The organism is Variovorax brevis, from assembly GCF_030317105.1.
Classification (GTDB): domain Bacteria; phylum Pseudomonadota; class Gammaproteobacteria; order Burkholderiales; family Burkholderiaceae_C; genus Variovorax; species Variovorax brevis.
Map to the genome: position 1 here is coordinate 282,795 of NZ_JASZYG010000003.1, position 114,636 is coordinate 397,430.

A 114,636-nucleotide genomic window follows, 5' to 3' on the forward strand; every position below is an offset into this window, starting at 1 on the left:
GCAGCTTTTCCGGCAGGTCATCGACGATCAGGATGTTGGCCTTTTCCTCCTCCCCCGAATCGATCGGACCGCCGTCGTTCGGGATGTTGTTGTTCGATCGCGCTATTTGCATAGCCAGCCTCGCAGCACCACGAGCAGGTGCGCCGTTTCGACAGGTTTGGAAAGGTAGTCCCACGCGCCGGCTTCAATGCATTTCTCGCGGTCGCCCTTCATGGCCTTGGCCGTCACCGCGATGAGCGGCAGGTGCTTGCCGCTGGGGAGTTTGCGCAGTTCGCGCATGGTCTGCATGCCGTCCATCTCCGGCATCATGATGTCCATGAGCACGACGTCGATGTCGGGGTCTGCCTGCACCATCTGGATGGCGTCGCGCCCGTTCTCGGCGGAGGCGACTTCCATGCCGTGTTCTTCCAGCACCGTGGCGAGCGCGAAGATGTTGCGCACGTCGTCGTCCACGATGAGCGCCTTCTTGCCCGTGAGGATGCGCGATGCGTCGTTGGCGGTCTCCACTGCGATGCGCTCCTGCTGCGTCATCGAGGCGATGCCCCGGTGCAGCAGGAAGGCCGTCGCGTCGATCAGCCCGTCGAGTGAATCGGCGGTGCGCAAGGTCGAGCCGTGGTGGCTGTGCTCCCAATGCGAGGTCGCGCCACCGCCCGGCATTCGGAACAGCAGCACCGGCAGCGCGCGCACGGCCGTGCGCGTGTCGACGTATTCCGCCAGGTCGCCGCGGCTGAATCCCTTGGGGGCGCCGTCGGTCACCAGGCAATCGACGTCGCCCTTGGCGAGTTCGGCTTTCAAGGCCTGCGCGCTCTCGACGATCACGGGCTGCAGGTCACCGCTGCACAGCGCAGCAAGGTATTGGTCGCGCAGCGGCGAGGGCTGCATGGCCACCACCAGTTTCTTCTTGCCCGACTGCACGAAGGCATAAAGATGCCGCAGCGCCACGTCCACCTCGTCGATGGATTGCAGCGGCTTGGCAAGAAAACCGATGGCGCCCGAGGCCAGCGCCCGCTCGCGCGAATCGTCGGTGGACACCACGCACACCGGAATGTGGCGCGTGCCAAGGTCGGCCTTGAGCCTTTCCAGAATGCGCAAGCCCAGCATGTCGGGCAAGTGGATGTCCAGCGTGATGAGTGCCGGCCGGTAGTCGCGCACCAGGGCGAGCGAGCCGGCGCCGGTGGGGCTCACCAGGCCCTTGAAGCCGCAACGGCGGCCGGCCTGCAACAGCATCCTGGAGAACGGCAGGTCGTTCTCGACGATGAGCAGCACGAGGTCGCCCGGCAGGATGCTTTCGCGGTCGTCGTCCGCAATGTTGATCGCGGCCTGCTCTTCGGCGTGGGCCTGCAACTCGCTCGCCGACACAGGCGAAGGCACTGCAGGCATGACGGGCTGCGGCAAGCGCGGCCTTGCATCTGCCTGCAGATTTCGCTGCGCGATGGCCGCATCGGCAGCCGGGCTGCGGCCGGGTCGCATGCTGCGCGAGGGGCTGTAGCTTTGCGGAAGGTAGAGCGTGAAAGTGCTGCCCTCGGTGGGCACGCTGTTGAGGCGAATCTCCCCGCCCAGCAAACGCGCCAATTCGCGGCTGATGGCCAGGCCCAGGCCCGTGCCACCGTACTTGCGCGAGGTGGACCCATCGGCCTGCTGGAAGGCCTCGAACACGATCTGCTGCTTGTCCGCCGAGATGCCGATGCCGGTGTCGGAGACGGAGAACGTGATGACGCTGCTGGCCCGGTTCAGTTCCTCGTTGTCGCGCGACCAGCCGCCGTTGGTGGTTGCAATCGACAGTGCAACGGAGCCCTGGTGCGTGAACTTGAAGGCGTTCGACAGCAGGTTCTTGATGATCTGCTGCAGCCGCTTGACGTCCGTGACGATGGTCTCGGGCAGCATGCCCGCCGCCCGGATGTCGAAGCCCACATGCTTGGCCTCGGCCACATGGCGGAAGCTCCGTTCGACCGAGCGCTGCAGGTCGTCCAGCCGCAGCTCGCTCACCTCCAGCGCCACCGTGCCCGACTCGATCTTCGACAGGTCAAGGATGTCGTTGATGAGCATCAGCAGGTCGTTGCCCGAGAGGTGGATGGTCTTGGCAAATTCCACCTGCTTGGTCGTGAGGTTGCCGCCGCTGTTCTTGTGCAGCTGGTCTGAAAGGATCAGCAGGCTGTTGAGCGGCGTGCGCAGCTCGTGCGACATGTTGGCAAGGAACTCCGACTTGTACTTGGAGGTAAGCGCCAGTTGCTCGGCCTTTTCTTCCAGCGCCTGGCGGGCCTGTTCGACTTCCTGGTTCTTGCGTTCGACTTCCTGGTTCTGGTGGACCAGCAGGCGCGCTTTTTCCTGCAGCTCTTCGTTGGTTTGTTGCAGTTCCTGTTGGCGGTTCTGCAGCTCTTCAGCCAGGGACTGCGACTGGGTCAGCAGGCTTTCCGTGCGCATGTTGGCCGAGATGGTGTTGATCACGATCCCGATCGATTCGGTCAACTGGTCAAGGAAGGCCTGGTGCGACGGGTTGAAGCGCTCCAGCGACGCCAGCTCCATCACGCCGCGCACCTCGCCCTCGAAGATGATGGGCAGCACGATGACGTCCATGGCCGCGCTTTCGCTCAGGCCCGTGGCCACGCGGAAGGCGGTGCTCGGCATGTTGGTCAGCAGGATCTTCGATTTCTCGATGGCGCATTGGCCCACCAGCCCCTGCCCCAATTCGATCTCCTTGCCGTGCGCGTTCTGGCCGCCCGAGGCGTAGCTGCCGAAAAGTTTTAGCCGCGCCGTGCTGCCGGTGCCCGTCAGCACATAGAACTCCGCCTGATGCGCGCCCACCACCGGCGCCAGTTCGGAAAGAATCAACTGGCCGACGGTGAGCAGGTCTTTTTGACCCTGCAGCATGCGGCTGAACTTGGCGAGGTTGGTCTTGAGCCAGTCCTGCTCGGTGTTCTTCTGCGTCGTGTCCTTCAGGTTGCGGATCATCTCGTTGATGGTGTCCTTCAACGCGGCGACTTCGCCTTGCGCCTTGACGGTGATCGATCGCGTCAAGTCGCCCTGCGTGACGGCGGTGGCCACTTCCGCGATGGCGCGCACCTGCGTCGTGAGGTTGGCGGCGAGCTGATTCACGTTCTCGGTCAGGCCCTTCCACGTGCCTGCGGCGCCTGGCACCTTGGCTTGGCCGCCGAGCTTTCCTTCCACGCCCACTTCGCGCGCCACGGTGGTCACCTGGTCGGCAAAGGTGGCCAGCGTGTCGGTCATGCTGTTGATGGTTTCCGCCAGCGCGGCGATCTCGCCCTTGGCTTCCACGGTGAGCTTCTGCTTCAGATCGCCGGTGGCCACGGCCGTCACCACCTTGGCGATGCCGCGCACCTGACCGGTCAGGTTGCCGGCCATGAAGTTCACGTTTTCGGTCAAGTCTTTCCACGTGCCCGAGACGTCACGCACCTGCGCCTGTCCGCCCAGCCGCCCTTCGGTGCCCACTTCGCGTGCCACGCGCGTCACTTCGGCGGCGAAGGAGGAGAGCTGATCCACCATCGTGTTGATGGTGGCCTTGAGCTCCAGGATCTCGCCCTTCACGTCCACCGTGATCTGCTTTGAGAGGTCGCCTGCCGCCACGGCCTTCGTCACGTCGGCGATGTTGCGCACCTGCGAGGTCAGGTTCGAAGCCATCAGGTTCACGGAGTCCGTCAGGTCCTTCCACGTGCCGGCCACGCCTTGCACGTCGGCCTGGCCACCCAGGATGCCTTCGGTGCCCACTTCGAGGGCCACGCGCGTCACTTCGGCGGCGAAGGAACGCAGCTGGTCCACCATGGTGTTGACGGTGTTCTTGAGTTCGGAGATTTCGCCCTTCACGTCCACCGTGATCTTCTTGGAAAGGTCGCCGGCCGCCACGGCCGTCGTCACTTCCGCGATGTTCCGCACCTGCGATGTGAGGTTGCCGGCCATGAAGTTGACCGACTCGGTTAAATCCTTCCACGTACCCGCCACGCCCTGCACGTCGGCCTGTCCGCCCAGGATGCCTTCGGTGCCCACCTCGCGCGCCACGCGGGTGACTTCGGCCGCGAAGGAACGCAGCTGGTCCACCATCGTGTTGACGGTGTTCTTGAGCTCGAGGATTTCGCCCTTCACGTCCACCGTGATCTTCTTGGACAGGTCGCCCGCCGCCACGGCCTTCGTCACGTCCGCGATGTTGCGCACCTGCGAAGTCAGGTTCGAGGCCATGGAGTTGACCGACTCCGTCAGGTCCTTCCAGGTGCCGGCCACGCCTTGCACGTCGGCCTGGCCACCCAGCTTGCCTTCGCTGCCCACTTCGCGCGCCACGCGCGTCACTTCTGCGGCGAAGGAGGAGAGCTGGTCCACCATGGTGTTGATGGTGTTCTTGAGCTCGGAGATTTCGCCCTTCACGTCCACCGTGATCTTCTTGGAGAGATCACCCGCGGCCACGGCCGTCGTCACTTCCGCGATGTTGCGCACTTGGCTCGTCAGGTTGCCGGCCATGAAGTTGACCGACTCCGTCAAGTCCTTCCAGGTGCCCGCCACGCCCTGCACGTCGGCCTGCCCACCCAATCGCCCTTCGGTGCCCACTTCGCGGGCCACGCGCGTCACTTCCGCGGCGAAGGAGCGCAGCTGGTCCACCATGGTGTTGATGGTCGCCTTCAGTTCCAGGATCTCGCCCTTCACCGCCACGGTGATCTTCTTGGAGAGGTCGCCCGCGGCCACGGCCTTGGTCACGTCCGCGATGTTGCGCACCTGCGAGGTCAGGTTGCCGGCCATGGAGTTGACCGAATCGGTCAGGTCCTTCCACGTGCCCGAGACGCCTTCCACTTCGGCCTGGCCGCCCAGGCGCCCTTCGGTGCCCACTTCGCGCGCCACGCGCGTCACCTCGGCCGCGAAGGACGAAAGCTGGTCCACCATCGTGTTGACCGTCGCCTTGAGTTCAAGGATTTCGCCCTTCACGTCCACCGTGATCTTCTTGGAGAGGTCACCCGCCGCCACGGCCTTGGTCACGTCCGCGATGTTGCGCACCTGCGAGGTCAGGTTCGATGCCATCGAGTTCACGGAATCGGTCAGGTCCTTCCAGGTGCCGGCCACGCCCTGCACTTCGGCCTGGCCACCCAGCTTGCCTTCGCTGCCCACTTCGCGGGCCACGCGCGTCACTTCCGCGGCGAAGGAACGAAGCTGGTCCACCATCGTGTTGATGGTGTTCTTGAGTTCGGAGATCTCGCCCTTCACGTCCACCGTGATCTTCTTGGAGAGGTCGCCGGCCGCCACGGCCGTCGTCACTTCCGCGATGTTGCGCACTTGGCTCGTCAGGTTGCCGGCCATGAAGTTGACCGACTCCGTCAAATCCTTCCACGTACCCGCCACGCCCTGCACGTCGGCCTGGCCGCCGAGCTTGCCTTCGGTGCCCACCTCGCGGGCCACGCGCGTCACTTCCGCGGCGAAGGAGCGCAGCTGGTCCACCATGGTGTTGACGGTGTTCTTGAGTTCGAGAATCTCGCCCTTCACGTCCACCGTGATCTTCTTGGAGAGGTCACCCGCCGCCACCGCCTTCGTCACGTCGGCGATGTTGCGCACTTGCGAGGTCAGGTTGCCGGCCATGGAATTGACCGAATCGGTCAGGTCTTTCCAGGTACCCGAAACGCCTTCCACCCGCGCCTGCCCGCCGAGCGAGCCTTCCGTGCCCACCTCGCGCGCCACCCGCGTCACTTCCGAAGCAAAGGACCGAAGCTGGTCCACCATCGTGTTGATGGTGTTCTTCAAGGTCAGGAACTCGCCCTTGACGTCCACGTCGATCTTTTTCGACAGGTCGCCCTTGGCCACTGCCGTGGTCACGTCGGCGATGTTGCGAACCTGGTCGGTGAGGTTGCCGGCCATGGAGTTGACGGAGTCGGTCAGGTCCTTCCAGGTGCCCGCCACGCCTTTCACTTTGGCCTGGCCGCCCAGCTTGCCATCGGTGCCCACTTCGCGCGCCACGCGCGTCACCTCGGCAGAAAAGTCGCCGAGCTGCTCGACCATCTTGTTGATGGTCTTGGCCGTGCGCAGGAACTCGCCTTCCAGTTCACGTCCTTCCACTTCCAGCGCCATGCTCTTGGACAGGTCGCCCTGCGCCACCGCACCGATCACGCGGGCCACCTCGGTGGTCGGGTGGACCAGGTCGTCGATCAGCGCATTGACGCACTCGATCGACTGGCCCCAGAAGCCGCGCGTTTCGGTGAGCATGGCGCGCTGCTTGAGCTTGCCCTCGCGGCCCACCACCTTGCGCAGGCGCACCAGTTCGGCAGCCAGCGTGGCGTTCTGGTCGACGACGTCGTTGAAAACCTCTGCGACCCGGCCGTGAAGGCCCGTCCAGTGCATTGGCAGCCGCACCTTGGCGTCACCGATGCGCAGCCTTGCCAGGGCGTCAAGGAGGAGCTCCAGTTCCTCTTGCGGCGCGGCGATCTGGAAAGTCGAATCTGGTGCGTTCATGGCCAACATCCCGTCGATGGAAACATCGGCAGGCTTTGCTGCTCAAGACACACGAAAAAACCAGCCCGCCTCTTCTTTTCAAGGGGAGTTGGTTGTTCAGGCGCTCAAACATCAACGCCAGATGCGGCCGAGCCCACGAGTCGGGCTGCCGGTCGTAACTCGCCGTAAGCGGGATCGTGCGCCTTCGTGGTGCGCGGCGGTGTAGGAAGAATTCGCGCGTTGGGAGGGGACAGATGCTCACCCTCCGCCGAGACGATGCAAGGTCACTTCATCGGTTCACTATTCGAGACAAACCTGCGAATGCGTGAAAAGCTCCCGCGAATCGTCGGGTAACAGGGCCCTGTTGGCTGGCAGCGCAAGACACTGACCTATAGGATCCATCGCGTCGGCCCCACGGCCGATTCGCACAAGAAGCCGGAGCGGCCGCTACACCCAGCGACCTGCCGCGCACCGGACAGACAAGAGATTTCGGCGTCTTCAATCGTGGAGCGTCGTCGGCGCCAAGTGCCCGACAGGCGCAAGAAAGGACGGAGGCTGCATGCTCAAGATTCAACACAAAGGCCACAGGTACCGACATCCGCACGTCGTGCAAGTGAGTTTGCCCGGCCATGCGCCGGGGTCCGCCAGCGATCGTTGCGCGAGGTGCCCGAAATGACACTGAAGAAGTTCGCTTCCCGGGTCGCCCGCAGGTCGATCAACACGCTCTACCCCTCGCTGCTCATGGACCGCACGGCCTGGCCCGAAACCGAGCACAAACTCGGCGGCGCCGTGGATGCACTGCACATCGTGCATCCGTCCGAACGCGTGGAATTCGCGTCGCCTCACACAGATCGCTTTCTGCAAGTCGCCAAGGAATACCAGGACGGCAACTTCGTCCGGCCCAACGTCTTTGCGTGCGAGTTGCCCGGCGCCTGGCTTCATGTGCCCAGCGGAATGGTTTGCACGCGCGACTTCAAGGTGGTCGTGGACGCAGGCCTCGAGCATCGCAAGCACTACTACCCGCGCTACAACAAGCTGCGGCCGTTCAAGGCGCGGCGCGTGCGCGAAACCTGTTCGAGCATCAACTTCTGCTTTGCAGGCAACTTCTGGCATTGGGTGGTCGACTGCCTGCCGCGAGTGCAGGTGCTCGCCAAGGCAATGAAGGGCGCGCCGCTGACCCTCTTGATGCCGCACACGCTCAACGAGTTCCAGCGCGTGACACTGCATGCCGTCGTGCCCGCGAATTTCCGGATCGAGTACGTCAAGGACGACGAGTGGATCTGTGCCGACCGATTTGTCTGGCCATCGTTGGTGTCGCAACTCGAAATGGGCTACTTGCCCCCGAGCTACTACGAGTCGATTCGCCGACCGATCTTCAAGCGCCTCGGCCTGCCGTCCAGGCACAAGATGGTGGAACGCATCTACGTGAGCCGCGCCGGCGCCGCGCACCGCAGGATCCTCAACGAGGACGAGTTCTGCGCCTTTCTCGCGCAATACGGATTCCGGCGCGTGCTGCTGGAGGAGTTGTCGTTCAGGCAGCAGGTGGAACTGTTCCATCGCGCGGCCGTGGTCATCGGACCGCACGGCGCGGGCTTGGGGACGATGCTTTTTTCAGGCGCCGCCGAACTGGTCGCCCTGTATTCCACGCGCCAGCCGCCGAACTACTTCCATTCGATGGCGTGCGGACTGGGCCAGCCGCACCACTTCGTGTGCCACGACGAGGCGGATGAAGAGGCGAGCTTCAACGTTGATATTGCGGCGGTGCGGCGGGTCTTCAGGGAGGAATTGCAACTGGACGGTCCTGCGCGGGAGCGGGTTGCCGTGCGGCGATTTGGCTGATGCTTCGGCCAATGAAAAAAGGACTTGGCATCACTGCAAAGTCCTTTAGTCGCTCTCGAATGAAACTTGGTAGGCGCGATTGGATTCGAACCAACGACCCCCACCATGTCAAGGTGGTGCTCTAACCAACTGAGCTACGCGCCTAAGCTCATTCAAGACCACGATTATAGCATTGTTTCGAACGGTCTTTTCAACGCCTTCGCGCGGATCGCACGCCGCTCACATCCTTCACCACGCCGAGCACGTGCGAAAGGCGCGTGACGTCCGCGATTTCGATGGTGAAGGTCATCCACGCCGTGCCCTTCACGGATTGGGTCTGCACGCCGATCACATTCATCTTCTCGCGCGCAAAAACATCGGAGATGTCGCGCAGCAGGCCTTGCCGATCGGCCGCCTCGACGAACACGTCGACCGCGTACACCGAGCCCTCTTCCGCCTTCGTGCTGCCCCACTCCACGTCGATGACGCGCTCCGCGTTGTTGGCGACCATCGTGCGGAAGTTGCTGCAGTCCGCGCGGTGGATGCTCACGCCGTGGCCGCGGGTGACGAAGCCGCCAATGGCGTCCGGCGGCGCCGGCTTGCAGCACTTGGCCAACTGCGTCATGAGCGATGACACGCCCACCACGAGCACGCCGCCCTTGGAAGACTTCTCGCTGCCGCGCGACTTCTTGATGAGCACGCCGTCGTCTGCACCCGGCGGCGGCTCCGCGGGCCGCAACAGCATTTCGATGTTGCGCAGAGAGAACTCGTCCTTGCCCACGACTTCGAACAAGTTGTCGGCCGACTTGAAGCCCAACCGGCTTGCCAGGTCCTCCAGCTTGAGCGCCGTCTTGCCCTCGCGTTGCAGCAACTTTTCAACCGACTCGCGGCCGCGCGCGATGGTCTCGTGCGTGATCTGCGCGTTGAACCACGCGCGCACCTTGGCACGCGCCCGATGGCTGACCAAGTAGCCCAGGTCGGGATTGAGCCAGTCGCGCGAAGGGCCGCCCTCCTTCGCCGCCATGACCTCGACCGTCTGGCCGTTCTGCAGCGGCGTGTTGAGCGGCACCATCGCGCCGTCCACCCGCGCGCCGCGGCAGCGATGGCCCAGGCTCGTGTGCACGCTGTACGCAAAGTCGACCGGCGTCGCGCCTTGCGGCAGTTCGACGATGGCCGCATCGGGCGTGAGCACGTAGATGCGGTCGTCGAACAGGCCCTTGCCTTCGCCGCCCGACAGGTCGCGCTCCCACGCCAGCAGTTGGCGCAGCACCGCGATCTTGGCGTCGTATTCGCCACTCGCCCACACGCCGGCGTAGCCCTTGGTGCCCGCTTCCTTGTAGGCCCAGTGCGCCGCCACGCCATGCTCGGCATGGTCGTGCATTTCCTCGGTGCGGATCTGGATCTCGATCGGCTTGCCGGCCTGCCCGTTGATGATGTCGCGCACCACCGTGTGCAGCGACTGGTAGCCATTGGGCTTGGGCCGCGCGATGTAGTCGTCGAACTCCTCGTCGATCGGCTTGAAGTTGGAATGCACCCACGCCAGCGCGCCATAGCAATCACGCACGTCGGGCACGACGATGCGCAGCGCCATGATGTCGAAGACCTGCGCAAAGTCGAGCTGCTTGCCGCGCATCTTCTTGACGATGCTGAAGATGTTCTTGGGCCGGCCCTGCACGTTGGCGCGAATGCCCTCGGCGCGCAGCTTCTGCTCGATGCGCAGGCGCAACTGCTCGATGTAGCCTTCGCGCTCGATGCGCTTTTCATCGAGCAAACGCGCAATGAGCTTGTAGGTCTCGGGCTCCAGGAAGCGGAATGAGAGGTCTTCGATTTCCCACTTCACCTGCCAGATGCCCAGCCGGTTGGCCAGCGGCGCAAACACCTGCAGCGACTCGCGCGCCACGCTCTCGGGCACGGGCTTCTTGATGGACGCCGCAAAGCGCAGCGTCTGCAGCCGCGACGCGAGCCGCAGCATGACCACGCGCAGGTCGCGCGAGAACGCCAGCAGCATCTTGCGCACGTTCTCGGTCTGGCTGCCCGCGCCTTCGAGCAACTGGCCCGAGCCGGTGGCCGTGCGCGCCTGCTTCTGCACGTGCACCAGCTTGGTCGTCTCGACCGCCAGCGCAGCGAAGTTGTGGCCGAAGACCTTGGCGATGACTTCCAGCGGCTTGTTCAGGTGCTGGCATGAATACACCAGGTAGCTGGCCGCCTGCATGGCTTCGGAGCCACCCATCTTCGACACGATGGCCGCGACGGCATCGGCGTGCGCGAGGGTGTTTTCGCCGGTGTCCAGCGTTTCGTCAGCGATCAATGGCTCGGCAAAGGCGCGCGCACGCGCCAGCATGTTCTCCATGATGGGAGAACGCTCGGCGGTGGCGGCCGACAGGGCCGTGTCGACAACGTCGGTTCCTGAAGCGGAACCCAGCTGCGAAGGGGACAAAACTTTTTCCGATCAATCCAGCAAGAACGATGCAACCACGCTGCTTTGCGCAGGCACCACCAGCGTCGGCGCGTGGCCGACGTTCTCGAATTCAACAAGGCGCGCCCGCGGGCCGCGCTCGGTCATGGCCACCGCCGTCTCGTGCAGCAGCAGGTCCGACACGGCCCCGCGCACCAGCAAGGTCGTGGCGGTGATGGCGTCGTACAGCGCCCACATTCCGACTTCGGCCTGAGCCGCCAGTTCAGGCGTGATGGCGCGAATCGGCACGGCGATGGCGGGGTCGTAGTGCAGCACAAAGGCGCCGTCTTCGGCGGCCGGCGCATCCACCTTCGACGTGCCGTCGGCACTGCGTTGCGACGCCGGCACCAGCAGATGGCGCGTGAGTTCGCGCCACTGCTCGGGGGTGTGCTCGCCGAAGGTGGTCGACAGCGCCCACATCGCGTCCGCGGCCTCTTCCAATGTGCTGTAGCGCCCGATTTTCCCGACATAGGCCGCGATGCGCTCGATGGCCGCACCGTTGATGCTCGGACCCACGTCGTTGAGCACCAGGCGGCGAATGGGCGCGGGCATCGGCAGCTTCGGACTGCCCGCAATCGCCATGCCGATGAGGCCGCCCATGCTGGTGCCGACATAGTCGAGCGTGCCGATGGCGTGCTCGGCGTTCAATTGGGCGAGCAGTGCGAGCATGTCGCCCGCATAGGTCGGCACGCCGTAGGCCTGCGGATCCTTGAGCCAGTCGCTGTGGCCGCGTCCGACGACGTCGGGACAGACCACGCGCACCTTGCCGTCGGCCTTCGCAAGAATGGCGCGTGCGAGTTCGTCGAAGTCGCGGCCCTGCCGCGTGAGGCCGTGGACGCACAGCACGACGTGGTCGGCTTGCGCGTCGCCCCACTGCCAGTAAGCCATGCGATGGCCGCCTTGGGCGTCTGCGCACGCCACGAAATGAAGAGTTGGTTGTGTCATGCGAGGGTGTTGGATTCGTATGGCGTTCGTATGACCATAATGGGTCCGTTACATCCTAATTCATCCGGAGATTGATCAACATGCTCAAAGGCAAAACCGCTCTTGTCACCGGGTCCACCAGTGGCATTGGACTCGGCATCGCCACCGCGCTGGCCCAGCAAGGCGCCAACATCGTCCTCAACGGCTTCGGCGACTTCGAAGGGCCGAAGGCGCAACTGGAAGCTCTGGGCGTTCGGGTCGAATACAACGGCGCCGACATGAGCAAGGCCGGCCAGATCGAGGACATGATGAAGTTCGCCGCCGAAAAGTTCGGCCGCGTGGACGTCCTGGTCAACAACGCCGGCATCCAGCACGTGGCCAAGGTCGAGGACTTTCCGCCCGAGCGCTGGGACGCCATCATCGCCATCAACCTCACGAGCGCCTTCCACACCACGCGCCTGGCGATGCCGGCCATGCGCCAGGCCAACTGGGGACGCGTGATCAACATCGCGTCGGCGCACGGTCTCGTGGCGTCGGCGCAGAAGTCGGCCTACGTCGCGGCCAAGCACGGCGTCGTGGGCTTCACCAAGAGCGTCGCGCTCGAAACGGCGACGACCGGCGTCACCTGCAACGCGATCTGTCCGGGATGGGTGCTCACGCCCCTGGTTCAAAAGCAGATTGATGATCGGTCCCAACGCGAGGGCATTTCCGTGCAGCAGGCACAGACCGAACTGCTGGGCGAGAAGCAACCCTCCCTGCAGTTCACGACGGTGGAGCAACTGGGGGGCCTGGCCGTGTTCCTGTGCTCGCCGGCCGCCGATCAGGTGCGCGGCGTGGCGTGGCAGGTCGACGGCGGCTGGACCGCCCAATAAAGGAAAGCGGCCCGGCTACTTGAGCTGGACCGAGCCCGAGACGTTGACGACGACGTTCGTCTTGCCGGGCTCGACCGGCACGGGCGCGTCGGCCGCCATGGAGGTCTTGGCCTGCATGGCCATCATGCGCGGCTGGATCGGCCCTCCCTGGTTGGAGTTGACCGAGATCTCGCGCAGGCCATAGCTGCCGAAACCGAAGCCCTTGGCCAGCTCGCCCGCCTTCTGCTTGAAGGCTTCGATGGCGATGTTCTGCGCCTCCACTTCCGATTTGGCGCGCTGCTCGCGGCTCAGACCGTAGCCGATGTTGCCGACGTTCAGGGTGGTGATGCGCCCCGCCGTCTGCGCCACGCGCGGAAAGTCCCGCCCTTCGAGGACCAGCTCCGCCGTGCCCTGCCAGCCACTCATCTTGCCGTCGCGCGTGTAGCGCGGATTGAGGCTGAAGTTACCCGTGTGAACATCCATCTGGCCGGGCTGCGCGCTCTTGCGGGCCTCGGTGAGCGCCGCGTCCATGGCCGTCTTCAACTGGGTCTGCACGACGGAGGCATCGGCACCGTCGCGCGTGGCGACGAGGGTCATGCTCAACAGGTCCTGCTGCACCTCGACGGTGCCGCTGGCCGACAGCTGCAGGACGTTTTGGGGAGGGGTCCAGCCGGGGGCGACTTGCGCCACGGCCTGGGCGCCAGACAGGAAGGCCGCGCCAAAAGCGGCGCACAGTGCTACAGATTTGATAGCTTTCAAAACAGCGAAATTCCCACGATGAAGTGATTCGGAAACGAGCGGCACCGGGCCGCTCAAGGAGTTTGGGTGCGCGGAAGCCCCACGTCGCCCGTCGCCCGCACATTGTCGAGTGCCGGGCCACCGGACCTGCGCAAAGGTGCCTGGGAAGGCATGGTACGGGCCGACTGGGGCTGCTGCGAGGTCCATTGCTGGCGCAATTGATCGCGCAACTGCGTGCGCTCGGCGGCCGTCAGGTGTCGCCCAGCCGCGGCGTCGGCGCGACGGATGTCGTCCTTCTGCGAAGCGCGATGCGCCTCGACGGCATCGCGCACGTCACTGCGAACCTGTTCGCTCACCGGTATCGGGCGCGGGGAAGCCGCCCATGACCACGGGGTGGCCAAAGCAAGCACAACGAGCGACAGCAAAATTCTCATGAGGAGCACTTTGCCACCGGGGAGCGTCTGCCTGACGTCCATAGGGCGTGCAGCCGCAAGTTTTGTAACTTTGTGTCAACATAGGGCAAAAAGCGGCTAAGTGGTCCTTCACTGGCTTCAGAATTGGCGTTGTTACAAATTCAGTGTTGTCGCAATGACTCAAACTCCAGCTCGCACCGACAAGATCGTCATCGTCGATGACGACGCACGCATTCGAGACCTGCTGCGGCGCTACCTGACGCAGGAAGGTTTCGAGGTGATCGTCGCGGAGGACGGCAAGGCGCTCAACCGCATCTTGCTGCGCGACACGGTCGACCTGATCGTGCTCGACCTGATGATGCCCGGGGAAGACGGCTTGTCCGTCTGCCGACGGCTGCGGGCCGCCAACGACCGGACACCCATCATCATGCTGACGGCCAAGGGAGAGGACGTCGATCGCATCGTCGGGCTGGAAGTGGGCGCTGACGACTACCTCGGCAAGCCCTTCAATCCGCGTGAGTTGCTGGCACGCGTGCACGCCGTGCTGCGTCGCCGCCCGCCGATGGAGGCGCCCGGTGCGCCGTCGACGGACAACGAGACGGTCAACTTCGGCCCCTTCAGTTTCGACCTGGGCTCGCGCACCCTGCGCAAGGATGGCGAAGAGCTCTCCCTGACCACCGGCGAATTCGCGATGCTCAAGGCGCTGGTGCGCCACCCGCGTCAGCCGCTGTCGCGCGAAAAGCTCGCCCAACTGGCGCGCGGGCGTGAATTCGAACCCTTCGACCGCAGCCTGGACGTGCAGATCTCCCGGCTGCGCAAGCTGGTCGAGTCCGACGCAGCGGCGCCCCGCTACATCCAGACCGTCTGGGGCGTGGGCTACGTGTTCGTGCCGGACGGCACGACCTGAGCCCCGTGGCCGCCAGCGGCCCCACCACGACGCAACCCAGTCCTCTTGCCGAGGACGGTTCGTCGGTCACAGTCGCGAGCCCGCTCGAGGGTGATCCGCCGACGCGGCGGCGGCGCCTCAAGCTCGGCCTGAGCCTGTTCTGGCGCACTTTCTTCCTGCTCGCCCTGCTGCTGGTGGGCAGCACCATCGCGTGGCTGCAGACCTTCAGGCAGCTCGAATACGAACCGCGCGCCATCCAGACGGCGCACCAGATCGCGTCGCTGGTGAACCTCACGCGCGCGGCGCTGGTTTATTCGGACGCCATCACGCGCGTCTCGCTCATCAAGACGCTGGCCGACCAGGAAGGCGTGCGCATCGTGCCGCGCGAGCCGAACGACCGCTTCCTGCCCTATACGAGCGGCACGCTCGACCAGCGCGTGACCGAAGAGCTCACGCAGCGCCTGGGCGTCGGCACCACAGTGGCCAGCCGCGTCAACGACGAGCCGGGCCTGTGGATTGGTTTCGCCATCGAGAGTGACAACTATTGGCTGCTGCTGGATCCGACCCGCTTCACGCGCGTGGGCAGTCGCACCTGGCTCATCTGGCTGGTGACGGCGATGGCGATGTCGCTGGCTGGCGCGGCGCTGATCACGCGCTTCATCAACCGTCCGCTGAGCCAACTGTCGCGTGCAGCACGGCAGGTGCGCGAAGGCGAATACGAGGCGCACCGGCTGGACGAAGGCGCACGCACGAGTGAAATCCGCGCGGTGAACATCGGCTTCAACCGCATGGCCGACCAGCTCGCCAAGATCGAGCAGGACCGCGCCATCATGCTGGCCGGCATCTCGCACGACTTGCGCACACCGCTCGCGCGCCTGCGGCTGGAAACCGAAATGAGCGTGACCGACGAGGACGCGCGGGCGCACATGGCGGCCGACATCACGCAGCTGGACGCCATCATCGACAAGTTCCTCGACTACGCGCGCCCCGACCATGTGGACTTCCGCCCGGTGCTGCTGCGCGACGTCATCGACGCCTGCACCTACGCGGTGGAAGACCACGAGGACGTCAAGATCACCGTCGAAGTGCCGCCGGAGTTGCGTGTGATGGCCGACGAGGTGGAGCTGATCCGGGTGATCTCGAACCTGCTTGAAAACGGACGGCGCTACGGCAAGACGCCCGGCACCGACGTGGCGCGCATCACCATCCAGGCGCAGGCGCACAACGATGCGGTGCTCATCAAGGTGCGCGACCACGGCGCCGGCGTGGCGCCCGCCATGCTCTCGCAGCTCACCAAACCGTTTTTCCGTGGCGACACGGCGCGCACGTCGGCGGCCGGCGCGGGCTTGGGCCTGTCGATCGTGGCGAAGAACATCGACCGCATGGGCGGCACCTTTGCGCTGACCAGCACGCCGGGCCGCGGGCTGGCGGCGCACATCCGTTTGCCACGCGCCGCGTCGATCCGGCCCGCCGCCACGGCGACCACCACCACTCCCGCTTCGACGACCTGATCGGCCGCGCGCGCTTCAGCGGTGCAGCAGCACGACAGCGCGCGCTTCCATCGCACGGCCCTCACCCACCGGGCCCAGCTTCTCGGCCGTCTTGGCCTTGACGTTGACGCAGCCCACATCGATCTGCAGCCCCTGCGCGATGCGCACCCGCATGATTTCGATGTGCGGCGCCAGTCTGGGCGCCTGCGCAATGACGGTGCTGTCGACATTGCCGATCTGCCAACCCGCTTCGCGCACGCGCCGCGCCGCCTCGGCCAGCAACACCATCGAATCAGCGCCCTTGAATTGGGGGTCAGAATCCGAAAAGTGACGGCCGATGTCACCCAATGCAGCTGCGCCGAACAGGGCATCGGTGATGGCGTGGAGCAGCGCATCCGCGTCGGAATGTCCCAACAGGCCAGCGGCGTGGGGAATCTCGACGCCACCGAGCATCAGTTTCCTGCCGGCCACGAGTTGGTGGACGTCCCAGCCTTCGCCGACGCGAATGTCGAATCCGCTCATGCGGTGCTCCTGCGGCTGCGCAACACGGCGTCGGCCAAAGCGAAGTCTTCCGGAAAAGTAACCTTGAAGTTCTGTGCGCTACCAGCGACCAGCAGCGGCGCGAGCCCGATGGCCTCGATGGCGCTGGCTTCGTCGGTGACCGAATCGCCGGCGCGCTCCAGCGCCTCCAGAAGGATGCCGATACGGAACATCTGCGGCGTCTGCGCGAGCCACTTGTCGGCGCGCGCCAGCGTCGCGGAGACCCGGCCATCCGGCGAAGCGACCTTCAGGGTGTCGGCCATGCGGTGCGCCAGCAGGCCGCCGACGGCGTCGTGCTCGCAGGCGGCGATCAGCGCTTCGATCTGCGTCGGCGCGATCAGGCAGCGTGCGGCGTCGTGCACCAGCACCCAGTCGTGCGCATGGGCGCCCTGCTGGCGCAGCGCAACGAGGCCGTTGCGAACGGTGGCGGCCCGGGTCGCGCCGCCCACCTGCAAGAGGCGCTCGCCCTTTCCGGGAAAAGATGGCAAGGCGGCGCCGATGTCGCGGTCTTCGGGCGACACCACCAGTGCGATGGCGGCAAAGCGGTCGCCCAGTGCGCGGAAGGCTTCCAGCGTGTGGGCCACCATCGGTTTGCCCGCGAGCTTGCGGTATTGCTTTGGACCGTTGGCACCGGCGCGGCTGCCGCTGCCCGCGCAGGGAATCAGTGCATAAACATGAGAGGCGTGTGATGTGTGCATGGGCGGCATGGATTGTTGGCCCATTCTAGAATCGAGTCCTTTGCACACCCCGCGAGCCTTCTCGCGGGGTGTTCTGCATTGCTGTTCGCCCCGCGAGTCGCCTCACGGGACGTTCTTGCGTCGTTTCAGGCAAGCCATGGATCTTCCCCAACTCACCGCCGGCAAGCGTTTCACGCTGCCCCGGCCGCCCCTGTCGGCCGATGCCCTGCTCATTGCACGGCTGGCCCAACGCGAAAAGGCCGCGGGCCGCGCGACCGCCATCTTCACCGCCGATGCGAACGATGCGCAGCGGCTCATCGACGAGATCGTGTTCTTTGCGCCGGACGTGCGCTGCGCCCTGTTTCCGGATTGGGAGACGCTGCCCTACGACAGCTTCTCGCCGCACCAGGACCTGATCAGCGAACGGCTGGCCACGCTGTGGCGCATCAGCCAGCGCGAGGCCGACCTGGTGATCGTTCCTGCGACGACGGCGTTGTATCGCCTTGCGCCGCCCGCATTCCTGGCCGGCTACACCTTCCACTTCAAGACGAAGCAAAAGCTCGAAGAGTCGAAGCTGAAGGCCCAACTGACGCTGGCCGGCTACAGCCACGTCACGCAGGTGGTAAGCCCGGGTGAATACGCGGTGCGCGGCGGGTTGATCGACCTCTTTCCGATGGGCTCGCTGGTGCCTTACCGGGTCGATTTGTTCGACGACGAGATCGATTCGATCCGTACCTTCGACCCCGATTCACAGCGCAGTCTCTATCCCGTGCCCGAAGTGCGCCTGCTGCCGGGCCGCGAGTTCCCGATGGACGACGACGCCCGCGCGCGCTTCCGGCATCGCTGGCGTGAGCTGCTGGAAGGCGATCCGACCAAGAGCCGCATCTACAAGGACATGGGCAACGGCGTCGCCACGGCCGGTATCGAGTACTACCTGCCGCTGTTCTTCGATGAAACGTCGACGGTGTTCGACTACCTGGGCGCCGAGGCGACGGTGGTGCTGCATGGCGACCTGGAGCCGGCGTTCCAGCATTTCTGGCAGGACACGAATGAGCGTTTCCGGCTGGTGCGCGGCGACCCCGAGCGGCCCGCGCTGCCGCCGGAAGCCCTGTTCCTGAACGCCGAACAGTTCTACACCCGCGCCAAGGCGCATGCGCAACTGGCGATTCGCGGTACGGCCGAGGCCGGTGCGCCCTATGCCGAGTTCGACGCCCTGCCCGAACTTGCGGTGGTGCGCGGCGCAGAAGATCCGCTCACGCGTTTGAAGGCGCATCTCGCATCGACCACGCATCGCGTGTTGATGATTGCCGAGAGCGATGGCCGTCGCGAGAGCCTGCTCGATTTCCTGCGCGCCAGCGGCGTCAGCCCGCCCGCCTTCGACACGCTCGCGGAGTTCGAAGCATCGGACGACGAGAAGATCGGCATCGCGACTGCGGCGCTGGCGGCAGGCTTTGCGTGGCGCGAACAGGCCATCGACTTCGTCACCGAGACCGAACTCTTCGCCACAGCGCCCAGCACGCGCCGGCGCAACCGCAAGCAGGAACAGGTCAGCGATGTCGAAGCGCTCATCAAGGACCTGTCGGAGCTGAACCTGGGCGACCCGGTCGTGCACACGGCGCATGGCATCGGGCGCTATCGCGGACTGGTCAACATGGACCTGGGCCAGGGCGTCGATGCCGAAGGCAAGCCGCTGCTGCAGGAGTTCCTGCATCTTGAATATGCGGACAAGGCCACGCTGTATGTGCCGGTGAGCCAGTTGCACCTCATCAGCCGCTACACCGGCGTGTCGGCCGACGAGGCACCGCTGCACAAGCTCGGCTCGGGGCAATGGGAGAAGGCCAAGCGCAAGGCCGCCGAACAGGTGCGCGATTCCGCTGCGGAGTTGCTCAACATCTATGCCCGTCGCGCGGCGCGCGAAGGCCATGCCTTCCGTTTTGCGGCACAGGACTACGAGACCTTCGCGAACGACTTCGGCTTCCAGGAAACGGCCGACCAGCAAGGTGCGATCCACGCCGTCATCCAGGACATGATCTCGCCTCGCCCGATGGATCGCCTCGTTTGCGGCGACGTGGGCTTCGGCAAGACCGAAGTGGCGTTGCGCGCCGCATTCGTCGCCGTCACGGGCGGCAAGCAGGTTGCGTTCCTGGCGCCGACGACGCTGCTGGCAGAGCAGCATTTCCAGACGCTGGTCGACCGCTTCGGCAAGTGGCCGGTGAAGGTGGCGGAGATGAGCCGTTTCCGATCGACCAAGGAAATCAACGCCGCGGCCAAGGGCCTGGCGGATGGAACGGTCGACATCGTGGTCGGCACGCACAAGCTGCTGAGCGAGAGCGTGAAGTTCAAGAACCTCGGCCTGCTCATCATCGACGAGGAGCATCGATTCGGCGTGCGCCACAAGGAAGCCATGAAAGCCATGCGCGCCGAGGTCGACGTGCTCACGCTGACGGCCACGCCGATTCCGCGCACGCTCGGCATGGCGCTGGAAGGCCTGCGCGATTTGAGCGTGATCGCGACCGCGCCGCAGCGGCGGCTGGCCATCAAGACTTTCGTGCGCACCGAAGGCAACGGCGTGATCCGTGAAGCGGTGCTGCGCGAACTCAAGCGCGGCGGTCAGGTGTACTTCCTGCACAACGAGGTCGAGACCATCGAGAACCGTCGCCAGAAGCTGGAAGAAATCCTGCCCGAGGCGCGCATCGCCGTCGCGCACGGACAGATGCCGGAGCGCGAACTGGAACGCGTGATGCGCGACTTCGTGGCGCAGCGCTACAACATCCTCTTGTGCTCGACCATCATCGAGACGGGCATCGACGTGCCGACGGCCAACACCATCGTGATGAGCCGCGCCGACAAGTTCGGCCTGGCGCAGTTGCATCAATTGCGTGGCCGCGTCGGTCGCAGCCACCACCAAGCCTATGCATACCTGATGGTGCCGGACCTCGAAGGCCTCACCAAGCAGGCCTCGCAGCGTCTCGATGCCATCCAGCAGATGGAAGAACTCGGCTCGGGCTTCTACCTCGCGATGCACGACCTGGAGATTCGCGGCACCGGCGAAGTGCTCGGCGAAAACCAGAGCGGCAACATGATGGAGATCGGCTTCCAGCTCTACAACGAGATGCTGTCGGAAGCCGTGCGCTCGCTCAAGGCGGGCAAGGAGCCGGACCTCCTCTCGCCGCTGTCCGTCACGACCGAAATCAACCTGCACGCGCCCGCCCTGCTGCCCGACGACTATTGCGGCGACGTGCACCTGCGCCTGTCGTTCTACAAGAAGCTCGCGACCGCCAAGACGCCCGACCAGATCGACTCGCTGCTGGAAGAAATCGTGGACCGCTTCGGCAAGCTGCCCACGCAGGCGCAAACGCTCATCGACGTCCACCGCCTGCGCGTGCTGGCGCGACCCTACGGCGTGACCAAAGTCGATGCGGCGCCCGGCGTGATCAACATCACCTTCCGCAAGGACCCGCCGGTCGAGGCGATGAACATCATCAACCTGATCCAGAAGAACAAGCACATCAAGCTGGCCGGCAACGAAAAGCTGCGCATCGAGCGCGAGTTGAAGGAGCCAAAGGACCGGGCGCAGATGGTGCGGGACGTGTTGCGCAGCCTTGGGCAACCCAAAGTGGCAGAAGCCGCCGTATAAGTGCCAACCACTTATATAATTGCCGGTGTAATTTTTCAAGGAGGCCCGTCATGTCCCAGGTCACCATTTACCTCGATGACGAAACAGAGAAAGCCGCACGCGAAGCTGCCAGTGCGGCCCGGCTGTCGCTGAGCCGCTGGTTCGCACAATTTGCCGAACGGGAACGGGACAGGAAGCGCTCCGACTGGTCCGCTTTTTTTGCGAAGGTGGATGAGCACAAGGCGTTGTGGGCCGAATTTCCGCTCACCGAAGACATGCATCGCGACCTGCCACCGGACACGCCGCGCGAGACTTGGTGATGTATCTGTTGGACACCAATACGCTCATCTACGCGTTTCGCCAAGCCGGAAGGGTGCGAGAACGCATGGCGACGCAGGCCGAGGCAACGCTGAATTTGTGCACCGTCAATCTTTTCGAGTTCGAGTACGGCTTTGCAAAGTCCGCGGACGCCTCCGTTCAGCGCGGCCTGCTGGATGATCTGACCTCGCGCGTGAACGTGCTGGACTTCGACAGCGCCAGCGCGCGTCTTGCCGGGCGCATCAAGGCGTACTTGCAAAAGGCAGGAACGCCGATAGGTCCCTATGACCTGTTGATCGCCGCAACCGCCCTGTCCCGCAATTTGATCGTCGTTACCCGCAATGAGCGCGAGTTCGCGCGTGTGCCGGGGCTTCGTGTTGAAAACTGGTACGACTGATGAGTGCTTCCCAAGAACTTGCCCCCGGACTGGTCCTCCAGCGCATTACCCCGCCGCTGCAGTTGTCCGATTTCAAACTGATCGCCTTCGACATGGATTCGACGCTCATCAGCATCGAATGCATCGACGAGATTGCCGACGCCGTTGGCAAGAAGGCCGAGGTGGCCGCGATCACCGAGGCCACGATGCGTGGCGAAATCAAGGACTTCAAGGAAAGCCTGCGCCGCCGCGTGGCCTTGCTCAAGGGCGTGCCGGTGTCATCGCTGCAGGAGGTGTATGACCAGCGCCTGCGCCTCAACCCCGGCGCTGAAGAACTCGTGGCAGCTTGCAAGGCGGCGGGCCTCAAGGTGCTGCTGGTGTCGGGCGGCTTCACCTTCTTCGCCAACCGCGTGAAGGATCGCCTGGGCATCGACTTCGCGCGCTCGAATCTGCTGGACGAAGCGGATGGCTTTCTCACGGGCGATGTCGTCACGCAGTCGTGGGGCGACATCTGCGACGGCGCGGAGAAACGCCGCACGCTGCTCGAAGTGGCCTCGCTGCTGGGAATTTCGCCGGGCGAGACCATCGCCGTGGGCGATGGCGCCAACGACCTGCCCATGATGGGCGAAGCGGGCCTCTCGGTGGCCTATCACGCCAAGCCGAAGGTTCGGGAACAGGCCATGGTCGCCATCAACGAAGGCGGTCTGGACCGCTTGCTGGAAGTCCTGAGATGACGGTCGTCGCCCGGTCGGCCAGCGACGTGTAGCGGCCGGCCGCGCGCTCTTCTTCAGTCAGACGCCTCGGAGGCCGGCTCGGCTTCACCGCCCGCAGGCTTCGCCTTGCGATGGCCGTGCTTGGCCAGGATCTCCACATAGAACTGCGGTCCCGCCGCCTTGGCCACCTCATCCATCAGGCCGGTCAGCGCCGACAGGTGAACCACCTTCGCTGCCTCTTCACTCGTGCCGAACTTGCAATCGAAGTCCCAGAAGTCCACATCCTTGGGCAGGTCTCGGCGGCGTTCGCGCTTGATGTACTTGCGAACTTCGTGCTTGACCGCTTCAAGAACGCGGTCGGGGTGCTTGCCTTCGGGGCGCAGCTGAAAGGTTTTTCTCATGGTCGATCATAGTGTGTGTACATTTCACGTCCCATCAGACATCAGGGTGAAGAAACATGGCGCGAGCGAGTGACTGGTCCAGCAAGGTGATGGCTCTGATCAATGGCGGAAACACGGCCGCCGCGATCGCGCAGATCAAGGTCGCGCCCTCGGTGAAAGACCTGAAGGCGCTGGAGACGATCATGAAGCTGTCGCGGATGGCGGGCAAATACAAGAATGTGGATGCCGCGATCAGCGACAACCTGGCGCTGCTGTCGGCGCCAAGACTTCACCGCTCACCCTGAGCTCGCCTCACAGTGCCTGGGCCAGGCGGGCGATACCTTCTTCGATCTTCTCGACGTTGGCTGTGGCGAAGCTCAGGCGCAGCGTGGCCACATCGGGTTTCTCTGCGAAGAACGGCGCCCCGGGCACGAAGGCCACCAACTTCTCGATGGCGCGCTTGGCGAGCACGTTCGCATCGGCGCACTTGCCGTTGGCGCCGGTGAGGCGCGCCCAGAAGAACAGGCCACCGCCCGGTTGCGAGAACTCGATCGCATCACCCAGCTCGCGGGTCAACGCCGCACCCATCGCCTTGGCTCGTTGGCCGTAGACCTCACGCACGTGCGCCAGCGTCGCGGGCATGCGACCGCTTTTCAGGTACTGCGCGGCGGTGGCCTGCGCGAAAGTGCTGGTGTGCGCATCGCTGAACTGCTTGCACATCGTGGCCTTGGCCAGCAGCGCGGCCGGCGCGATCATCCAGCCAATGCGCAGGCCCGGGCTCAGCACCTTGCTCAGGCTCCCGCAATGCGCCACCAGATCGCGGCTGCCCGCCACCTCGCTGGTCAGCGCCATGATCGACGGCGGCGGCGCCTCGCCGAAGTACAGGTCGCCGTACGGGTCGTCTTCCACAACGAGCGTCTGGTACTTCACCGCCATCTCCAGCACCTTCTTGCGGCGCTCGAGGCTCAGCATCGCGCCGCTGGGGTTGCCGAAGGTCGGAATCAGGTAGACGAACTTCGGCTTGTGCTCGGCGATGAGCTTTTCGAGTTCATCGGTCTTCACGCCGTTGGCGTCGATGGGTGCGCTGATGAGTTGCGCGCCGTACAGCCGAAAGCACTGGATGGTCGCCAAAAAAGTCGGGCCTTCGACGATGACCTTGTCGCCGGGCGAGATCAACGTCTTGCCCAACAGGTCGAGCGCCTGCTGGCTGCCGGTGGTCACGATCAGGCCGCTGGGGTCGACCGTCACGCCCTTGGTCTTCATGAAGGCGCTCAGTTGCGTGCGCAGCGGCTCGTAGCCTTCGGTGGCGCCGTATTGCAGCGCGCCGCCGGCCTCTTCATTCAGGGCACGGCTGCTGGCTTCCTTGAGCCCTTCGACGTCGAACATGGCGCTGTCAGGAAAGCCGCCTGCAAAGCTGATGATGCCGGGCGTGCCGAGCAGCTTGAAGAGTTCGCGGATGGCGGAGGTTTCGACGTTGTCGAGGCGGGAGGCGAATTTCATGGGATTGGTCTCGGTTTCGTTGGCCTGCATTGTGGCGAATATGCGCTCGGCTCCGGGCATGTCGGGCCATCCGGGTTTATCGCCTTTGAGCGATTTGTTGCATTAATCGTTTTAAAGCGATATATTGCATTTACCACCTTGAGGCGGTAAACCATGAACATTCTTCTCCATTCGCCAGCGCAGCTTTCGGCGCACCTCAAATCCCTGCGGCAATCGCAAAAGCTCACGCAGGCACAACTCGGTGCGCGCATCGGCGTCAAGCAGACGCGCATTGCCGACATCGAGAAGAACCCCGGCGCCGTCAGCGTCGCCCAATTGATGCAGCTGCTGCACGCGCTCGACACGCGCGTGTTGCTGATGCCGCCTGCCTCGCCGGCCACCGTCGTGCATGCACAAGAATCCCCCGCCGACTGGTAAGCATGGCCCATCCCGAACTCGATGTGTGGATGAACGGCGAGTACGTCGGCGCGTGGTTCTGGACACGCACCGGGGCTGCGACGCTTCGCTACGACGACGGCTGGCTGCGCTCGCCCAACATGCGCGCGCTTTCGCTCTCGCTGCCCATTCCGGCCGGCGCGAAGGAATTGCGCGGTGCGGCCGTTGAAAACTATTTCGACAACCTGCTGCCCGACAGCGACCGCATCCGCGAGCGCCTGCGCCGCCGCTTTCGGGCGCCCACCACGCAAGCGGCCGACCTGCTTGCCGCCATCGGACGCGATTGCGTCGGCGCCGTGCAACTGTTGCCAGCCGGGCAGGCACCCGCAGCCTTCGACCGCGTCGACAGCGAGCCGCTGACCACCGCGCAGGTTGAACAAACGCTGCGCAACGTCACGGCCGATCCCGTCTTGGGCCAAGGCGACGACCAGGACGACTTCCGCATCTCGATTGCCGGCGCGCAGGAGAAAACTGCGCTCCTGCGCATCGGCGACCAATGGCATCGACCGCATGGCGCAACGCCGACCACGCACATCCTCAAGCTGCCGCTGGGGTTGGTCGGCAACATGCGCGCGAACATGACGGATTCGGTGGAGAACGAATGGCTGTGCGCCCGCCTCATGGCAGCCTTGGGCTTCGACGTGGCACACACTGAAATGGGTCGCTTTGGCGATCAAAGGGCGCTGATCGTGGAGCGCTTCGACCGCCGCTGGATGGACAACGGACGCTGGATCGCGCGCCTGCCGCAGGAAGACTTTTGCCAGGCCACCGGCACGGCTGCACAGCTCAAATACGAGAGCGACGGCGGCCCGGGCATGCGCGATTGCCTCTCGCTGCTTGCCGCGAGCGATGAGGCGCGTGCCGACCGGCTGCGCTTCGTGCTGACGCAACTCGCCTTCTGGCTGCTCGCGGCCACGGATGGACACGCAAAGAACTACTCGATCTTCCTGCGCCGCGGCGGTGGCTACGCGATGACGCCTCTCTACGACATGCTGTCGGCCTGGCCCATCATCGGCAAGGGTCCGAGCCAGGTGCCATGGCAAAAGGCCAAGCTCGCGATGGCCCTGCGATCGAAGAACGCGCACTTCACCCTGGCCGGCATCCAGACACGCCATTGGCAGGTGCTGGCCGCCCAATCGGGCGTTGACGGCGCATTCCAACAAATGACCGCGCTAGTGCGGCATGCCCCCGCCGCCCTGGCGCAGATTGAAAGCTCCCTGCCATCCAACTTTCCCGAGCGGGTGTGGCGAACCGTGGACACCGGCGTTCGCGCGCAGTGCCAGCGTTTCGAATCCGGCTTGAAAGACGCTTCGGAAACCCCATGAAAAAAGAATACATCGCCCCCTTCTTCGCCACCCTGCAGGCCGCCAACCCCACGCCCGAAACCGAGCTCGAATACAGCACGCCCTTCGAACTGCTGGCCGCCGTGCTGCTCTCCGCGCAAGCCACCGACGTGGGCGTGAACAAGGCAACGCGCAAGCTCTTTCCGGTGGCCAATACGCCGCAGGCGATCCTGGACCTCGGCGTGGAAGGACTGGAGGGCTACATCAAGACCATCGGCCTGTACCGCAGCAAAGCCAAGCATCTGATCGAGGCCTGCCGCATGCTGGTCGATCTGCACGGCGGCGAAGTGCCGCGCACGCGCACCGAACTCGAGGCACTGCCCGGCGTGGGCCGCAAGACGGCCAATGTCGTGCTCAACGTGGCGTTTGGCGAGCCGACGATTGCAGTCGATACGCACATCTTCCGCATCGGCAACCGCACGGGGCTCGCGCCCGGCAAGACACCGCTCGAAGTGGAGTTGAAGCTGGAAAAGCGCGTGCCCAAGGAATATCTCCTGCACGCCCACCACTGGCTCATCCTGCACGGCCGCTATGTGTGCATTGCGCGCAAGCCGCTGTGCTGGCAATGCGCAGTGGCGCCTTACTGCGACTTCAAGCCGAAGACCCTGCCGCCGCAGTCGCGCTGAGACGACTCATACGGCTTTGCAATCAAGCGCAGAACAAGGCGGAGCGCCGCAGACAGTGCTATAGCACGGCCAGGCGATCCAACGCAGTTATGCGTTTGATTGCAAAGTCGTATCAAACCGCCTCGATCTCGACAAGCTCACCAAAGCCCAACTGCCGGCGCGGCCACTGGTCGGCACGCTCCAGCGCGCGCATGCCCCCGTGCAGCAGCCATACCGCCCGGATCACGCCGGCATGCGTAACCCACAGCGCGTCTCGCCGCGCAGCGCGCCAGGCATCGTAGGCATCTCCCACGCGCGACATGAAGGAGTTGGTGCTTTCGCCCGATCCGCCCGCCCGGCCGGTGGCGAATTCGCGAATCCACGCGTCGAATTCGTCGCGGCCGATCTCATCCCACAGCCGACCTTCCCAAGCGCCGAAATCCATCTCGGCGATGCGCGTGTCGAACTGCGTCTGCAGGTCGGGTCGCAATGCCTCCAGCGCAACGGCCAGTTGCGAACAGCGACTCAGGGGCGACGCGAAGACTTCGACGTTGGCGGGCAAGTCCGGCGCCACGCGCTTCGCAATCGCGCGCGTGAGGGCGGCCGACACCGACACGTCGGACGCGCCATAGCAAAGCCCACTGGCGCAATCGACTTTCCCATGGCGCAGCATCCAGAGCTTCACAGTTGCACCGCCAGCGCGAGATACATCGCCAACTCGGCCACCTGCTGCGTCGCGCCGAGGCAGTCACCGGTGAAGCCCTCCAGCCGCTGCCTGAAGTAATGCGTCATCCAGCCGGTGACGCCGATCACCAGCAGCGCGGCGGCCGCGGCATTGGCCAAGGGCTGCGTCATGAGCACGAGCACGACCGCCGGCAGCGACCAGGCCGCCGCCACGGCCAGTGACGCGCCACTCACGGCGTCGGCCAGGGGCTTGGCCTTGCCCCCTTCACCACCCACGTAGGGCAGCGAGCGCATCACGAACAGCGGCGCGAAGCGCGACAGCACATGGGCCGCCAGCACGGCTGCGGCGCCCGCGATCTCATCCTGCGCCGCCAGCGTGCCAAGCAGGCTGACTTTCAGGCCGATGGCCAGCACCAGCGCGATGGCACCGAAGGCGCCGATGCGCGAGTCCTTCATGATCTCCAGCGCGCGGTTGCGATCGCGCGATCCACCCAAGCCGTCGGCCACATCCGCCAGTCCGTCTTCGTGAAAAGCACCGGTCAACCACACGGTCGCGACCACGCACAGCATGGCCGCCGCGATCGCGCCTGAATCGCCCGGCAACAGGAAGAGTCCCAGCCCGAAGACCGCGGCGCCGATGGCGCCAATCACCCAACCAACACCGGGAAAGTGCCCCGCGCTTTCGCGCAGCATCGCCGGGCTGAAGCCAACCCATCGGGCGAGACCGCCCGTGATCGGAATGCGCGTGAAGAACTGGAGCGCCAGAAGGAAGTGGCGCACGCTGTTCATGAAGCGGCCCCCGCCGCGGTGTCGTCCTCGCGGCGCGAAACGCCCGCCGATTCGAAGCTCGCCATCTCGCGCAGGATGCGGCAGGCCGATTCGAGCAGCGGCCATGCCAGCGCCGCGCCCGAGCCTTCGCCCAGTCGCAGGTCCAGGCGAAGCACAGGTTCGAGCCCGAGGTGCTTGAGCAGCAACGCATGCCCCGGTTCCGCGGACTCATGCGCGGCAACGCAGCGCTGCACCACGTGGGGCTGCAGCGCACAGGCGACCAGCACCGCCGCGCCGGTGATGAAGCCATCGACGACGATCACGCGCCGTTGATGCGCCGCTTCGAGCACCGCGCCAACGAGGGTCGCGATCTCGAATCCGCCGAAGGCCGCGAGTGCCTGCAATGGCGCCGTGGCGTCCGCATGGCGTGCCAGCACCTGCGCCAGCACGGCCCGCTTGCGCGCGATGCCCGCCGCGTCGAGCCCGGTGCCCGCGCCCACGCATCTGTCGAGGTCGATACCGCCCAGCCGCGCCAGCAGCAGCGACGCGGCCGAGGTGTTGCCGATGCCCATCTCACCCAGCAGCAAGGCATTGCCCGGCAGGTTGCGCACGACCTCGCGGCCGTTCTCGATGGCTTGCGCGCACTGCGCATCGGACATCGCAGAGCCGGTCGATGAATCGGCCGTTCCATGCGCGATCTTGCGAATGAGAAGGCCCGCGCGCGGCTCGAAGTCATGCCGCACGCCGCAGTCCACCACGCTGAGCGCGAGACCGTGCTGACGCGCCAGCACGCTCACCGCCGCGCCACCTTCCAGAAAGTTCTGGACCATCTGCCATGTCACATCGCTTGGATACGCCGAGACGCCACGCGCCGCCAGGCCGTGATCGCCGGCGCACACCAGCATCTGCGGCGCGTGCAGTTCGGGCAAAGCGCTCGCGAGGATCTCGCCGATGCGCAGCGCGAGCGCTTCGAGGCGCCCGAGTGCGCCCACGGGCTTGGTCTTGTTGTCGAGGGCGCGTTGAAGCGCCACGGTGAGCGCGGGATCGCGCAGATCCGGAATGGAGGGAATGAAAGTCGTCATCATGAAATCAGTCGGTTCAACACGCCAGCCTCGAAGTGGCGGTCGATGAAATCTGCGAGTCCGTCAAAGACGGAATCGAGTGAGGGGGCAGACGCGCCATACAGCGCGTGCAGCACCGCCGCATCCTCGAAAAGGCCATGCACATAGGAGCCGAGCACATTGCCCGCGCCGTTCTGCCATGCCAGTCCGTCAGGCATGGCCGCGTGCGCCACGTCCCCGGCGGCGGCCATCGCGGGATGCTGGGCGGTCTGGCCGTGATGGATCTCGTAGCCGTGCACCTGGACATTGGACAGCGCGGACCATGTGCCGTGCAAGGCGCCGAAGCGTGCGGTGCAGCGCTGCACCGTCTTGTCGCGGTCGAACACGGTCACGAGCGGCAGCAAGCCCAGTCCGGCCGCGTTGCCATCGATGCCGTGCGGATCGATCAGCGCCTCGCCCAGCATCTGCAGGCCGCCGCAGATGCCGAGCACGGCCCCGCCCGCCTGTGCGTGCGAGGCAATCGCGTGGTCCAGTCCCTGCGCGCGCAGCCACGCCAGGTCGCCGCTGGTGTTCTTGGAACCGGGCAGGATGATGGTGTGCGCGTCTGCCAGTTCGGCCGGCGTGCGCGCCCAGCGCAGCCGCAGGCCGGGCACGTTCTTGAGCGGCTGGAATTCGTCGAGGTTGCTGATGCGCGGATACGCGACCACCGCGACGGTGCGCCTCTGGCCCGCCGCATGCCCGGCGCCTGTGGTGCGATCGTCGAACACGCCATCTTCCTCGGGCAGCCCGTGCTGCCACCACATCGGCAAGGTGGCGACGGTCGGCACGCCGGTGAGCTTTTCAAGGTCTTGCGGTGCGGGCGCCAGCAGCGAAGCATCGCCGCGAAAACGGTTGAGCACGAAGCCACGCAACAATTGCCTGTCTGCCTCGGGCATGAGCGCCCACGTGCCGTACAGATGCGCAAAGGCACCGCCGCGGTCGATGTCCGTCACCAGCAGGCATCGGGCATCGGCATGCCGCGCCACGCGCAGGTTGACGATGTCGGACGTGATGAGGTTGATCTCGGCCGGCGAGCCCGCGCCTTCGATCACGACCACGTCGTTCTCGGCGCGCAGTTCGTCGAGCGCGCGCGACACGGTCGGCCACACGCGCTCGCTGCGCCCGCGCCAAGGCATCTGGGTCAGCGCTTCGTCCACCTGCCCGAGCAGCACGACCTGGCTGTGCGTGTCGCGCTCCGGCTTGAGCAAGAGCGGGTTCATGCGCACGTCGGGCACCGCGCGCGCCGCCAGAGCCTGGAAGTACTGCGCGCTGCCGATTTCACCGCCCGACACCACGCGGGCGTTGTTGCTCATGTTCTGCGACTTGAAGGGCGCAACCTTCAGTCCCTGGCGCGCATACCAGCGGCACAGTGCCGTGCTCAGCCAACTCTTTCCGGCGCCGCTCGTCGTGCCCAGAACCATCACACATCGGGACGTCATGCCCCGAGTGTCACATGAATGTTGCAGCGTTGCGTTAGAACCCGCGCAGGTCCGTCACGGGCACGACAAGGTCGCCCTGCCCCGTGATCAGTCCCAGCGTCTTGCTGAACAACTCGACGTTGTTGTCGAAGCTGCCGTGGCTCGCGCTGATGCGGTCGTCGGGCAGGAAGTCCAGCACCTTGTCTTTGGCGATGATCTCGGTGCGCGCGCCCAAGCCCGTCACGGCGGCGGCATTGCGCCAGTTGCCCAGCGCCTCGCCCGTGCTGGATGAGCCGTCCCACGCCTTGTAGGCCGGGTCCAGCACGTTCGCCAACCCGAGAATGGGCGTGCGAAGGTCCGGCTCCAGCGCGTTGGAGACAAAGTACAGCAGGGACTTTCGATAGATCGCCGCCACGGTGTCGTCCCGCTCGTTCTGGTCCGACAGCACGCTCATGTAGAGCCGCTTCATCAGGTCCGCATTCGGCGCGTAATACGCGTTGGCAAACTGCACCGTGCACGCCGGCGCCCAGAGGTGGATCGATGCCACGTTCTTGTCGAGCTTGCGCGCCGACATCAGGCTCAGGAAGTGCCCCAGGATGATCGAGCCGGCCGAATGGCCCACGAGATGGATCTCCAGCGAATCGCCCCATGTCTGGATGAGGTTCTGCAAGGCCGTGGCCAGCAGGTCGCCGCCGCGCGTGGGGTTGCAGGCAAACTGGGCGTTCGCCTTCATCTCGCTCCAGATCGGCCGCGCCGCGCCGCGCCCGATCGTCTTTTCAATCAGCATGTCGGAGGCATCGCTGACGGTCTCGCGAATGCCGCCAGCCAGGGTGGGGTCGCGACTGAAGGCGCCGGCCAGGATGCCTTGCAGCGATTCCAGCAGGCCGGTCTTCCACACCAGGAACAGCGGATAGCAGCCATTGCCAATGAAGTAGCGGCCCATCGCCTGCGCACGCTGCACGGCCGCCTTTTCGCTGTTGAGCCCGCCATGCGCATAGATGACCAGGCGCTTCTTGCCGTCCGCCGACTTGGGCATCGAAGGATCACGAAACCAGTGGTCGGGCAAGCCGCACGCCTGGAAGAGCAAGGTGCGGCTCAGTTCGTCCTGCGTCACGTAACGGTTGACGCGGCCATCGTCGCCGATGACGACGCTGTGCTCATACGCGGTGGCCTCGTCCCACCAGTTGCCGTGTGCCGCACCGGTGCGCGCCAGGCTGGCCGCGCTGCCGCCGGCCAGGCGTCCGAGCACGACGCCGCGCACGCCCAGCGCCGCCACCCAGGCATCCATGCCGTTGGCAAACCAGTCCTCGTAGCGCAGTACGGCGAAGCCGCCCGCACCCCAACTCGCGCCCCACGAATTCTGGATGACGAAGCCCCTGGTGTTGAAGCCCACCAGCGCAAAGGCATGGCCGCCGCCGAGCGAGGCCTTGCCGTCGAATTCGATGACGGGCAGCGTGTCGTGCGTGAGCTTTTTGGGCTTGACCTCGGGCACGGTCTGCCAGCCATCGTGCGTGTTGCACGACACGTACACCGCACCGACTTCGTGGATGGCGGCCTGCAGGTCGGTGATGGCCTTGGTGTCGATGCGGTAGTAGACGCCGAGCGTCATGTCCGCCGCGCGCTTCGCATAGCCGTACTTCGGCCGCGTGATGCCGTCGTTCGTATAGGGCCAGTCCGACTCCAGGCACACGCCGTGGTGAAACCAGCCCTTCAGCGCGCCGCGGCAACTCGACCCGTCGTAGTCCTCGCCGGCATATTCGTCGTAGCGCCGCGCAAAGTTGTAGAGCATGCGCGGGCTCACCGATTCGAGCTTGGCCGGAAACTTCGCCTTGCGCCAGCGCGCATAGTTCACCACGCACGCCAGCCCGAAGCCGGTGCAGGCGCCCTCCTGTCCCTGGTCGAGGATCAGCTTGGCATTCGTGTAGATGTGCAGGAACTGCCCCACTTCTTCCTGCGTCGGATATTCGTCCGGCAGGGTGATGGGTGGCGGCTGGTAGGGCCGGTCGCGCAAGTCGGCCGGGTCCTTGCGCGCATCCAGGGCACGTGCGGGCTTGAGCGGCATTGCACTGACGGCCTCGGCCACGGCGCGCGCCCGCTTGGCGCCTGCGCCCACCCTGGCCTTGCCCACCGGCGCCGGCGTCGGCGCGGGCACCACGGGCCAGACGGTGGCAGCAATGTCGAACACGCTCTTGAAACGGTCCAGCCCATGCGAGCCGCCATTGACCACCTTGCGCGCCGCTGCATAGTTGCCGGCCGCCAGCGCCGTGCGCATCGCATCCGCGTGGTCTGCCAGGAAACGCGCCAGCAGCACGGCCGCCACTTCCGGCGCGTTGGCCCAATCCGGGTTGTTGATGAGGTCGATGCCGATGCGCTCGGTGTAGGTCTTGTAGTTGAAGCGGCCGGTGAGTTGCACGAAGCCGCGTCCCCTGAAGCGCGCACCGTCGCCGGGCGTCGTGTTGCCCAGCTTGCCGTCATAGCTGCTGAAGGGTGGAAAGCCCGGCTTGGTGTTGAACTGCGACGGAAACTCGGCAATGGGCAGGAAGCCTTCGCTCTCCGCGCGAATGGTGCCGAGGGCGCCAAGGATCATCGGCCTGTCGGTCAGGTCCGCATCCGCCAGTGCGGCGCACACATAAGGCAGGTAGCGGGCGATGTTGGAAGGCTTGGTGGCAGGAAACAGCCGGCGCACCGACGTCAGGTCGAGCGCCAGCGCCAGCGGCTTGGGCGTCACCAGTCCCAGCAGCACCTGGCAATAAGGACCGACGATGCCGTCAGCCACGATGCCCACGCCGGATTGCCATCGCCGTGCGGCGGCCTCGGTGTCTGCGTTGAAGTCCGCGCCGGAGGCCAAGCCCGGAAAGAGCGTCGCATCCGGACCCAGCTCTTTCGTCAGCCGGGCTTTCAGCGCCGTGACACCAGCCCCTTCGTTACCCTTGACCAGCAGCATGTAGTTCTCCTTTGAGGCGAGCGGCACATTAATCCCGCGCCATGCCTGGGGCAACCCGGCAAAAGGACTACTGCCAATGCATGAGTGCAGGGGAGGATTGCGATTTCAAGGCGCTGCCAATCGGGCCCACGCATACACCGCCGCGCTGGCCACGATGCCGGCGATGGTCACCACCCGCGAACCCCAGCGCATCGCGCGTCGCGTGTCGTCAGCCGTGGGCGCGCGGCCGTCCGGGTTGAGCGCATAGAAGCCGGGCTTGCCCAGGCGCACATCCAGCAGCAAGGCCATCGCGGCCATCGGCCAGCCGCTGTTGGGCGACGGTGTGTGCCGCGCGTGCTGGCGCAAGTCGCGCGGCCATCGCAAGGCGGCCAGCGCGAGCAGCATCGCCGTGATGCGGGCAGGCGCCCACGACAGGACATCGTCGACGCGCGCCGCAAACTTGCCCGCCCATTCCCAGACGCGGCCCGAGCGCACGCCGTGGTAGCCCCACATGGCATCGGCCGTGTTGGCAAAGCGGTAGATCACCGCACCCGGCAGGCCGAAGACGGCAAACCAGAAGATCGGTGCGACCACGGAATCGTTGAGGTTCTCGGCCAGCGATTCGATGGCGCTTTCGCGCACTTCGCTTTCGTCCAGCTGCGTGACGTCGCGGCTCACCACGTAGCTGAGTTTCGAACGGCCGGCGTCCAGCGACTCACCAAGCGCCGACTCGACGGACAGCACTTCGCTTCGCAGCATGCGCCACGACAGCATGGGCTTGAGCGCAACGCCAAGACCGATCGCCGCCGCCCATGCCGGCAACTGGCGCGCCCATTCCTGCAAGGCCAGCGCCACGGCTCCGAAGGCGACGGCGCCCGCACACCACGCCAGCGCACCGGCACCGAATCGCCCGAAGTCCGCGCCCAGCCGCGACTCGGCGCGCGGCGCGATGCGGCGGCCCGTGAAGGCCAGATAGCCGCCCATCCACACCACCGGATGCCAGCGCATCGGCGGCTCGCCCACGAGGCGGTCGATCAACAGCGAGAACCAGAGCGCTGCGATGCTGATCCAAGCCCAATCGACTGTCATGACGTCAGTCGTCGATGCCGCGTGATGCGGTGATGCGGGCTGGAGTGATGTTCTGCATGTCGTTCAAAGTGTCCTTCAATTCAAGCTCAATGGGCACGCGTTCATCGCGGCAGGACCACCCATTGCCCCTCCACTTGGTGGAGCGCGATGCGGTCGTCGAACACTTCGCGCAGTGCCTTGTGGCTGGTGGCGTCCCCGCTCGGACCCTGGTGCGCGATGCGACCTGCGTTCACCACCAGCAGTTCATCGGCCTGCAGCGCCATGCCCAGCTCGTGCAGCACGCTCACCACCGTGCCGCCAGCGGCGACCAATTCACGCACGCTCCACAGCCAATCGGCCTGGTGCGGTGCGTCGAGGTTGGCCAGCGGTTCGTCCATGAGCAGCACCTGCGCCTCGACCGCGAACGCGCGTGCCAGCAGCACCCGCTGGCGCTCGCCGCCCGAGAGTTGACCGAGCGGCCGTTCGCGCCATTCCCAACATTGGGTGCGGCGCATCGCGCGCTCCACCGCGGCGTGGTCTGCCGCGCTGGGCCCGGCCAGCCAGCGTTGGTGCGGCAGCCGGCCCAGCATCGCGATGTCATGCGCCAGAAGGTCGTCCGCGCCGGGCTCGGCCTGCCCCAACCAGGCGAGGCTGCGCGCGCGTGCCCGGGCAGGCCATTCGCGGATGTCGCGCCCTTTCAGCTGCACGCTGCCTTGCATTGGGAGCAGATGCGCCAGTGCTTTCATCAGCGTCGTCTTGCCGGCCCCGTTCGGCCCCACCACGGCAGTCCATCGGCCGGCAGGCAGGGCCAACGAAGGAACGTCGACGATGCGCCGGCCACCCAGCACGACCTGCAGGCCTTGCGCAGCGAGCGCGGGGCGCGTCACAGGCGCCTCCGGTGCATCAGCCACAACAGGTAGCCGCCGCCGAGCAGCGCCGTCACGACGCCCACGGGCAATTCCTGCGGCGCCATGATCCAGCGCGCCAGCACGTCCGCCGCCAGCAGCAGCGCACCGCCCATCAGCGAGGCCAACAGCACGAGCCAGCCATGCGTGGGCTTGACCATGGCGCGCACGAGATGCGGCGCCACAAGCCCGACGAATGCGACGAGTCCGACATGCGCCACCGCCGCGCCGGTGGCCAGCGCCAGCGCCGCCACCAGCACCAATCGCACTTGCGGCAGCGCAATGCCCAGGCTAGTCGCGCTCGCCTCACCGAGCGTCAAGGCGTCGAGCGCGCGGGCGAATCCGATGGATGGCACGAGGCACAGCACCAATGCGCTCACCAGCAGCACGACGCTCGGCCACCCCAGGAAAGCAGTCGTGCCCAGCATGAAGGCCTGCATCGCCCGCATGATGTCGGGCACCCACAGCACCACCAAGGCACTCGCGGCGCCCAGCACCATGCCGACGACGACGCCAGCCAGCAAGAGGCGCAAGGTCTGCTGCACGCCACGCGCCAGGCTCAAGGTGATGAGCACCGCCAGCACCGCACCGACGAAGGCGGCGCCCGTCATGCCGAGGCGCGCGGCCCAGCCGCCGGCGGCCGGCGACACGCCCAGCCCGATGAGAAGGAACGACAGGCCAAGATTGGCGCCCGACGCACTGCCCAGCAAATACGGATCGGCCAGCGGATTGCGAAACAGCCCCTGCGCGAGCGCGCCGCCCAACCCCAGCAACGCACCGGCGAGCCACGCGCCAAGCGTTCGCGGCAAGCGGATGTCGCGCACGATCTGCAAGGCCGTCGCGTCGCTGGACGCGTTCAGGAAGCTCTCGAATCCCGTGCTGCCGATGCTGACGCCCAGCAAGCCGAGCGCCGCGCTGACGGCGACGATCGCCAAGGCAAGCCCCGCCTTCGGCCCCGTCACTTGAACTTGTCTTTCAGGCAGTTGGCCATGATCGTTGCAGCCTCGACCATGCGCGGGCCGGGCCGCACCAGCACGTCGCCGTCCGCGGCGGTGAAGATGCAGACGCGACGCGCCTTCACGGCGTCGATCGCTTCCCATCCGGGTCGCGCGGACAAGGCCACCGCGTTGCGGTCCCCCACCATGATGATCTGCGGATTGGCGCGCACCACGAACTCGGGGTTGAGCTGGGGAAAGGGACCGAGCGCACCGGGCACGACGTTCGCCACCCCCAGCCGCGACAGCGTCTCCCCGATGAACGAGGACTCGCTGGCGGCAAAGGGCGCACTGTTGACCTCGAAGTACACGCGCTTGCCGCGTGCGGCGGCCGGCAGCGTGGCGGCAACGCGCTGGACGCCGCCGTCCAGTTGTTGCCAGAGCGCGGTGGCATCCGACTCGCGGCCCAGCACGCGGCCCACCTGGCCCAGCACCCGCTCCAGGTCTTTCATCGACTTGGGCTCCAGCGTCACCACCTTGAGGCCCAGCCCCTCCAGCCGTTCGGTCGCACGCGCGGACCGCGCGAGCATCACCAGATCGGGCTTGAGGGCGACGATGCGCTCGACATTGGCGTCCTCCAAGCCACCGACGTGGGGCAGCGTCTTCACGCTGGCGGGCCAGTTCGAATAGTCGTCGACGCCGACCAGCCGGTCGCAGGCCTGCAGCGCGCAAATTGTTTCGGTCAAGGAAGGGAGAAGCGACACGATGCGCTGCGGCGAGCGCGGCAACGTGACTTCGACCCCACGGTCGTCCACGATGCGGATCGGATCCGATGCCAAGGCCGGCGCTGTGCAGACGAAGCACAGCACCACCAGGCACAACCGACGCCATGTCATCGCGGCTCGCCCTTCAAGCTGAGCGGCAAGCCCGCGGCCATCAGCGTGACTCGGTCGCACGCCGCAGCGACCTGCTGGTTCAGCAGGCCGAGTGAATCGACGAAGGCGCGCACCTCGGCGCCCATCGGAATCACGCCCAGGCCGATCTCGTTGCTGACCAGCACCAGCGGACCTGAAGCGTTGCGAATCGCGGCCAGCAGCAAGTCTTCGGGTGTGGCACTGGCCGCGCCTGCAGGTGGCGCGCCACCATCCACGGGCATCATCCGGTTGGTGAGCCAGAGCGTGAGGCAGTCGACCACCACCAGCGTCTGTGGCGCGCTGTGCTGCGACACGGCAGCCCCCAGCGCCAACGGCTCTTCGACCGTGCGCAGCAAGGGCACGCGCCGCGCGCGGTCGCTGCGATGGCGGGCGATGCGCTGGCGCATCTCCTCATCGTGCGCCTGCGCCGTGGCCACCAGCACGGCGCAATGCTGCGCATCGGCCGCCAGCCACGCCGCGGCGATCTGCTCGGCGCGGCGTGACTTGCCGCTCTTCTGACCGCCGAGGATCAGTTCGCGGTTTCCGGCAATGTTCAAAGGCTCGAGGGCTTCGGCGACCACTTCACTCCCACGTAGAAGGTGCGACCCGGCGTCGCGTAGTTCTGCACCAGTTGGTATTGCTTGTCGCTCACATTGTCGATGCGCGCCAGCAGGGTGAAACCCTTGCCCAGCGGCGTACTGGCATTGAGGTTCAGCAGGCCGTAGCCCGCGAGCGTCTGCGTGTTGGCCGCGTTGGCGTAGCGTTGGCCGGAGGCGATCACCTCCGCGCCGAGCAGCCAGGTGCCCACCGTCCAGTCCACGCCGAACGTGCCGTACTGGCGCGCGCGCTGCACCAGGATCTTGTCGGTGTCGAGGTCGCGCGGATCCTGCCAGTCGAAGGAAGCACGGAGCGCCACGCTGCCGATGCGATGGGTTGCCGCCAGCGTCACACCCTCGTAGAGCGCGGTGCCGGTGTTGGTATAGCAGCCAAAGAAGGACAAGCAGCCGGTGGCGGACGCGTCGAAGTTGATCAGGTTCCTCACCTTGTTGTGATAGGCCGTGACACTGGCGGACGACGCGCCCTCTCCCCAGCGCAGACCCACTTCATAGTTCGTGCCCTCCTCCGGCTGCAGCCCGGCGACACCAAATTCGCTGAAGCGCTGGTAGAGCGTGGGCGCCCGGAACGCCGTGCCGGCCGAGGCCGTCACGCGCCATTGCGGCGTGAAGGCGAAACCGTAGGCGATGCTGCCGGTGTCGTGGCCGCCAAACTCGCTGTCGTCATCGTGGCGCGCATTGAGTTGCAAGGTGTGCGGGCCCTGCGTGAAGCCGTAGCCCAGCGCCAGCGCATTCTGCGAGCGATCGCGATCGATCTCCGGGCTTCCGAAGGCGAGGTTCGCCGCGTTGTTGAGCTTGTCTTCCCGCCGCTCCAGGTCAGCAGTGACGAGATGCGGACCGAAGCGGAATTCGTTCTGGAACAGATAGCCGCGCAACTCGGTCTTCGTCTCGAAGAAGTTCGGCTCGGATTGGTAACGGCTGCTGGAATCGGTGATGGCGAACTTGGTGCGCCACACGTCCGTCCACTGCGACGTCCAGTTCAGGCCCGCCGAGCGCAGCCAGTACTTGTTGCGGTCGTCCACCGGCGCCGCCGTCGGGTCGAAGATGAAGTCGTCATATCCGGAGTTCATGTAGTTGGACAGCGCGGTGGCTTCAATGCGCTGTTGCGGATTGAACTGGTAACCCAGCCGCACATTTCCCGAGGTCGTGTCGTAGTCGTCGTTGTCGGGGTTGAAGCCCGGATCGGTTCGCACGTTGAAGCCTTTGCTTTGCTCATGCGCCACGCCGAAGGAATAGTCGAAGCCGCCGCCGGCGCCACTCGCGCCCGCCTCGGCCTTGTAGAGGCTGCGACTGCCAACGCCCACGCCGACGAAAGGCGCAAAGCCGCCCTCTCCCTTGCGCGTGAAAAGCTGGATCACGCCGCCAATGGCATCCGAGCCGTACACCGCAGCGCCCGGACCGCGCACGATCTCGATCCGGTCGATCTGCGACAGCGGAATGGCTTCCCACGTCGCCCCGCCCGTCGATTGCGAATCGACCCGCACGCCATCGATGAACACGGCCGTGAACCGCGTCTCGGCGCCGCGCACGTACACGGAACTCGTGTTGCCAACGCCACCCGTGCGCGCAATCTGGATGCCCGGCACTTTGGCGAGCACGTCTGCCACGCTTTCGGCGCCGCTGCGGTCGATGGTTTCGCGATCGATGACCGAGATGTCGGCCACCGCGTCTGACAGGCGCTGACGCACGCGCTGGGCAGTCACCACGGTTTCGTTGAGCGACGGCACGTCGGAAGGCGACTGCGCCAGCGCCGCGAAACTCGCAGCCAGGGTGGTGAAGGCAAAAGGAAGCGCGGCTGCGCGGGCGCTGCGGTTGCGGCCGGCGCCAGTGGAAGCAAGACGAAATGTCATGTGAGAAAGCTCAAGAACAAAACCCTGACCGGCTTCCCCGCCGGGCGTATGGGCATCACGATTGCGCGGCGCTTTTCTTTTGGCGCGTACGCACTCACCTCGTTGGCCGGTATCCGGGCTGACAGCGCGCTTTCATCGCCTTCCCAGGCGCCTGTTTCAGGGCGCCCAGTGGCTCGTTGATGAAAGTGGAGCACGAAGGAAATTCGCGCTCCGTCTGTTTGACCGTTGCGGGGGCAGCGCAGGTTGGCTCGGCCGTGGACGGCGTCGACTCCTGCTTCCCGTTGAACTGCGACGTGTGAACCACGGCGCGAGCACCAACGGGCGGAATTCTAAATTGAGTCTTGACAACTCCGACGCGCCCCCGCCACAAAGCGGCGGCGTGACCACGCAGCCCAGCGCATTGCCATGGCCACGGGGCCATACAATCCAGAGCCATATGTCCGCCGCCAGCCCCATCGATCAGATCGCCGAGCGAGTCGAGCGCCTTTTGCTTCGCCACGAAGAGGTGCGACGCACCAATGCGCTGTTGCAGGAACAGGTCGAGGCGCTGACGCGCGAGCGCGACGCACTCAAGTCGCGGCTTGCCGCGGCGCGAACGCGCATCGACGCCATGCTCGAAAAGTTGCCGGCGGAATCACCATCGCATGACGCGGATACATGAAGCATATTGACGTACAGATCATGGGACAGAGCTACGTGCTCGGCTGTCCCGAAGGCGGGGAAGACCAGTTGCGCGAGGCGGTGGAACGAGTGGACGCCGCCATGTGCAAGATTCGCGATGCGGGCAAGGTCAAGGCGCGCGATCGCATTGCAGTGCTGGCGTCGCTGAACCTGGCATTCGACCTTGCGCAATTCGAAGCTTCCGCGGCGGCACAGGCTGCGAAGCCCAGCGCTCCTGCCATTCCGCCGGCCTCCGGCGATCCGGAAAACGGGACAGACGACGAGCGGCTCACCCAATTGGTGCAACGCCTCGATCACGCGCTGGCCGGTGATGGCCATCTCATCTGAAAAGACATCGGGATAACCCGCCACAGGGCGTAAAATCCATCCTGTCTGCGGTGCGCGTTGGGCTTTATATTTCCTTGAACCAATGCTCTATGGAGCCCGGGCTTGGTAAATTGCTTGGCGGGCGTGATCATCTCGCGTCAGATGAACCCGAAGCCCTGCTGCCCTCGCCCACCTGAACCCTGCGTTCAGGATGACGGTCCAGCGGCATTCGCAGACACCTAATTGATTTTCCCGAAGCCCCGGCCTTCCTGGCGAACGCCAAGCGGGCTTCCGGAACACCCTCCAACCCGTCCAACGGCCCCCCTTGTGGGGCCGTTTCTTTTGTCCTGTGAGCGCCTTGCATGTCGATCGAACCCCTCCTCATCCTTGAACTCGCCGTGCTCGGCGTCGGCACGGGTTTCCTGGCGGGGCTGCTGGGCATCGGCGGCGGCATGGTAATGGTGCCCTTCATCACCATCATCCTGGGCGAGCGCGGCGTGGCGGGCAACTTGGCGGTCAAGATGGCGATTGCCACGTCGATGGCCACCATCATCTTCACGTCAGTCTCCAGCGTGCGCGCGCACCACAAGCGCGGCGCGGTGCGCTGGGACATCGTCAAGCGGCTGGCGCCCGGCATCGTCGTGGGCAGCCTTGTCGGAAGCCTGGGCGTGTTCTCCCTGCTCAAGGGTTCGGCGCTGGCGATTTTCTTTGCCTGCTTCGTGGCGTTCTCGGCCACGCAGATGTTCCTGGACAAGAAGCCGGCGCCGTCACGGCAGATGCCCGGCACTGGCGGCCAGTTCGCGGCTGGTGGCGGCATCGGCTTCCTTTCGGGGCTGGTGGGCGCGGGCGGCGGCTTCATCAGCGTGCCCTTCATGACGTGGTGCAACATCGCGATCCACAACGCCGTGGCCACGAGCGCTGCGCTGGGCTTTCCGATTGCGGTGGCCAATGTTGTGGGCTACATCGCCAGCGGCAGCGCGGCGACGGGGCTGCCGGCCGGCTCCTTCGGCTACATCTGGCTGCCTGCGCTGGCGGTCATCGCCGCATGCAGCGTGTTCACCGCGCCGCTGGGGGCCAGGGCGGCGCACAGCCTGCCGGTGAAGCGGCTCAAGCGCGTGTTCGCCAGCATCCTGTATGTGCTGGGCGCGTACATGCTCTGGAAGGGGCTCTCGGGCCACTGAACCGGAATCCCTGATGCGTCAAAGGCATTGAGGGGACTTGCGCGGCCTTGCCCTAAGATGGGTTCCAGTGCGCTTGCACAAGGAGTTCATCCCATGAAAATCCTGGTTGCCATCGATGGCAGCGTCTACTCCCTGAAGGCGCTCGATTACCTGGCCGCCAACCGCGGCATGTTCGTCGAGGGCCATGAACTGGTGATGGTCCATGCTTGCCCGGGCATTCCGGGCCACGTCGCGCGGCGTGTCAGCAAGGACGTCATCCAGGGCTACTACAGCGAGGAGCAGGCCAAGGTGCTCGATCCGCTCAAGACGCAGCTGGCCGAGCGGAACATCAGCAACTACACGATCGATGCGCGCCACGGCCACGCGGCCGAGGAGATCATCAAGTCAGCCCACGAAACGGGGGCCAACCTGATCGTCATGGGCACGCACGGCCACGGGATCTTCGGCCGCGCGCTGATGGGCTCGATCGCCACCAAGGTCATCGCCGAGAGCGACATCGCGGTGCTGCTGGTGAAGTAGCCCCGCGCCTGGGTTTCAGCTGCCGCCGAAGAGCCCCTTGTGCTGCTCGCGCAGCAGCGCCTTCTGCACCTTGCCCATGGTGTTGCGCGGCAGTTCGTCCACGACGAAGCAGCGCTTGGGGATCTTGAAGTTCGCCAGCTTGGCCTTGAGTTCCGCAAGGATGCGGTCGGCGTCCAGCGCCACGCCAGGCTTGGCGGTGACCACCGCCACCCCCACCTCGCCAAAGTCCGAATGCGGCGACCCTACGACGGCGCTTTCCGCCACGCCAGGCATGTCGTTGATGTAGCCCTCGATCTCCGCCGGGTAGACGTTGTAGCCCCCGCTGATGATCAGGTCCTTGCTGCGACCGACGATGGTGACGTAGCCCAGGCCATCGATCTTGCCGACGTCGCCGGTCTTGAAGAAGCCGTCGGCGGTGAATTCTTCCTTCGTTTTTTCCGGCATGCGCCAGTAGCCCACGAACACGTTGGGCCCGCTGACCTGGATGGCGCCGATTTCGTCGGTCGTGCAGTCGCGGCCTTCGTCGTCGCGCACGCGAAGTTGCACGCCCGGCAGCGGAAATCCCACCGTGCCGCCGCGACGCTCGCCCTGTTCCGGCTTGTAGGGATTGGAGGTGAGCATGATGGTCTCGCTCATGCCGTAGCGCTCCAGGATGGTGTGGCCGGTGCGCTCGCGCCATTCGTTGAAGGTCTCGATCAGGAGTGGCGCTGATCCGGCGACGAAGAGGCGCACGTTGCTCGACGCCTTCTTGTTCAGCCCAGGCTCGGCCAGCATGCGCACATACAGCGTCGGCACGCCCATGAACACCGACGCGTCGGGCAGTCGCGCCACCACGCGCCGGGGGTCGAACTTGCCGAACCAGATCATCTTGCTGCCGTTGAGCAAGGCGCCGTGGATGGCCACGAACAGGCCGTGCACATGGAAGATGGGCAGCGCGTGGATGAGCACGTCGCCCTCGCGCCAGCCCCAGTAGTCCTTGAGCACCTGCGCGTTCGAGAGCAGGTTGCCGTGCGTCAGCATCGCGCCCTTGCTGCGGCCTGTGGTGCCGCTGGTGTAAAGGATGGCGGCGAGCTCGTCCTCGCCTTTACGGGCCACGGCGTGCACGTCGCTGCATTGCGCGGCCACCTCCAGCAGCGTGCCAGTGCGGTCGTCGTCGAGCGTGAAGACATGCTGCGTGCCGGCCGCCTGCGCAATCGGCGCGACCCACTTTGCGTTGGCGCTCGTGCACACCACCACGGCCGGTTCCGCATTGCCGATGAAGTATTCGATCTCGGCGCTCTGATAGGCCGTGTTGAGCGGCAGGAACACATAGCCCGCGCGCAGCGTGGCCAGGTAAAGCATCAACGCCTCGACCGACTTCTCGACCTGCACGGCAATGCGCGCGCCCGGCTCGAGCTTCAGCGCGTCGAAGAGGTTCGCGATCATCGCGCTGGCGCGTTCGAGGTCGCGCCATGAATAGAACAGGCCCGTGTCCGTTTCGACGGCGATGCTGTCGAGGTCGCCCGGAAAGGCGGCGCGCAGGGCTGCGAACAGGTTGGCGTTGGCTGGCTTCGTCATTTGGATGGGCAGGTGCGAATCAGAACTGGGGCGTTCGTTTTTCAAGGAATGCGGCGATGCCTTCGCGGTGCTCGGCCGAGTCCGCGTAGTCATAGGCCGTGGCGAGGAGCGCATCCGGCGTGGTCAAGGGGTTGAGCGCGGCAAAGGTGCGCTTGTGGGCGCGCGCGGCCTCGGGCGCGAGTTCCGCGATGCGTGCGGCCACGACCAATGCCTCCCCCGCCACGTCGCCGTCGGGCAGAACGCGCAGCAGGAAGCCCGCGTCGTACATGCGCTGGGCCGAATGAACGCCGGCGCACAGCAGCATGTCGCGCGCGAGCACGTCGCCGATGGCACCGCGCACCAGGGCCGCCTCGCGCGGCGCCATGGGAAAGCCCAGCTTGGCAATCGGCGCGCCGAAGCGGCAGGCGCTGCCGGCCAGCCGGATGTCGCAGCAGCTGGCCATTTCAATGCCCGCGCCCATGCAGGCGCCTTCGATCTGTGCCACCAGGGGCACAGGGCAGTCGAGCATCATTTGCAAGGCGCCCCACACTTCCTCCTCATGGAAGGTGCGCAGGTGCGCCGGATCGAAGCGAAACGAGGGGTACTCGGAAATGTCGCCACCCGCGCAGAACGCCCCGCCCTCGCCCTGCACGATCACGCAGCGCAGCGAGGTGTCCGCGTTCAGCGCCTCGAACGCGGAGCGCAGGCGGATCCACATGCCGCGCGTCATGGCATTGAGGCGTGCCGGATTCGACAGGGTGACGGTGGCGACATCGCCCTCGCGGGCGACGCGGATATCAGCGCTCATCGAGTCCTTCAATCCAGCTTGGCGCCCGAAGACTTGACCACCGCGGCCCAGCGCTTGACCTCCGAATTCACGAAGGCGCCGAACTGCGTCGGCGTGAGCGTCGGGATTTCCGAGCCGTTGCTGGCCCACACGGACTTGATGTCCTCCGCCTGCATCGACTTGTTGATGTCTTCGACGATCTTCGCCTGCACGTCGGCGGGCGTTCCCTTGGGCGTCCACAGGCCGTACCAGGTGGTCACGGTGTAGTCGGGCAGCCCGACTTCTGCCGCGCAGGGCACGTCCGGAAAGGCCGAATTGCGGGTCTTGCCGGCCACCATCAGCGCGCGGATGCGCCCGGCCTTGATGTGCTGCGCCGATGAACCAAGGCCGTCGAACATGCAGTCGACGTTGCCGGCGATCAGGTCCTGCAGTGCCGGGCCCGCTCCGCGGTAGGGAATGTGCGTGATGAAGGTGCCGGTCTGCTGCTTGAAGAGTTCACCCGCCAGATGGTGCGAGGTGCCCGCACCCGCGGAGGCGTAGTTGAGCTTGCCGGGGTTCGCCTTGGCGTAGGCGAGGAATTCCTTGTACGTCGTGGCGCTCACCCGCTTCGGGTTCACCACCAGCACCTGCGGCACGTTGGCCAGCAGCGCCAGCGGCACGAAGTCCTTTTCGATGTCGTAGTCCAGCTTGGGGTACATCGACGGGGCGATGGCGTGGTGCACCGCGCCCATGAAAAGCGTGTAGCCATCGGGTGCTGCGCGGGCGGCGATGGTCGCGCCCAGCGTTCCGCCGGCGCCGCCACGGTTGTCAATGACCAGCGTCTTGCCCGTGACCTTGCTGAACTGCGCCGAAAGCGGCCGCGCGAAGGCATCGGTGCCGCCGCCCGCTGGAAAGGGCACGATCATCGTGACCGGCTTGGTCGGCCAGGCGGATTGCGCCAGGGCTACAAAGTGAAGGCCGGAAAGGCCGGTGGCGGCAAAAGCCGCACCCGAAGCGCGCAAGACATCGCGTCGGCGAAAAGACGTACTCATCGAACTGTCTCCTGTTTTTTGGGAAAGCGCGTCGCCCGTGCATTGCGACCAGGCGCGCAGTGCGAACTCTAGCCGCAAAGATTGTCAACTTCCCGGGACATCGGGATGCGGCCCTGGGTCAGCAGGGCGCGGTGCTTGTCCAGCCGCTTGAGGTCATACAGGTAGTTCACCATGAGCCCGTACGACTGCTTGAGGCCCTTGGGCGACGGATCGCCCGCCCAGTTCAGCCGTTCCACGCGCGCGCCATTGCCCAGGTGAAAGCGCGCCACCGGATCGGCCGGTTGGCCGTCGCGCAGTTCGCGTCCAAGGTAGCGCGCGGCGCTCTTGACGAGCAACTGGCGCACCGGCGACTTCGCATCGAGGGCCAAGGCCTGCTCGGCCGCGCGCAGGAAGTCGGCGGCCTCCGGCTTTTCCACGCCCAAGGCGCGGGCGAGTTCCGCGCGGCGCTTGTCGTCCAGCCCACCCAGCATCGCGCCGGCTTGCTTGCCCAGCCACGAACGAAAACCCGGCAGCGGCGAGAGGGTCGCAAAGACCTTGAGCTTGGGAAACTCCGCACTCAGCGTCTCGACCACGCGCTTGATGAGCGAGTCGCCAAAGCTCACGCCCTTGAGCCCCGCCTGCGTGTTGCTGATCGAATAGAAGATGGCCGTGGTCGCGCGTGCCAAATCGCCCGGCGCGGCCGCCTCGTCGAGCAGGTGCGTGATGCCGTCGCTGACGTGATCGAGCAGCGCCACCTCCACGAAGATGAGCGGCTCCGTCGGCATGCGCGGGTGGAAGAAGCCGTAGCAGCGGCGGTCGCTGTCGAGCCGGTTCTTCACGTCGGCCCAGCTGCGGATGTCGTGCACGGCCTCGTAGCGGATGAGCTTTTCGATGAGCGACGCGGGCGAGTCCCAGCTGATGCGCTGCAGGTCCAGAAAGGCAACGTCGAACCACGTCGAGAACAGGTGCTCCAGTTCGGCTTCGAGCGCGACCAGGCGCGGGTCTTCGCGCAAATGCGGCAGCAGTTCGGCGCGCAGGTCGACCAGGAAGCGCAGCCCCGGCTCGGCCACCGCAAAGCGTTGCAGCAGGCGTGCGCGCGGCGACACCAGCGCACGCCGCAGCCGCACTTCCGCCTGGCCGGCGTCGGCGCGCGCGATGGCCGCGTCGTACTGTTCTTGCGCGGCCTGGATCTTCTTGGCGTCTGGCGCAAAGCGTTCGCTCATCAGCAGCCAGATGTCGCGCCGCTGCTCGGCTTCGAGCCCGGCGTACCACTGCGCCACGGCGGCCGCGCGGCTGCCGGCTTCCACGTCGCTCACGCGCGCATCGACCACGGCCTGCAGGTCGGCCAACGCGCGGCGCAGGGCACGCGGCGACAGGCCCTCGCCAAAGCGCCGCAGCGTGGCGTCGAGCCGCTCGCTGAGCGAGCGGGTGACGGGCTTGGCGTCGGTGGCCTGCATGCCGGGTGCCATGTTCAATGTCGTGGTGCTCATGGGGTCGTTGCCATCCTGGTGTCGCTTCGATTCGAATGTGCAACGGATTCGGGCCGCGCGGGGCGAAGCGTTGCGAATGAGCCTCTTCGTGGGCAGGTTGCCGTCGCGACGGGGCGTCGAAGCGAACCCTGTCAATAATCTCGCATCATTATGGAAAACACCGGAGATGCGGGCAACCGGCTCGCGAGGCGCAAGCGCCCGAGATCACACCCCCGTCCACCGCTGCCCACACGTGACGGCGTGGGCGCCAGTTGCGTGGCCCTGCAGGAGGGGCCGTGGGCCACGATTGGTGAGTTCTTTGCCGCGCGCTTTCCCCTCGTGAGCGCCGGGGAATGGCGCGAGCGCATGCAGGCGGGCGACATCGTCGACCAGCACGGCGCGCCCATCGATCTGGGCAACGCCTACCGGCCGCACCAGAAGCTTTGGTACTACCGGACCTTGCCCGAGGAAGCGCGCATTCCCTTTGACGAAACGGTGCTCTTTCAGGACGAACATCTGGTGGTGGCCGACAAGCCGCACTTCCTGCCCGTTTCGCCTTCGGGCCGCTACCTGCAGGAAAGCTTGCTGGTGCGACTCAAGCGCAAGCTGGGCATCGACACGCTGTCACCCATCCACCGCATCGACCGCGGGACGGCGGGGCTCGTGCTTTTTTCGGTGCAACCGGGCACGCGCGACCGCTATCAGTCGCTCTTTCGCGAGCGCAGCGTCACCAAGCGCTATGAAGCCATCGTGCCGTGGCGCAAAGGCGCCGAAGTGCCGCCGGTGTACCGAAGCAATCTGACGGCCGATCCCACGTTCCTGCTCACGCGGGAATCGCCGGGGGCGCCGAATTCCGAGACGCACCTTCAATTGCTGGAAGTGTGTGGCGCCCATGCGCGGCTGGCGCTTTCACCCGTCACGGGCCGTCGGCACCAATTGCGGGTGCACTGCGCGGCGCTCGGCATGCCGATCGTGTACGACGACTTCTATCCGGTGCTGCTGCCCGAAGGCTCGGACGACTACGCGCGGCCCTTGCAACTATTGGCCCACTCGGTCGCGTTTCGCGATCCGCTCAGCGGGGCGCCGCGGGCGTTTGAGAGTGCCCGATCACTCAGCTTTGACACCGTCAGTGGCCAGGAACCGCCGACTGGTTCTCGATGACCTGCTCCTTGTCGCGGGCAGGTTCACGAAGGAGATTCAGCGGCGTGCGAGCGCTGCAGGCGCCACGCGCCCCGCGCTCCAGTAGAGCCAGATGCCGAAGAGGACCATGGGCACACAAAGCCATTGGCCCATGCTCATGTTCAGCGCCAACAGGCCGAGGAAATCGTCGGGCTCGCGGAAGTACTCGGCAATGAAGCGCAGCACGCCATAGCCCGCGACGAACACGGCGGAAACACGCCGCTCCAGGCGTGGCTTGCGCGCATACAGCCAGAGCACGACGAACAGCAGCAATCCTTCGAGCAGGAACTGGTACACCTGCGAGGGATGGCGCGGCAGCATCGAGCCGCTTTGCGGAAACACCATGCCCCACGGCAGATCGGGGCTCGAGAAGCGCCCCCACAACTCGCCGTTGATGAAGTTGCCGACACGTCCCGCCGCCAATCCGGTCGGCACGCAAGGGGCGACGAAATCCATCACCTGCCAGAAGGGTCTTGCACGCGAATGGGCGTACCAGACCATCGAGGCAATCACGCCCAGCAGGCCGCCATGGAAGCTCATGCCGCCTTGCCAGACGAAGAACACTTCCAGCGGGTGCGTCAGGTAGTAGCCCGGCTTGTAGAACAGGCAATAGCCCAGGCGCCCGCCGACGACGACGCCCATCACGCCCAGGAAGAGGATGTCCTCCACGTCCTTCCGGGTCCACGCTGTGGGCGTGGTCACCGAGCGGAAGGGTTCGTGTTGCAGGCGGCGCGTGCCCAGGAAGTAGAAAAGCCCGAAGGCCGCGAGATAGGTCAGGCCATACCAGTGGATGGCGATCGGTCCGAGTTGCAGGGCAATCGGGTTGATCTGGGGATACATCAGCATTGGCCTATTGTGCCAAGCCGCGTTCCTTCACAAATTCGACAAAGCGCTGGAGTGCGGGCTTCTCTTCTTCCACCGGCCACACGAGGCTGGTTTCGCAAGCTGGCAGCGACACGGCTTTTCGCTGCCGTGCAGGCGCCGCGAACTCATCGGACCGCCGATAGACCACGCCTGCGCGCTGGAACTGCGTGACGCTCTCGGGCACCCACGCCACGCCGATCCCGCCCCAGACCAGATTGACGATGGTCTGCATCTGGATCGCCTCTTGCGCGACGACGGGTGTGCGTCCCGCGGCGTGATAGAGCCCGAAGATGGCGTCGTGCAGCGAGGGCACGATGCGACGCGGAAAGATCACCAGCGGCTCGGCCAGCGCCGCCTCCAGCGACAGTTGGCCGGTGCGCGCCAGCGGGTGCTGTTGTGGCAAGGCCAGCACCAGCGGCTCGCTTGCCACGGCCAGGCGATGCAGGCCGGGTGGCGCGAAGCCGGGCGAATGAAGCATCAGGCCGGCGTCGATCTCGCCGCGCGCAAAGCCTTCGAGTTGCACGTCGCCCGTGGCTTCCACCAGTTCCAGCGACACCTGCGGACTGGTCGCGCGAAACTCACGCACCCATGCCGGCAGGCGCTCGAAGCCGATGGTCGAAACGAAAGCCAGGCGCACGCGCCCCACTTCGCCCGCCGCCGCCGCGCGAGCGCGCGCGGGCAAGGCCTGCGCCCGCGCCAGCAAGTCGCGCACGTCCGGCAGCAAGGCTTCACCAGCCGGCGTGAGCGCGACGCGTCGGCGCGTGCGGTCGAAGAGCATCACGCCAAGCGACTTTTCAAGCTGCGCAATGGCCTGCGTGACGGGCGGCTGCGTCATGTGCAGGCGCACCGCGGCGCGGCCGAAATGAAGCTCTTCCGCCACCGCCAAGAACTGGCGCCACGCCCGCAGATCGATCAACTGACTCATTCACGCAGCATATCAGTTGGACACGAAAAATGGATTGGAAGCAATCAATGAACGCGCCGATACTTGGGGCCCCTACGAGACAGACCGGAAAGACCGCGATGGACACGAAAACGATCCAGATCAACCGCCGCAGCGCCAACATCACCGAAGGCAAGTCGCGCGCGCCCAACCGCTCCATGTTCTACGCCATGGGCTACGAGGAAGGCGACTTCAAGAAGCCGATGGTCGGCGTGGCCAACGGCCACAGCACCATCACGCCCTGCAACTCGGGCCTGCAAAAACTGGCCGATGCGGCCATCGAAGGCATCGAGGAAGCCGGCGGCAATGCACAGGTCTTCGGCACGCCGACGATCTCCGACGGCATGGCCATGGGCACCGAAGGCATGAAGTATTCGCTGGTGAGCCGCGAGGTCATCTCGGACTGCATCGAGACCTGCGTCGGCGGCCAGTGGATGGACGGCGTGCTGGTGGTCGGCGGCTGCGACAAGAACATGCCCGGCGGCATGATGGGCATGCTGCGCGCCAACGTGCCGGCCATCTACGTCTACGGCGGCACCATCCTGCCGGGCCGCTACAAGGGCCAGGACCTCAACATCGTCAGCGTGTTCGAAGCCGTCGGCCAGAACGCCGCGGGCAACATGAGCGACGAAGACCTCACGGAAATCGAAAAGCGCGCCATCCCCGGCACCGGTTCGTGCGGCGGCATGTACACCGCCAACACCATGTCGAGCGCATTCGAGGCGCTGGGCATGTCGCTGCCCTACTCCTCCACCATGGCGAACCCGCACGACGAGAAGCAGAACTCGGCCAAGGAATCGGCCAAGGTGCTGATCGAGGCCATCAAGAAAGACCTGAAGCCGCGCGACATCGTGACCAAGAAGGCCATCGAGAACGCCGTGGCCGTCATCATGGCCACTGGCGGCTCGACCAACGCGGTGCTGCACTTCCTGGCGATCGCGCACGCCGCGGACGTGGAATGGTCCATCGACGACTTCGAGCGCATTCGCAAGCGGACGCCCGTGCTGTGCGACCTGAAGCCCAGCGGCAAGTACCTGGCCGTGGACCTGCACAAGGCCGGCGGCATCCCGCAAGTAATGAAGGTCTTGCTCAACGCCGGCCTGCTGCATGGGGACTGCATCACCATCACCGGCCAGACGATTGCCGAAGTGCTCGCGGACGTGCCCGACACGCCGCGCGCCGACCAGGACGTGATCCGCGGCATCGACAAGCCCATGTACGAGGAAGGCCACCTCGCCATCCTCAAGGGCAACCTCTCGCCCGAAGGCGCCGTGGCCAAGATCACCGGCCTGAAGAACCCCGTCATCACCGGCCCGGCACGCGTCTTCGACGACGAACAGTCTGCCCTCAAAGCGATCCTGGACGGCAAGATCAAGGCCGGCGACGTGATGGTGCTGCGCTACCTCGGCCCCAAGGGCGGCCCCGGCATGCCGGAAATGCTGGCACCGACCGGCGCGCTCATCGGCGCAGGCCTGGGCGAAAGCGTGGGCCTCATCACCGACGGCCGCTTCTCGGGCGGCACCTGGGGCATGGTGGTCGGCCACGTCGCGCCGGAAGCGGCGGCGGGCGGCAACATCGCGTTCGTGAACGAAGGCGATTCGATCACCATCGACGCGCACAAGCTCATCCTCGAACTCAACGTGCCCGAAGCCGAACTGGCCAAGCGCCGCGAAGGCTGGAAGCCGCCGGCCCCTCGCTACACTCGTGGCGTCCAGGCCAAGTTCGCGTTCAACGCCTCCAGCGCAAGCTCGGGCGCGGTGCTCGACAAGTACTGAGCGTCAAGTCGATCGGGGCCTTGCGCACCGCTTCAACGCTGCTCAAGTCAACGCCTGCTGTTGCGCTCCTTCGGGGGCGCACGCAGGCGTTTTTTGCTTGTGCCCTGCACCGAAGCCATCGACTCATGAAAAAGGGAGAGGACAAGAAATGAAAACGCGGCGCCTGTCCTGGATCTCACCAATCCGGTCTACGAAGTGAAGGGCACCATCCAGTTTGTGCCCGAGCCCAACAAGACCTACGCTGTTCGTGGCGCGCTGGGCGATGCGGGATCCTCTGTGTGGATCGAGCAGGAAACGACGCGTGTGGTGGTCGGCAAGAAGATCGAAGCCAAGCACCGGCAAGCCGGGCATGCTGCAATAGAAATGCCCGGCGTCGGGCTGCAGTCGTTGCTTGCTCAGCGCCCGCGGCGCTTGCGAGCCGAACGGCTGTTCAACATCCCCAACTGGCTGCGCTGCCGATCAATCCGATCCGCACGCCGCGCGTTCTCTTTCTCGATGACCTTGCGCTTGGTGTACCCCGACCAGTCGGCATAAGCCCACCAGACGACTGCAAGGCCGAAGGGGATCAACACCATCAGCCAAGACCATTGCGCCACGGGTCCGATCTCGAAGAACTTCAGGGCCACACCCAGCAGGCCCAAGCCCAAAAACCACATTGAAAATCTCTCCGGCGTTGATTTGCGCCGCGTCACATGCGCGCGCAGCGCTACCTACAATCGCGCTGGATCGACTTTAACGCACCCCCACGCAGAATTAACTTTATGAAACGATCGTTGTTGTTTTTGTCACTGTCGGCCTGTCTTGTTGCGCCCGCCTTCGCCGACCTCGCCCTCGCGACGGCCAAGAACTGCATGGCCTGCCACGGCGTCGACAAGAAGGTCATCGGCCCCGCCTTCAAGGACGTTGCCGCCAAGTACAAGGACGACAAGGGAGCAGTCGACATGCTCGCCGCCAAGATCATCAAGGGCGGCGCAGGCGTCTGGGGCCCGGTGCCCATGCCCGCCAACACGCAGGTCAACGACGCCGACGCGAAGAAGCTCGCAGCGTGGGTGCTTCAGACCAAATAGGTTTCAGAGCTGGGGATTGATGTCGGCAGGGATGCCGCGCCGCTCGATGCGATCTTCCAGTTGGCCGATGTGCGCAGCCGTCGTGTTGTCCGACTGATCGGCGCGCGCCCGGATCGCGCTTTCCAGTTGCTCGATGCGCGAGGTCACCCGCACCTGCATCTCCGACTCACGCGTCAGTCGCAGTTGTTCCTGCGAGTCCAGGTAGGCCCGCAGCTCCGTGAAGCGTGAAGCTTCCGCCTTGTCGGCCAAGTCACGCTGAACCTGCATTTCCTTCGTGTGGCGGCGCGTTTCCAGCATCACCGTGCTCTGCAGGTAGAGCACGTACGCCAGGCACACCACGGCCAGCAGCACGGTCAGCGCCAGCATGACGAGGCCCAGGGGCGCATGGACCTGCATGACGCCCAGCGACATGTCCACCGGCGCGGACAGCAGGCCCCAGTTCAACGCGGCCAGCGCGGCGATCACCAGCCCCACGATCAACAAGATTCCTGTGCGCAGTCCCATATCGAGCCTCCTGAATGTTTTCTGGAAGGCTCGTTTGTAACGCACATTGCCCTGCCACCGCGTCAGACACGGTCGCAAGGCTCACCCGTCAAACCTCAGTTGGTTTGCGCGAGCTGATCCAGGATCGCCGGCTTTTGCGGGACACATCACATCGCTGCGCGATATGAGTGCCGTCTTCACCGGCTCCGCGCCCTGCGCTCGGCGGCCTTCGGCCGCATCCTGGATCAGTTCGTCTGCGACAACTGATCCAGGATTGCCGGGTTTTCCAGCGTCGAGGTGTCCTGCGTGATCGCCTCGCCCTTGGCGATGCTGCGCAGCAGGCGCCGCATGATCTTGCCGCTGCGCGTCTTGGGCAGGTTGTCGCCAAAGCGAATGTCCTTGGGCTTGGCGATCGGGCCGATTTCCTTGGCCACCCAGTTGCGCAATTCGGCCGCGATCTGCTTGGCCTCCTCTCCCGTGGGACGCGAGCGCTTGAGCACGACGAAGGCGCACACCGCCTCGCCGGTCACGTCGTCAGGCCGGCCCACCACGGCGGCTTCGGCCACCAGGTCGGTCTTGGCCACCAGCGCCGATTCGATTTCCATCGTGCCCAGGCGGTGGCCCGACACGTTCAGCACGTCATCGATGCGGCCGGTGATGCGGAAGTAGCCGCGGTCGGCACTGCGCACCGCGCCGTCGCCGGCGAGGTAGATCGTGCCGCCCATTTCTTCAGGGAAGTAGCTCTTCTTGAAGCGCTCAGGGTCGTTCCAGATGGTGCGGATCATCGAGGGCCACGGCCGCTTGATGACCAGCATGCCGCCGCCCCCGTTGGGAATGTCCTTGCCCGTTTCGTCGACGACCGCCGCCATGATGCCCGGCAACGGAAGCGTGCACGAACCCGGCACCAGCGGCGTGGCGCCCGGCAGAGGGGTGATGACGTGGCCGCCGGTTTCCGTCTGCCAGAAGGTATCGACAATCGGACAGCGCTCGTGGCCCACATTGCGGTGGTACCACATCCAGGCTTCGGGATTGATCGGCTCGCCCACCGAGCCGAGGATGCGCAGGCTGTCGAGGTTCCAGTTCTTCGGGTGGACCTTCTCGTCGCTGTCGGCCGCCTTGATGAGCGAACGGATCGCGGTCGGCGCCGTGTAGAACACCGAGACCTTGTGCTTTTCGATCATTTGCCAGAAGCGCCCGGCGTGCGGGAAGGTGGGGATGCCTTCGAACACCACCTGCGTCGCGCCGGCCGCCAGCGGACCATAGGCGACGTAGGTGTGGCCGGTGATCCAGCCGATGTCGGCGGTGCACCAGAAGACGTCTTCAGGCCGGATGTCGAAGGTCCAGTCCATCGTCATCTTCGCCCACAGCAGGTAGCCGCCGGTCGCATGCTGCACGCCCTTGGGCTTGCCCGTGGAGCCCGAGGTGTAGAGGATGAACAGCGGGTGCTCGGCGCCCACTGGCGTTGGCGGGCACAGGGCCAGCCCTTCCACTTCCGCCAATGCCTCGGTGAAGCTGATGTCGCGCCCTTCGACGCGATTCCACTCCGTGAGCGTGCGCTCGTAGACGAGCACGGTCTTGATGCACTCGCAGCCGCCCAGCGCAATGCCGTCGTCCACGATGGCCTTGAGCGGCAGTTCCTTGCCGCCGCGCAACTGGTAGTTGGCGGTGATGACGGCCACGGCGCCCGCGTCGATGATGCGTTCCTGCAGGGCCTTGGCCGAGAAGCCGCCGAACACCACGCTGTGCGTGGCGCCGATGCGTGCGCAGGCCTGCATGGCGATGACGCCTTCGATCGTCATCGGCATGTAGATGATGACGCGGTCGCCCTTCTGGATGCCCTGCTCTTTCAGCGCGTTGGCGAACTGCGAGACGCGGACGAGCAGGTCCTTGTAGGTGATGTTGGTGACGGTGCCGTCGTCGGCCTCGAAGATGATCGCCGTCTTGTTTTCCGTTGGCGTTCCAACGTGTTTATCGAGACAGTTGGCCGAAGCGTTGAGTTCGCCGTCGTCGAACCACCGGTAGAAAGGCGCGTTGGATTCGTCGAGCGTGCGCGTGAAGGGCTTGGTCCACGTCAGGTTGGCGCGGGCGCGCTTGGCCCAGAAGCCTTCGAAATCCGTCTCGGCTTCCTTGCACAGGGCGTCGTACGCCGCCATGCCGGCGACGTGGGCGCCCTTTAGTGCCCTTTCGTCGGGCGGAAACACGCGGTTTTCAACCAGGACTGACTCGATCGTCGATGCGCTGCTCATTTGGTCATTGCCTCCAGCATTGGTGGTTCGATGCGGCTCAAATGTCTGCGGATGGTCTTACGGGGTACTGACTGGGCACGTTCGCAACGTCTGGCACATTTCCTTCCGTGGCGCAGGTTCATTGCCGCACCGCCCTAGAATCGCCCGCTTTGCAAAACATTGTTTCGTAGAACAGGCCCATCGATGTCCCGTACAGATCCGATTGACCCGCTCAACTCTATCCCCGGCAAGGTATCTCCGCTGCGTCCGCTTCCCAATCTCATTTTCGCCAGCCGCTGGCTCCAGCTTCCGCTGTACCTCGGCCTGATCGCGGCGCAAGCCGTCTACGTCTTCCATTTCTGGGTCGAGCTCGTTCACCTGCTGCAGGCGGTGTTCGGGAGCGAGCACGCGCTGCAGGCCCTGGTGAACAGCATCGGCTACAAGACGAATGCGCCGGTCACCTCGCTCAACGAGACGGTCATCATGCTGGTGGTGCTGGCGCTGATCGACGTGGTGATGATCTCCAACCTGCTGATCATGGTGATCGTGGGCGGCTACGAGACCTTCGTGAGCCGGATGCGGCTGGAAGGGCATCCCGACCAGCCCGAATGGCTCAGCCACGTGAACGCCTCGGTGCTCAAGGTGAAGCCGGCCACGGCCATCATCGGCATCAGCTCGATTCATCTGCTCAAGACTTTCATCAACGCGGACAACTACTCGGACCGCGTGCTGATCGCGCAGACGGCCATCCACATCACCTTCCTGCTGTCGGCGCTGGCCATTGCGCTGACGGACAGGCTGATGGCGCCCACGCCCAACGGCAACGGCCACTGACGCCGGGCGGACTCACCGGCCCGTCATCTGCTCCGGCACCACCCACTGGTCGAACTGCTCGGCCGTGAGGTGGCCCGAGGCGATCGCCGCCTCGCGCAGGCTGCTGCCTTCCTTGTGCGCCTTCTTGGCGATGAAGGCCGCCTTGTCGTAGCCGATGTGCGTGTTGAGCGCCGTCACCAGCATGAGCGAGCGCTGCACCAGCTCCGTGATGCGCTCGCGGTTCGGCTCGATCCCCACGGCGCAATGGTCGTTGAAGCTCACCATGCCGTCGGCCAGCAGGCGCACGCTCTGCAGGAAGTTGTGCGCGACCATCGGGCGGAACACGTTGAGCTCGAAATTGCCCGAAGCGCCGCCGATGTTGATGGCGACGTCGTTGCCGAGCACCTGCGCCGCCAGCATCGTCACCGCTTCGCTCTGGGTCGGGTTGACCTTGCCCGGCATGATCGACGAGCCGGGTTCGTTCTCCGGAATGCTCAGTTCGCCAATGCCGCTTCGCGGGCCGCTCGCGAGCCAGCGCACGTCGTTGGCGATCTTGTTCATGCTGGTGGCCAGCGTCTTGAGGGCGCCATGGGCATGGACCAGTGCATCGACGCTGGCCATGGCCTCGAACTTGTTGGGTGCGGTGACGAATTCCAGACCGGTGATCTTCGAGATCTCGGCAGCGACGGCCACCGCGTAGCCCTTGGGCGCGTTCAGGCCCGTCCCGACGGCCGTGCCACCCAGTGCCAACTCGCTCAGGTGCGGCAGTGACGCACGCACATGCGCCTCGCCATGCGCCAATTGCGCCGCATAGCCCGAGAACTCCTGGCCCAGCGTGAGGGGCGTGGCGTCCTGCAGATGGGTGCGGCCGATCTTCACGATGTCCGCGAAGTCCTTGGCCTTTTGCTCCAGCGTCCCGCGCAATTTGGCGATGGCCGGCAGCAGCTTGCGTGTGATGGCATCCACCGCTGCCACATGCATGGCGGTGGGAAACACGTCGTTGCTCGACTGGCTGCGGTTCACGTCGTCGTTGGGATGCACCAGCCGCGATTCGCCGCGCTCGCCGCCGAGCAACTCGCTCGCCCGGTTAGCGAGCACTTCGTTCACGTTCATGTTGGTCTGGGTGCCCGAGCCGGTCTGCCACACCACCAGCGGGAATTCGTCGGCGTGCCGGCCCTCGATGACTTCGTCCGCCGCGGCCACGATGGCCTGCGTCTTCTTTTCGTCCTGGAGGCCCAACCGTTGATTGACGACCGCGGAAGCCCGTTTGACCTGCGCCAGCGCCCGGATGATCTCCTTTGGCTGTTTTTCACCCGAAATGTCGAAATTCAGCAGCGAGCGCTGCGTCTGCGCACCCCACAGCCGCTCGGCGGGCACTTCGATGGGGCCGAAGGTATCTTTCTCGATACGGGTTTTCATGGAGATGAACTGTCAAAATAGAGGGATTGCCAGTATCCGTCCAAGCAAAAACCCCCATGACCACCACGATTCAACAAGCGGACCTGATCGAATCGGTTGCCGCAGCACTCCAGTTCATCTCGTACTACCACCCTGCCGACTACATCGCGCACCTGGCCAAAGCCTATGAGCGCGAACAGAGCCCGGCGGCCAAAGACGCGATGGCCCAGATCCTGACCAACAGCAAGATGAGCGCGACCGGCCACCGGCCGATCTGCCAGGACACGGGCATCGTCAACGTGTTCCTGAAAGTCGGCATGGACGTGCGCTGGGGCGGCTTCAACGGCAGCCTGGACGACGCCGTCAACGAAGGCGTTCGCCGCGCCTACAACCACCCCGACAACATGCTGCGCGCCTCGGTCGTCGCCGACCCGCAGTTCGCCCGCAAGAACACGAAGGACAACACGCCCGCCGTGATCTTCACCGAGATCGTGCCCGGCAACACCGTCGAAGTAACGGTTGCGGCCAAGGGCGGCGGCAGCGAGAACAAGAGCAAGCTGGTCATGCTCAACCCCGGCGACAGCGTCGTCGACTGGGTGCTCAAGACCGTGCCGACGATGGGCGCCGGCTGGTGCCCGCCCGGCATGCTGGGCATCGGCATCGGTGGCACCGCAGAAAAAGCCGCGCTGATGGCCAAGGAAAGCCTGATGGACGACCTGGACATGCACGAACTGCAGGCCAAGGCCGCGCGCAAGGAAGAGCTCACGCAAGTCGAAGAGTTGCGCCTTGAGCTGTACGAGAAGGTGAACGCACTGGGCATCGGCGCCCAAGGCCTCGGCGGCCTGGCCACCGTGCTCGACATCAAGATCAAGATGTACCCCACGCACGCGGCCAGCAAGCCGGTCGCGATGATCCCGAACTGCGCAGCCACGCGCCACGCGCATTTCGTGCTCGACGGCTCAGGCCCGGTGTACCTCGAAGCGCCTTCGCTCGACTTGTGGCCCAAGGTCGACTGGGCACCCGACTACAACAAGAGCACACGCGTGGACCTCAACACGCTCACGCCCGAAGTCGTCGCCAGCTGGAAACCGGGCGACACGCTGCTGCTCAACGGCAAGATGCTCACCGGCCGCGACGCCGCGCACAAGCGCATCGCCGACATGCTGGCGAAGGGCGAGAAGCTGCCGGTGGACTTCACCAACCGCGTCATCTACTACGTCGGCCCCGTCGATCCGATCAAGGGCGAGGCCGTCGGCCCCGCCGGCCCGACCACCGCGACGCGCATGGACGGCTTCACCGAGATGATGCTGGCGCAAACCGGCCTCATCGCCATGATCGGCAAGGCCGAGCGCGGACCGGTCGCCATCGAGGCCATCAAGAAGCACAAGAGCGCCTACCTGATGGCCGTCGGCGGCGCCGCGTACCTGGTCAGCAAGGCCATCAAGCAGGCCAAGGTCGTTGGCTTCGAAGACCTCGGCATGGAAGCCATCTACGAATTCGACGTGGTCGACATGCCCGTGACGGTGGCGGTCGACGCCGGCGGCACCAGCGCGCACATCACGGGCCCGGCCGAGTGGCAAAAGCGCATCGCCAGCGGCGAGTTCAAGACCATCACGCTGGAACCGGCTTGACCCTTTCGCCGATCGGCAACCCCACGGGCGCCGATCGCCCGATTGGCGTCTTCGACAGCGGCGTGGGCGGCCTGAGCGTTCTCAATGCGCTTCGCATCGAGTTGCCACAGGAGGCCTTCGTGTATTTCTCTGACGCGCATCACGCGCCGTATGGCGAGCGCGGCGACGACCATGTGATCGCACGCACGCGGACCATCGTGCAGGAGCTCATCGACGCGCACCACATCAAGGCCCTCGTGGTCGCGTGCAACACGGCAACGGCTGCGGCGATTCATCTGGTGCGCGCCGAGCACCCGGACTTTCCGGTGGTGGGCGTCGAGCCGGCACTCAAGCCTGCCGCGTCCGCCACGCGCACCGGGCATGTGGGCGTGCTGGCGACGCGCGGCACGCTGGCCAGCCGCAAGTTCGAGGTCCTGCGCGACTCGCTGCAGGGCCAGGCGCGATTCAGCCTGGTCGCCTGCGACGGCCTGGCGGGCGCCATCGAGCGGCTGGACGTGGGTGAGATCCAGGCGCTCGCGTCGAAATACGTGCGCGCGCTGGGCACCTTCGGCCACCGCAGCGGCGAGATCGACACGCTGGTGCTCGGGTGCACGCACTACCCGTTCATCGCGCCGGAGCTTCAGCGCCAGGCCGGCCCCGAGGTGCACCTGATGGACACCGGCCTGCCCGTCGCCCAGCAGACGCGTCGTCTCCTGGCCGCCCGCGACCAACTCGCCACAAGGAGCATGGGCTCCCTGCTGCTCGAGACGAGCGGCCCCGCGGATGCGCTGGAGGCCGCGGCGTCGCGCTGGCTCGCGCCGCTGCAGGCGCCTGAAGCCTCGGAGGCGGCATGACGCGGCAGCTGACGGTGTCGCTTTTTCTTTGCCTGGCCTGCATCCCCCTTGCAGGCCAAGCCGCCTGCCAGACGGGGCTGGCCGAGCGCCTGCACGCCAAGCTCCACCCCGGCCGCGAACTCAACCACCAACTCGCGGTATGCGAACCCTGGCGCGGCAACATGGGCCGCAGCATCGTCGTGTTGCCGCTGGCACGCACCGACGCCCAATCCGGCGCGCAATCGCTCGACCTGGAGGTGATGGTCGTGCAGCAACCCGACAACGGCAACAGCGAACGCGCAACGGTGCTCGCGCGACTGATCCGGTCGATTCCGATGGAGGGCGAAGCAAACCCCGTGACCGACATCGAGCTCGACAGCACGCGTTACCGGCTGTCACCCGATCTGCACGTTTTCGGCCTTCGGATCATGCGGCGCAGCAGTCCCTTCAGCCAGCACCCTTCGTCGAACGAAACCCTTTCGCTCTATGCCTTGAAGGGCAACAAGCTCAGCAGCGTGCTCGACGCGCTCGAGATGAACATGGAACGCGGGCATTGGGACACCAGTTGCAATGGCCAGTTCGAGAAGCAGCAAAGCATGATGTCCGTGGCCAAGTCGATGAACAACGGCTTGGCCGACTTGATCCTGCAGCGCACGGACTGGAAAACGTCGAACGCGTTGCAAGGCGAGGAATGCATGGAGCAGACGGAGCCTGCGAGCTACAAGACCTTCACGCTGCGCTATGACGGAAGCCGCTACGTCCCCCCGTCCGAAAAAGAAACGCTGACGTCCACACGCTGAGGCAGCCGACCGCCCGCGTGCGCGACGCGCAAAGTTGCCACTTGCAACCAAGTGCGCAACCCGCTTCCCGAGTCGCCAAGTGGACAAGCCGTTACCTCGCACCCCTGAATTCGCTTGCGTGCACTTGGCCGCGAGCGCTATGGTGGATCGCCGGTCATTGGCTTGGCCGGCAATTACAAACTCAGGGAGACAACATGGACTCGATCGAACGCCAGACCATGGCGAAGGTGTCGTGGCGGCTTGTGCCGTTCTTGATGTTTTGCTACTTCATTGCCTATCTAGACCGCGTCAATATCGGCTTTGCCGGCGCCTCCATGAGCAAGGACCTCGGGCTGAGTGCAGCCGCTTTCGGCGGCGCGGCGGGCATCTTCTTCATCGCCTACTTCTTCTTCGAGGTGCCCAGCAACCTGGCACTCGAAAGGTTCGGCGCACGGCGCTGGATTGCCCGCATCATGTTCACGTGGGGCATCATCACCGGCGCACAGGCTTTCGTGGGCGGGGAGACCTCGCTCAACATCGTGCGCCTGCTGCTGGGGATCGCCGAGGCAGGGTTCTTCCCCGGCATCATCTTCTACTTGACTCTCTGGTTCCCGTCGGCGTACCGGGCGCGCATTTGCGGACTCTTCATGTTCGCCATCCCCATCTCGACGGTGATCGGTGCGCCCATCTCGGGGTTGCTGCTCAACCTCGACGGCATGGGCGGACTGCATGGCTGGCAGTGGATGTTCATCATCGAGGCGCTGCCCGCGCTGCTGCTGACCTTCGGGGTGCTCTACTACCTCACGGACCGGCCCGCGGACGCGAACTGGCTGAATGCGCAGGAAAAGGCGTGGCTGCAGCGCCGCCTTGACGAAGAGAGAGCCAGCCGCGAATCGGCCCACCACATGTCGTGGAAGCAGTCGCTCACCAACCCGCGCGTGATCGGCTTCGGCCTGCTGTACATGGCCGCCGTCATTCCGCAGTACGGCCTGAGCTTCTTCCTGCCGCAGATCGTCAAGGCCTTCGGCGGCCTGGGCCACATGGAAGTCGGGCTCATCACCGCCCTGCCCTACGCGGTGGGCGCCATCGGCATGGTGGTCTGGAGCCGCCATTCGGACGCCACCGGCGAGCGCAAGTGGCACACCGCGATTCCACTCATCACCATCGTTGTGGGCCTGCTCATGGCGGCCATGCTGCCCAGCCCGGCCATGAAGATGGCGGCACTTTGCGTGGCGGGCTTCGGCTTCTTTGCCGTGCTGCCGATCTTCTGGACCCTGCCGACGGCCTACCTCAGCGGCGCGGCAGCGGCGGCCGGCATTGCGGCCATCAACTCCATCGGCAACCTGGGCGGCTACTTCGGCCCCAAGGTCTTCGGCATCCTGAAAGACCAGACCGGCACGGACTTCGCCAGCCTGATCTTCCTGGCGGGCTGCGCGGTCATTGGAGTCGTCCTGGTGATGGTGCTGGGACGCACGCCGGCACCGGGGCCGGTGCCCGTGCCGGTGTCGGCGCACTGAGGTCGCACGCCGGGGGTCTGGTTCAGGCGGCCGCCGGTACCGCTGCCCGGCCGGACCACAGGTTCAGGCCGCTGCCAGCGCGGCCGCCCGGCCCCGCCGCATGTCGATGGGCAGCAGCAGTGCAATTCCCGCCACGAAAAGACCCGAAGTGGCGAGGATGGCGACACGCTGGTTGCCGCCCGTCGCCCACGTGATGACCCCGTAGCTCAGCGGCCCCACGATGCTCGCCAGCCGCGTGGAGAAGCTCCAGAGGCCGAAGAATTCCGCCAGTTGCTTGGGCGGCGCAAGGATGCCAGCCATGGCCCGGCCGGCCGACTGGCTCGACCCCATGGCCAGCCCGGCGATGGTGGCCGCGACCCAGAAGCCGCCCTTGGTGGTCACCGATCCAGCCACCACGCACACCACGATCCATGCCACCAGGGTCACGGCCAGCGATCGCAAATGGCCCACGCGATCCTGCACATAGCCGAAGCTGAAAGCGCCCAGCGCAGCCGCAATGTTGAGCACGAAGATCAACACCATCGTCTCGTGCTGCGCAAAGCCGATCACCTGCTCGGCGTAGACCGCCGCCAGCGTGATGGCAACGGCAACGCCACCCTGGTAGCAGACCGTGCAGGCCAGCAGCCACATGAAGTCGCGATAGGCACGCGCCTGCCTGAAGGTATTGAGCAACTGCCGCCACGCGCTCTGCCGCTGCGGCGACAACTGCGGCTGCGCCCGCTCGGGCAGCAGCACAAAGGTGACGCACGCGGCGGCACCATAGAGCGTCGCCGTGATCAGCATCGTGACCGGCACGAAATGCGATGCCGGTCGCCCCTGCGACTGCGCCCACAGCACGTAGGCCAGGCTCAGGCCCAGCGCCAGCATCCCGCCGATGTAGCCGAAGCCCCACCCCCAGCCACTGACCTTGCCCATGCCTTCGGCGGTTGCCAGTTCGGGCAGGAAGGCGCCCGTGAGCGACTCGCCGTACGAATAGAAGGTGTTGGAAAGCACGATCAGCAGCATGGCGATCACCACACCTTCCATGCCACTGAATCGCGGCGTCAGGGCGAGCGCCGCCGTTCCCGCCACGCAGCCGGCCGTGACCAGGATGAGCACACGCTTCTTGGCCGCATGCAGGTCGGCCCATGCGCCGATGGCGGGCATCGTCAGCATGACGATGGCGTAGGAAATGCTCAGCGCCAGCGTCCACGCGAAGGTGGCCCACGGTGCGCCACCCGCGATACCGCCCACGAAGTAGGCCGCAAAAACCGCGGTGATGATCACCGTGGTGTAGCCCGAATTGGCGAAGTCGTACATGGCCCAGCCGAACACCTCGCGCTTGCGCACGCCGGGCCGAAGGGCAGATTGGGGAAAGAGTGCCAACGATCGTTACCTCAAAGGAAGACGTCGCGAGCATAGCGGAGCGGCGTGACGGTACGCCGCGCCATCGGGAAGGAACGCTCTGGCGTTGACGCTAGTGCAGATGGCGCGGCCGGCGTCCGCCGCCATGGCCGCCCGCGCCCGGGCCACCCGCGCCGCCACCGCGCGGGCGACGGCCGATTTCCAGCGAATTCACCAGCGCGTCGAAGCGGTCGCCGAAAAGCTTGTCGATTTCCGCGACCACACCACCGAGTTCGGCGCCCTCGAAGTGGCGTTCCATGAGGTTCACCACGTCTTCCACGAGCAGATCGCGCTGGACCTGCATGATCGCGGCGGGGTTGGGCCCGACGAAAAGCATCAGGAAGTCGTCGCGCGACTCCTCGTTGGGGTCGCCCTCTTCCTCGTCGAAATCGGTGTCGTAGAAGGTGACTTCGATGGCGGCGCCCTGCTCGGCGAGCTCGTTGACGCCCATGCACATTTCGTCGAGCGCCTGGCGGAAGTCCTCGTCGCCGGCGACGGTCCAGCACATCTGGAGCATGTGATCTTTTTGCTCGAAGCGGATTCCGGGCTCTTCCTCATAGGCGCTGCCAGCGCCGTCGGCGAGCGATTTGGCACCGGCGTAGGTCCACAGGGGCTTGAGCGCCTCCTGGATCTGCGCAAAGGTCACGTCGGAACGCAAGGGCACGTCGCCGTGCACGTGAATTTCGAATGGAGCGTTGTAGCGAGACATGTCTTGCTCCCTTGTCATGTTTGTGGTGCCCGGAACCGGAATCGAACCGGCACGGCCGCAAGGCCGGGGGATTTTAAGTCCCATGTGTCTACCAATTTCACCATCCGGGCGCCGGGGCTGTTGTCGAAGATACCTGAAAACAAAACAGCCCCGCCAACGTTGGTTGTGGGGCTGTGGAAATTTGGTGGAGGCGCGTTCCAGAGTCGAACTGGACTAGACGGATTTGCAATCCGTTGCATAACCGATTTGCTAACGCGCCATGCTGGTTTGAGCTCGCAAAAAAAAGGAAGCCAAGGCTTCCACAGTCCAAACACCGGAGAAGAAACTCCCTCGGTCTTCGTTTCTACGAATCAGGCAACATTGTACAGGAAGGCGGCGTTGAAATCGCGGAACCGGGCGCCGCCTCCGGGCGGGCCAATCGAGCCCAATCCGTTGCAACGCGCCACCGACAACGAAGCTCCGGGCGCCAAGCCTTCAGGCCTCCTGCCGCGCCTTCGTGCGCTGCAGATGCCGACCGATCCTGACCTCGAACTCCTCGCCAAAATCCGCCAGCTTTTGCAGGCAACGGTCGAGCGACTCGCGTTCCTCGGCCGTCAGTGCCGAACGGAAGGTGGTTTCGGCGAATCGACCCAGGGGTTCCGCCTTGAGCACGATGTCCACGCCCTCGTCGGTGAGGTGCAGGTTGATCTGGCGCGCGTCTTCCGTGCCGATCGAGCGTACGACCAGTCCGCGGCGCACCAGCGCCGTGACCGCCTTCGAAGCGAGTGTCTTTTCCAGGTAAGCCTGCTCGATCAGCCGGCTCAACGTAAGGCCCGGCTCGCTGCCGATGAAGCGAAGCAGGCGCACTTCGCGCAAGGTCACGCCGCACTCGCGCTCGTAGAGGCTCGACGCCCCCACCTTGAACCGCTCGTTGATGACGTCCAGCGTGAACGTCACGTAATCCTGCTTGAGTTTGAGCGGAGCGTGTTGCGCCTTGCGGGGCCTCGATGCGGATGTAGTTTTCATAAGTTGACTTTTACAACTAATGAATACTAACGGCGTCGACGAGAGCGGCCAACAGGGGCAAACGCGAGGAAGGGGCGAAATGGATGGCCCAAAGAAAAAGCCACCCGAAGGTGGCTTTTCGAAATTTGGAGCGGGAAAAGAGTCTCGAACTCTCGACCTCAACCTTGGCAAGGTTGCGCTCTACCAACTGAGCTATTCCCGCGTTTCGAGCTTCGAATTATAGCCCATTTTTTTGGGCCTCCGCAAGCTCGCACAAAAATCTTCAATGCTTGACCGATCCCTCAGCGGCTTGGCCTTCGCGCTTCTTGGCCAACTCGGCCACGGCCGCTGCCGAAGCCGCGACTTCTTCATCAGACAAGGGCACGGGCTCCTTCTCGAGTGCGATCTCCAGCACCTTGTCGATCCACTTGACCGGAATGATCTCGAGGCCGTTCTTCACGTTCTCGGGGATCTCCTGCAAGTCCTTCGCGTTCTCTTCGGGGATCAGCACGGTCTTGATGCCGCCGCGCAAGGCAGCCAGCAGCTTTTCCTTCAGGCCGCCGATGGCCGTGACCTCGCCGCGCAAGGTGATCTCGCCGGTCATGGCGACATCGCTGCGCACCGGGATGCCGGTCAGCGCCGACACGAAGGCCGTCGTCATCGCGGCGCCCGCGCTCGGGCCGTCCTTGGGCGTGGCCCCGTCGGGCACGTGGATGTGGATGTCACGCTTCTCGAACATCTCGTCCTTGATGCCCAAGCGGCGTGAGCGGCTGCGCACCACCGTGCGGGCAGCTTCCACCGATTCCTTCATCACGTCGCCCAGCGAACCCGTGCGGCTGATGACGCCCTTGCCGGGCATGGTCACGGCTTCGATGGTGAGCAGGTCGCCGCCCACTTCCGTCCATGCCAGACCGACCACCTGGCCGACCTGGTTTTGCTGTTCCGCACGGCCGAAGGTGTACTTGCGCACGCCCAGGAAGTCGTTGAGGTTGTCGCCGTTGACGGTGACCAAGGCTTCCATCTTCTTGAGCTGGATGCCCTTGACCACCTTGCGGCAGATCTTCGACAACTCGCGCTCGAGCGAACGCACGCCCGCTTCACGGGTGTAGTAGCGCACGATGTCGCGCACCGCTTCTTCGGTGACGAGCAACTCGCCCTCTTTCACGCCGTTGTTCTTCAACTGTTTGGGCAGCAGGTACTTCAGCGCGATGTGCGTCTTTTCGTCCTCGGTGTAGCCCGACAGGCGAATGACTTCCATCCGGTCCAGCAGTGCCGGCGGGATGTTCATCGAGTTCGACGTCGCGACAAACATCACGTCGCTCAGGTCGAAGTCGACCTCGACGTAGTGGTCGCCGAAGGTGTGGTTCTGTTCCGGGTCCAGCACTTCCAGCAAGGCGCTCGACGGGTCGCCACGGAAGTCCGTGCCGAGCTTGTCGATTTCGTCGAGCAGGAACAGCGGATTGCGCGTGCCGACCTTGTTCAGGCTCTGCAGCACCTTGCCCGGCAGTGCGCCGATGTAGGTGCGGCGATGGCCGCGGATTTCCGCTTCGTCGCGCATGCCACCCAGCGCCATGCGAACGTACTTGCGGCCGGTCGCCTTGGCCACCGATTGGCCGAGCGAGGTCTTGCCGACGCCCGGAGGGCCGACCAGGCACAGGATCGGCGCCTTCACCTTGTCCACGCGCTGTTGCACGGCAAGGTATTCAAGGATGCGGTCCTTGACCTTGTCCAGGCCGTAGTGGTCTTCGTTGAGCACCTCTTCCGCGTGCGTGAGGTCGTGCTTGATCTTGGTCTTCTTGCTCCACGGCAGGCCGATGAGCACGTCGATGTAGTTGCGCACCACCGTGGCTTCGGCCGACATGGGCGACATCAGCTTGAGCTTCTTGAGTTCGCTCTCGGCCTTCTTGAGCGCTTCCTTCGGCATCTTGGCGAGCTTGATCTTCTTTTCGATCTCCTCGATGTCGGCGCCGTCTTCGCCTTCGCCCAGCTCCTTCTGGATGGCCTTGACCTGCTCGTTCAGATAGAAGTCGCGCTGGTTCTTTTCCATTTGGCGCTTGACGCGGCCGCGGATCTTCTTGTCGACGTTGAGGATGTCGACCTCGCGCTCCAACTGGCCGAACAGGTTTTCAAGGCGCGCCTTGATGTCGTCCAGGTCGAGCACGGCCTGCTTGTTGTCGAGCTTGAGCGGGAGGTGGGCAGCAATGGTGTCGGCCAGGCGACCCGGATCGTCGATGCTGGAGATCGACGTCAGGATCTCGGGCGGGATCTTCTTGTTCAGCTTGACGTACTGGTCGAACTGCTGCATCACCGCGCGGCGCAGGGCCTCGACCTCGGTGCCCTTTTGCGCCAGCCCTTCGGCCACGACAGCCGGCGTGACGTTGGCGGTGAAGTGCGTTTCGTGGTCGTCGATGCGGCGCACGCGTGCGCGCTGCTGGCCTTCGACCAACACCTTTACGGTGCCGTCGGGCAGCTTGAGCATTTGGAGGATGGTCGAGACGCAACCGACTTCGAACATGTCGTCGACGGAGGGCTCGTCCTTGGCAGCCGCCTTCTGGGCGACCAGCATGATGCGGCGCTCAGCCTCCATCGCCAGTTCCAGCGCCTTGATGCTCTTGGGTCGTCCCACGAACAGCGGGATGACCATGTGGGGGAACACGACGACGTCCCGCAGCGGAAGCAGCGGCAGGTCGATCGGGTCAGATGGCATGGGGATATGGCCGGACATGGAGATCCTTCAGATGTGAATCAGACAAAGATGGTCGGATCCGCGCGGAATTCAAGTCCGCGCGGCAAGCCAATCGGGAAACGCGCTATTTGCGCGTGGCCGGGAGCGTGAATTCGAGGTGGCACGGGTGGCCCGGAACAGCCGATTCGCGAGTGAAGGCCGATGCCGGCGGCGTGCGGGGCAAGGCGCAAAGCACAGCAATAGCCAAAGCTATTGCGAGCATTTGCAACGCCGCCCTGCGCGTCGGTGGCGCGGCAGGCACTCGTGAATTGGCTGTTTCGGGGCACTAGGCCTTCTTGGCTGCCTCTCGATAGACGAGAAGCGGCGGCTTGCTTTCGTCGATCGTGGATTCGTCGACGACGACCTTGTCGACGTTCGTTGCGTTGGGCAATTCGAACATGGTGTCGATCAGGGACTGTTCAAGAATCGAGCGCAAGCCGCGCGCGCCAGTCTTGCGAGCCAGCGCCTTGCGGGCAATCGCCTTGAGCGCCGCGGGGCGGATCTCGAGATCGACGCCTTCCATTTGCAGCAGCTTGACGAACTGCTTGACGACGGCGTTCTTCGGCTCGGTCAGGATCTGCACCAGCGCGTCTTCGCTGAGTTCGGCCAACGAAGCGACGACCGGCATACGGCCCACCAGTTCGGGGATGAGGCCGAACTTGATGAGGTCTTCCGGTTCGACTTCGCGGAACACGTCCGTGAGGCTGCGTTGCTTCTTGCTGCGCACCGAGGCGCCAAAACCGATGCCCGACGCTTCGGTGCGGTTCTCGATGACCTTTTCAAGGCCAGCGAAAGCGCCACCGCAGATGAACAGGATGTTGGTCGTGTCGATCTGCAGGAAGTCCTGGTTCGGGTGCTTGCGCCCGCCTTGCGGCGGCACACTGGCCATGGTGCCTTCGATGAGCTTGAGCAGCGCCTGCTGCACGCCCTCGCCCGACACGTCGCGCGTGATGGACGGGTTGTCCGACTTGCGCGAGATCTTGTCGATTTCGTCGATGTAAACGATGCCGCGCTGGGCACGTTCGACTTCATAGTTGCAGCTTTGCAGCAGCTTCTGGATGATGTTCTCGACGTCTTCGCCGACATAGCCGGCTTCGGTCAGCGTCGTGGCGTCGGCCATGACGAATGGCACGTCGAGCTGACGCGCCAGCGTTTGCGCCAAAAGCGTCTTGCCCGAACCGGTGGGGCCGATCAGCAAAATATTGCTCTTGCTGAGCTCGACGTCGTCGCCCTTGGACTTTTCCTTGTGCTTCAACCGTTTGTAGTGGTTGTACACGGCGACCGACAGCATGCGCTTGGCGGGCTCCTGGCCAATCACGTAATTGTCGAGATTGGCCTTGATTTCCGAGGGGGTGGGCAGGTCGCCCTTGGTGTCCCGGTTTTCATCACCTGCGGGCAGCTCGTCACGAATGATTTCGTTGCACAGGTCGATGCATTCATCGCAGATGAAAACCGAGGGCCCGGCGATCAGCTTCTTTACCTCGTGCTGACTCTTGCCGCAGAACGAGCAGTAAAGCGTTTTTTCGCTGGAGGAGCCTTTTTTCTCGGCCATGGGCAGGTGCCTCGTAACTGGGGTATATCAATGATAGCGAAACAAAAACGGCGTTCTCCGTGTGGAAAACGCCGCCTGTTGCTCGGGCGCCGCAGCGCCTTTATCCGCGCTTGGAGATGACGTTGTCAACCAGGCCGTAGTCTCGGGCTTCGTCGGCGGTCAGGAAATAGTCGCGTTCGGTGTCCCTTGCAATCTTTTCCAGCGGCTGGCCCGTGCGTTCCGACAGGATGCGGTTCATCTGCTCGCGCGTCTTCAGGATGTCGCGGGCGTGGATCTCGATGTCAGTGGCCTGGCCGCGTGCGCCGCCCAGCACCTGGTGGATCATGATCTTCGAATTGGGCAGCGAGAAGCGCTTGCCCTTTTCGCCGGCCGCCAGCAGGAACGCGCCCATGCTGGCCGCAAAGCCGATGCACAGCGTGGAAACATCCGGCTTGATGAATTGCATCGTGTCGTAGATCGCCATGCCGGCGCTCACGCTGCCGCCCGGCGAGTTGATGTAGAACGAGATGTCCTTGTCCGGATTCTCGCTCTCGAGGAACAGCAACTGGGCGACAACCAGATTCGCAGTCTGGTCATTGACCTCGCCAACCAGAAAGATCACGCGCTCTTTCAGCAGGCGCGAATAGATGTCGTAGGACCGCTCGCCGCGGCCGGACTGCTCGATGACCATCGGCACCATGCCGAGTCCTGTGATTTCCTGTGCGCTCATGTTTACTCTCCAGAGGGGACTTGTACTGTACCCAAACGAAATGGGGCTCGTGCGCGAAAGCACAAGCCCCACACTTTACGAGGGACAGGCCCAACGTTCAGGCGATCAGCCTTGTTGCTGTGCCATCAGTTCGTCGAACGAGACAGCCTTGTCGTTGACCTTGGCCTTGCTCAGCACGAAATCGGTGACGTTGTTCTCGATGACGACCGATTCAACTTCCGCCAGGCGGCGGTTGTCGCTGAAGTACCAGCGAACCACGTCTTGCGGCTTCTCGTAGCTGGCAGCCAGCTCGTCGATGTGGGCCTTGATCTGCTCCGGCTTGGCTTGCAGGTTGTTGGCGCGAACCAGTTCGGCCACCACCAGGCCCAGGCGCACGCGGCGCTCGGCTTGGGGACGGAACACTTCGTCGGGGATCGGGGCCTTGTCGGCGTCCTTGATACCGCGCTGCTTGAGTTCGGCGCGGGCGCCTTCGACCATGCGGTCGACTTCGCTTTGCACGCTGGACTTGGGCAGGTCGAGTTCGGCGTTGGCGACCAGCGCGTCCATGACGGCCGTCTTGTTGCGCGCCAGCAGGCGGAACTTGACTTCACGCTCGAGGTTCTTCTTGATGTCGGCGCGCAGGCCTTCCACCGTGGCGTCGGCAATGCCGAGCGACTTGGCGAGCTGTTCGTTGACTTCGGGCAGGTTCGAGGCTTCGATCTTCTTCACGGTGACCATGAAGTCGGCTTGCTTGCCGGCCACGTCCTTGCCGTGGTAGTCGGCCGGGAACGACAGCGGGAAGGTGCGGCTGTCGCCGGACTTCAGGCCGCGCACGGCGTCTTCGAATTCCTTGAGCATCTGGCCTTCGCCGACGATGAACTGGAAGTCTTCGGCCTTGCCGCCCTGGAAGGTTTCGCCATCGATCTTGCCTTCGAAGTCGACCGTGACGCGGTCGTTGTCGGCCACGGCGGCGTCTTGCGGGCGCTGGGCGAAGGTGCGGCGCTGCTTGCGCAGGATGTCGACTGTCTTGTCGATGGCTTCTTCGGTGACGTCGGCGCTGAGCTTGTCGATTTCGGCACCCGACAGGTCATTGATCTTGACGTCGGGGAACACTTCGAACACCGCGTCGAAAGCCACTTCACCTTCGGGGGCTTCTTCTTTCTCGGTGATGCGGGGCTGGCCGGCCACGCGAAGCTTGGCCTCGTTGGCGGCTTGCGAGAAGGCCTCGCCGACCTTGTCGTTCATGACCTCGTAGTGAACGGAATAGCCGTAGCGCTGGGCCACGACGTTCATTGGCACCTTGCCGGGACGGAAACCGTCCATCTTCACGGTGCGGGCCAGCTTCCTCAGGCGCGAATCAACTTCGGTCTTGATGGCGCCGACAGGCAGCGTCAGCGTGATCTTGCGTTCGAGCTTCTCGAGGGTTTCAACGTTCACGGTCATTTGGGTTTCCTTATGAGGGGATCTGTAGTGCTGGTGCGCGGGGCCGGACTCGAACCGGCACGTTCTTGCGAACGTCAGGACCTAAACCTGGTGCGTCTACCAATTTCGCCACCCGCGCCAGTTACAGAATTCAGGTGCGGGCGCCTCAAAGAGCCGCTCGCTGAAATTGGTCAACCCAGTATTTTAATCGGCTTCCGGGGCACTTTTTTCACGCCGCAATTCGAGACGCTGCCGGTTCACGCTTGACGCGGAACCAGGCGGCGTACATCGCCGGCAAGGCCAGCAGCGTGAGCACGGTGGCCACGATGAGGCCGCCCATGATCGCCACCGCCATCGGCCCCCAGAAAACGCTGCGTGACAACGGGATCATCGCCAGCACGGCGGCAGCCGCCGTCAGCACGATGGGCCGAAGGCGCCGCACCGCCGACTCGACGATCGCGTCCCACGCCGGCACGCCGGCGGCGCGGTCGGATTCGATCTGGTCGATCAGGATCACGGAGTTGCGCTGGATCATGCCCATGAGCGCAATCACGCCGAGCAGCGCGACGAAGCCGAAGGGCCGGTTCAGCACCAGCAAAGCCCCCGCCACGCCCGCGATGCCCAGAGGACCGGTGATGAACACCAGCAGCGAACGGCTGAAGCTGTGCAACTGCAGCATCAGCAGCGTGAAGATGATGAACAGCATGATCGGCACGCCCGCCACGATGGACGACGAGCCCTTGCTGCTTTCCTCCACCGCGCCGGCCACCTCGATGCGGTAGGCGCTGCCGCCTTCGGCCTGCCACTTCGCCTCGATCTTGCGCAGGTCTGGCAATAGTTGCGCGGTGACGGTCGCGCCTTGCAGGCCTTCGACGATGTCTCCCTGCACGGTGATCGCGTAGTCGCGGTTCTCGCGCCACATCACGCCCGGCTCCCAGGTGAAGACCGGCTTGGCGATCTGCGACAGCGGAATCGAGCGGCCCGACGCCGTCGGCAGGTAGGCGTTGCCGATGTCCGAGATCTCGCTGCGCTCTTCGGGCGACTGGCGCAGCACGATGTCGATGAGCTTGTCGTTCTCGCGGTACTGGCCGACGGTCGTGCCGCTGAACATGGTGCGCGAGGCCTGTGCGATCGCCTGGCTGCTGACACCGAGCGCACGCGCCTTGGCCTGGTCGACCTCCAGCTTGATGACCTTGACGGACTCGTTCCAGTTGTCGTTCACCCCGCGCATGTTGGGGTTCTCGCGCATGGCGGCCTTGACCTCGTCGGCGCGGGCGCGCAGCTGCGCGGGGTCGGTGCCGATGACGCGGAACTGCACCGGGTACGGCACGGGAGGCCCATTGGGCAGCAACTTGACCCGCCCGCGCACCTCGGGAAACTCTTCGGCCAGCAATGCGGGGAAGAGAATCCGCAAGCGCTCGCGCTGCTTCAGGTCCTTGGCCAGCACGATGAACTGGGAGACGTTCGTCTGCGGGAAAACCTGGTCCAGCGGCAGGTAGAAACGCGGCACACCCGAACCCACCCACGTGCTCACCGTCTTGACGCCATCGATCTCAAGGAAGCGCTTTTCCACCCGCTTGGCCACTTCTTCATTCGCGGCAAATGACGTGCCTTCCGGCGACCAGACGTCCACCATGATTTCCGGCCGGCTGGAGTCCGGGAAGAACTGCTGCTGCACCTTGCCCATGCCCAGGATGCCGAGCGCGAAGATCAGCACCGTCGCCCCGATGGTGATCCACCGGTGCGCCACGCACCAGTTCACCGTGGCGCGAAAGGCGTTGTAGAAGGGTGTGTTGAACAACTCGTGCGGCGGCGCATCCGGGTCGTGCGGCTTGACCTTGAGCAGCAGCGTGCCGAGGTAGGGCACGAAGTACACCGACACGATCCACGACAGCACCAGCGCGATCACCGTCACCGCGAAGATCGCGTAGGTGTACTCGCCGGTCAGCGACTTGGCCAGGCCGATCGGAAGGAACCCCGCGGCGGTGATCAGCGTGCCGGTGAGCATGGGCTTGGCCGTCACGTCGTAGGCGAAGGTGGCGGCGCGGACCTTGTCGTAGCCCTCTTCCATCTTGCGCACCATCATCTCCACCGCAATGATGGCGTCGTCCACCAGCAGGCCGAGCGCGATGATGAGCGAGCCCAGCGAGATCTTGTGCAGGCCGATGTCGAAGTAGTTCATCGCCAGAAAGGTCACGGCCAGCACCAGCGGAATCGTGATCGCCACGACCAGGCCCGGGCGAATGTCCACGTACCACCCGAAGCGGCCGCCCTTGTGCAGGCCCAGCGCAATGAAGCTCACGGCCAGCACGATGGCGACGGCCTCGATCAGCACGCCGACGAACTCATTGACCGAGTTCGACACCGACACCGGCTGGTCCTGCACCTGCGCCAGGTGCACGCCGAGCGGCAATCGCTTTTCGATGTCGGCTGTCGCCCTGCGCAGCGACTTGCCCAGCGTGATGATGTCGCCGCCCTTGGCCATCGAGACGCCGAGCGCCACGACTTCGCGGCCCTGGTGGCGCACCTTGACCGCCGGCGGATCGACATAGCCGCGGTGCACGTCGGCGATGTCGCTCAGGCGAAGCTGGTTGCCCGAACTGCCGCGGATCGGCATGGCGCGCAACTGGTCGACATCGGTGAACTGCCCCCCGACGCGAACCTGCACGATGTCCGCAGGCGACTGGATGGTGCCAGCGCTTTCGACCGCATTCTGCTGGCCCAGTTGCGCCAGCACGGCGTTGAAGTCCAGCCCCAATTGCGCCAGGCGCTTTTGCGAGACCTCGATGAACACCTTCTCGTCCTGCACGCCGAACTGGTCGACCTTGGCCACGTCCTTCACGCGCAGCAACTGCTGGCGCACGTCGTCGGCAAACACCTTGAGTTCGGCGCTCGAGAAGCCATCGCTTTCCAGCGCATAGATCACGCCGTACACGTCGCCGAAGTCGTCGTTGAAAAAGGGACCCTGGACGTTGGCGGGCAAGGTCTGGCGTATGTCGCCGATCTTCTTGCGCACGGTGTACCAGACGTTCGCCACCTCGCTCGGGCGCGAGTTGTCCTTGATCTGGAAGATGATCTGCGACTCGCCGGGCTTGGAGTAGCTGCGTATCTTGTCCGCGTAGGGCGCCTCCTGCAGCGCGCGTTCGATCTTGTCGGTGACCTGCTCGGCCACTTGCTGCGCCGTGGCGCCGGGCCAGTAGGTGCGCACGACCATCGCGCGGAAGGTAAAGGGCGGGTCTTCGTCCTGCCCGAGCTGGAAATAGGCCGCGAAGCCCAGCAGCATCAACACCACCATCAGGTAGCGCGTGAGCGGCTCGTGCTCGAGCGCCCATCGGGACAGATTGAACCCGCGCTTTTCGGATGCGCCGGCCGTGTCGGTCTGGGACGTCATGGCGGCGTCCTCAGCGCGCGGCGGTGGAGGTTGCAGGCGCCGCACCCGGCGTGGCGGCGGCTGCCGTCCCGGGCGCGTTGGTGACGGCAGGGGTGTTGATGCCCGAAGCCGGCCGTGGCTTGTCCTGATAGATCGTCACCTTCTGCCCGGGCGAGAGCACGTGGACGCCTGCCGAGACCACCAACATGCCGGGCGTCACGCCGCCGGAAATCACTGCATCGTTGCCGTCGGCGGTGGCCACTTGCACCGGCTGCGACCGCACGGTCATGGTGTTCTTGTCGAGCACCCAGACGGCGCTTCCCTGCCCTTCCTGGCGCAGCGCGCTGGTCGGCAACTTGACCACTTGCGCACCGACGTGTGAGAGCGCCTGTGGCCGTGCATACACCGTTGCGCCCAGCGGTGGCGCGTTGGCTGCGTCGATGGCGACCTTGATGGTGAAGGTACGCGTCACGGCATCGGCGCTGGCACCGACCTCGCGTACCGTGCCCTGGATGTCGGGCGCACCCGCCGTCCAGGCACGCACCGTGACAGCCGAGCCGGTCTTGATCTGCGCCGCGCGATCTTCGGGCACCGAGAACACGACGTCCCGCGCACCGTCGTTGGCGATGCGCACGACCGGCGTGCCGGCGGCGACGACCTGGCCCGGTTCGGCCTCGATGGCCGTGACGATGCCCGCCACGTCGGCCACCAGCGTCGTGTAGCGCGCCTGGTTGCCCTGCGACGACACCTGTGCCTGCGCCTGCTCCAGCTGCGCCTGCGCCGCCTTGAAGGTGGCTTCGCGGCGCTCGACTTCGGCGCCGCTGATGAAGTTCTGCGCCAACAGCGCGCGATAGCGCTTGAGATCCGCAGCGGCCAGGTCGCGGTTGGTCAGGGCGGCGGTGGATTGCGCGCGTGCCGCGTCGGCAGCGAGCTGGTAGTCCTTGGGGTCGAGCTGCGCCAGCACGTCGCCGGGCTTCACATGCTGGCCGACTTCCGCCTGTCGCCGCGTGATCTTGCCGGCGACCCGGAACCCGAGACGGGTCTCGGTCCGGGCACGCACCTCGCCGGAAAACTCCAGCGCCGTGCCGTACGAGCCCACCCCGACGGTCACGATCTTGACGGAGCGCACAGGCTCCTCGGCGGGCGGCGCCTGCTTGCAGCCCGTCAGGGCGCCGACCAACAAAAGTACGAGGGCGGTGCCGCGAAGCAAACCGGAGGATGAGGCGATCGACACAGTCATGGGGAAACCCTGGAATTGGCGAAAAGGTCATTAATGACCGCTCGGTTAGTAATCTAGGGTAAACGCGAATCCGTGTCAACAAGATCACGGTGATTCAGCCCGCCAATGCGCGTGCCCGACAATTGGCCGCGTGCCAGCCCCATCCCCCACCATCGCTCCGCCCCCCGAATCCCAGACCGCGGGACGGCATTACGAAAACTTTCCGGTCGCCTCCTGGCTCTGCCCGCCGCACCTTCGCCCGCCGATTGCGGCCATCTATGCCTTTGCCCGCACAGCCGACGACATCGCCGACGAAGGCGACGCGAGCCCCAAGCAGCGGTTGAAGCAACTTCGCGCCTTTCGCGCCGACCTGAAGCTGGCCGCACGCGGTCAGCCCACGTCGTCCGTGTGGCCCGGCGTCTTCGAGCCGCTCGCCCGGCAGATGGCGCGCTTTGCCTTGCCCGAGTCCTTGCTCGCCGACCTGCTCTCCGCCTTCATGCAGGACATCGAGAAGACGCGCGACGGCACCGGCTACGCCGATCGGGACGATCTGCTCGACTACTGCTCGCGCTCGGCCAATCCGGTGGGCCGCCTCATGCTTCACCTGTATGAAGTGGATGACGAACGCTCCGTCGCGCAAAGCGACGCCATCTGCACCGCGCTGCAACTCATCAACTTCTGGCAAGACCTGAGCGTCGACCTGCCGCGTGGCCGCTATTACCTGCCGCATGCCGACTGCGCCGCGCATGGCCTGTCTCCGGAACAGTTCGAGCAGTTCCGCCCGCTGGGCACGGCTCGTCCGCCGCAAGCGGCCATCGCGCTCGTCGCCGACGAAGTGAAATGGGCCCGCACGCTGATGATGAGCGGCGCGCAACTCGTGCACACGCTGCCCGGCCGCGCAGGCTGGGAGCTGCGGCTCGTCGTGCAGGGCGGCCTGCGCATCCTCGACAAGATCGAAGCGCAAGGTTTCGACAGCTTCTCGCGCCGGCCGACCGTCAAGGCCCTCGATGCCGGCACGCTGGCGTGGAAGGCGATGTGGATGCGGAGACAATCCTTGCCTTGAAACCGTCCTTCCGATGACCCCAGAACAATACGTACAAGACAAGGCCGCGGCTTCAGGCAGCAGCTTTTACTACGCCTTCCTTTTTCTTCCCAAGCCGCGCCGCGCAGCGATCACGGCCTTCTACGCCTTCTGCCGCGAGGTCGACGACGTGGTGGACGAAGTAAGCGATCCCGGCGTTGCCGCCACCAAGCTGGCCTGGTGGCGCAGCGAAGTGGCGCAGGCCTTCGCCGGCCAGCCGCACCACCCCGTGATGCAGGCGCTGATGCCGCACACCGCCACCTACAACATCGTGGAGCGGCAGTTGCAGGAGATCATCGACGGCTGCCAGATGGACCTGGACCAGACGCGCTACCTCGACTTTCCCGCGCTGCGCCGCTACTGCCATCTGGTGGCCGGCATCGTGGGCGAAGTGGCTGCGCGCATCTTTGGCCAAGGCGAGGCGCAGACCACCGAATACGCCCACAAGCTGGGTCTGGCGCTGCAACTGACCAACGTGATCCGCGACGTGGGCGAAGACGCCCTGCGCGGTCGCATCTACCTGCCGGTGAACGAACTGCAGCAGTTCGACGTGAAGGCGCACGAGATTCTCAACCGCGTGCATTCGGACCGCTTCGTGGCGCTCATGCGCTTCCAGGCCGAGCGCGCGCACCGGGTGTACGACGAGGCGCTGGCGCTGCTGCCGGCATCCGAGCGCCGTGCGCAAAAGCCCGGACTCATGATGGCCAGCATCTACCGCACGCTGTTGCGCGAGATCGAAGGCGACAACTTCCAGGTGCTGAACCAGCGCGTGAGCCTCACGCCCCTGCGCAAGCTGTGGCTGGCTTGGCGCGTGCAAGCGCTGGGCAGGTTGTGATGCGCGGCCGGCCGCCGATGCGCTGCACATGAAGCTCGCCATCGTCGGCGCCGGCTGGGCCGGACTGGCGTGCGCCGTGCACGCGACGCGCGCCGGGCAGCAGGTGAGCCTTTTTGAAGCGGCGCGCATGGCCGGCGGCCGCGCAAGGCGCATCGAAGACCACCACGCGCCGGGGCTGGCACTGGACAACGGCCAGCACATCCTCATCGGCGCCTACAGCGCCACCCTGGCGCTGATGCGGGAAGTCGGCGTGGACCCCAGCCAGGCCCTGCTGAGAACGCCGCTGTGCATGCGCTTTGCGGATGGCGGCGGCCTCGCCCTGCCCCGCCTGCCGGCACCGCTCGATCTGGTGGCGGGCATCCTGACGGCGCGCGGCTGGACCTGGCGCGACAAGGCCTCGCTCCTGGGCACCGCGACCCGCTGGCGCCTCGCCGGTTTCCGTTGCGCACCGTCCGTGTCGGTCGCCGACCTGTGCGCCACGCTCACCCCGCGGATCATGGCCGAGCTGATCGAGCCGCTGTGCGTTTCGGCGTTGAACACGTCCGTGCGCCAATCCAGTGGGCAAGTCTTCCTGCGCGTGATGCACGACGCCCTGTTCGCCGAGCGCGGCGGTGCGGACCTGCTGCTGCCGCGCGTGGACCTCGGCGCGCTGCTGCCGGATGCGGCAACGCAATGGCTCGCGCAACGTGGCGCCAGCCTGCACATCGGTACGCGCGTCAACACCATCGAATCGCACGCCGGCGCGTGGCAGGTCAACGGCGAAGCATTCGACCGCGTCGTCCTGGCCTGCGCGCCATGGGATGCGGCTCGCTTGGTCCGCGCTACCGGCGTCGATGCCGGCAACTGGCTCGCATCGACCGAAGCCCTGCGCTACGAAGCCATCGCCACGACCTATGTCACCGGCGCCCGGCGAAGGCTTGCCGCGCCGATGGTGGCGCTGCGATCCGGCCCCGGTGCGCCGGCGCAATTCGTGTTCGACCGCGCGCAACTGGGCGGCCCCGCCGGCCTCCTCGCATTCGTGGTCAGCGCCAATGAAACCCCGCGGGAAGCCCTGCAGCAACAGGTGATCGCGCAGGCGGCTGCCCAACTGGGCGAGCATGCGCTTCAGCCCTTGCAAACCGTCGTTGAAAAGCGCGCCACCTTTGCCTGCACGCCCGGCCTGCGGCGCCCGCCTTCGTCGATCGCGGCCGGCCTGGCCGCGTGCGGCGACTACGTCGACGGTCCGTACCCGGCCACGCTCGAAGGCGCCATCCGCAGCGGCGTGGCCGCGGCGCTCCACCCCGGCGAGGGGTGACGCGGCTCCGTTTCCAGCGCGATGCTGTGCTTGTCCATGAGCCGGTAGAGCGTCATGCGCGACACGCCCAGTTCCCGCGCAGCGTGGGTGATGTTGCGGCCCACGCGGTTGAGCGTGAGGCAGATGACGTCACGTTCCGCCGTCGTGCGCGCCGTGTTCAGCGCCACACCCATCGCGCTGTCGGCCATCGACAGCCCGAGATCGGTGGGCGCGATCAGGCGGCGGTCTGTCATGACGACGGCGCGCTGCACGCGGTTGTACAGCTCGCGCACATTGCCAGGCCAAGTGTGCGCCTGCATGGCTTCCATGGATTGCCGGCTGAAGCCGCGCGCCCGCGTGCGGCTCATGGCGGCGCAGCGCTGGAAGAAATGTTCCGCCAGCACCGGCACGTCTTCCATGCGCCTGCGCAGCGGCAACACGTCGATCGACAGCACATTCAGGCGATAGAACAGGTCTTCGCGGAAGCGCCCCACCGCCACCGCTTCCACCAGGTCCACATGGGAGGCCGCCACCACGCGCACATCGACTTTCATGTTGCGCACGGCGCCGACGCGGATGATGGTCTTCTCCTGCAGGAAGCGCAGCAGATTGGTCTGCAAGTCCAGCGGCAGGTCGCCGATCTCATCGAGAAACAGCGTGCCGCCATTGGCCACCTCGATCAGCCCGCGCCGCTCTGACGACGCCCCGGTAAAGGCGCCGCGCTCATGGCCGAACAATTCCGAATGGATGAGCGAGGGCGCAATGGCGCCGCAGTTCACCACCACGAACGGACCCGACGCGCGCTGCGAGCATTGATGGATGGCGCGGGCCGCCAGTTCCTTGCCGCTGCCGCTCTCGCCGCCCACCAGCACCGGCGCCTCGGTCGATGCCACCTTGCGGATTTCCGCGCGCAGCCGCGCGATGTCGGCACCCTGCCCCACCATGCCCAACGCGTCGAAGGAACGTACATCGGTGCGATGGCGCTGGCGCAACATCGCGCGCTGGCAGGCGTGCTCCAGCATCACCGAAAGGCTTTGCCAATCGACCGGCAGCACCTGCTCGTCGAAGAAGCAATCGAGCACGAGGCTTCGGAAATCGGCGGACTCCAGCGCCTGCGGCTCGCAGATGGCCACCCACTCGGTCGCGCTGGAACCGGACACGAGCGCTTCGATGCTCGCGGCCGACACGGTCAGGGTCGCACCGACGATCAGCAGGCCGACGTGAAAGCTGCCGTGCGCCAGCATGCGGCTGGCGGCGGTCACGGTCTGCGCGTGCGTCACGCCCCAGCCGTGCGCAACCAGTTGCGCGGCCGCTGCGCCGGCGTCGCCATCGAGCGTCAGGCAAAGAATGTTTTGCGATGTCATGCGCGCAGGTTTGCCGGTGCCGTCAGAACGACACGGGCACTCTGACGGTCAAGGTGAGGTCGGGGGTGTCGCGCGTCAGGCCAGCGCCCACTGAGACGTTGACCACTGTCTTTTCGCTGACGCGCAGGGAATAGCCCAGCAGCAATGAAGCCAGCTGCGTACGCACCGAGCCTCGCACGGTCTGGCCGTTCTGCTGCGTGGGGCCCACCGAATAAAGCTCGACGCCCAGACTGAAGGAGGACCGCTCGTTGACCGACAGGCCCATGCCGAAGTTCAGGCCCCACACGTCGCCTGGCTTGATCTTGCCCAGCGACTCGGTCTGGTCGTTGAGCACCTTGCGGGTCACGTCGCTACGCGCAAAGTTGTAGGTGTAGTTGATGCCGCCAAAGAACACCGCCGGGTCAGAGGGAAAGAGCCACGTCAGGCTCGGCTGCAGTGAATAGAAGCCCGAGCCGGTCGCCGCGTCCAGCGGCAGGCCGGTGCCGGTCGTGTTGCCCAGGCAGCGGTTGACGCAGTCGGTCACCACCTCGAACGGGTCCTTGCCGGTGCGCGACTTGAAGCGCAAGCCACCCACCATGTAGGGCCAGTTGTCCTTGGCACTGGCCAATTGATAGCGCGCCGCGAATTCGATGTCACCGATGCCGTTGCCCTTGGTCTGGAAGACGTTGTCGACGGATGCACCGGTGAAGATCTCCCGGCTCACCGTTTCGTCGTCACGGATCACATAGGGAACCTTGGCCTCGAGCTCCAGCTTGCTCGTCACGCCCCAGCGGCCCGTGATCGTGGGAATCAGGGTGTTGCGCTTGACTTCGCGAACGTCGATCAGGCCGATCAGGATGGCTGGAATCACTGTGTAGCCCACCAGCGCCACACGGTCGTTCGACGAATAGCCATACTGGAACGACGGCTCGATCACGAAGCGGCCCTTGGGCGTCAGCACACTCGGCTCGTCGAAGAGTTGGGCGATGGGCGGGGCCTGCTCTTCCTTGCGCGGCGCCACGCCAACCTGCACAGGCCTTTCGCCGTTGCCGTTCCCGTTCTTGCCGTGTCCGTTCCCATTGGTCGGCGGGTTGACACCGGCGCTTGCCGCCGTGGCGCTTCCTGCCTTGGCGCCGGCTGCGGCACCTGCGGCACCCGCTGCGCCGGCCTTGGCCGTTTCGACTTCGGTCGATCCGGGCGCGCGCAACGGCGCCGCCTGTTTGATGGCTTCCTGTTGCTTGGCGAGGTTTTCCTGGAGTTCCTTGTAGCGCGCGTCCTGCTCGGCAAGCTGCTTGCTGAGCATTTCGATCTGCTTGGCCTGGGCGTCGAGTTGCTGTTGCAGCGCATCGACACGACGCGCCGTGCCGCCCCCGTTCGCCGCTGGCGTACGGGTGGTCTGCGTCTGGGCAGTCATGGTCGCGCACGCCAGTGCGCAGCACACGATCGAGACGCGCAACTTGCCGCTGTGAGGTGTCCGCATTGTCTCCCTCTTGTCTCCGACTGACGCTTCTGATTCGAGGAACCTGGAGCGGCAGGGTAATCCTTTCTTACAAAGAGTGGCGAGTGCAAATTGCAAACAAAGGTAAACACTTTTGGGTTGGCGGTCCGGTGTCACACGACTGTGGCACTTCGATTTTTGGTGCCCGGCAAGGGTGCGAATGCAGGCGGGGCTTGCGTCTCGTTGTCCGGGAGTGCGAGCGAAGCCCCTGGATCGACCATGTCGCTGTCACGCGCAAGTGACAGTCACAAGCAGGACATGAAGGGAGGTGTTGCCGCGCGCTGCATGGCTGTCCCCTCTGGTGACGCGGCTATCAAAAAAATGCGCGTCAAGGTGATGTGACAGAAGGAGCGCTTGTCGCACACCCCGAAACCTCCGACGCATCTCCCGTGTGTGAAGCCTTTCATTTTCCCGGGGTGCAGTTCTCCTCTGTGACGAAGTGAATGAACACACAAGTACTACATGCTGGCCCCGAAGTTGCAGAGGGCGTCCGTCGATTTGCGTCATTGCAAGTCGATGGCTTGTTCCTGTTCATTCAACCAACCTGGAGACTTCATGAAAAAGACACTACTAGCTTCGGCAATCGCGTTGGCGTTCGGGTTTGCTGGCGCGGCGTATGCCGCCACTGGTGACCAGGAAAGCGGCGACGGTGGCACGAACACGGCAACAGACTCGAGCACGCGCACGAAGACGGTGACGAATACGGATTCGAGCACGCACTCGAAGGCAGACAGCAGCACGAACAAGGACTCCGGCTCCGCATCGGCTGATGGAGACAAGTCCGCAGCGGTCAACAACTCATCGACTGCCACTTTCAGCAACGCGTTCAATAGCACCAAGGTTTCAGCGATCAGCAAGCTCGATGGCACGGTGACAGGCAACAACATCTCCTACATCGGCAACACGGCCACCAACAACGGCTCGGCAGCCGGCGGCAAGGGCTATGGCGGTACGGGCGGCGTCGGCAAGGGCGGCTCCGCTTCAGGCACGGGCAATGGCGCAGCGGGTGGCCAGGGCAACGGTGCGGTCGGCGCCGAAAGTGGCGGAGCCTCCAACGGCGACGCGACCAATGGCAGCGCCAGGAACGGTAGCGCGACGGCTGGTGACGGCGGCCGCGGGTCGGGTGGCAATTCCAATGGCAGCGCCGACGGTGCCAGGGCAACGGCCAATGGCGCAAAGGGTGGTCTGGCAGCAGCAGCAGCAGGCGGCGGCGATGGCGGAAATGGCGGCAAGGCCAGCGGTGCTGACGGTTCCCGTGGTGGCAGCGGCGGCGATACCGGCAATGCCAATGCCGGACGCACCGGCGGCGGCGGCGATACCGGCAATGCGAACGCCGGACGTACCGGCGGCGGCGGCTCAGCCGGCTTCGCACGTGGCGGCACGGGCGGCGGCAGCGGCGACACCGGCAATGCCAACGGACGCGGCGCAGGCGGCACAGGCGGCACCAACACGACGGGCACCGGCGGCACGGGCGGCGCGGGTGGAACCAACACCGGCGGCGCAGGTGGCACAGGCGGCGCGGGCGGCACGAACACCGCGGGCGCAGGCGGCACGGGTGGCGCAGGCGGAACCAACACCGCTGGCGCTGGTGCGGCTGGCGGCGCAGGTGGAAGCAACACCGGCGGAGCCGGTGCGGCGGGTGGCGCGGGCGGCACGGGTGGCGCAGGCGGCACAGGCGGAGCTGGCGGCACGGCGACGGGCGGCGCAGGCGGAACCCACACGGCCGCTGCAGGAACCGGCGGCGCGGGCGGCACGGCGACCAATGGCAGCGCCACGAACGGCGGCGCCTCCAACGGCAGCAACACCACGGGCGCAGGCGGTGCGGGTGGTAGCGGCACTGGCGGCGCGGGTGGCGCAGGCGCCGGCGGAACCAACACCGGAAACGGTGGAACGGGTGGCGCAGGTGCTGGCGGCACGGGCGGCGCAGGCGGAACGGTCACGGTCGATGCTGGCTTGTTCAACATGTCCAACACGATGACCAGCGTGGGCCAATCGGCTGCCGGCGTCATGCTTGCCAACCAGAACAGCGGTTTCGCATCGCTGATCCAGCAAAGCGTGAACGTTCAGGCCAACCTGACGGTGGGTGGTCCGTAAGCACTGCGGCGCGCAACGAACCGCATTCGCCGCGCGGCCTGCTGAATGGGCAGGCCGTGCGGTGGATGCGTTTTCTCCCAACGAAGCAAACGTTGATGAAACGGATACCCATGAAATCGACGCACGCACTTGCCTGCACTTGCACGGCCATCGCAGCGTTGTGGATCGCGCCCGTCGCCGCCCAGACAGCGGAATCGGGCAGCGGGCCACCACCTGAAACGCTGGCTGTTGCATCCAGCACTGGCGCTTTCGCCAATCCGGTCAGCGAGGACTCGCTCGACACCCTGCGGGGTGGCGCGCAGGTCAGCAACGACATGCAACTCAACGGAACCACCGCCGACAACTCGGCACGCAACGTCAACACGGGAACGAACACGATTGGAACCGGCTCCTTCGCCAACATGAGCGGGCTGCCAGTCGTGATCCAGAACTCGGGCGCCAACGTGCTGATCCAGAACGCGGTGATCCTCAACCTGCAAATGAACTGAGGGCTGCGCATGCGCCGTCTGATGCTTTGTCTCGCGCTCCTTGCGTCGGCCACTTCGATGCCGGCGCAAATGGCCTACCTGCCGGGCATCGGAGGGGGCGGCGACGTCACCCTGCCGCTGACGAGCATGAAGGGCGCGCGCACGCGCACCACCCTCATCCAGAAATACGACTTCAGCTGCGGCTCGGCCGCGGTGGCGACCTTGCTCACGCACCACTACGACTTCCCGGTCACCGAAGCAACGGTGTTCCAGGAGATGTACGAGACGGGCGACCAGCAAAAAATCCACCGGGAGGGCTTTTCGCTGCTGGACATGAAGCGCTTTCTCGACGCCCGCGGCTTCGTGGCCGACGGTTTCGAGCAGCCGCTGGACAAACTGCGCGAGGCGCGTGTGCCCGCCATCGTGCTGATCAACGAAAACGGATATCACCACTTTGTCGTGGTCAAGGGCGTGGAGGACGAGCGCGTTCTCATCGGCGATCCGGCGCAAGGCACCCGCGTGATGCCGCGCCACATCTTCGAGTCCAAATGGAAGAACGGCCTGCTCTTCGTCATCCACAACCGCATGGACATCGCGAAATTCAACGTGGCGTCGGAATGGCGCGTCACGCCCCGCTCGCCGCTGGATACGGGCATCAGTCGCGGCAGCATGAGCGACATCACGATGCCGCGCATGGGCCCCGGAGAGTTCTGATGCGAAAAAGCACGCGTTCGCTCGCACGCCTTGGCCTGAAGCTGCTGCTGCCTGCGCTCGCATGCCTGGCTGCCATGCCCATGCATGCAGGCGATCCGGACAAGCCCTTGCAACGCAAGGACGAAACCTGGATGGCGGTGAGCGACGAGACTCTGGACGAGGAGCGCGGTGGCTTCGACCTCGGCGGCGGCCTGATGGTGAACTTCGGCATCACGCGTGCCGTGCTGCTCAACGGCGTCCTCGTGGCGGAGACATCGATCAATCTCGGCTCGGTGACGGCGCTGACGCCGGCCCAGAGCACCGAGTTCAATCGGCAGCTCGCCGCGCTGAACCTGATCCAGATCGGCACCGGCAACATCGTCGAGCCGGGCAGCGGCGCCCTGGGGGGCACCATCGTTCAGAACACGCTCAACAACCAGCACATCCAGAACCAGACCGTCATCAACGCCGCGACCAATTCGATGGGGCTGATGAAGGAGCTGAACACGCAGAGCGCGATCAGCGACGCGATCAACCGCTCAGTGGGCGGGCGTTGAGCTTTATCGGGTGTCGAGCGCCACGCACAGCGCGTGCAGGTTCGGCACGATCAGTTGCGGGCGCGCGTCGTGTTCCCACGGCCGTTCGTCGCGCACCAGCCATGCGGCCTGCATGCCGGCATTGAGCGCGCCCACGACGTCCAGCGCTGCGTCGTCGCCCACGTGCAGCACGTCCTTGGGCAACAGGCCCACGGAGGCCGCCGCGGCCCGGAAGATGGGCGCATGCGGCTTGCCGCTGCCGAACTCGCGCGCACTGAACGCGGAGCGAAACCAGCGGCCCACGCCCGTGCGGTGAACGTCAGCATTGCCATTGGAAATGGCCACCAGCGGATAGCGTTCGCTCAGCCATTGCAGTGCAGGCAGAGCGTCGTCGTACAGCGTGACGCGCTGGCGCTCGGCAAAGAAGGCGTCGAATGCAGGATCGGCCAGGGCTGGGTCTTCACCGGCACGCTTGAGCGCCGTGCGGATCGATTCGCGCCGCAGCGCGCTCAGGTCGTGTGCGAGGTCGGAGCGTTCCTTTTCGGTGGCTTCGCGCAGTTCGCGCAGCACGCCGGGCGTGACCAGCAGTGACGCCGTGCGCGGCGCTTCGCGCACCAGCCATTCGTGCAGCACCCGCTCGGCGCGTTCGATGGTGGGCCAGATCGGCCAGAGGGTGTCGTCCAGATCGAGCGTGATGGCGGCGATGCGCTCCACGTCGAGCAGGGCCGGCGAGGCTTTCAGGGTCATGCCCCAGAATATCGCATGCCCTTTCGCCCTGAACCGCCTGTTGTTTCAAACCCCTCCCCCTCGACAACTGCGATACGGACAGCCGTCCTGTGGTGCAACCTCGGCTCGCCGGATGAACCGACGGCGCAGGCCGTGCGGCCTTACCTGGCGGACTTCCTGGGCGATCCGCGGGTGGTTGAAATTCCCAAGGCCGTCTGGGCGCTGATCCTGCACGGCGTCATCCTGCGCACACGCCCGGCCAAGTCGGCCGCCAAATACGCCAGCATCTGGACGGCTGAAGGCTCGCCCCTGAAGGTCTGGACCGCCAAACAGGCCGTGATGCTGCGCGGCTGGCTGGGCGAGCGCGGGCACCGCGTGACGGTGCGCGACGCGATGCGCTACGGCAAGCCCTCGATTGCGTCGCAGCTCGACGCGCTGAAGGCGGAAGGCATCGAGCGGGTGCTGGTGCTGCAGGCTTATCCGCAATATTCCGGAACGACCACGGCGAGCGTGATCGACGCGGTCAGCGCTTGGACCCGCAGCATCCGGCGGTTGCCCGAACTGCGCTTCGTCAACCAGTACCACGACGACCCGGCCTACATCGACGCGCTGGCCCAACGCACCGAGCGCTACTGGCAAGCCAACGGGCGCGCGCCAATGCTGGTGATGAGCTTTCACGGCGTGCCGGAGCGCACCGCCAAGCTGGGCGACCCCTATCAGGCGCAGTGCCTGGAAACCGCGCGCCTGCTGGCGCAGCGCCTGCAACTCGGCGAGACGCAATATCGCGTGACCTTCCAGTCGCGCTTCGGCAAGGCCAAATGGCTGGAGCCCTACACCGAGCCCACCTTGCGCGAACTGGGCGTCAAAGGCGTCGCGCGCGTCGATGTGATGTGCCCCGGCTTCACCAGCGACTGCCTCGAAACACTGGAAGAAATCGCGATGGAAGGCCGCGAGGCCTATCTGCAGTCAGGCGGCAAGGTTTTTCACTACATCCCCTGCCTGAACGACGACCCCGCGTGGATCGGCGCAATGGCCGACATTGCCGAACGGCATCTCGCCGGCTGGCCGACCCGCGCGGCGTGAAGGCTCAATACCGGCCGAGGTAGTCGAGCTTGCCGACCGGCACGCCGTTGTTGCGCAGGATGTCGTACGCCGTGGTGACGTGAAAGAAGAAGTTCGGCAGCGCAAAGTGCAGCAGGTACTGCTGGCCGGTGAAAGTCAGTTCGTTGCCGCGGACCTTCATCTTGATTTCGCGCTGTTCGCTGCCGTCGATCTTGCTGCGGTCGACGCTCAACGCAAAGTCGCGCGTCTTCTCGATGCGTGCCAGCAGTTCGTCGAAAGTGGTCTCGGTGTCCGGAAAGCTCGGCGTCTCGATGCCTGCGAGGCGGGCCATCGCGCCCTTGACGGCGTCGCTGGCAATCTGGACCTGACCCGTGAGCGGGATCATGTCTGGCGCCAGCCGGGCGGCCAGCAAAGTGGCCAAGTCCACGTCGTTCGCTTTGGCATGCGCGACGCCCTTGGACAGCACATGCGCCAACTGGCCCAACCCGCGCGTGAACACGGGAACCGAAACTTCATACATCGACAAGGCCATCAGCGGCTCCTCATTGGAATAAAAGCAGCCGGCATTGTCATGCTTGCAGGAATTACTCGCTGGCGGCGATGAAGGCGGCCACCGCTTCGAGTTGCGAAGGCACGTTCAGCGCTGGTGCGTGGCCGCAGTCGGGCACCTCGATGGTCTTGAGCTGTCCGCGTGCGCCCGGTCCGCGATGCTGCATCTCGACGATCGTCTCGCGCAGCACCAGGTCCGAATGCTCGCCGCGCAAACTCAGCACCGGCACCTCGATGGCGTCATAGTGCGACCACACGAGGTAATCGTCGGGATGGCAGATGAACTGCCGCACCATGGCCGGGTCGTAATGCGGCGTCACCCGCCCATCGGGCAAGCGGCGCGTCGACGTCTCGGTGAGGCGACGCCATTGCGCGTCGCTGAGCCAGCCGTAGGGCGCATAGACCTGGCGAAAGAAGGCCTCCAGCTCGACCACCGTGTCGAAGGCCGGCGGATTGCCGGCATAGGAGCGGATGCGCGCGATGGCGGTGTCGGCCACTTGCGGCGCGGTGTCGTTGATCGTCAGGCTGATGATGCGGTCCTTCATGCGCGGCTCGAACAGCCCCGACGCGCACACCATGCCGATCGCGCCGCCCATCGAAGTGCCCACCCAGTGCGCGCGCTCGATGCCCAACTGGTCGCACAGTTCGGCGGCGATTCGCGCATAGAAGGACAACTGGTATTCGTCGTCGGGCGCCGGGCTCCACTGGCTCAGCCCGCGCCCGATCGTGTCGGGGCAGATCACGCGGTAGCCGCGCCCCACGAGATCCTCGGCCAGTTCATCCATGTCGCGACCGGTGCGCGCGAGCCCGTGCCACGCGATCACGGTGCGCCCGTGTTGCGCGCCCCACTCGACATAGTGGATCTCGCGGTTTGCGCAAGTGATGTAGTGCGATGTGAATGACATGGCCTTGGCCCTCTCTGTTTGTTGAACCGCGCCGGCTACTTCAGCAGCTTGCCGCTGGCGCCGATCACGGTGACTTCCACATATTGCGAGCCGACGCGGTTCGCAGGCGAATAGCTGACGAAGACGCCGCCCAGGTCGAAGTTGCTCATCGATTCGAGCGCCTTCACCACCTTCGTGCGCGTCGGCGCGGGCCCTGCCCGCCGCAACGCTTCCACGAGCACCTTCGCGCCCAGGAATTCCTCGAAGCTCGTGTAGTTCGGCGACTGGTCGGGCGCGTACTTCTTGAGCAGCGCGTGGTATTCGCGGATCACCGCCAGGTTGGGCTGGTACGGGTACGGCACCACCTGGCTGATGCCCAAGCCCCGCGCGTTGTTCAGGCCCGCCATCTTCACCAGTTCGGCCGGATCGACGACCGAGATGTTGTAAAGCTGCGCCGCACCGCCCGCCTCGCGATAGCGCTTCACGAAGGCTGCGGTCGGCTTGTTGATCGAGATCATGATCACGGCCTGCGCGTCCGATGCCTTGATCTTCTGCACGGCCTCGTCGACCTTGTCGGTGTTGCGCTCGTAGCCTGCGGCCACGGCGAGCTTCAGGCCTCGCTTGACGAGCGCCGCGTTGACCCCCTCGAGGCCGGCCTTGCCAAAGGCGTCATCCTGGTACATCACGGCGATGCGCTTGACGCCCAGCGTGGTGACCTGCTGCACCATGTGCTCGGCCTCGTCCGCATAACCTGCGCGCACGTGGAAGATCCACGGGTTGAAGGGGCTGCGCAAGGGCTCGCCGCCGGTATAGGGCGCCACCAGCGGCGCGCCGCCACGCTCGAGCACGCCGTCGCTCAGCAGCCTGGAAACGTTGGCCGTTCCGGCAAAGCCGAACAGCGCGACAACCTCTGGCTTGCCAAGCAGCTCACGCGTGAGGCGAACCGTCTCGTCGACCTTGTAGCCGTCATCCACCACCAATTGCCGGATACGAGCGCCGTTCACCCCGCCCTGGTCGTTGACCCAGTCGAAGTAGATGCGACCACCCAGCACCATCTGCTCACCGGTGCTCGCCAGCACACCCGACAGCGGCGCCACCTGTCCCACCACGACCTCGGCCGCGTGTGCGCCAGCGACCATCGTTCCCAAACCCACCAACGCGGCCAATGCGGGCGCGCTCCATGCTCTCCAGGCTTTCATGCCTTGTCTCCTACTCTTGTTGTGCTCCCTGCGCTTTTGCGGTGCGAAGCTTTCCCACTACGCCGGCGGGAAAGTAATAAACGGAGAGCACGAAGAGAACGCCGAGCCACAGGAGCCAACGATCCGGTGAAAGAACGGCTGCAAGCCATGGCAGCCCCGCAGCGCCTTCATTGGCGATGCGCAGCAGATCCTGCAAGTAGCTTTGCGCGATGACGAAGATCGCCGCGCCGATCACCGCGCCATAGATCGTTCCCATGCCGCCGATCACGACGATGAGCAGCACGTCGACCATGATCTCGAAGGACAGCGACGTATCCGGCCCGTTGTAGCGAAGCCAGATCGCCAGCATCGCGCCAGCCAGCGTAGCGAACAAGGCCGAAAGAATCGAGGAGATCGTTCGGTACACCACCACGCGGTAGCCGATGGCTTCCGCACGGAACTCGTTCTCGCGGATGGCCTGCAGCACCCGGCCAAAGGGCGAGTTGACGATGCGCAGCAACGCCAGCACCAGCAACAGCGCCACGACGAACAGCAGGTAGTAGCACAGCAGACGGCCGTCCAGCGACACGCCCAGAAAGGGTTCTTCCGCGAACTCGAAGCTCGGCGAAATGATCTCGGGCAGCTTGAAGGTCAGCCCGTCTTCACCGCCGGTGAATGCGGACAACTGCGAGGCCAGCGTCTGGAAAGCGGAAGCCACCGCCAGCGTGATCATCGCGAAGAAGATCGCCCGAACCCGCAGCGAGAAGAGGCCAATGGCAAAGGACAGCACCAGCGACACCACGAGCGATGCCGCCAGTCCCACCAGCACCGCGCCCCAGTTTGCGCCGAGGCGCGATGCAGAGATCGCAATGCCATACGCGCCGATGCCAAAGAACATGGTGTGCGCAAAGCTCACGATCCCGGTGTAGCCCAGCAACAGGTCAAAGCCCGCCACCAGCACGATGAAGACCAGGATCTTCGCCGCCACGCTCAGCGCCTTGACGCCCGGAAAGATGAAGGGTGCAAAGGCCAGCCCCAGCACGACGACCAGCAGCAGCACCGCCAGCACGCGGCTGCGTGGCAGGTCGTTGGAAAGAAGTCTTTTCAGCATGTTGTGCGCCTCATCGACTGCTTGCCACGGGGTAGACGCCTTGCGGGCGCCACAAGAGCACCGCGACCATGAGCGCGATGGTGGAAAACTGCGTGGCCGCCGGCAGCAGGAAGCCAACGTAGTTGTTCATCAAGCCCACCAGCAGCGCGCCGATGAGCGCGCCCGTCGTCGAGCCCAGCCCGCCGATGATGATCACGATGAAGATGAGCACGTTGACCTGCGCGCCCATTTGCGGGATGAGGTTCTGCTGGAACATGCCCCACATCACCCCGCCCAGCCCCGCCAGCGCGCTGCCGACCACGAAGATGCCGACGAAGAGGCGCCCGATGCGATAGCCGAGCGACTCGACCATCTCGCGGTCCTGCACGCCGGCGCGAATCAGGAGGCCGATCTTGGTGCGGCTCAAGGTCCACGCGAGCAGGCTGAACACCACGATGCCCACGGCCACCGCGAGCAATCGGTATTTGCTGATGGCCGCATCGGCCACGAACACGGAACCGCGCAACGCGTCAGGCAACGGAAGCGGAAGCTGCGCCGGGCCCCAGATCACCTTGATGATCTCCTCGCCGATGATCATGCCGCCCATCGTGATGAGGATCTGCTTCAAGTGCTGGCCGTACACCGGACGAACGATGAAGCGCTCGAAGGCGAGGCCGACGGCGCCAGCCACCGCCATGGCAACGAGCATCGCGGGGAACACCGCGACGAGGTTGCGCCAAAGCTCTTGCGAACCGGTCCAGTCGCCCATGAGACCGAGCACGCTGCTGGCCACGAATGCACCGAGCGCAATGAAGACGCCGTGACCGAAGTTCAGCACGTCCATGAGCCCGAAGACCAACGTGAGCCCCGAAGCGATGACGAAGATGATCATGCCCATCGCCAAACCGGCGACGGTGAGCGTGAGCCATGTCGAGAACGAGCCGGTGAGCGGCAACGCCAGCAGCGCCAGCACAGGCGCCAACACCAGCGGCCTCCAATCAATGTCCATCCCTCTCATGCCCTACCCCTTTCTTGCCCCCTCTCCCTCCGGGAGAGGGTTGGGGTGAGGGCTCCGGGCCTTTGATGAAACGAGGCGATGGACAGGTCCAGTGCCCTCACCCTGGCCCTCTCCCGGAGGGAGAGGGGACAAAGTCCAACTGCCCGGTGTTGCTCCCTCTCCCTCCGGGAGAGGGTTGGGGTGAGGGCTCCGGGCCTGCGATGAAGCGAGGCGATGGACAGGTCCGGTGCCCTCACCCTGGCCCTCTCCCGGAGGGAGAGGGGACAAGATCCGAGCGAACAAGACACGCAGCTCTCCCGCCAAGAGAGGGAGTAACTCGAATTCATAGTGCCAACCCCAGCAGCGACTGCTGCAACTGCGCGTCCTGCGAAAACGCCGCCATGCTTCCCGCATGCACGACGCGCCCGTTGTCCATCACCGCCACGCTGTCCCCCAGCCGCTGCGCGAAGCTGATGTTCTGCTCCACCAAGAGGATCGTCACGCCACTGCGCTTCAGCTCGCCAAACGCATCGATCATGTTGTTGATGATGGCCGGCGCAAGCCCCTTGCTCGGCTCGTCGACGATGAGCAGTTCGCGTGGCTCCACGATCGCGCGCGAGACGGCCAGCATCTGCTTTTGCCCGCCGGAGAGCTTGCCCGCCGGATGGTTCCAGAACTTCTCCACCGCGGGAAACAGCTTGAAGATCCAGGCCAGGCGCTTGTCGTCCATGTCCTGCGCGCGCTTGGCGCCGCGCGCGGCCAGCAGCATGTTTTCCTTGACCGTGAGGTCAGAGAAGATGCCCATGTTTTCTGGCACGTAGGCGATGCCCATGTCGGCGATCTCCGGCGTCTTCTTCGCGGTGATGTCGGCTGCGCCGAACTGCACCTTGCCCTGCGATGCGTGCCACAGGCCCATGATCGTGCGCAGCGTCGTGGTCTTGCCCGCGCCGTTGCGCCCGAGCAGCATGGTGAGCTGGCCCTTCGGCACGGCGAGGTCGACACCGTGAAGGATGTGGTACGCGCCGATGTGCGTGTGCACGCCCTGGAGGGTCAGCAAGTTTTCGACGCTCATCGGTCTTCCTTCCCGTTTCGGGGCTGAGGCCCGCGGCTCCAGATCCGCCAGTGCGGATCTGGACAGGTTGAAGAGCCGCAGCCTCTGGCGGCGAGCACGGAGGGTGGGATGGGGGCGCTGGCGCTGGCACCAACACCTAAGCTGGCGCGCTTGCTTGCCCCCACCCCGGCCCTCCCCCGGGAGGGGAGGGAGGAATACAACAGACTCATGCGGGCTCCTTCGCGATGCCCAGATAGGCCTCCTGCACCACCGGCGACGCAATCACCTCCGACGGCTCGCCATCGGCCACCAGCGTCCCGTTGTGCAGCACGATGATCCGGTCCGCCAGTTCACGCACCACGTCCATCTTGTGTTCGACCAGCAGGATGGTCTTGCTCTTGTCCTGCTTCAGTTGCCGGATGAGGTCGAGGATGACGGGCGCCTCCGCCGCGTTCATGCCGGCCGTCGGTTCGTCGAACATGAACACCTTCGATTCAAGCGCCATCAGCAGCGCCACTTCCAGCTTGCGCTGGTCACCGTGCGGCAGACTGGCCACCGTGGCGTTCTCGCGGTGCCGCAACGCCACCGCACCCAGGATCTCATCCGCGCGCGCCGTCAGGACGTGATGGTCGCTCCAGATGCTCCACAGGTTGAGGCCGCGCCGGTGCGCACCTTCGCGCGTGGCCTGCACCGCCAGACGCACGTTCTCCAGCACCGTGAGGTTGGGAAACAGGTTGGTCAGCTGGAAGGCACGACCCAGCCCCGCACGCGTGCGCGCCGAAGCGGGCATGCCCGAAAGCGGCTTGCCGTCGAGCCACACCGATCCCGATGTCGCCTTGAGCTGCCCCGAAATGAGGTTGAAGTAGGTCGTCTTGCCGGCGCCGTTCGGGCCGACGATGGCCGTCAATGTGCCCGGCGCGAATGCGCACGAGACAGCATTCACCGCCACGTGGCCACCGAAGCGGATCGTCAGTTCTTTGGTTTCAAGCATGGGGATTCAATGGATCCCTCGCTTCCGCAGACGCGAGGTGTCTTCTTCTTGCTCCCTCGCCCCTTCGGGGAGAGGGTTGGGGTGAGGGGCGTGGGCCTCAGATGCGCTACACACCTTCGATACGCCGCGTGCCCCTCACCCTGCCCTCTCCCCGGAGGGGAGAGGGGAAAGCCGGATCAGCGCTTGTTCTTGATCGGAATGTTCATCTCTTCCGGCTTGATCTCATGCACCAGTTCCGGCACGCCCCACGCAAACGCCGGGTCCACCTTGATCTTGAAGTGGTACATCGACTGCATCGCCTGATGGTCTTCCTTGCGGAAGGTCATCTTGCCCTTGGGCGTGTCGAAGCTCATGCCTTCCATCGCGGTGATGAGCTTGTTGGTGTTGACGTCGCCGTTCGTCTTCTTGAGCGCCGTCACCAGCGCCATCGCAGCCGAGAAGCCACCGGCCGTGAAGAAGTCCGGCGGTGCCTTGAACTGCTTGTAGTGCATCGACACCAGCGCCTCGTTCACCGGGTTCTTCGGAATGCCGAAGTAGTAGTAGGTCGCGCCTTCCATGCCCGGGAAGCGCTTGTAGGCCGTCATGGCCGGCAGGATGTTGCCGCCTGTGCCCACGTCGATGCCGAAGCGCTTCTTCAGGTCGGCGTCGGCCAGCGCGTTGAAGGGCGTCGTAGCGCCAGCCCAGACGACGGCGATGACCTTGCGGCCCGGCTTGTCCTTGAGCGCATCGACCATGCGCTGGATGCCGGCGGTGAAGTCGGTCGTGGCCGGTGGCAGGTATTCCTCGTGGACGATTTTCGTCTTCTTCAACGCATCCTTGAACGCCTTCACGCCGTCGCGGCCAAAGGCGTAGTCCTGCGCGAGCATGGCCATCGAGATGTCGCTGGCGTCCGAGGCCACGGCGTTGCTGATCGCATCCTGGCTCGAATTGCGGCCGGTGCGGAAGATGTACTTGTTCCACTTGTCGCCGGTGATCGAGTCGGCCACGGCGGGCTCGACGATCAGGATCTTCTTGTATTCCTCGGCGACCGGCAGCATGGCCAGCGCCACACCCGAACCCGTGGTGCCGATGGCGATGTCGGCCTTGTCGTCCGCATACGCGGCGGCGAGCAGCGACTTGCCCAGGTCCGGCTTGCCTTGGTCGTCCTTTTCGATGAGGACGATCTTCTTGCCGTTGACCATCATGGTGCCGCCGGTGGCGTAGTCCAGGCCCATCATGAGGCCGGTTTGCGTCTGCTTGCCGTAGGCTTCCAGCGGACCGGTTTTGCCGTAGACGTGCGCGACTCGGATCTCATTCGATTGCGCCAGCGCGGGCGCAGTCAGGGCCGATGCGGCAAGGCCGGCAAAGGCGGCGATGGCAACAAGGTGGCGACGATGCATTGATGGGTCTCCTGATATTGGTGACCAAATATTGCACAGTTCGTGCCAGCTGCTACATCGTTGATTTCAGGGGACTTTCCCTAGCTCGTCCTGCCAAAGTGACAAACTTTAAACAACGTGTTCGCCTGATATTCAGACATTTGTCTGTTTTCTATGCAGGGTTTACCAGACGATCGTAAAGCGTTGCCCGGGAGATGCCCAGCATGCGCGACGTGGCGAGCTTGTTGCCGCCCGTGGCGGCCATCGCGGCGGCAATGGCCTGCCTTTCCAGTTCGGCGATCTGTTCGTCCAGCGGCCGCAGCAAGGCGGCCGAGCGCGCCGCTTCATCGACGGCCGTCGCGCTTTCATGCGGCTGCGCCGCAGCGATCTGCTCCACGCCCGACTCGCGCATGATCCGTTCGAGCTGCGCGGCATCGATGCGCTGCGAGTCACTTCGCATCGTCACCTGCTCCAGCACGTTGCGCAGTTCGCGGATGTTGCCGCGCCAGTGCTGCCCGGCCAGGAGCGCCAGCGCGTCGGGTGTGAGTTCGGGCGGCGCCTCGCCGCTGCGCAAGGCCATGTCCTCGCCGAGCACTTCGACCAGCGCCGGGATGTCCGCGCGGCGGTCCCGCAGCGGCGGCACGCGCAGGGGCAGCACGTTGAGCCGGTAATACAGGTCTTCGCGAAAGCGCCCTTCCCTGACCAGCGCCGGCAGGTCGCGCGAGGTGGCGGCAATCAGTCGCGCGTCAAAAGGCACGAGCTTGTTGGAGCCCAGCGGCTCGATCTCGCCTTCCTGCAGCGCGCGCAGCAGCTTGGCCTGCAAGCCGAGTGGCATGTCACCGATTTCATCGAGGAACAACGTGCCGCCATCGGCCAGCTTGAACTTGCCTTCGCGCCCCTTGCGGTCGGCGCCGGTGTACGCGCCGGGCGCGACGCCGAAGAACTCGGCCTCCAGCAGCGTGTCAGGCACTGCCGCGATGTTGACGCTGACGAAGTGTCCGTTGGCCCGCGCCGAGGATGCGTGAATGGCATGCGCCAGCAGTTCCTTGCCGGTGCCCGTCTCGCCCAGCAACAGCACCGGACTCGACGACTGCGCCGCGCGGCGGGCATGGCGCTTCACTTCCACCGCGGCCGGACTGCTGCCGATGAAGCTCGCAAAGGTGTACTTGGAGCGCCGCTGCCCGTCGGCCACGTGGTACAGCGGATTGTTGCGCTGACTCGCCAGTTCGCGCCGCGCGTCGTCCAGGTCGCGCTGCAGCAGCGCGAACTTGTTGATGAGCGGCGCCAGCGTGGTCTGCGGCTGGTCGAAGAGCACGATGCCGATCGCGCCGATCACCTCGCCCAGCACGCTGCCGTCGGCGCCCTCCTCGTGCAGCGGAATGCGGCTGACGACAAAGGTGCCGGCCTTGTTGGTCAGCAGGTCGATGAGGATGGGCTCGCCGGTTTCCAGCACCTGTCGCATCTGCGTGTTGGGGATCACGTCCTCCACCATGTGCCCGATGAATTCGTCCGGCGAGGTGAAGCCCAGCGCCGGCAAAAAGCGCTTGTAGCCTTCGTTCATCCAGACGATGCGCCCGGTGCGGTCGACCAGGAACATGCCCTGGCTGATGCTGGAAAACAACTGGAACATGGAGCGCGCCGCCAGCGACAGGATGCTGTCGGCGTCGAGCGGGAGCGCGGTGGTGGGGGCCTTGGCCATCGGGATTCCAGAAAGAGTTGACGCCGGCAAGCCATGCCGGCAAACGAGCGGCCGAGTTTCACTGATAAGCTCGTTTCGCTCACAGAAAAATATCTTGACAGGGGGCTTGTGTGCAACTCAATCGATTCTTCATCATGGTCGGCGACCCGACCACCGTCGCGGGCGTGGTCATCACCGGCTCGCCCACCAACCTGTGGCAGGGTAAACAGACCGCCTGGGAGGGCGACCAGGTCGAATGCCCCAAGTGCGGCTCCATCGGTGTCATCCAGTGCACCGGTGATCGCCCGGCGCCGAGCACGGACGCAGCCGGCCGCCAGCAGGCACTGAGCCTCGACCTGTGCATCTGCAAATGCACGCCCCCGCCACTGCTCGTGCAAACGCAGACCAGCTACGGCGTGGGCTGATTCCTCCCGCCGGATTCGCGGCGCGGCGCTTCTCCTCGACGTCCCGTAGCTAGCCAAGCGGCACGTCACAACCCTCCTCAAGACAGGGCGTCGGCCGACCTGAATCCAGCGGCCGTCTTGTTATGCTCGCCGCCTTGCGCGACGCATGGCTTTCACTCCAGCGCGTTCGCTCCTGAACCCGGACCGGAGCGCCGACAAGGCGCCCAGTCCCGCAACCTCGCCACGAGCGAAACCCTGGACACCATGAGGAAACGAAGCCTCCACGCGCTTTGCCTTTGCGCCCCATTGCTCATCATGGGCTGCGTGACGCGGCCACCCGAAAAGGTCGCTGACCCCACGCCGACGAATTGGCACGTGCCGCTGCCGCACGAAGGCGCTGTCACGTTGCTGGCCGACTGGTGGCGCCAGCTCGACGATCCGTTGCTGGTGGCGTTGATTGAATCCGCGCAGGCCGAGAGCCCGACCATCGCCAGCGCCGCATCGCGCATCGCCGATGCACGTGCCGCGCGCGTCGCGGCCGGCGCAGCGCTTGCGCCCAACCTGAACGGCAACCTGCAGGCCAGCCGCGGCAACACGCTGGCCGCCGCTGCGCCCAGCCCCAACTCGAGCATCGCGCCCATCACCACCCTGCAGGCCGGCCTGCAATCGAGCTGGGAAATCGACCTGTTCGGCGGGTTGCGCGCCAGCCGCGATTCGGCACAGGCGCAGCTCGACAGCGCCAATGCGCAATGGCACGCGGCGCGGGTCTCGGTCGCGGCCGACACGGCCACCACCTATTTCGACGAACGCGCCTGCCAGCGCGAACTGCTCGTCTCGGAATCCGATGCGCGCTCGCGCAGCGAAACCGCGCGACTGACCGAACTGGCCGCGAAGGCGGGCTTCCAGGCGCCCGCCGATGCGGCACGTGCGGTGGCCAGCGCCTCGGATGCCGCGGCCCGGCTGACCCAGCAGAAAGCGCAATGCACCGTGCTGCGCAAGGCACTGGTGGCACTGACGGGCATGGACGCCGCAGCGCTGGACCAAAAGCTGGACCAGGCCTCGATCAACCCCAGCCTGCCCACCATCAATGCCATCGAGGCGGTGCCGGCGGCGGCGCTGGCGCAGCGGCCCGATGTGTATTCGGCAGAACTCGGCGTGGCCTCTGCCAGCGCGGAAGCCGGCGCCGCACAGGCTCGCCGCTATCCGCGCCTGACGCTGCAGGGCTCCATTGCGGCGCTGCAGTTCCGCATGGGTGCTTTCCGGCAAACCATCGACACCTGGAGCATCGGCCCGCTGGCGCTCGAGATTCCCATCTTCGACGGCGGCACGCGTGCTGCAAACGCCGAAGCAGCCCAGGTGCGCTATGACGAAGCGGTCGTGCAATACCGCAGCACGGTGCGCCAAGCCGTGCGCGAGGTCGAAGTCGCACTGGTCAACCTGCAAAGCACCGACGCGCGCTTTGCCGACGCCGAATCGGCGGTGCGCAACTTCCAGATCTCCTTCAACGCGACGCAGGCGCGCTATGACAGCGGGCTGGCGAGCCTTTTCGAACTGGAAGACGCGCGGCGCACCCTCTTCGTCTCGCAACTGACTTTGGTCGGCCTGCAGCGCAGCCGCGCCGAAGCCTTCGTGACCCTTTACCGCTCGATGGGCGGCGGCTGGCAACGGCCCGACGCCACCGCCCTTTCTTCCGCTTCCACTTCGCCATGAAAAGTATCAAACGCTCCACCCTCCTGATCGTGCTGGCTCTCGCGCTGGTCATCGTGGCGCTCGTCGTGTTCATGTCGCGCCGTCCGGCTGCGGCGCCGGGTGCAGCCGATGCCGCCAAGGCCGCCGCCGGTCCGGCGCCCAAGCCCGCGCTCACGGTGACCGTGGCGAAGCCGGAGACCACCGAACTCATCCTGACGCTGCCGGCCAACGGCAACATCGCGGCCTGGCAGGAAGCCAGCGTCGGTTCGGAATCGAACGGCCTGAAGCTGGCCGAAGTCCGAGTGAACGTGGGCGATGTCGTGCGCAAGGGCCAGGTGCTGGCGACCTTCTCGGGTGAATCCGTGCAGGCCGATGTGGCGCAGGCACGGGCTTCGCTGGTCGAAGCGCAAGCGACCGCTGCAGACGCCGCAGGCAATGCCGCACGCGCCCGCACGCTGCAAACCACCGGCGCGCTGAGCCAGCAACAGATCAACCAGTACCAGACCGCCGAGCAGACCGCAAAGGCACGCGTGGAGGCCGCCAAGGCCGTGCTGGCCGCGCAGGAAGTGCGCGGCCGCAACACGCAGGTGCAGGCGCCCGATGACGGCGTGATCTCCTCGCGCACCGCGACCGTCGGCAGCGTGGTCGGCGCGGGCACGGAACTGTTCAGGCTCATCCGCCAAGGCCGCCTTGAATGGCGCGCCGAAGTCACCGCCACGGAACTGGGTCGCCTGGCCGTCGGCACGCCCGCCACGGTGACCAGCGCCAGCGGCGCGCAGGTGCATGGCAAGGTGCGCAGCATCGCGCCGACCGTCGATTCTCAAACGCGCAACGCATTGGTGTACGTCGACCTGCCGGGTGCCATGAACAGCACCTCGTCCATCAAGTCGGGCATGTTCGCCAACGGTGTGTTCGAGCTGGGGCGCAACAACGCGATCACCGTGCCGCAAGCATCCATCGTGCCGCGCGACGGTTTCAACCACGTGCTCATCCTGCAGCCGGACAACCGCGTGAGCCAGCTCAAGATCGAGACCGGCCGCCGCGTGGGCGATCGTGTCGAAGTCAAGACCGCGCTTCCGGCCGACGCGCAGATCGTCGTGCAGGGCGCGGGCTTCCTGAACGATGGCGACCTCGTGCGCGTGGTCGAGGCGCCGGCCGTTGAATCGACAGCCGGCAAGGCTGCTGCCGCCGCCCCCAAGGCCTCGGCGCCGCAAGCGTCCAACTGACAAGGAGCCGTGCGATGAACGTTTCGGCCTGGTCCATACGCAACCCGATTCCGGCGGTGATGCTGTTCGTGCTGCTCACCTTCGGTGGGTTGCTGTCCTTCAATGCGATGAAGGTGCAGAACTTTCCGGACATCGACCTGCCCACCGTGACGGTGTCCACGTCGCTGCCGGGCGCGGCGCCCTCGCAGTTGGAGAACGACGTCGCGCGCAAGCTCGAGAACTCCATCGCCACCATTCAGGGGCTCAAGCACATCACGACCAAGGTGCAGGACGGCGCGGCCACGCTGATCGTCGAGTTCCGCCTTGAAAAGCCGGTGCAGGAAGCCGTGGACGACACGCGCTCGGCCGTGCAGCGCGTGCGCGCCGACCTGCCGGCCGACGTGCGCGACCCGGTGGTCACGAAGCTCGACTTCGCGGCGCAACCGGTGCTGGCCTTCACCATCGCGTCATCGCGCATGGACGACGAGGCGCTCTCCTGGTACGTCGACAACGACATCACGAAGAAGCTGCTGGCGATTCCGGGCGTCGGCGCCGTGAACCGCGTGGGCGGCGTGACGCGTCAAGTGCACATCGACCTCGACCCCGAGAAGTTGCAGGCGCTGGGCGCCACGGCCGCCGACATCTCGCGCCAGTTGCGCATGATGCAGGTCGAAAGCGCCGGCGGGCGCACCGATCTTGGAGGCAGCGAGCAACCGGTGCGCACCATGGCCACGGTGGAGTCGGCCGACCAGTTGGCCAACATCCAGATTCCGCTCACGGACGGAAGACGCATCCGCCTCGACCAGGTGGCGCGCATCAGCGACACCATCGCCGAGCCGCGCGCCGCGGCGCTTCTCAACGGCAAGCCGGTGGTCGGCTTCGAGGTGGCGCGCAGCCGCGGCGCCAGCGAAGTGGAAGTGGGCCGCGCCATCCAGAAGACGCTGACTGACCTGCGCGTGCAACGGCCCGACATCCAGTTGACCGAAGCCTTCAACTTCGTCGACCCCGCCGAGGAAGAGTACGTGGGTTCGCTGCACTTGCTCTACGAAGGCGCCATCCTTGCGGTGCTGGTGGTGTGGCTGTTCCTGCGCGACTGGCGCGCCACCTTCGTCTCGGCGATTGCGCTGCCGATGTCGGTGATTCCCGCCTTCATCGGCATGTACCTGTTGGGCTTCAGCATCAACGTGATCACGCTGCTGGCGCTGTCGCTGGTGGTCGGCATCCTGGTCGACGACGCGATCGTCGAGGTGGAAAACATCGTGCGCCACTTGCGCATGGGCAAGACGCCGTTCGAGGCGGCGATGGAAGCGGCCGACGAAATCGGGCTGGCCGTGATCGCCACCACCTTCACGCTGATCGCGGTGTTCCTGCCGACGGCGTTCATGAGCGGCATCGCGGGCCGCTTCTTCAAGCAGTTCGGCTGGACGGCTGCGCTGGCGGTGTTCGCATCGCTGGTCGTCGCGCGGATGCTCACGCCGATGATGGCGGCCTACATGCTCAAGCCAATCGTCACGGCCGAGAAGGAACCGGGCTGGCTGCGCTTCTACATGAAGCTGGCGAACTGGTGCGTGCACCATCGACTGGCGACGATGATCCTGGCGACGCTGTTCTTCTTCGGCTCGGTCGCGATGATCCCGTTGCTCAAGACCGGCTTCATTCCGCCGGACGACAACTCGCAGACACAGGTGTACCTGTCGCTTGCGCCAGGTTCGACGCTCGCGCAGACCACGGCCGCGGCCGAGGAAACGCGCCGCCGCGTGATGGCCATTCCGCATGTGAAGAGCGTCTACAGCACCATCGGCGGCGGCAGTGCGGGCGGCGATCCTTTTGCCAACTTCGGCACGCCCGAAACGCGCAAGGCCACGCTCACCATCCAGATCGACCCGCGGGGCGATCGGCCGCGCAAGCAGGTCATCGAGAACCAGATCCGCAAGGCGATGGAAACCATGCCCGGCGTGCGCAGCACCGTGGGCCTGGGTGGCTCCGGCGAGAAGTACATCCTCGTGCTGACCGGCGAAGATCCGCAAGCCCTGACGAGTTCCGCGCGAGCGGTCGAAAAAGACCTGCGCACCATCCCCGGCCTGGGCAACATCACCTCGACGGCCAGCCTGATCCGCCCCGAGATCGCGGTGCGGCCGAACTTTGCACGCGCTGCGGACTTGGGCGTGACCAGCAGCGCGATTGCTGAAACGCTGCGTGTTGCCACGCTGGGCGACTACGACCAGAACCTGCCCAAGCTCAACCTTGCGCAGCGGCAGGTGCCCATCGTGGTGAAGCTGGAAGACTCGGCGCGACAGAATCTCCCGCTGCTCGAACGCCTGACCGTGCCCGGTGCGCGCGGCCCGGTGATGCTCGGACAGGTCGCCACGCTCACAACCGAAGGCGGCCCGGCCGTCATCGACCGCTACGACCGCTCGCGCAACGTCAACTTCGAGATCGAGCTTTCCGGCGTGGGCCTGGGCGACGCCAAGACGGCCGCCATGGACCTGCCCTCGATCAAGAACCTGCCGCCGGGCGTGCGCGTGGCCGAAGTGGGCGATGCTGAAATGATGGGCGAACTCTTCGCGAGCTTTGGCCTGGCGATGCTCACGGGCGTGCTGTGCATCTACATCGTGCTGGTGCTGCTGTTCAAGGACTTCCTGCATCCCATCACGATTCTTTGCGCGCTGCCGCTGGCACTGGGCGGGGCTTTCGTCGGCCTGTTGATCGCGGACAAGGCCTTCTCGATGCCATCGCTCATCGGCCTCATCATGCTGATGGGCGTCGCGACCAAGAACTCGATCCTGCTGGTGGAATACGCCATCGTCGCGCGCCGCGACCACGGCATGACGCGCTGGGAAGCGCTGCGCGATGCATGCCACAAGCGCGCGCGGCCCATCATCATGACGACGCTGGCCATGGGTGCGGGCATGCTGCCGATCGCGATTGGTTTCGGTGTGGCGGACTCCAGCTTCCGCTCGCCGATGGCGGTGGCGGTCATCGGCGGGCTCATCACGTCGACGGTGTTGAGCCTGCTGGTCGTGCCGGCCGTGTTCACCTACATCGACGACATCGAGCATTGGGTCCGTCGCACCATGCGCAAGCTGCGCGGGCAGGCGGCTGATCCGCACATCGACGACGACCTGGTGGAGACGCCGGCCAGTTGAGGCCGTCCGCGGCGGGCGCCTTGCGCGCCCGCTGCATCACTCAGACGACGACGTCGACGGCCTGCTCCGAACGCGCACTTTGCGCGATGGCCTCCAGCGTAGCCGCGTTGTCCAGGCTGGCTTGCGCGGCGCGGTCGATGGCGTCGAAGTCCTTCTCTCGCACCACCTTCGCGAAGGCTTCAGCGGCAAAGCGAAAACCGCTGCCGCTGGGCGAGGCGATCACTTCAAAGGGAACGGTGTTCGCCGTGCCCCGCCGCACGCGCAACTGGCTGGGAAGATAGCCATGCACGTGCCCGCCTGCCGTGTCGCTGGTGTGGTTCAGGTACTCCGTGTCGATGGTGCCTTGCGTGCCCGCGATCGTCATGCGGCGATGGTTGGCGGTGTCCATGGCGCATGAGAGCTGCGCCCGGCGGCCGTCGGCATAGTGCAGCGTGGCCATCATGCTGATGTCCACACCAGAGTCGGCCCAGTTTGCGTCGGCTGTCACGCGTTGCGGCGCGCAGCCCATGACGAGGCGGATCGCGCTCAAGGGGTAGCTGCCGGCGTCCAGCAAAGCGCCACCGCCCAGGTCGGGATTCATGCGGATATTCCCCTGCGCGTTGGCGAGCACGAAGCCGAAACTCGCCTGCACCGAACGCACGTCGCCAATCGCGCCGCCGTGCAGCAGCGCCAGCATGTCGCCGGTCTGCGGCTGGAAGTACCAGGGATAGGCTTCGAGCAGCATGACGCCATGCTGCCTGGCGGCGTCGAACATCGAACGCGCCTGTGCGTGGCTCAGCGCCAGCGGCTTTTCGCACAGCACATGCTTGCCGGCCTCGGCCGCCTTGATCGCCCACTCGGCGTGCAGGCTATTCGGCAGCGGGATGTAGATGATGTCGACGCCCTCGTCGGCGAGCAGCGCTTCGTAACTGCCGTGGTGCCGGCCGATACCCTGCGCGATGGCGAAGGCTTGGGCCGTGTCGGCGTTGCGGCTGGCAACCGCCACCACCTCGACGGCCGGGCTCGGCTTGACGTCGCGGGAGAACTGTTTGGCGATGTTGGCGCAGCCGAGGATGCCGATGCGCAGGGGCTGCGAGCCAGTAAGCGATGTTGGTGTTTTCATCCGTCCAGTGTGCCACCGGACAAGCGCCTTCATGTCGGCCGAGCTGATCGGTATTCGAGCCGAACCGATGGGTCAGCCAAGAGCATCGGGCACGGCCTTGCCTCGACGACGATTGGCCGCCTGAAGATTGGGCGCGCTTCCTCCCAAACGTGCCAGCCGACGCGCGGCCTCCCTTTGCACGAGGGTCTTGATCGCGTGCTGGATCAATGCAGCGTTCTCCTGGATACCGGTGAATGTCCGGGCTTGGGCGAGTAGTTCGTCGTCCAGCGTCACAGTGATTTGCATGGTCCGTTCCCCGGATTTTGATTCGAGCGTTCCGTCATTTGACGCGACATTCAGTGCGGGCGTGCCTCAAACAATCCGTATCGCCAACGTCTCCTTCACCTCCTCCATCACCACATAGCTGTCCGATTGCGCCGCCACCGGCAGCTTCTTGAGAATCGACCCCAGCAGCGTGCGGTATTCGCTCATCGCGCGCAGGCGGGCCTTGATGAGGTAGTCGAAGCGGCCGGACACGAGGTGGCATTCCTGCACTTCCGGCACGAGCAGCATCTCGTCGCGCACCTGGTCGAACACGTCGTCTGACTTGGACGCCAGCGTGATCTCGACGAAGACCAATATCGTCCGGCCGACCGCCGCGGGGTTCACGCGGGCGTAATAACCGGTGATGACGCCTTCACGCTCCAGGCGCTTGACGCGCTCCGAACAGGGAGACATCGACAGGCCGATCTGCTCCGCCAGTTCGGTGTTCGATATGCGGCCTTGACGCTGCAGGATGTCGAGGATCTTGTGGTCGATCCGGTCGAGTTCGATCATTTGCTGGCTCCGGGCCGCTGGTCGGCCGTTGGCAGTTGAAATCACCGCCTCGGCCTTCATTTTCAGTGAAATTTCCCGAATCCGATGCAATAAATTCTCTGAATCACCTGACCAACTCGGTACGACCATGAAAGTCATTGTTCTCGGCGGCGGCGTCATCGGCACGACGACGGCTTACTACCTGGCGCGCTCTGGCGCAGAGGTCACCCTGCTCGACCGGCAGGACGGCGCCGGTCAGGAAACCAGCTTTGGCAACGCCGGCCAAGTCTCGCCCGGCTATTCGACGCCCTGGGCCGCACCCGGCATTCCGCTGAAGGCGATGAAGTGGATGCTGCAAAAGCACGCACCGCTGTCGATCCGCCCCGATGGCAGCCTGTTCCAGCTGCGCTGGATGGCCGCGATGCTGCGCAACTGCTCGCCCGAGCGCTACGCCATCAACAAGGAACGCATGATGCGCGTGGCCGAGTACAGCCGCACCTGCCTGCAACAGTTGCGTGCCGACACCGGCATCGAATACGAACAGCGCACCGGCGGCACGTTGCAGCTCTTTCGTACGCAAGCCCAGCTCGACGCGGTGGCGCGCGACATCGCGGTGCTCGAAGAGTGCAACGTTCCCTATGAACTGCTGACGCGCGACCAGCTCGCCAGCGTCGAACCCGCCTTGGCGCAGGCGCGTGACCGGCTGGCCGGCGGCCTTCGCCTGCCCAACGACGAAACCGGCGATTGCCATGTGTTCACCCAGTCGCTGGCGCGGCTGGCCAAGGACATGGGCGTGGATTTCCGTTTCGGCCAATCGGTGGATGAACTGCTCACCGATGGCGGCCGCATCACCGGCGTTCGCGTGGGCCACGAAATCCTCAAGGCCGACCGCTACGTGCTCGCTTTCGGCAGCTATTCGCGCCAGGCACTGGCAGCGTTGGGGCTGGACATTCCGGTGTATCCCGTCAAGGGCTATTCGCTGACGGTGCCGCTGGTCGATGCATCGCTCGCACCGCGCTCCACCGTTCTCGACGAAACCTACAAGATTGCTGTCACGCGCTTCGAAAACCGCATCCGCGTCGGTGGCATGGCGGAACTTGGCGGCTTCGACTTGCGCCTCAATCCGCGCCGTCGCGAAACGCTCGAACTCGTGGTGCAAGATCTCTTCCCCGGCGGCGACGTGTCGCGCGCCACCTTCTGGACCGGTCTGCGCCCCATGACGCCCGACAGCACGCCCATCGTCGGCGCGACGCCGTTCTCGAACCTGTTCCTCAACACCGGCCACGGCACGCTCGGCTGGACGATGGCCTGCGGCTCGGGCAAGCTGGTCGCCGACCTGATGACCGGGCAGCGACCCGAGATCAGAACGGAAGGTCTGGCGATGAGCCGCTATGCGCGCGAGGTGCAACCGCGCCTGCGCCAGCGCCCTGCGATCGCCGTTCACTCCTGAATCGTTGGCGCGAAGCGTCCTTGTCGGCCTTCGCCGATACCCAAGGCTGGCGGAGTTCCGTACCCTCGGGCGACGCCCCTACGGTGGGGCGACTGGAGGACGCGATGACGCGAACAAACTTCGCTACGGCAGCCGTCGGAGCATGGCTTGCGGTCGCGGCGGTACTGCCTGTGTCCGCCCAGAACCTCGGCGCCGCGCAAAAGCGCTACGAAGACCAACTGGCCTACTGCAACAGCGGCCGGCTTCCCGACCCCGAGCGCAACGCCTGCGTGCGTGACGCGGGCATCGACCTCGACCGCGCCCGGGGCGGCCCGCCGCGCAATTCGATGGGCACCACGCAGGACGGCCGCGCCACCATCATCGGCCCTGCGGGATTGCCGCAGCCCTCCGGTGGCACAGAAGAGATCACCTCGCGCGACGGCCGCGCGACCATCGTGTTGCCGGCAGATCAGGTGCCCCGCAACTAGTCTGCAGAACCCTCAACCAGCCGCGTCGCAACAGATCAGCCCGCAGCGGCCGCAGCCAACTTGCGCTCGCTCATGCGCTTGGCAATGCGCGGCAAGATCAGCACAGCCAGGATGACGACGATCAGCAGGATCGACATCGGCCGCTGGAAGAACACCACCGCACTGCCCTCGCCGATCGACATGGCGTTGCGCAACTGCGCTTCCGCCAGCGGGCCCAGGATCATGCCGACCACCACCGGCGCGGTCGGAAAATCGAAGCGCCGCATCAGCACGCCCAGCACACCGATGGCGTACAAAAGGAACAGGTCGAACGCGCTCTGGCGCATGCCATAGGCACCCACCGTCGCGAAGATCAGGATGCCCGCGTAGAGCTGCGGCTTCGGAATCTTCAGCAGCTTGACCCACAGGCCCACCAGCGGCAGGTTCAGCACCAGCAGCATCACGTTGCCAATGTACAGCGACGCGATCAGCGCCCACACCAACGCCGCCGAGGTCGTGAACAGTTGCGGCCCTGGCTGGATGCCGTAGTTCTGGAACGCGCCCAGCAAGATGGCCGTCGTGTTCGAGGTCGGAATGCCGAGCGTGAGCAGCGGAATCAGCGCAGCAGTCACCGTTGCGTTGTTGGCAGCCTCCGGGCCAGCCACGCCTTCGATGGCGCCGGTGGTGCCGAATTCCTTCTTCGCATCCGCGTCCTTGGCGAGCTTCTTCTCCGTCGCGTAGCTCAGGAAGGTCGGGATCTCGGTGCCGCCGGCCGGAATGCAGCCAAAGGGCGTGCCGATGGCCGTGCCGCGGAGCCATGCGGGAATCGACCGCTTCCAGTCACGCGCACTCATGTGCACGCGGCTCAGCTTGTTCTGGCCCTCGACCACCCTGCCTTCGTAGAGCACCGCATAAAGAACTTCCGCGACCGCAAACAAGCCCACGGCCACCAGCACGATCTCGATGCCATCCAGCAGTTCGGGAATGCCGCCGGTGTAGCGTCCTTGCCCCGAGATCTGGTCGAGCCCGACGCAGCCCGCGGCGAGCCCCACGAACAGGGCTGTCATGCCGCGCAGCGTGCTCTTGCCCAAAACCGCGCTCACCGTGGTGAAGGCCAGCATCATCAGCAGGAAGTATTCGGGCGGCCCGAGCTTGACCGCGAACTCGGCCACGAAGGGCGCAAACAAGGTAACGATGACGGTGGCGATCGTGCCGGCCACGAAGGAGCCGATGGCCGCCGTCGCCAGCGCCGCCCCGGCCCGACCGCTCTTGGCCATCTTGTTGCCCTCCATGGCCGTGACCATGCTGGCCGTTTCGCCGGGCGTGTTCAGCAGGATCGACGTGGTCGAGCCGCCGTACATCGCGCCGTAGTAGATGCCCGAGAAGAAGATCATCGAGGCAGTGACTTCGACCTTGGCGGTGATCGGCAGCAGCATCGCCACCGCCACGGCCGGGCCAATGCCCGGCAACACGCCGACGGCGGTGCCGAGCGCACAACCGACCAGGCACCAGAGCAGATTCGCAGGGGTGATCGCCAGCGCGAACCCGTGCATCAAAGCATTCAGGATATCCATGTCAGAGCCACCCAGTCTGTGTGAGGCCTGGCAAGTTGATCGCCAGGAACTTGGTGAAGGCCCAGTACACCGGCGCCGAGATCAGCAGGCCCGTGAAGAGGTCGATGATCCACGCACGCGGACTGTTCGCCGCCGCCTGCCCGTTCGCGCGGCGCAGGCCCTGAACGGCCAGCACGTAGCTCAGCGTGCAGCTCAGGATGAAGCCCAGCGTGGTGATCAACGCGGCGTTGAGCAACAGGCCCGCCGAGACCCAGACGAAGCCAGGCCAGTACGCCCGCTCGTCACCCGATGGCTCGTCCAGTTCGCGAAAGCCACCGGTGCGCGCCTCCCAGATGATCCACGCGCCGCACAGCGTCAGCATGATCGACACCAGCCACGGCAGGAAGTTGGGCCCGACGCCGCCATAGCCCGCCTCGGACGAAATGCTGATTGCGCCAAAGGCCAGCGCGAGCCCGGTGAGCAGCACGCCGGCACCGACCAGCGTCTGCGCGCGCACGGCGGCCGGGCTGGCGGGACCGTGTGGCTCGTGCACCAAAGCGGCCACTAAGGGATCAACAGGTTGCATGGGTGCCTCGTGCTTTCTCGTGTGTTGTTGTCACCGGATGGCGGACGGCGGATGGAAAAAGAGCACGTCCCTCGACGTGCTCCGCGACGCGGAAACCCGCCGCGTTCAGACCATGCCGGACTTGGCCATGATCGCGCGCAGGCTTGCGAAGTCGTCGTCGACGAACTTGGCAAACGCGTCGCCGGACATGACCGCTGGCGTCCAGTCGTTCTTCTTGAGCGACTCGGCCCACGAAGGCGTCTTGAGCGCCGCCAGCACCATGTCGGTCAGTGCCTTGCGCTGTTCCGGCGTGATGCCGGGCGCGCCGTACACGCCGCGCCAGTTGCCGATCTCGACGTCGATGCCCTGCTCCTTGAGCGTCGGCACGTTGATGCCGGGCAGGCGCTGCGCCGAGGTGACGGCGATGGCCTTCATCTTGCCGTCGGCGATGTAGGGAGCGAATTCGCTGTAGCCGCTGCCGCCCACCGTGACGTTGCCGCCCAGGATGGCCGCCGTGGCCTCGCCGCCGCCGCGGAAGGCGACGTAGTTGATCTTTGAAGGATCAGCGCCCACCTTCTGCGCGATCATGGCCGCGGCGATGTGCTCGGTCGAGCCGCGCGAACCGCCGCCCCACTTCACGCTGCCCGGGTCCTTCTTGAGCTGCGCGACCACGTCAGCCATGGTCTTGAGCGGTGAATTGGCCGGCAGCACGAACACGTTGTATTCGGTGGTCAGGCGCGCCAGCGGCGTGGCCTGCTCAAGCTTGACCGGCGGCTTGCCGGTGATGATGCCGCCGAGCATCACGGAGCCCATCACCATCAACGCGTTGGGGTCGGCCTTGGAGCCGTTCACGAACTGGGCCAGGCCCAGTGCACCGGCGGCGCCGCCCTTGTTCTCGTAGGTGACGGTGTCAGCCAGCTTGGCGTCCGACAGGGCCTTGCCCAAGGCACGGCCGGTGGTGTCCCAGCCGCCGCCGGGGTTCGCCGGGATCATCATCTTGACGTTGGCGGCGGCCCAGGCCGACATCGGAAGTGCTCCGGTCGCGGCCAGCGCAGCCAGGGACTTCAAAAAGGTATCACGACGCATGTTGTCTCCAGACCTGAAAGAAAATTGGAAGGAACGTGGCTATCATGCGCCGCCCTCCTGTCAATTGGCTGTCCGGGAGGTTGGGGAAAACACCGAAAATCCATCCCCATCCATGAAGCTGCTGCTTGTAGAAGACGATCCCACGATGCAGGCCACCCTGCAGCGCACGCTCGGGCGCCGCATGATCGACGTGCGCGTGTGCGGCGATGGCGCGCTGGCCGTCGAGCAATGGCGCGCGCTGGAGCCCGACGTGGTGGCGCTCGACCTTAGCCTTCCCAACCTCGACGGACTGCAGGTGCTGGCGCAGGCGCGGGCTGCAGGCTTGGCAACGCCCGTGCTGCTGCTCACCGCGCGGGGCACGGTAGGTGACCGCATCGTGGGCCTGAATGCCGGCGCCGATGACTATTTGCCCAAGCCCTTCGACCTGGACGAACTGGAAGCACGCATCCGTGCCTTGCGACGGCGTCATCAGAAGTCCGACGCCGATGCACCCGTGAACCCACCAGCCGTCGGCAGCCTGCACTGCGACCTGGCCAGCGGCGCCATCTACAACCGGGGCGAGGTGCTCGACCTGACGCCGCGCGAATCCGCACTGCTGCGTGCGCTCATGCTCAAGCCCGGCCACGCCGTGACGAAGGAGCGTCTGTTCGAACTCGTCTTCCCGGGCGAGACGAACGTGCAATACGAAGCCGTCGAAGTGGTGGTGTACCGGTTGCGCAAGAAGCTCGCCGGCACCGGCGCGGCGTTGATGACCTTGCGCGGCCTGGGCTACTTGTTGCGGGAAGAAACATAGATGGCGACGCGCAATGCGTCCTTGCGCCGGACCCTGCTCATCGGCATCCTCGTGCCCATCGCGCTCTTCATCGTGGTCAACAGTGCCAGCCTGTATCGCCAGAGCCTGGTGGCCGCCACCACGGCCTATGACCGCACGCTGCTCGCCTCGGCCAAGACCATTGGCGAGGAACTGGCGGTGGTGGGCTACGACGACAACGCCGTGTTGCGGGCCACCGTGCCTTACTCCGCCCTCGAAGCCTTCGAAGCCGACAACCAGAGCCGCATGTACTACCGCGTGTCGACGCTGGATGGCAGGCTTGTCTCGGGCTTTGACGATCTGCCTTCGTGGCATGGGCAGATTCCCCCGCGTCCGGCGTATGCGGCGTTGGTCGATTTCTACGATGGCGAGTTTCGCGATCGGCCGGTGCGCGTCGCCGTGATGCTTCAGCCCGTGGCGAGCCAGAACGGTCGCGGCATGGCGGTCATTCAGGTGGCCGAGACGCTGGAGCTTCGCGAAACGCTCGCGCGCAAGCTGCTGCTGGACATGCTCTGGCGCCAGTTGCTGCTGATGGCGGTGGTCGCGCTGGTGACCGTGTACGTGGTGCAGCGTGCCACGCGGCCGGTGCGTGCACTGGGCCAGGCCATCGAGGCCCGGGCACCGGATGATCTGTCCCCCATCGACGCCACCGATGCACCGCGCGAATTGCGTCCGTTGGTCGATGCCACCACGGCCGTGATGGGCCGCCTGCAAGGCTTGCTCGACAACCAGAAGCGCTTCGTGCGCGACAGCGCGCATCAGTTGCGCACGCCGCTCGCGGTGCTCAAGGCGCAGGTGCAGTCGGCGCGGCGTGGCGACGTGCCGGCCACGCAGGCCTTCGACGAAATCAACCAGACGGTGGACCGGGCAACGGCGCTGGCCAACCAGATGCTCTCGCTCGCCAAGGTCGAGCAACTGCGCCAGCAGCCCGAATCCGCCACGCTGGATTTCGGGCAGATCGTGCGCGGTGTCGCACTGGACCTGTCGCCGCTCATCGCCGACAAGGACCTGGACTTCGGCATCGACACGCAGGCCACGCCGGTGCACGCGCACCAGTGGATGCTGGGCGAGTTGACGCGCAACCTGCTGCACAACGCCATCAAGCACAGCCCGCGTGGCGGCGCGTTGTCCGTCGATGTGCGCGCCGAGGATGACATGGCTGTGCTGACGGTGCGCGATGAAGGCCCCGGCATTCCGGAGGAACTTCGGCAGCGCCTTTTTGCACCCTTCGCCGCCGGCGATGTCGCCAAGGGATCGGGGCTGGGGCTCGCCATCTGCAAGGAAATCGTGATGGCGCTCGGCGGCAAGCTGACGCTTGAAAACCGCGCCCGCGGTGGGCTCGATGCCCGGGCCTGCCTTCCACTGGAACAATAGCGCCTCATATGGACAGATTGCGCATCGACAAGTGGCTGTGGGCCGCACGCTTTTACAAGACGCGCTCGCTCGCGGCCGACGAGATCGGCAAGCACCGCATCCAGGTCAATGGCGACGTGGCCAAGGCCTCGCGCGAAGTCAAGCCGGGTGACACCGTGACCTTGCGCCAGGGACCGGTGACGCGCACGGTGCTCGTGCGCGGGCTGAGCGGCCAGCGGGGCCCGGCGCCCGTCGCGCAGCAGCTTTACGAGGAAACACCCGAGAGCCTGGCGGCGCAGGCCGAGGCGCGGGAGCAGCGGCGCATGGGCAGCGAACCCGCGCTGGCCATCGAGCAGGGCCGCCCGACCAAGCGCCAACGCCGGCAACTCGACGACGCAAGGGGCGGTGGTTGGGGCGATCGGTGGAGTGCGAGTGTGGATGACGCAACGGGCAAGGACAACGACGAGCGTTGACTGGAACTCCCTCCCCCGCCGGGGGAGGGCCGGGGTGGGGGCATCGGCGGTGGATCCAGGACATGCCGTATGCCCCCATCTCGACCTTCCCCCGGGAGGGGAAGGAGATAACAGGCGGCTTGCCCGAACGTGCGACACGCCCTAGTCTCGACATTCCAACCGAACAACAAGGGCGCCCCGCATGGCCAGTTTCAAACCGTATCGCGTCGATGGCGGCAAGTTCAAGCTTTCGAAGATCGACCCTTCCGACACGCCCTTCGCCGAGGGCAGCAACGAAGAACAACGCGCATTGCTCGACGAACTGGCGCAGGAACTCGACCAGCTGCAAAACCGCCTGCACGCCGAAGGCCGCCGCAAGGTGCTGCTGGTGCTGCAGGGCATGGACACCAGCGGCAAGGACGGCACCATTCGCTGGGTGTTTTCGCGCACCTCGCCGCTGGGCGTGCGCGTCACGGCCTTCAAGGCGCCGAACGACA

101 protein-coding genes, 5 tRNA genes and 1 riboswitch (2 of these 107 running past the window's edge) are annotated in these 114,636 nt (G+C 65.4%); of the genes, 42 read left to right on the plus strand and 64 right to left on the minus strand.

Going from position 1 to position 114,636, the window contains the following annotated elements:
• Both QTI66_RS10105 and QTI66_RS10110 read right to left on the minus strand, forming a co-directional pair.
• On the minus strand, positions 1-112 hold the 5' end (the start) of the coding sequence (locus QTI66_RS10105) for a response regulator (protein WP_286559381.1). 2,105 nt of this gene lie to the left of the window's left edge; only the first 112 of its 2,217 coding nucleotides appear in the window; its start codon is at positions 110-112; its stop codon lies beyond the left edge, outside the window.
• Complete coding sequence (locus QTI66_RS10110) at positions 103-6,435, minus strand: HAMP domain-containing protein (protein WP_353506188.1); 6,333 nt, start codon at positions 6,433-6,435, stop codon at positions 103-105. Before QTI66_RS10110 ends, QTI66_RS10105 begins: the two co-directional genes overlap by 10 nt.
• Before the next feature lie 651 nt (positions 6,436-7,086).
• Here QTI66_RS10110 and QTI66_RS10115 point away from each other — a divergent pair.
• Entirely contained in the window at positions 7,087-8,253 is a 1,167-nt protein-coding gene (locus QTI66_RS10115) for a glycosyltransferase family 61 protein (protein WP_286559382.1), read from the plus strand.
• 67 nt (positions 8,254-8,320) lie between these two features.
• Here the strand turns inward: QTI66_RS10115 and QTI66_RS10120 are convergent.
• The 3 genes from QTI66_RS10120 to QTI66_RS10130 form a co-directional block, all read right to left on the minus strand.
• Positions 8,321-8,397, minus strand: a tRNA-Val gene (locus tag QTI66_RS10120).
• Positions 8,398-8,443: 46 nt separating this feature from the next.
• Positions 8,444-10,582 carry a RelA/SpoT family protein gene (locus QTI66_RS10125; RefSeq protein WP_286559958.1) on the minus strand — a complete coding sequence of 713 codons (2,139 nt, stop codon included), beginning with the start codon at positions 10,580-10,582 and terminating at the stop codon, positions 8,444-8,446.
• Between the two features lie 99 nt (positions 10,583-10,681).
• Positions 10,682-11,632 carry an alpha/beta fold hydrolase gene (locus QTI66_RS10130; protein WP_286559383.1) on the minus strand — a complete coding sequence of 317 codons (951 nt, stop codon included), beginning with the start codon at positions 11,630-11,632 and terminating at the stop codon, positions 10,682-10,684.
• An 80-nt stretch (positions 11,633-11,712) separates the two neighbouring features.
• On the opposite strand from QTI66_RS10130, the gene QTI66_RS10135 reads away from it, so the two are divergent.
• Entirely contained in the window at positions 11,713-12,483 is a 771-nt protein-coding gene (locus QTI66_RS10135) for a 3-hydroxybutyrate dehydrogenase (RefSeq protein WP_286559384.1), read from the plus strand.
• Between the two features lie 15 nt (positions 12,484-12,498).
• Here QTI66_RS10135 and QTI66_RS10140 read toward each other — a convergent pair whose 3' ends face one another.
• Positions 12,499-13,212, minus strand: coding sequence for an SIMPL domain-containing protein (locus QTI66_RS10140; RefSeq protein WP_444814989.1), 714 nt, complete (start codon positions 13,210-13,212; stop codon positions 12,499-12,501).
• A gap of 62 nt (positions 13,213-13,274) precedes the next feature.
• Entirely contained in the window at positions 13,275-13,676 is a 402-nt protein-coding gene (locus QTI66_RS10145) for a hypothetical protein (RefSeq protein WP_286559385.1), read from the minus strand.
• A 112-nt stretch (positions 13,677-13,788) separates the two neighbouring features.
• On the opposite strand from QTI66_RS10145, the gene ompR reads away from it, so the two are divergent.
• Together ompR and QTI66_RS10155 are read left to right on the plus strand one after the other, a co-directional pair.
• Positions 13,789-14,520 (plus strand): osmolarity response regulator transcription factor OmpR, encoded by a 732-nt coding sequence (ompR, locus tag QTI66_RS10150; RefSeq protein WP_286559386.1) that lies wholly within the window; start codon positions 13,789-13,791, stop codon positions 14,518-14,520.
• 5 nt (positions 14,521-14,525) lie between these two features.
• Positions 14,526-16,010 carry a sensor histidine kinase family protein gene (locus QTI66_RS10155; RefSeq protein ID WP_444814979.1) on the plus strand — a complete coding sequence of 495 codons (1,485 nt, stop codon included), beginning with the start codon at positions 14,526-14,528 and terminating at the stop codon, positions 16,008-16,010.
• A gap of 15 nt (positions 16,011-16,025) precedes the next feature.
• Here the strand turns inward: QTI66_RS10155 and ispF are convergent, their stop codons facing one another.
• Together ispF and ispD are read right to left on the minus strand one after the other, a co-directional pair.
• Positions 16,026-16,511, minus strand: coding sequence for a 2-C-methyl-D-erythritol 2,4-cyclodiphosphate synthase (gene ispF, locus QTI66_RS10160; RefSeq protein ID WP_286559387.1), 486 nt, complete (start codon positions 16,509-16,511; stop codon positions 16,026-16,028).
• Positions 16,508-17,251, minus strand: coding sequence for a 2-C-methyl-D-erythritol 4-phosphate cytidylyltransferase (ispD, locus tag QTI66_RS10165; RefSeq protein WP_286559388.1), 744 nt, complete (start codon positions 17,249-17,251; stop codon positions 16,508-16,510). Before ispD ends, ispF begins: the two co-directional genes overlap by 4 nt.
• Before the next feature lie 112 nt (positions 17,252-17,363).
• Between ispD and mfd the strand changes: the two genes are divergently transcribed.
• Genes mfd through serB form a run of 4 tightly spaced genes read left to right on the plus strand, consistent with a single transcriptional unit; the run spans position 17,364 to position 22,250 of the window.
• Positions 17,364-20,843 (plus strand): transcription-repair coupling factor, encoded by a 3,480-nt coding sequence (gene mfd / locus QTI66_RS10170; protein WP_286559389.1) that lies wholly within the window; start codon positions 17,364-17,366, stop codon positions 20,841-20,843.
• A 50-nt stretch (positions 20,844-20,893) separates the two neighbouring features.
• A complete protein-coding gene (locus QTI66_RS10175; protein ID WP_286559390.1) occupies positions 20,894-21,142 on the plus strand; it encodes a hypothetical protein in 249 nt (82 codons plus the stop codon).
• Positions 21,142-21,537: a type II toxin-antitoxin system VapC family toxin gene (locus QTI66_RS10180; protein WP_286559391.1), complete on the plus strand. Its 396-nt coding sequence runs from the start codon at positions 21,142-21,144 to the stop codon at positions 21,535-21,537. The genes QTI66_RS10175 and QTI66_RS10180 overlap by 1 nt, the downstream gene beginning before the upstream one ends.
• Entirely contained in the window at positions 21,537-22,250 is a 714-nt protein-coding gene (gene serB, locus QTI66_RS10185) for a phosphoserine phosphatase SerB (protein ID WP_286559392.1), read from the plus strand. Before QTI66_RS10180 ends, serB begins: the two co-directional genes overlap by 1 nt.
• A gap of 53 nt (positions 22,251-22,303) precedes the next feature.
• Here serB and QTI66_RS10190 read toward each other — a convergent pair whose 3' ends face one another.
• Positions 22,304-22,630, minus strand: a complete 327-nt coding sequence (locus QTI66_RS10190; protein WP_286559393.1) for a DUF6172 family protein — start codon at positions 22,628-22,630, stop codon at positions 22,304-22,306.
• A gap of 56 nt (positions 22,631-22,686) precedes the next feature.
• Between QTI66_RS10190 and QTI66_RS10195 the strand changes: the two genes are divergently transcribed.
• Entirely contained in the window at positions 22,687-22,914 is a 228-nt protein-coding gene (locus tag QTI66_RS10195; protein ID WP_286559394.1) for a hypothetical protein, read from the plus strand.
• 7 nt (positions 22,915-22,921) lie between these two features.
• On the opposite strand, the gene QTI66_RS10200 is transcribed toward QTI66_RS10195, so the two are convergent.
• Positions 22,922-24,109 (minus strand): aminotransferase-like domain-containing protein, encoded by a 1,188-nt coding sequence (locus QTI66_RS10200; protein WP_286559395.1) that lies wholly within the window; start codon positions 24,107-24,109, stop codon positions 22,922-22,924.
• 153 nt (positions 24,110-24,262) lie between these two features.
• Here QTI66_RS10200 and QTI66_RS10205 point away from each other — a divergent pair, with 153 nt between their 5' ends.
• From QTI66_RS10205 to nth, 3 genes are read left to right on the plus strand one after another with little or no spacing between them, the layout of a single operon-like run.
• Positions 24,263-24,526 carry a helix-turn-helix domain-containing protein gene (locus QTI66_RS10205; RefSeq protein ID WP_286559396.1) on the plus strand — a complete coding sequence of 88 codons (264 nt, stop codon included), beginning with the start codon at positions 24,263-24,265 and terminating at the stop codon, positions 24,524-24,526.
• Between the two features lie 2 nt (positions 24,527-24,528).
• A complete protein-coding gene (locus QTI66_RS10210; RefSeq protein WP_286559397.1) occupies positions 24,529-25,869 on the plus strand; it encodes a type II toxin-antitoxin system HipA family toxin in 1,341 nt (446 codons plus the stop codon).
• The gene (nth, locus tag QTI66_RS10215) at positions 25,866-26,513 is read left to right on the plus strand and encodes an endonuclease III (RefSeq protein ID WP_286559398.1); all 648 of its coding nucleotides are present in this window, start codon (positions 25,866-25,868) and stop codon (positions 26,511-26,513) included. Before QTI66_RS10210 ends, nth begins: the two co-directional genes overlap by 4 nt.
• 112 nt (positions 26,514-26,625) lie before the next feature.
• On the opposite strand, the gene QTI66_RS10220 is transcribed toward nth, so the two are convergent.
• The 11 genes from QTI66_RS10220 to QTI66_RS10270 form a co-directional block, all read right to left on the minus strand.
• The gene (locus QTI66_RS10220) at positions 26,626-27,165 is read right to left on the minus strand and encodes a histidine phosphatase family protein (RefSeq protein ID WP_286559399.1); all 540 of its coding nucleotides are present in this window, start codon (positions 27,163-27,165) and stop codon (positions 26,626-26,628) included.
• A gap of 8 nt (positions 27,166-27,173) precedes the next feature.
• Entirely contained in the window at positions 27,174-27,965 is a 792-nt protein-coding gene (locus QTI66_RS10225; RefSeq protein ID WP_286559400.1) for an adenosylcobinamide-GDP ribazoletransferase, read from the minus strand.
• Complete coding sequence (cobT, locus tag QTI66_RS10230; RefSeq protein ID WP_286559961.1) at positions 27,962-29,026, minus strand: nicotinate-nucleotide--dimethylbenzimidazole phosphoribosyltransferase; 1,065 nt, start codon at positions 29,024-29,026, stop codon at positions 27,962-27,964. Before cobT ends, QTI66_RS10225 begins: the two co-directional genes overlap by 4 nt.
• Positions 29,026-30,483: a cobyric acid synthase gene (locus tag QTI66_RS10235; protein ID WP_286559401.1), complete on the minus strand. Its 1,458-nt coding sequence runs from the start codon at positions 30,481-30,483 to the stop codon at positions 29,026-29,028. The genes cobT and QTI66_RS10235 overlap by 1 nt, the downstream gene beginning before the upstream one ends.
• Before the next feature lie 34 nt (positions 30,484-30,517).
• Positions 30,518-33,406: a C1 family peptidase gene (locus QTI66_RS10240; protein ID WP_286559402.1), complete on the minus strand. Its 2,889-nt coding sequence runs from the start codon at positions 33,404-33,406 to the stop codon at positions 30,518-30,520.
• 105 nt (positions 33,407-33,511) lie between these two features.
• On the minus strand, positions 33,512-34,474 hold the full coding sequence (gene cbiB / locus QTI66_RS10245) for an adenosylcobinamide-phosphate synthase CbiB (RefSeq protein WP_286559403.1): 963 nt from the start codon (positions 34,472-34,474) through the stop codon (positions 33,512-33,514).
• Between the two features lie 101 nt (positions 34,475-34,575).
• Positions 34,576-35,340, minus strand: coding sequence for an ABC transporter ATP-binding protein (locus QTI66_RS10250; protein WP_286559404.1), 765 nt, complete (start codon positions 35,338-35,340; stop codon positions 34,576-34,578).
• Positions 35,337-36,320: a FecCD family ABC transporter permease gene (locus tag QTI66_RS10255; RefSeq protein ID WP_286559405.1), complete on the minus strand. Its 984-nt coding sequence runs from the start codon at positions 36,318-36,320 to the stop codon at positions 35,337-35,339. Before QTI66_RS10255 ends, QTI66_RS10250 begins: the two co-directional genes overlap by 4 nt.
• Positions 36,317-37,189, minus strand: coding sequence for an ABC transporter substrate-binding protein (locus tag QTI66_RS10260; RefSeq protein ID WP_286559406.1), 873 nt, complete (start codon positions 37,187-37,189; stop codon positions 36,317-36,319). The genes QTI66_RS10255 and QTI66_RS10260 overlap by 4 nt, the downstream gene beginning before the upstream one ends.
• Positions 37,186-37,764, minus strand: a complete 579-nt coding sequence (locus QTI66_RS10265; RefSeq protein ID WP_286559407.1) for a bifunctional adenosylcobinamide kinase/adenosylcobinamide-phosphate guanylyltransferase — start codon at positions 37,762-37,764, stop codon at positions 37,186-37,188. The genes QTI66_RS10260 and QTI66_RS10265 overlap by 4 nt, the downstream gene beginning before the upstream one ends.
• Positions 37,761-39,671, minus strand: a complete 1,911-nt coding sequence (locus tag QTI66_RS10270) for a TonB-dependent receptor domain-containing protein (protein ID WP_286559408.1) — start codon at positions 39,669-39,671, stop codon at positions 37,761-37,763. Before QTI66_RS10270 ends, QTI66_RS10265 begins: the two co-directional genes overlap by 4 nt.
• Positions 39,672-39,758: 87 nt before the next feature.
• Positions 39,759-40,005, minus strand: a riboswitch (cobalamin riboswitch).
• A gap of 102 nt (positions 40,006-40,107) precedes the next feature.
• Between QTI66_RS10270 and QTI66_RS10275 the strand changes: the two genes are divergently transcribed.
• The 4 genes from QTI66_RS10275 (at position 40,108) to QTI66_RS10290 (ending at position 42,358) form a co-directional block, all read left to right on the plus strand.
• Complete coding sequence (locus QTI66_RS10275; RefSeq protein WP_286559409.1) at positions 40,108-40,332, plus strand: DUF904 domain-containing protein; 225 nt, start codon at positions 40,108-40,110, stop codon at positions 40,330-40,332.
• Entirely contained in the window at positions 40,329-40,679 is a 351-nt protein-coding gene (locus QTI66_RS10280) for a cell division protein ZapA (RefSeq protein WP_286559410.1), read from the plus strand. The genes QTI66_RS10275 and QTI66_RS10280 overlap by 4 nt, the downstream gene beginning before the upstream one ends.
• 341 nt (positions 40,680-41,020) lie before the next feature.
• On the plus strand, positions 41,021-41,839 hold the full coding sequence (locus tag QTI66_RS10285) for a sulfite exporter TauE/SafE family protein (protein ID WP_286559411.1): 819 nt from the start codon (positions 41,021-41,023) through the stop codon (positions 41,837-41,839).
• A 93-nt stretch (positions 41,840-41,932) separates the two neighbouring features.
• Complete coding sequence (locus QTI66_RS10290) at positions 41,933-42,358, plus strand: universal stress protein (protein WP_286559412.1); 426 nt, start codon at positions 41,933-41,935, stop codon at positions 42,356-42,358.
• A 15-nt stretch (positions 42,359-42,373) separates the two neighbouring features.
• On the opposite strand, the gene QTI66_RS10295 is transcribed toward QTI66_RS10290, so the two are convergent.
• From QTI66_RS10295 to QTI66_RS10310, 4 genes are all read right to left on the minus strand, one after another.
• The gene (locus QTI66_RS10295; RefSeq protein ID WP_286559413.1) at positions 42,374-43,915 is read right to left on the minus strand and encodes a malonate--CoA ligase; all 1,542 of its coding nucleotides are present in this window, start codon (positions 43,913-43,915) and stop codon (positions 42,374-42,376) included.
• Between the two features lie 19 nt (positions 43,916-43,934).
• Complete coding sequence (locus QTI66_RS10300) at positions 43,935-44,702, minus strand: enoyl-CoA hydratase/isomerase family protein (protein WP_286559414.1); 768 nt, start codon at positions 44,700-44,702, stop codon at positions 43,935-43,937.
• An 8-nt stretch (positions 44,703-44,710) separates the two neighbouring features.
• Positions 44,711-45,712 (minus strand): Bug family tripartite tricarboxylate transporter substrate binding protein, encoded by a 1,002-nt coding sequence (locus tag QTI66_RS10305; RefSeq protein ID WP_286559415.1) that lies wholly within the window; start codon positions 45,710-45,712, stop codon positions 44,711-44,713.
• Positions 45,713-45,780: 68 nt separating this feature from the next.
• Entirely contained in the window at positions 45,781-47,181 is a 1,401-nt protein-coding gene (locus QTI66_RS10310; protein ID WP_444814980.1) for a malonyl-CoA decarboxylase, read from the minus strand.
• 255 nt (positions 47,182-47,436) lie between these two features.
• Between QTI66_RS10310 and QTI66_RS10315 the strand changes: the two genes are divergently transcribed.
• Positions 47,437-48,321: a pseudouridine synthase gene (locus QTI66_RS10315; protein ID WP_286559416.1), complete on the plus strand. Its 885-nt coding sequence runs from the start codon at positions 47,437-47,439 to the stop codon at positions 48,319-48,321.
• A gap of 36 nt (positions 48,322-48,357) precedes the next feature.
• Here the strand turns inward: QTI66_RS10315 and lgt are convergent, their stop codons facing one another.
• On the minus strand, positions 48,358-49,185 hold the full coding sequence (gene lgt / locus QTI66_RS10320) for a prolipoprotein diacylglyceryl transferase (protein ID WP_286559417.1): 828 nt from the start codon (positions 49,183-49,185) through the stop codon (positions 48,358-48,360).
• 4 nt (positions 49,186-49,189) lie between these two features.
• Positions 49,190-50,128 (minus strand): LysR family transcriptional regulator, encoded by a 939-nt coding sequence (locus QTI66_RS10325; RefSeq protein ID WP_286559418.1) that lies wholly within the window; start codon positions 50,126-50,128, stop codon positions 49,190-49,192.
• Between the two features lie 98 nt (positions 50,129-50,226).
• Here QTI66_RS10325 and ilvD point away from each other — a divergent pair, with 98 nt between their 5' ends.
• Complete coding sequence (ilvD, locus tag QTI66_RS10330; protein ID WP_286559419.1) at positions 50,227-51,921, plus strand: dihydroxy-acid dehydratase; 1,695 nt, start codon at positions 50,227-50,229, stop codon at positions 51,919-51,921.
• A gap of 395 nt (positions 51,922-52,316) precedes the next feature.
• On the opposite strand, the gene QTI66_RS10335 is transcribed toward ilvD, so the two are convergent.
• Entirely contained in the window at positions 52,317-52,577 is a 261-nt protein-coding gene (locus QTI66_RS10335; protein ID WP_286559420.1) for a TIGR04438 family Trp-rich protein, read from the minus strand.
• Positions 52,578-52,682: 105 nt separating this feature from the next.
• Here QTI66_RS10335 and QTI66_RS10340 point away from each other — a divergent pair, with 105 nt between their 5' ends.
• The gene (locus tag QTI66_RS10340) at positions 52,683-52,988 is read left to right on the plus strand and encodes a c-type cytochrome (protein ID WP_286559421.1); all 306 of its coding nucleotides are present in this window, start codon (positions 52,683-52,685) and stop codon (positions 52,986-52,988) included.
• Positions 52,989-52,991: 3 nt separating this feature from the next.
• On the opposite strand, the gene QTI66_RS10345 is transcribed toward QTI66_RS10340, so the two are convergent.
• The gene (locus tag QTI66_RS10345; RefSeq protein ID WP_286559422.1) at positions 52,992-53,492 is read right to left on the minus strand and encodes a LapA family protein; all 501 of its coding nucleotides are present in this window, start codon (positions 53,490-53,492) and stop codon (positions 52,992-52,994) included.
• A 224-nt stretch (positions 53,493-53,716) separates the two neighbouring features.
• Entirely contained in the window at positions 53,717-55,717 is a 2,001-nt protein-coding gene (gene acs / locus QTI66_RS10350; RefSeq protein ID WP_286559423.1) for an acetate--CoA ligase, read from the minus strand.
• Positions 55,718-55,900: 183 nt separating this feature from the next.
• On the opposite strand from acs, the gene QTI66_RS10355 reads away from it, so the two are divergent.
• Positions 55,901-56,530, plus strand: coding sequence for a YqhA family protein (locus QTI66_RS10355; RefSeq protein ID WP_286559424.1), 630 nt, complete (start codon positions 55,901-55,903; stop codon positions 56,528-56,530).
• A gap of 12 nt (positions 56,531-56,542) precedes the next feature.
• Here the strand turns inward: QTI66_RS10355 and fumC are convergent, their stop codons facing one another.
• Positions 56,543-57,928, minus strand: a complete 1,386-nt coding sequence (gene fumC / locus QTI66_RS10360) for a class II fumarate hydratase (protein WP_286559425.1) — start codon at positions 57,926-57,928, stop codon at positions 56,543-56,545.
• Between the two features lie 56 nt (positions 57,929-57,984).
• On the opposite strand from fumC, the gene QTI66_RS10365 reads away from it, so the two are divergent.
• The 4 genes from QTI66_RS10365 (at position 57,985) to QTI66_RS10380 (ending at position 62,646) form a co-directional block, all read left to right on the plus strand.
• On the plus strand, positions 57,985-59,538 hold the full coding sequence (locus QTI66_RS10365) for a fumarate hydratase (protein ID WP_286559426.1): 1,554 nt from the start codon (positions 57,985-57,987) through the stop codon (positions 59,536-59,538).
• Positions 59,535-60,371, plus strand: coding sequence for a glutamate racemase (gene murI / locus QTI66_RS10370; RefSeq protein WP_286559427.1), 837 nt, complete (start codon positions 59,535-59,537; stop codon positions 60,369-60,371). The genes QTI66_RS10365 and murI overlap by 4 nt, the downstream gene beginning before the upstream one ends.
• Positions 60,368-61,150 carry a PA3715 family protein gene (locus QTI66_RS10375; RefSeq protein WP_286559428.1) on the plus strand — a complete coding sequence of 261 codons (783 nt, stop codon included), beginning with the start codon at positions 60,368-60,370 and terminating at the stop codon, positions 61,148-61,150. Before murI ends, QTI66_RS10375 begins: the two co-directional genes overlap by 4 nt.
• 194 nt (positions 61,151-61,344) lie before the next feature.
• The gene (locus QTI66_RS10380) at positions 61,345-62,646 is read left to right on the plus strand and encodes an MFS transporter (RefSeq protein WP_286559429.1); all 1,302 of its coding nucleotides are present in this window, start codon (positions 61,345-61,347) and stop codon (positions 62,644-62,646) included.
• A 63-nt stretch (positions 62,647-62,709) separates the two neighbouring features.
• Here the strand turns inward: QTI66_RS10380 and QTI66_RS10385 are convergent, their stop codons facing one another.
• From QTI66_RS10385 to QTI66_RS10445, 13 genes are all read right to left on the minus strand, one after another.
• Positions 62,710-64,011, minus strand: coding sequence for an MFS transporter (locus tag QTI66_RS10385; protein ID WP_286559430.1), 1,302 nt, complete (start codon positions 64,009-64,011; stop codon positions 62,710-62,712).
• 91 nt (positions 64,012-64,102) lie between these two features.
• Entirely contained in the window at positions 64,103-64,738 is a 636-nt protein-coding gene (locus tag QTI66_RS10390; RefSeq protein ID WP_286559431.1) for a DUF6806 family protein, read from the minus strand.
• A 23-nt stretch (positions 64,739-64,761) separates the two neighbouring features.
• Positions 64,762-64,848 (minus strand) — tRNA-Leu (locus QTI66_RS10395).
• 75 nt (positions 64,849-64,923) lie between these two features.
• Positions 64,924-64,997: transfer RNA gene (locus tag QTI66_RS10400), tRNA-Cys, on the minus strand.
• A 215-nt stretch (positions 64,998-65,212) separates the two neighbouring features.
• Positions 65,213-65,743, minus strand: coding sequence for a MarR family winged helix-turn-helix transcriptional regulator (locus tag QTI66_RS10405; RefSeq protein WP_286559432.1), 531 nt, complete (start codon positions 65,741-65,743; stop codon positions 65,213-65,215).
• A 126-nt stretch (positions 65,744-65,869) separates the two neighbouring features.
• A tRNA-Gly gene (locus QTI66_RS10410) sits at positions 65,870-65,945 on the minus strand.
• Between the two features lie 60 nt (positions 65,946-66,005).
• A complete protein-coding gene (lon, locus tag QTI66_RS10415; RefSeq protein ID WP_286559433.1) occupies positions 66,006-68,447 on the minus strand; it encodes an endopeptidase La in 2,442 nt (813 codons plus the stop codon).
• 286 nt (positions 68,448-68,733) lie between these two features.
• A complete protein-coding gene (gene clpX / locus QTI66_RS10420) occupies positions 68,734-69,999 on the minus strand; it encodes an ATP-dependent Clp protease ATP-binding subunit ClpX (RefSeq protein ID WP_286559434.1) in 1,266 nt (421 codons plus the stop codon).
• Positions 70,000-70,099: 100 nt separating this feature from the next.
• Positions 70,100-70,708 (minus strand): ATP-dependent Clp endopeptidase proteolytic subunit ClpP, encoded by a 609-nt coding sequence (clpP, locus tag QTI66_RS10425; protein WP_286559435.1) that lies wholly within the window; start codon positions 70,706-70,708, stop codon positions 70,100-70,102.
• 105 nt (positions 70,709-70,813) lie between these two features.
• Entirely contained in the window at positions 70,814-72,130 is a 1,317-nt protein-coding gene (tig, locus tag QTI66_RS10430) for a trigger factor (protein ID WP_286559436.1), read from the minus strand.
• A 31-nt stretch (positions 72,131-72,161) separates the two neighbouring features.
• Positions 72,162-72,248 (minus strand) — tRNA-Leu (locus QTI66_RS10435).
• A gap of 90 nt (positions 72,249-72,338) precedes the next feature.
• Positions 72,339-75,500 (minus strand): efflux RND transporter permease subunit, encoded by a 3,162-nt coding sequence (locus QTI66_RS10440; protein ID WP_286559437.1) that lies wholly within the window; start codon positions 75,498-75,500, stop codon positions 72,339-72,341.
• 10 nt (positions 75,501-75,510) lie between these two features.
• Positions 75,511-76,719 (minus strand): efflux RND transporter periplasmic adaptor subunit, encoded by a 1,209-nt coding sequence (locus tag QTI66_RS10445; protein WP_286559438.1) that lies wholly within the window; start codon positions 76,717-76,719, stop codon positions 75,511-75,513.
• A gap of 130 nt (positions 76,720-76,849) precedes the next feature.
• Here QTI66_RS10445 and hpnC point away from each other — a divergent pair, with 130 nt between their 5' ends.
• The 3 genes from hpnC to hpnE are packed head-to-tail and all read left to right on the plus strand — an operon-like array spanning position 76,850 to position 79,908.
• Positions 76,850-77,761 carry a squalene synthase HpnC gene (gene hpnC / locus QTI66_RS10450; RefSeq protein WP_286559439.1) on the plus strand — a complete coding sequence of 304 codons (912 nt, stop codon included), beginning with the start codon at positions 76,850-76,852 and terminating at the stop codon, positions 77,759-77,761.
• A gap of 13 nt (positions 77,762-77,774) precedes the next feature.
• Positions 77,775-78,614 carry a presqualene diphosphate synthase HpnD gene (gene hpnD / locus QTI66_RS10455; protein WP_286559440.1) on the plus strand — a complete coding sequence of 280 codons (840 nt, stop codon included), beginning with the start codon at positions 77,775-77,777 and terminating at the stop codon, positions 78,612-78,614.
• Positions 78,615-78,642: 28 nt separating this feature from the next.
• Positions 78,643-79,908 (plus strand): hydroxysqualene dehydroxylase HpnE, encoded by a 1,266-nt coding sequence (hpnE, locus tag QTI66_RS10460; protein WP_286559441.1) that lies wholly within the window; start codon positions 78,643-78,645, stop codon positions 79,906-79,908.
• Here the strand turns inward: hpnE and QTI66_RS10465 are convergent.
• From QTI66_RS10465 to QTI66_RS39560, 3 genes are all read right to left on the minus strand, one after another.
• Positions 79,824-81,251, minus strand: coding sequence for a sigma-54 dependent transcriptional regulator (locus QTI66_RS10465; protein ID WP_286559442.1), 1,428 nt, complete (start codon positions 81,249-81,251; stop codon positions 79,824-79,826). The genes hpnE and QTI66_RS10465 overlap by 85 nt on opposite strands.
• 22 nt (positions 81,252-81,273) lie before the next feature.
• A complete protein-coding gene (locus QTI66_RS10470; protein ID WP_286559443.1) occupies positions 81,274-82,644 on the minus strand; it encodes a DUF4200 domain-containing protein in 1,371 nt (456 codons plus the stop codon).
• Positions 82,645-83,231: 587 nt separating this feature from the next.
• A complete protein-coding gene (locus QTI66_RS39560; RefSeq protein ID WP_353506189.1) occupies positions 83,232-83,609 on the minus strand; it encodes a hypothetical protein in 378 nt (125 codons plus the stop codon).
• Between QTI66_RS39560 and QTI66_RS10475 the strand changes: the two genes are divergently transcribed.
• The 4 genes from QTI66_RS10475 to QTI66_RS10490 all read left to right on the plus strand — a co-directional run bounded on the left by QTI66_RS10475 (position 83,599) and on the right by QTI66_RS10490 (position 86,539).
• Positions 83,599-84,822, plus strand: coding sequence for a hypothetical protein (locus QTI66_RS10475; protein ID WP_353506190.1), 1,224 nt, complete (start codon positions 83,599-83,601; stop codon positions 84,820-84,822). The genes QTI66_RS39560 and QTI66_RS10475 overlap by 11 nt on opposite strands.
• Positions 84,823-84,932: 110 nt before the next feature.
• Positions 84,933-85,310, plus strand: coding sequence for a hypothetical protein (locus tag QTI66_RS10480; protein WP_286559445.1), 378 nt, complete (start codon positions 84,933-84,935; stop codon positions 85,308-85,310).
• 9 nt (positions 85,311-85,319) lie between these two features.
• A complete protein-coding gene (locus QTI66_RS10485) occupies positions 85,320-86,003 on the plus strand; it encodes a C39 family peptidase (RefSeq protein ID WP_444814981.1) in 684 nt (227 codons plus the stop codon).
• On the plus strand, positions 86,003-86,539 hold the full coding sequence (locus QTI66_RS10490; protein ID WP_286559446.1) for a hypothetical protein: 537 nt from the start codon (positions 86,003-86,005) through the stop codon (positions 86,537-86,539). The genes QTI66_RS10485 and QTI66_RS10490 overlap by 1 nt, the downstream gene beginning before the upstream one ends.
• Positions 86,540-86,542: 3 nt before the next feature.
• Here the strand turns inward: QTI66_RS10490 and QTI66_RS10495 are convergent, their stop codons facing one another.
• Positions 86,543-87,265, minus strand: a complete 723-nt coding sequence (locus QTI66_RS10495; RefSeq protein ID WP_286559447.1) for an HAD family hydrolase — start codon at positions 87,263-87,265, stop codon at positions 86,543-86,545.
• Positions 87,266-87,280: 15 nt separating this feature from the next.
• Between QTI66_RS10495 and hemH the strand changes: the two genes are divergently transcribed.
• Entirely contained in the window at positions 87,281-88,327 is a 1,047-nt protein-coding gene (hemH, locus tag QTI66_RS10500; protein WP_286559448.1) for a ferrochelatase, read from the plus strand.
• Between the two features lie 4 nt (positions 88,328-88,331).
• Here hemH and QTI66_RS10505 read toward each other — a convergent pair whose 3' ends face one another.
• From QTI66_RS10505 to QTI66_RS10545, 9 genes are all read right to left on the minus strand, one after another.
• Positions 88,332-88,838 carry a DUF1993 domain-containing protein gene (locus QTI66_RS10505; protein ID WP_286559449.1) on the minus strand — a complete coding sequence of 169 codons (507 nt, stop codon included), beginning with the start codon at positions 88,836-88,838 and terminating at the stop codon, positions 88,332-88,334.
• A 52-nt stretch (positions 88,839-88,890) separates the two neighbouring features.
• A complete protein-coding gene (locus tag QTI66_RS10510) occupies positions 88,891-89,760 on the minus strand; it encodes an alpha/beta fold hydrolase (RefSeq protein WP_286559450.1) in 870 nt (289 codons plus the stop codon).
• Positions 89,761-89,795: 35 nt separating this feature from the next.
• A complete protein-coding gene (locus QTI66_RS10515) occupies positions 89,796-90,938 on the minus strand; it encodes an ABC transporter substrate-binding protein (protein ID WP_444814982.1) in 1,143 nt (380 codons plus the stop codon).
• Between the two features lie 10 nt (positions 90,939-90,948).
• Positions 90,949-92,028, minus strand: a complete 1,080-nt coding sequence (locus QTI66_RS10520; RefSeq protein WP_286559451.1) for a branched-chain amino acid ABC transporter permease — start codon at positions 92,026-92,028, stop codon at positions 90,949-90,951.
• Between the two features lie 10 nt (positions 92,029-92,038).
• The gene (locus QTI66_RS10525) at positions 92,039-93,025 is read right to left on the minus strand and encodes a branched-chain amino acid ABC transporter permease (protein WP_286559452.1); all 987 of its coding nucleotides are present in this window, start codon (positions 93,023-93,025) and stop codon (positions 92,039-92,041) included.
• Between the two features lie 322 nt (positions 93,026-93,347).
• Complete coding sequence (locus QTI66_RS10530) at positions 93,348-94,076, minus strand: ABC transporter ATP-binding protein (protein ID WP_286559453.1); 729 nt, start codon at positions 94,074-94,076, stop codon at positions 93,348-93,350.
• A gap of 205 nt (positions 94,077-94,281) precedes the next feature.
• On the minus strand, positions 94,282-95,046 hold the full coding sequence (locus QTI66_RS10535) for an ABC transporter ATP-binding protein (RefSeq protein ID WP_286559454.1): 765 nt from the start codon (positions 95,044-95,046) through the stop codon (positions 94,282-94,284).
• Between the two features lie 176 nt (positions 95,047-95,222).
• A complete protein-coding gene (locus QTI66_RS10540; RefSeq protein WP_286559455.1) occupies positions 95,223-96,425 on the minus strand; it encodes a substrate-binding domain-containing protein in 1,203 nt (400 codons plus the stop codon).
• A 151-nt stretch (positions 96,426-96,576) separates the two neighbouring features.
• Positions 96,577-98,103, minus strand: a complete 1,527-nt coding sequence (locus QTI66_RS10545; protein WP_286559456.1) for a sigma-54 interaction domain-containing protein — start codon at positions 98,101-98,103, stop codon at positions 96,577-96,579.
• Between the two features lie 110 nt (positions 98,104-98,213).
• Between QTI66_RS10545 and QTI66_RS10550 the strand changes: the two genes are divergently transcribed.
• The 4 genes from QTI66_RS10550 to QTI66_RS10565 all read left to right on the plus strand — a co-directional run bounded on the left by QTI66_RS10550 (position 98,214) and on the right by QTI66_RS10565 (position 104,526).
• Positions 98,214-98,507, plus strand: coding sequence for a PAAR domain-containing protein (locus tag QTI66_RS10550; RefSeq protein WP_286559457.1), 294 nt, complete (start codon positions 98,214-98,216; stop codon positions 98,505-98,507).
• A gap of 243 nt (positions 98,508-98,750) precedes the next feature.
• Positions 98,751-100,196, plus strand: coding sequence for an efflux transporter outer membrane subunit (locus tag QTI66_RS10555; protein WP_286559458.1), 1,446 nt, complete (start codon positions 98,751-98,753; stop codon positions 100,194-100,196).
• Positions 100,193-101,401 carry an efflux RND transporter periplasmic adaptor subunit gene (locus QTI66_RS10560; RefSeq protein ID WP_286559459.1) on the plus strand — a complete coding sequence of 403 codons (1,209 nt, stop codon included), beginning with the start codon at positions 100,193-100,195 and terminating at the stop codon, positions 101,399-101,401. The genes QTI66_RS10555 and QTI66_RS10560 overlap by 4 nt, the downstream gene beginning before the upstream one ends.
• 14 nt (positions 101,402-101,415) lie before the next feature.
• Entirely contained in the window at positions 101,416-104,526 is a 3,111-nt protein-coding gene (locus tag QTI66_RS10565) for an efflux RND transporter permease subunit (protein WP_286559460.1), read from the plus strand.
• A 40-nt stretch (positions 104,527-104,566) separates the two neighbouring features.
• Here the strand turns inward: QTI66_RS10565 and QTI66_RS10570 are convergent, their stop codons facing one another.
• The 3 genes from QTI66_RS10570 to QTI66_RS10580 all read right to left on the minus strand — a co-directional run bounded on the left by QTI66_RS10570 (position 104,567) and on the right by QTI66_RS10580 (position 106,444).
• The gene (locus tag QTI66_RS10570; RefSeq protein WP_286559461.1) at positions 104,567-105,628 is read right to left on the minus strand and encodes a Gfo/Idh/MocA family protein; all 1,062 of its coding nucleotides are present in this window, start codon (positions 105,626-105,628) and stop codon (positions 104,567-104,569) included.
• A 72-nt stretch (positions 105,629-105,700) separates the two neighbouring features.
• Positions 105,701-105,913, minus strand: coding sequence for a type II toxin-antitoxin system VapB family antitoxin (locus QTI66_RS10575; protein ID WP_286559462.1), 213 nt, complete (start codon positions 105,911-105,913; stop codon positions 105,701-105,703).
• A 66-nt stretch (positions 105,914-105,979) separates the two neighbouring features.
• The gene (locus QTI66_RS10580) at positions 105,980-106,444 is read right to left on the minus strand and encodes an Lrp/AsnC ligand binding domain-containing protein (RefSeq protein WP_286559965.1); all 465 of its coding nucleotides are present in this window, start codon (positions 106,442-106,444) and stop codon (positions 105,980-105,982) included.
• A gap of 127 nt (positions 106,445-106,571) precedes the next feature.
• On the opposite strand from QTI66_RS10580, the gene QTI66_RS10585 reads away from it, so the two are divergent.
• Both QTI66_RS10585 and QTI66_RS10590 read left to right on the plus strand, forming a co-directional pair.
• Positions 106,572-107,873: a D-amino acid dehydrogenase gene (locus tag QTI66_RS10585; RefSeq protein WP_286559463.1), complete on the plus strand. Its 1,302-nt coding sequence runs from the start codon at positions 106,572-106,574 to the stop codon at positions 107,871-107,873.
• 104 nt (positions 107,874-107,977) lie between these two features.
• Positions 107,978-108,340 carry a hypothetical protein gene (locus tag QTI66_RS10590; RefSeq protein ID WP_286559464.1) on the plus strand — a complete coding sequence of 121 codons (363 nt, stop codon included), beginning with the start codon at positions 107,978-107,980 and terminating at the stop codon, positions 108,338-108,340.
• 35 nt (positions 108,341-108,375) lie between these two features.
• Here QTI66_RS10590 and QTI66_RS10595 read toward each other — a convergent pair whose 3' ends face one another.
• The 3 genes from QTI66_RS10595 to QTI66_RS10605 form a co-directional block, all read right to left on the minus strand.
• Positions 108,376-109,893, minus strand: coding sequence for a tripartite tricarboxylate transporter permease (locus QTI66_RS10595; RefSeq protein ID WP_286559465.1), 1,518 nt, complete (start codon positions 109,891-109,893; stop codon positions 108,376-108,378).
• Position 109,894: 1 nt separating this feature from the next.
• Positions 109,895-110,458, minus strand: coding sequence for a tripartite tricarboxylate transporter TctB family protein (locus tag QTI66_RS10600; RefSeq protein ID WP_286559466.1), 564 nt, complete (start codon positions 110,456-110,458; stop codon positions 109,895-109,897).
• 105 nt (positions 110,459-110,563) lie between these two features.
• On the minus strand, positions 110,564-111,523 hold the full coding sequence (locus tag QTI66_RS10605) for a Bug family tripartite tricarboxylate transporter substrate binding protein (protein ID WP_286559467.1): 960 nt from the start codon (positions 111,521-111,523) through the stop codon (positions 110,564-110,566).
• Between the two features lie 112 nt (positions 111,524-111,635).
• Here QTI66_RS10605 and QTI66_RS10610 point away from each other — a divergent pair, with 112 nt between their 5' ends.
• From QTI66_RS10610 to QTI66_RS10625, 4 genes are all read left to right on the plus strand, one after another.
• Positions 111,636-112,316, plus strand: a complete 681-nt coding sequence (locus QTI66_RS10610) for a response regulator transcription factor (protein ID WP_286559468.1) — start codon at positions 111,636-111,638, stop codon at positions 112,314-112,316.
• The gene (locus QTI66_RS10615) at positions 112,317-113,708 is read left to right on the plus strand and encodes a sensor histidine kinase (RefSeq protein ID WP_286559469.1); all 1,392 of its coding nucleotides are present in this window, start codon (positions 112,317-112,319) and stop codon (positions 113,706-113,708) included.
• 8 nt (positions 113,709-113,716) lie between these two features.
• The gene (locus QTI66_RS10620) at positions 113,717-114,160 is read left to right on the plus strand and encodes an RNA-binding S4 domain-containing protein (protein WP_286559470.1); all 444 of its coding nucleotides are present in this window, start codon (positions 113,717-113,719) and stop codon (positions 114,158-114,160) included.
• A gap of 181 nt (positions 114,161-114,341) precedes the next feature.
• Positions 114,342-114,636, plus strand: the start of a protein-coding gene (locus QTI66_RS10625; RefSeq protein WP_286559471.1) for a PPK2 family polyphosphate kinase. It continues 515 nt past the right edge of the window; the window shows 295 of its 810 coding nt (coding positions 1-295); the start codon lies at positions 114,342-114,344; its stop codon lies beyond the right edge, outside the window.

Coding starts and splice junctions, on each gene's coding strand:
- QTI66_RS10110 (WP_353506188.1), bottom strand. CDS start 6,435: ATGAACGCACCAGATTCGACTTTCCAGATCGCCGCGCCGCAAGAGGAA.
- QTI66_RS10115 (WP_286559382.1), top strand. CDS start 7,087: ATGACACTGAAGAAGTTCGCTTCCCGGGTCGCCCGCAGGTCGATCAAC.
- QTI66_RS10125 (WP_286559958.1), bottom strand. CDS start 10,582: ATGGAGAACATGCTGGCGCGTGCGCGCGCCTTTGCCGAGCCATTGATC.
- QTI66_RS10130 (WP_286559383.1), bottom strand. CDS start 11,632: ATGACACAACCAACTCTTCATTTCGTGGCGTGCGCAGACGCCCAAGGC.
- QTI66_RS10135 (WP_286559384.1), top strand. CDS start 11,713: ATGCTCAAAGGCAAAACCGCTCTTGTCACCGGGTCCACCAGTGGCATT.
- QTI66_RS10145 (WP_286559385.1), bottom strand. CDS start 13,676: ATGGACGTCAGGCAGACGCTCCCCGGTGGCAAAGTGCTCCTCATGAGA.
- ompR (WP_286559386.1), top strand. CDS start 13,789: ATGACTCAAACTCCAGCTCGCACCGACAAGATCGTCATCGTCGATGAC.
- ispF (WP_286559387.1), bottom strand. CDS start 16,511: ATGAGCGGATTCGACATTCGCGTCGGCGAAGGCTGGGACGTCCACCAA.
- ispD (WP_286559388.1), bottom strand. CDS start 17,251: ATGGGCCAACAATCCATGCCGCCCATGCACACATCACACGCCTCTCAT.
- mfd (WP_286559389.1), top strand. CDS start 17,364: ATGGATCTTCCCCAACTCACCGCCGGCAAGCGTTTCACGCTGCCCCGG.
- QTI66_RS10175 (WP_286559390.1), top strand. CDS start 20,894: ATGTCCCAGGTCACCATTTACCTCGATGACGAAACAGAGAAAGCCGCA.
- QTI66_RS10180 (WP_286559391.1), top strand. CDS start 21,142: ATGTATCTGTTGGACACCAATACGCTCATCTACGCGTTTCGCCAAGCC.
- serB (WP_286559392.1), top strand. CDS start 21,537: ATGAGTGCTTCCCAAGAACTTGCCCCCGGACTGGTCCTCCAGCGCATT.
- QTI66_RS10190 (WP_286559393.1), bottom strand. CDS start 22,630: ATGAGAAAAACCTTTCAGCTGCGCCCCGAAGGCAAGCACCCCGACCGC.
- QTI66_RS10195 (WP_286559394.1), top strand. CDS start 22,687: ATGGCGCGAGCGAGTGACTGGTCCAGCAAGGTGATGGCTCTGATCAAT.
- QTI66_RS10200 (WP_286559395.1), bottom strand. CDS start 24,109: ATGAAATTCGCCTCCCGCCTCGACAACGTCGAAACCTCCGCCATCCGC.
- QTI66_RS10205 (WP_286559396.1), top strand. CDS start 24,263: ATGAACATTCTTCTCCATTCGCCAGCGCAGCTTTCGGCGCACCTCAAA.
- QTI66_RS10210 (WP_286559397.1), top strand. CDS start 24,529: ATGGCCCATCCCGAACTCGATGTGTGGATGAACGGCGAGTACGTCGGC.
- nth (WP_286559398.1), top strand. CDS start 25,866: ATGAAAAAAGAATACATCGCCCCCTTCTTCGCCACCCTGCAGGCCGCC.
- QTI66_RS10220 (WP_286559399.1), bottom strand. CDS start 27,165: ATGCTGCGCCATGGGAAAGTCGATTGCGCCAGTGGGCTTTGCTATGGC.
- QTI66_RS10225 (WP_286559400.1), bottom strand. CDS start 27,965: ATGAACAGCGTGCGCCACTTCCTTCTGGCGCTCCAGTTCTTCACGCGC.
- cobT (WP_286559961.1), bottom strand. CDS start 29,026: ATGACGACTTTCATTCCCTCCATTCCGGATCTGCGCGATCCCGCGCTC.
- QTI66_RS10235 (WP_286559401.1), bottom strand. CDS start 30,483: ATGACGTCCCGATGTGTGATGGTTCTGGGCACGACGAGCGGCGCCGGA.
- QTI66_RS10240 (WP_286559402.1), bottom strand. CDS start 33,406: ATGCTGCTGGTCAAGGGTAACGAAGGGGCTGGTGTCACGGCGCTGAAA.
- cbiB (WP_286559403.1), bottom strand. CDS start 34,474: ATGACAGTCGATTGGGCTTGGATCAGCATCGCAGCGCTCTGGTTCTCG.
- QTI66_RS10260 (WP_286559406.1), bottom strand. CDS start 37,189: ATGACATGGCGTCGGTTGTGCCTGGTGGTGCTGTGCTTCGTCTGCACA.
- QTI66_RS10270 (WP_286559408.1), bottom strand. CDS start 39,671: ATGACATTTCGTCTTGCTTCCACTGGCGCCGGCCGCAACCGCAGCGCC.
- QTI66_RS10275 (WP_286559409.1), top strand. CDS start 40,108: ATGTCCGCCGCCAGCCCCATCGATCAGATCGCCGAGCGAGTCGAGCGC.
- QTI66_RS10280 (WP_286559410.1), top strand. CDS start 40,329: ATGAAGCATATTGACGTACAGATCATGGGACAGAGCTACGTGCTCGGC.
- QTI66_RS10285 (WP_286559411.1), top strand. CDS start 41,021: ATGTCGATCGAACCCCTCCTCATCCTTGAACTCGCCGTGCTCGGCGTC.
- QTI66_RS10290 (WP_286559412.1), top strand. CDS start 41,933: ATGAAAATCCTGGTTGCCATCGATGGCAGCGTCTACTCCCTGAAGGCG.
- QTI66_RS10295 (WP_286559413.1), bottom strand. CDS start 43,915: ATGACGAAGCCAGCCAACGCCAACCTGTTCGCAGCCCTGCGCGCCGCC.
- QTI66_RS10300 (WP_286559414.1), bottom strand. CDS start 44,702: ATGAGCGCTGATATCCGCGTCGCCCGCGAGGGCGATGTCGCCACCGTC.
- QTI66_RS10305 (WP_286559415.1), bottom strand. CDS start 45,712: ATGAGTACGTCTTTTCGCCGACGCGATGTCTTGCGCGCTTCGGGTGCG.
- QTI66_RS10310 (WP_444814980.1), bottom strand. CDS start 47,181: ATGAGCACCACGACATTGAACATGGCACCCGGCATGCAGGCCACCGAC.
- lgt (WP_286559417.1), bottom strand. CDS start 49,185: ATGCTGATGTATCCCCAGATCAACCCGATTGCCCTGCAACTCGGACCG.
- QTI66_RS10325 (WP_286559418.1), bottom strand. CDS start 50,128: ATGAGTCAGTTGATCGATCTGCGGGCGTGGCGCCAGTTCTTGGCGGTG.
- ilvD (WP_286559419.1), top strand. CDS start 50,227: ATGGACACGAAAACGATCCAGATCAACCGCCGCAGCGCCAACATCACC.
- QTI66_RS10335 (WP_286559420.1), bottom strand. CDS start 52,577: ATGTGGTTTTTGGGCTTGGGCCTGCTGGGTGTGGCCCTGAAGTTCTTC.
- QTI66_RS10340 (WP_286559421.1), top strand. CDS start 52,683: ATGAAACGATCGTTGTTGTTTTTGTCACTGTCGGCCTGTCTTGTTGCG.
- QTI66_RS10345 (WP_286559422.1), bottom strand. CDS start 53,492: ATGGGACTGCGCACAGGAATCTTGTTGATCGTGGGGCTGGTGATCGCC.
- acs (WP_286559423.1), bottom strand. CDS start 55,717: ATGAGCAGCGCATCGACGATCGAGTCAGTCCTGGTTGAAAACCGCGTG.
- QTI66_RS10355 (WP_286559424.1), top strand. CDS start 55,901: ATGTCCCGTACAGATCCGATTGACCCGCTCAACTCTATCCCCGGCAAG.
- fumC (WP_286559425.1), bottom strand. CDS start 57,928: ATGAAAACCCGTATCGAGAAAGATACCTTCGGCCCCATCGAAGTGCCC.
- QTI66_RS10365 (WP_286559426.1), top strand. CDS start 57,985: ATGACCACCACGATTCAACAAGCGGACCTGATCGAATCGGTTGCCGCA.
- QTI66_RS10375 (WP_286559428.1), top strand. CDS start 60,368: ATGACGCGGCAGCTGACGGTGTCGCTTTTTCTTTGCCTGGCCTGCATC.
- QTI66_RS10380 (WP_286559429.1), top strand. CDS start 61,345: ATGGACTCGATCGAACGCCAGACCATGGCGAAGGTGTCGTGGCGGCTT.
- QTI66_RS10390 (WP_286559431.1), bottom strand. CDS start 64,738: ATGTCTCGCTACAACGCTCCATTCGAAATTCACGTGCACGGCGACGTG.
- QTI66_RS10405 (WP_286559432.1), bottom strand. CDS start 65,743: ATGAAAACTACATCCGCATCGAGGCCCCGCAAGGCGCAACACGCTCCG.
- lon (WP_286559433.1), bottom strand. CDS start 68,447: ATGTCCGGCCATATCCCCATGCCATCTGACCCGATCGACCTGCCGCTG.
- clpX (WP_286559434.1), bottom strand. CDS start 69,999: ATGGCCGAGAAAAAAGGCTCCTCCAGCGAAAAAACGCTTTACTGCTCG.
- clpP (WP_286559435.1), bottom strand. CDS start 70,708: ATGAGCGCACAGGAAATCACAGGACTCGGCATGGTGCCGATGGTCATC.
- tig (WP_286559436.1), bottom strand. CDS start 72,130: ATGACCGTGAACGTTGAAACCCTCGAGAAGCTCGAACGCAAGATCACG.
- QTI66_RS10440 (WP_286559437.1), bottom strand. CDS start 75,500: ATGACGTCCCAGACCGACACGGCCGGCGCATCCGAAAAGCGCGGGTTC.
- QTI66_RS10445 (WP_286559438.1), bottom strand. CDS start 76,719: ATGACTGTGTCGATCGCCTCATCCTCCGGTTTGCTTCGCGGCACCGCC.
- hpnD (WP_286559440.1), top strand. CDS start 77,775: ATGACCCCAGAACAATACGTACAAGACAAGGCCGCGGCTTCAGGCAGC.
- hpnE (WP_286559441.1), top strand. CDS start 78,643: ATGAAGCTCGCCATCGTCGGCGCCGGCTGGGCCGGACTGGCGTGCGCC.
- QTI66_RS10465 (WP_286559442.1), bottom strand. CDS start 81,251: ATGACATCGCAAAACATTCTTTGCCTGACGCTCGATGGCGACGCCGGC.
- QTI66_RS10470 (WP_286559443.1), bottom strand. CDS start 82,644: ATGACTGCCCAGACGCAGACCACCCGTACGCCAGCGGCGAACGGGGGC.
- QTI66_RS10480 (WP_286559445.1), top strand. CDS start 84,933: ATGAAATCGACGCACGCACTTGCCTGCACTTGCACGGCCATCGCAGCG.
- QTI66_RS10485 (WP_444814981.1), top strand. CDS start 85,320: ATGCGCCGTCTGATGCTTTGTCTCGCGCTCCTTGCGTCGGCCACTTCG.
- QTI66_RS10490 (WP_286559446.1), top strand. CDS start 86,003: ATGCGAAAAAGCACGCGTTCGCTCGCACGCCTTGGCCTGAAGCTGCTG.
- QTI66_RS10495 (WP_286559447.1), bottom strand. CDS start 87,265: ATGACCCTGAAAGCCTCGCCGGCCCTGCTCGACGTGGAGCGCATCGCC.
- hemH (WP_286559448.1), top strand. CDS start 87,281: ATGCCCTTTCGCCCTGAACCGCCTGTTGTTTCAAACCCCTCCCCCTCG.
- QTI66_RS10505 (WP_286559449.1), bottom strand. CDS start 88,838: ATGGCCTTGTCGATGTATGAAGTTTCGGTTCCCGTGTTCACGCGCGGG.
- QTI66_RS10510 (WP_286559450.1), bottom strand. CDS start 89,760: ATGTCATTCACATCGCACTACATCACTTGCGCAAACCGCGAGATCCAC.
- QTI66_RS10515 (WP_444814982.1), bottom strand. CDS start 90,938: ATGAAAGCCTGGAGAGCATGGAGCGCGCCCGCATTGGCCGCGTTGGTG.
- QTI66_RS10520 (WP_286559451.1), bottom strand. CDS start 92,028: ATGCTGAAAAGACTTCTTTCCAACGACCTGCCACGCAGCCGCGTGCTG.
- QTI66_RS10525 (WP_286559452.1), bottom strand. CDS start 93,025: ATGAGAGGGATGGACATTGATTGGAGGCCGCTGGTGTTGGCGCCTGTG.
- QTI66_RS10530 (WP_286559453.1), bottom strand. CDS start 94,076: ATGAGCGTCGAAAACTTGCTGACCCTCCAGGGCGTGCACACGCACATC.
- QTI66_RS10535 (WP_286559454.1), bottom strand. CDS start 95,046: ATGCTTGAAACCAAAGAACTGACGATCCGCTTCGGTGGCCACGTGGCG.
- QTI66_RS10540 (WP_286559455.1), bottom strand. CDS start 96,425: ATGCATCGTCGCCACCTTGTTGCCATCGCCGCCTTTGCCGGCCTTGCC.
- QTI66_RS10545 (WP_286559456.1), bottom strand. CDS start 98,103: ATGGCCAAGGCCCCCACCACCGCGCTCCCGCTCGACGCCGACAGCATC.
- QTI66_RS10555 (WP_286559458.1), top strand. CDS start 98,751: ATGAGGAAACGAAGCCTCCACGCGCTTTGCCTTTGCGCCCCATTGCTC.
- QTI66_RS10560 (WP_286559459.1), top strand. CDS start 100,193: ATGAAAAGTATCAAACGCTCCACCCTCCTGATCGTGCTGGCTCTCGCG.
- QTI66_RS10565 (WP_286559460.1), top strand. CDS start 101,416: ATGAACGTTTCGGCCTGGTCCATACGCAACCCGATTCCGGCGGTGATG.
- QTI66_RS10570 (WP_286559461.1), bottom strand. CDS start 105,628: ATGAAAACACCAACATCGCTTACTGGCTCGCAGCCCCTGCGCATCGGC.
- QTI66_RS10575 (WP_286559462.1), bottom strand. CDS start 105,913: ATGCAAATCACTGTGACGCTGGACGACGAACTACTCGCCCAAGCCCGG.
- QTI66_RS10580 (WP_286559965.1), bottom strand. CDS start 106,444: ATGATCGAACTCGACCGGATCGACCACAAGATCCTCGACATCCTGCAG.
- QTI66_RS10585 (WP_286559463.1), top strand. CDS start 106,572: ATGAAAGTCATTGTTCTCGGCGGCGGCGTCATCGGCACGACGACGGCT.
- QTI66_RS10590 (WP_286559464.1), top strand. CDS start 107,978: ATGACGCGAACAAACTTCGCTACGGCAGCCGTCGGAGCATGGCTTGCG.
- QTI66_RS10595 (WP_286559465.1), bottom strand. CDS start 109,893: ATGGATATCCTGAATGCTTTGATGCACGGGTTCGCGCTGGCGATCACC.
- QTI66_RS10600 (WP_286559466.1), bottom strand. CDS start 110,458: ATGCAACCTGTTGATCCCTTAGTGGCCGCTTTGGTGCACGAGCCACAC.
- QTI66_RS10605 (WP_286559467.1), bottom strand. CDS start 111,523: ATGCGTCGTGATACCTTTTTGAAGTCCCTGGCTGCGCTGGCCGCGACC.
- QTI66_RS10610 (WP_286559468.1), top strand. CDS start 111,636: ATGAAGCTGCTGCTTGTAGAAGACGATCCCACGATGCAGGCCACCCTG.
- QTI66_RS10615 (WP_286559469.1), top strand. CDS start 112,317: ATGGCGACGCGCAATGCGTCCTTGCGCCGGACCCTGCTCATCGGCATC.
- QTI66_RS10620 (WP_286559470.1), top strand. CDS start 113,717: ATGGACAGATTGCGCATCGACAAGTGGCTGTGGGCCGCACGCTTTTAC.